Raw genomic sequence first — 113,148 nt, 5'->3', positions numbered from 1 at the left:
GCTGCTGCCGGGGCGGCGTGACGCCGTCGGCGAGCCGCCGGGTGGTCAGCAGGAAGGCCGTATGGGCGATCATCCGATGCTCCGGACGAACGGCCAGACCCACCACGTGCCAGGGGCGGACCATCGCCTCCCAGGACTCGGGCTCGGTCCAGCACTGCATCTCCCGCAGCGCCTCGGTGAGCACCGACAGCTGGGTGGTGGTCGCGACGTAGCCGACGAGGATCCCGCCCGGCACCAGGCAGTCGCGCACGGTGTCGAGCACGTCCCACGGCGAGAGCATGTCCAGCACGACCCGGTCGACCTCGCCGCGGTGCTGCCGGACGTCACCGACGGTCAGCTCCCAGTGCGGGGGCCGGTGACCGAAAAAGGTCTCGACGTTGGTGACCGCGTGCGGGGCGTGGTCGTCGCGGACCTCGTAGGAGATCACCTTGCCGGTCGGCCCGACGGCCTGCAGCAGCGAGCAGGTCAGCGCGCCGGACCCGGCGCCGGCCTCCAGCACCCGCGCGCCGGGGAACACGTCGCCCCACATGAGGATCTGCGCGGAGTCCTTGGGGTAGATCACCTGGGCGCCGCGGGGCATCGACAGCACGTAGTCGGCCAGGCGGGGGCGCATGGTCAGGTACGGCGTGTTCGCCGCGGAGTGCACGAGCCCGCCCTCGGGCGAGCCGATGATGTCGTCGTGGTCGATCTGGCCGCGGTGGGTGTGGTACGCCCCGCCGGCCTGGAGGACGACGGTGTAGCGGCGCCCCTTGGGGTCGGTGAGCTGGACCCGGTCGCCCTCGCGGAACGGCCCGCCGCGGCGCGGGGGCTCCCAGACGACGTCGGCGCTCCCGGCGACATGGTCGTCGTCGGCGGGGCCGTCGCCGGCCGGGTCGGCGTCGGCCGGGTCGGCGTCGGCCGGGTCGGCGTCGGTGAGGTCGGCGTCGGTGGGGTCGGCGTCGACGGGACCGGTGGCACCGTCGGAGGTCGGGAGGGCGTCGTGCACGGGCGACGACGCTATCCGCGCTCCCGCTCGGCCCGGTCGCCGGGGCGTCGGCGGCGCGGCACGAGCAGGCCGAGCCCCAGCAGCAGGAGCACCGCTCCCCCACCGACCACCAGGCCCGGGCCGGTGCGCAGGAACCCGGCTGCGCCACCGACCCAGGGCAGGTGGTACCAGACCCGGCCCAGCAGGTCCTGCGCCGTCACCGGATGCGGATCCGGCGCCGGGTTCGCGTCGCCGCGGGTGGTGAACACGGGGCCGGGATCGACCGCGACCACACGGTGGGTGACGGTCCGGGTCTCGCCGCGGGTCCGGTCGCGGTTGACGAAGGAGATCAGGTCACCGACGACGACGTCGTCCGCGTCCACCGGGCGGGACACGACCAGCGACCCGATCGGCAGGGTCGGGACCATGCTCCCGGACAGCACCGTGTACGCGCGGGACCCGGTGACCGCGGGGACGACGGCGACCGCCACGGCCAGCCCGACTAGTCCGAGCACGACGACGGTGACGAGCGCGCCGCCGATCCGGCGCCACGGCGACGGGCGGAGGCCGGCCGGTGCCGGCCACGACGTACGCGAGGGTGCAGCGGGGTCTCGGCCCATCGGATCACCCTAGGTCGGCGTCCGGGCACGTGACGTACACGATCGTGCGGTGAGCTGCGCCGATGCAGCGGGAACGTCCACGCGCATGGACACACGCACACGCCTCGGGATCGGCGTCGCCGCGGTCGCGGTCGCGGTACTCGCGATCGGCCTCGGCACCTACGCCGCCTTCACCGACACCGAGGACGGGCCGGGTGGGCAGGTCTCCTCCGGCACCCTCGACCTCACCGTCGGCTCCAATGCCGACAAGGTCCTCTTCAACCAGGCCAACATCGCCCCCGGCTTCTCCACCACCGTCACCGTCGACGTCCGCAACGCCGGTTCCGTCCCCGGCACCGTCACCGGATCGCTGACCGCGACCGGGTCCGACGTCACCTGCACCGAGCCCGAGGCGGAGGCGGAGAAGGTGGCCGCGAACGCCTGCGCCGCCGGCGGCAACCTGCAGGACGAGATGACCGTCCAGGTCGTCTCCGGGCCGGGGGTGGGCACCGCGGGGGCGCCCGTACCGCTGCGCACCTTCGTCCAGAGCCCGCTGCCGTCCGGGCCGCTGGGCGCCGGGGCCACCGGTACCTACACGTTGACCTTCGCGCTGCCGTCGTCGGCGGACAACAAGGTGCAGGGCGACCGGATCACCGTCGGGTCGACGTTCACCCTGAACCAGTCGTGAGCCCGGCGGTCCCCCGGCGGCGGGCAGCGCTCGCGCTGGGGGCCGCGGCCGTGATCGTCGCGGTGTCGGCCGCGGCCTGGGGCACCTGGGCCGTGTTCACCGACAGCGACCCGGGTGCCGCGGGGTCGACCTCGGCGGGCACGGTGGTGCTGGGCGGGCGGGCGACCCCGCCCGCGGTCGCACTGACCGGTCTGCGGGCGAACTCGACGACGACCACCTCGGTGACCGTGGACTACCGCGGTTCGGTGCCGGCGACGCTGTCGGTGTCGCTGCCGGCGTACTCCTCGACCGCCTGCACCAGCGGGGTCGGCGGGCTGCTCGACGGCCTGAACGTCGGCTCGCTCACGGTCCGCATCGGGTCGCGGGCCGCCGAGTCGTACTGCGCGCTGCTCGACGGGAAGGACCGCATCGTCACCACACTCGCCCCCGGCACCGTGGTGACGGTCCCGCTGACCGTCGCGGTGGGCCCGGTCGTGCTCCTGCCCCGCACCGAGAGCGCGACGCTGCGGCTGGGGGTCTCGGGCGGGTTCACCGACCGGGTGGACGGGACCCTGCGGATCGGCACGACCGTGCTCGGGGCCCGCTCGCTGCGGGTCGCCGCGCCGAGCGTCGTCCCGGCCGTCGCCGCCCCGCCCGCCGAGTGCGTGGACGCCGGTATCACCTCGGTCACCGAGACCGTCGTCCTGAGCGGCGACGGCGCCGTCTTCGACGCCCGCACCGACCGGCCGGGGGCCACCGGGCCGCTGCTCGTCGTGGGCACCCCCGGGCCCGACCGGATCACCGGGTCCGCGGGGCGGGACTGCGTGGTCGGGGCGGGCGGGGACGACGTGCTCGACGGCGGGGCCGGGGACGACGTGCTGCTCGGCGGCGACGGCGACGACCGTCTCTCCGGCGGGGACGGCGCCGACCGGCTGTACGGCGGCGCCGGAGCCGACACCCTGCTCGGCGGCCCGGAGAACCCGCGCGTGCCGGACGTGCTGCACGGCGGGCTCGCCGACGGCGCGACCTGTCCGGACGCCGGCCCGGAAGACCTCCTGACCGCGTGCACGGCACCGGCCCCCGCCGCGACGCCACCGGCGACCGCACCGTCACCGGCACCCGGTGCGACTCCGGTGCCGGAGGGCTCGGCCGACCCGGCCGCGCCCGGGGACCCCGCCTCCACACCCCCGGAGCCGGCCCCGCCCGCGCCGGCCGTGCCCGAGGGCGAGCCCGACCCGGCGACGACCGCGCCGCCCGGCTGATCCGGATCCCGGAATCGTCGGGGGGCACGGCTAGCCTGCCCGTCGTGACCGTCGAGGAGCCCCCGTCCGCCCACGCGGCCGGGCCCGGTGCGTCCCCGGCCGCCACCGCACCGCGTCCCCCCGCCCTGTCCCCGTCGCGTGCGGCGGACTTCCGCCGCTGCCCCCTGCTCTACCGGTTCCGTGCGGTCGACCGGCTCCCGGAGCCGCCGTCGCAGGCCCAGGTCCGCGGGACACTGGTGCACGCGGTACTGGAGCGGCTGTTCGCCCGGGACCCGGCCGACCGGACCCCGCAGGCCGCGCGGGAGCTGCTCGGCCCCTGCTGGGACGACCTCGCAGCCGCGGAGCCCGCCGCGGCGGCGCTGTTCAGCGGCCCGGAGGACCCGCAGCTCGCGCTCTGGCTGGACTCGGCGTCGGCGCTGCTCGACCGCTACTTCGCGCTGGAGGACCCGGCCGGCGTCACCGCGACGGCGGTGGAGACCCGCATCGAGGCGGCCCTGCCCGGTGCCAGCGGCACGGCGCCGGTGCCGCTGCGCGGCATCCTGGACCGGCTCGACGACGGTCCCGACGGGCTGCGGGTGGTCGACTACAAGACCGGCGCGACGCCCGGCGAGGGCTACGAGTCCGGCGTGCTGTTCCAGCTCAAGTTCTACGCACTGGCCGTCCTGCTGACCCACGGCCGCGTCCCCGACGAGCTGCGCCTGCTCTACCTGGCCGACGGCACCGCCCTGACCTACCGGCCCGACGCCGAGGAGCTCACCCGCTTCGGGCGCCTGCTCGAGGCGGTGTGGACCGCCATCCGGCTCGCCGCCCCCACCGGGGACTTCCGGCCCCGCACCGGCCCGGCCTGCCGCACCTGCGACCACAAGGCCCACTGCCCCGCCTGGGGCGGCACTCCCCCGCCCTACCCCGGCTGGCCGGGCGGCGCGGCATGATCGACGGGTGAGCGCACCGCCCCCGATCCCGCCCGGCCCGTTCTACCTGCCCCGCGGCGAGCAGACCGCCGACGGCGTCACCCGCGCCGCCTTCGAGGCCACGCCGTCGACGACCGGCCCCTGGTTCGCCGACGCCCAGCACATGGGCCCGCCCTCGGCGCTGCTGGTCCGCGCCCTGGAACGGCTGCCCGAGTCCCGCCCCGGCGGCGGGGCCGGGTGGCGGATCGCCCGCGTCACGGTCGAGGTGCTCGGGGCGGTGCCCGCCGGGCCGGTCACGGTCACCGCGGGCGTCGAACGGCCCGGGCGGACGATCGAGCTGCTGTCGGCGACGATGCGCGCCGGTGACCGGGACGTGCTCCGGGCCCGGGCCTGGCGGCTCGCCGCGTCCGACACCGCCGTCGTCGCGCAGGGGCAGGCCGTCGCGCTGCCCGGGCGGGACGCCGCCGTCGTGCGCACCGAGCGGCCGGACGGCTGGCTGCCCGGGTTCCTCGACGCGATCGAGTGGGCCTGGCTCGACGGGGGCCGCCTCGGCGACGAGGGCCCGGGGCGCGGCTGGATCCGGATGCGGGTCCCGCTCGTCGAGGGCGAGGAGCCGAGCCCGGCGCAGCGGCTGATGGTCGCCGCGGACTGTGCGAACGGGCTCGCCGCACCGCTGGACGTGACGCGCTGGCTGTTCGTCAACACCGAGCTGACGGTGCACCTGCACCGGGCCCCGGCCGGCGAGTGGATGGGCGTCGACGCCGCGACCGTCGTCGGGCCGGACGGGCTGGGCACCTGCTCGGCCACCCTGTTCGACGACGACGGGCACACCGGCCGGATCGCCCAGGCCCTGACCGTCCGGGCCCGCTAGCCGTACCGCCGCCGGCACCGCCCCGGGCCGCACGACGGCGGCCCGCCACCGGAGTCACCGGGGGCGGGCCGCCGTGGGGGGAACGGACGTCGGACGGGGTGGGCTCAGTGGCCGTGGCCGTTGACCGTCATCGCGCGGCAGGACCGGATCTCCGAGGTGAGGATCGCGGTGGCGCCGATGTCGGCGAGCTTGTCCATCACGCGGTTCGTGTCCTTGGTGCGCACCATCGTGCGGACCGCGACCCAGCCCTTCTTCGACAGCGGCGAGACCGTCGGCGCCTGCAGACCCGGCGCGACCTTCTCCACGGCCTCCAGCAGCCCCTCCGGGCAGTCGAAGTCCATCATCAGGTACTCGCGGGCCACGACGACGCCCTGCAGCCGGTCGGCGAAGACCTTCTTCAGCCGGGTGGTCTCGGCGTCCTCGGCGCGGTCGTGCCGCTTCTCCCGCTCGATGAGCGTGGCCTGCGAGGTGGCGATGGCCTCGCCGATGATCTGCAGACCGTGCTGGCGCAGCGTGCGCCCGGAGGACACGACGTCGGCGATCGCGTCGGCCAGACCCAGCTGGATGGAGATCTCCACCGCGCCGTCGAGCTTCACGATCTCCGCGCCGATCCGCTTGCCGGACAGGTACGAGCGGACCAGGCGGGGGTAGGACGTCGCGATCTTGCGGCCGTCGAGGTCCTCGATCTTCCAGTCGGCGTCGGCCGGGGCCGCGAAGTGGAACCGCGACCTGCCGAATCCGAGCGGGATGATCTCCTGGGTCTGGCTGCCCGACTCCTCCATGAGGTCGAAGCCGGTGACGCCCAGATGCAGGTCACCCTTGCCGACGTAGGTCGCGATGTCCTTGGGCCGCAGGTAGAAGAACTCGATCTCGTTCTCGTCGTCGACCACGCTGAGGTCGCGCGAGTCGGTCCGCTGGCGGTACCCCGCCTCGCGCATCATCGTCGCGGCGGGCTCGGCCAGGGTGCCCTTGTTCGGCAGTGCCACGCGGAGCATTTCCGCTCTCCTGACGGTCGTCGTCGGTGGTGGTGTCGGTGGGTCGGGTCGACCTACAGATGCTTGTACACGTCCTCGAGGGTGAGCCCCCGCTGGAGCATGATCACCTGCAGCCGGTACAGCAGCTGCGAGATCTCCTCCGCCAGCTCGTCGTCGCCCTGGTACTCGGCGGCGATCCAGACCTCACCGGCCTCCTCGAGCACCTTCTTGCCCTGGGCGTGCACCCCGGCGTCCAGCGCGGCGACGGTCCCCGAACCGGCCGGCCGCTCCTGGGCCTTGGCCTGCAGCTCGGCGAACAAGTCGTCGAATGTCTTCACGGGTACCAGTGTGAACGGTGACCCACGCCGCACGCCGGGCGCATCCGGGGCGGTAAGCCGTGTGGGCAACGGACCGCGCCGGATGGTTCACCCGGAGTGAGCAAGACCAGGTCGGGGTGCCGCTCGTCGCCGCGAACGGCCCGCTCACGCCGGTGCCTGCGCCGTTCAGCGGGCCCGGACCTCCGCGAGGACCGCCCCGAGCTCGGCCGGCCCGATCCCGGCGAGGGTCTCGCGCAGCACCCGGCGCGGACCGGCCGGTACCTCGAGCTCGCAGGGCACCACCAGGACCGCGCAGCCGGCCCGCTCGGCCGACAGCGCACCCGTCGGCGAGTCCTCCACCGCGACGCAGTCGCCCGGTTCGACCCCGAGCAGCTCGGCGCCGCGCCGGTAGGGCTCGGGCTGCGGCTTGGGCTCGCGCACCTCGTCGCCGGGCACGACGGCGGTGAAGTGCTCCCGGCCCAGGGTGTCCAGCGCCCGCTCCACCAGCACCCGGATGGTGTTGGTGACGAGCACGGCGGGGATGCCCGCCTCGCGCAGGGCACCGAGCAGCTCCCGGGCACCGGGCCGCCACGGCACGCCGTGGGAGAACAGCTCCCCGGCGCGGTCGTAGAGCCACTCGCCGGTCTCGCGGTACTCGTCGGCGGGGATCGTGCCGGGGTCGCGCCCGGCCTCCCGGAAGCAGATCCGCAGCGACGAGTCGAGCGAGCCGCCGACGGACTCCAGGCGGGCCGCGAGGCTCAGCTCCGGGGCGCCGAGGTGCTTCATGAGGTCGTTGAGGGCGACCTCCCACACCTTCTCCGAGTCGATCAGGGTGCCGTCCATGTCCAGCAGCACGCCCGCGGGCCGGGTCGTCGGCTCAGGCATCGGGGGTGTACCCCAGGTTCGGGCGCAGCCACTTCTCGACGACGGCGACGTCCACACCGAGCCGGCCAGCGTAGTCGGCGACCTGGTCGGGCCCGATCCGGCCGACGGTGAAGTACCGCGACTCCGGGTGGGCGAACATCATGCCGCTGACCGCGGCCGCCGGGGTCATGGCGAAGGACTCGGTGAGCCCCACGCCGGTCTCCTCGGCGCCCAGCAGGTCGAACAGCGGCCGCTTGAGCGTGTGGTCCGGGCAGGCCGGGTAGCCGAACGCGGGCCGGATGCCCCGGAACCGCTCGGCGTGCAGGTCCTCCACGGCCTGGTTCGCGTCGGGCTCGAACCACTCGCGGCGGGCCTGCCGGTGGGCGTACTCGGCGAAGGCCTCGGCGAGCCGGTCGGCCAGCGCCTTCACCATGATCGCCTTGTAGTCGTCGAGCGCGGTCTCGAACTCGGCCGCCATGTCCTCGGCGCCGTGGATGGACACCGCGAACGCGCCGAGGTGGTCCCCGTCGGGCGCCACGTAGTCGACGAGGCTGCGGTTGGCCCGCCCCTGCGGCTTGACCGTCTGCTGGCGCAGCATCGGCAGCCGCACGTCACCGCCGTCGGGTGAGATCACGATGTCCTCGCCCTCGGCGCGGGCCGGCCAGAAACCGTAGACGCCGCGGGCGGTGAACCGGTCCTCGGCGATGATCTGGTCGAGCATCGCGTTGGCGTCGTCGTAGAGTTCCTTGGCGACCGGCGAGTTCAGGATCTGCGGGAACTTGCCCTTCAGCTCCCAGGCCAGGAACAGGAACTGCCAGTCGATCAGCTCGCGGAGCTCGGCGATCGTGGGCTCGCACGGGCGGACCCCGGTGAACTCCGGGACGGGCAGCTCGCCGAAGTCGATGCTCTCGCGGTTGGCGACGGCGTCGGCGAAGGGCAGCAGCGGCGTGGCCTGCCGGCCCTCGTGCTGCTCGCGCAGCCGCTGCTGGTCGGCGTCGTTGCGCCGGGACAGGGCCTCGGCGCGGTCGTCGTCGAGCAGGTCCGACACGACCCCCACGACCCGGGAGGCGTCCAGGACGTGCAGGACGTCGCCCTGGTACTGCTGGGCGATCTTCACCGCGGTGTGCTGGCGGGAGGTCGTGGCCCCGCCGATGAGCAGCGGCAGCTTCAGGCCGCGCCGCTCCATCTCGGTGGCCACGTTCACCATCTCGTCGAGCGAGGGGGTGATCAGGCCGGACAGCCCGACGACGTCGGCGCCCTCGGCGACGGCGGTGTCGAGGATGGTCTGGGCGGGCACCATCACGCCGAGGTCGATGACCTCGTAGCTGTTGCAGCCCAGCACGACCCCGACGATGTTCTTCCCGATGTCGTGCACGTCGCCCTTGACCGTGGCCATGACCACCTTGCCGTGGCCGCGGGCGTCGATCTCGCCGCGGGCCTTGGCCTCCTCCTTCTCCTTCTCCATGAAGGGCTCGAGGTAGGCGACGGCGCGCTTCATCACGCGGGCGGACTTCACGACCTGGGGCAGGAACATCTTGCCGTCGCCGAACAGGTCGCCGACGACCTTCATGCCGTCCATCAGCGGGCCCTCGATGACGTCGAGCGGCCGCGCGGCCTGCGCGCGGGCCTCCTCGGTGTCGGCCTCGACGAAGTCGACGATGCCGTGCACGAGCGCGTGCGACAGGCGGGCGCGGACGTCGGCCTCCCGCCAGGACAGGTCGACCTTGCGCTGGGTGCCCTCGCCCTTGAACCGGTCGGCGTTCTCCACGAGCCGGTCGGTGGCGTCGGGGCGGCGGTTGAACAGGACGTCCTCGACCATCTCGAGCAGGTCGGCCGGGATGTCCTGGTAGACCGCGAGCTGACCGGCGTTGACGATCCCCATGTCCAGGCCGGCCTTGATGGCGTGGAACAGGAAGGCCGAGTCCATGGCCTCGCGGACGACGTTGTTGCCGCGGAAGGCGAAGGACAGGTTCGAGACACCACCGGAGATGTGGGCGCCGGGGCAGCGCTCCTTGATCCGTGGGCAGGCCTCGATGAAGTCCTTCGCGTAGTCGTTGTGCTCCTCCATGCCGGTGGCGATGGCGAGGATGTTCGGGTCGAAGATGATGTCGTGCGGGTCGAGCCCGGCCTTCTCGACGAGCAGGTCGTAGGCGCGGCCGCAGATCTCGACCTTGCGGTCGGCGGTGTCGGCCTGGCCGGTCTCGTCGAAGGCCATGACCACCACGCCCGCGCCGTAGGCCTTGACCTTGCGGGCCTGCTCCAGGAAGGGCTCCTCGCCCTCCTTGAGGCTGATCGAGTTGACGACGCCCTTGCCCTGCACGCACTGCAGGCCCGCCTCGATCACCGACCACCGCGAGCTGTCGATCATGATCGGCAGCCGGGCGACCTCGGGCTCGGTGGCCAGCAGGTTGAGGAAGGTGCGCATCTCGTCGGCGGACTCGAGCAGGTCGGCGTCCATGTTGACGTCGAGCATGTTCGCGCCGCCGCGGACCATGTCCAGCGCGACGTCGAGCGCGCCGTTGTAGTCCTTCGACTCGATGAGCCTGCGGAACCGCTTGGAGCCGGTGACGTTGGTCCGCTCACCGATCATCACGAACCCGGTGTCGGGGCCGATCTCGAAGCGCTCCAGGCCGGAGAAGCGGGTGCGCTGCGGGGCCTGCGCCGGCACCCGCGGCGGCAGCCCCTTGACCCGGTCGGCGATGTGGCGGATGTGCTCGGGGCCGGTGCCGCAGCAGCCGCCGACGATGTTGACCAGCCCGGACTCGGCGAACTCCTTGAGGAAGTCCGCGGTCTGCTCGGGGGTCTCGTCGTAGCCGCCGAAGGCGTTCGGCAGGCCCGCGTTGGGGTAGGTGGCGACGAACGCGTCGCTGATCTCGGCCAGCGCGACGGCGTGCGGGCGCATCTCGTCGGCGCCCAGCGCGCAGTTCAGCCCGACGACGAGCGGCGCGGCGTGGCGCACCGAGGTCCAGAACGCGTCGACGGTCTGCCCGGACAGGGTGCGCCCGGAGCGGTCGACGATGGTCACCGAGATCCACACCGGCAGGTGCGGGGCGACGTCGTGCGCGGCCTGCAGCGCGGCCTTCGAGTTCAGCGTGTCGAAGATGGTCTCGATCAGCAGGACGTCGACGCCGCCGGAGTCCAGCGCGGCGATCTGCTGGGCGTAGGAGTCGTAGACCTGCTCGTAGGACACCGCACGGTAGGCGGGGTCGTCGACCTTCGGCGACAGCGACAGCGTGACGTTCAGCGGACCGATGGAGCCGGCCACCCACTTGGGCTCGCCGGTGGCCTTCTCGGCCTCGTCGGCGGCCTCGCGGGCCAGCCGCGCCGCGGCCACGTTCATCTCGTCGACCTTCGACTCCAGGCCGTAGTCCGCCTGGCCGATCGTGGTCGCGGTGAAGGTGTTGGTGGTCGTCAGGTCGGCGCCCGCGTCGAAGTAGTTGCGGTGCGCCTGGAGGATCAGGTCCGGACGGGTGAGGTTGAGCAGGTCCGGGTCACCGTTGGTGTCCTTGGGGTGGCCGTGCAGCCAGTCCGCGGAGTAGTCCTCCGGGGTGAGGCCGAGGCCCTGGATGACGGTGCCCCACGCCCCGTCGATGACGCCGATGCGCCGGCCCAGCAGCTCCGTCAGCTGCTCGGTCCGCCGGGCCGCTCGTTCGACCCGTTCGGGGTCGACCGGGCGGGTCGTGCTGTGGTCGTCCGAAGAGATGCCCACCGAGTGATCCGCTCCCGTCGTAGCTGACACGATCAACCACGGTACCTGGTGACGGGGAGGGAACCCGGCCGTGCGCCCGCGGGGTCGTAGGCTGGGGCGATGACCGACCGAGAGCCGAGCACCACGGGCGGCGACAGCACTCCGCACCTGGTCGACCCGGTCCTCATCGCCGCGTTCGAGGGCTGGAACGACGCCGGTGAGGCCGCGAGCACCGCGCTGGAGCACCTCGAGCTCAGCTGGGACGCGAAGCCTCTGACCTCGATCGACCCCGAGGAGTACTACGACTTCCAGGTCACGCGCCCGCACGTCAAGCTCTCCGACGGCGTCACCCGGCGGATCGAGTGGCAGACCACGCGGCTGTCGTGGGCGACGCTGCCGGGTACCGACCGGCATGTCGTCCTGGTGAACGGGATCGAGCCGAACCTGCGCTGGAAGACGTTCTGCGCGGAGCTGGTGGGCCACGCGGAGCGTCTCGGCGTGACGAAGGTCATCACATTGGGAGCCCTGCTCACCGAGGTCCCGCACACCCGTCCGACGCCGGTGAACGGCACCTCGTGGGACGCGGAGTCGCAGAAGGCGATGGGCACCGAGCCGTCGAACTACGAGGGCCCGACCGGGATCGTCGCGGTCTTCCAGCAGGCCTGCGTGCAGGCCGGCATCCCGGCCGTCTCCTACTGGGCCGAGGTGCCGCACTACGTCTCGCAGGCCCAGGTCCCGAAGGCCGCGGTCGCGCTGCTGCACCGGATCGAGGAGTCTCTCGACGTCGAGGTGCCGCTCGGTGTGCTGCCGGAGAAGGCCGAGGAGTGGGAGCGGACCGTCTCGGAGATGGCCGACGCCGACGACGAGGTCCGCGAGTACGTGCGGCAGCTGGAGGAGCAGGCCTCGGAGTCCGACGACGAGGAGGCCCGCACCGAGCTGCGCGAGACCTCCGGTGACTCCATCGCGGCGGACTTCGAGCGCTACCTGCGCCGCCGCGGCCCCAACTCCTGACGGGCCGCGGCTCGTGGTGGCGCTGCGCCGGGCGGCGCTGTTCCTGGGCGCCTTCCTCGGGCCCTTCGGCGGTGGCCTGACCGCGGCGATGCTGCCGGAGCTGGGCGCCGACTTCGGCGTCCCGACGGCGACGGCGTCGGTGTCGATCACCGCGTACCTGCTGCCGTTCGCCGGGGTCATGCTCGTCTCGGGCACCCTCGGCGACCGGTGGGGACGGGGGCGCACCGTCGTCGCCGGGTACGCGCTCTACGTCGTCGCCTCGCTGGCCTGCGTGCTGGCGGTGTCCTGGCCGGTCTTCCTGGCCGGGCGGGCGCTGCAGGGTGTCGCGAACGCGTTCACCACTCCGGTGCTGCTGGCGGCGCTGGCCGCCGCGGTGGAGCCGGACCGGCTGGGCCGGGCGCTGGGCTGGTTCGGGTCGCTGCAGGCGGCCGGGCAGACCTCGGCGCCGCTGGCGGGCGGGCTGGGCGCCGAGGTGGACTGGCGGTGGGCCTTCTGGGGTGCGGCCGGCGTCGCGCTGCTGCTCGGCGTGGTCGGGATCCCCGGCGGCTCGGCCCGCGCCACCGGCGACGCCCGCCCCCGGCTGCGCTCGGCGTGGACCGGTCCGGTGCTGCGGCTCGGGCTGGTCGCGGCGATCGGCTGGGGCTGTCTGGCCGGGCTGAACTTCCTGCTCGCCCTGCGCCTGGAGGAGCAGTTCGGCCTGGGTGCGGGGCCGCGCGGGCTGGTGCTGACCGCGCTGGGGGTGGCCGGAATCCTCACCGCGCGTCTCATCGGCGGCGCGGTGGACCGGCTCGGCCCGCGCCGCTGCGTGCTGACCGGGGCCGTCGGGGGCGGCCTACTCGTCGCCCTGATCGGACTGGTGCCGGTGCTGGGCGTCGTCGTCGCGCTGTGGGCGCTGGGCGGTGTGTGCAGCCAGCTGATCCTGGTCGGGGTGAACGCACTGGTCCTCGGCCCGGCCGGAGGGGGCGGGGGCGGGGCGGTGTCGGTGGTGCAGGCGGTGCGCTTCGCCGGGACGGCCGCGTCACCGGTGGCGCTGACGCCGGTCTACCACGCGGACCCGCTGGTGGCGTTCTTCGCACCCGCGGCTCTGCTCGCGGCGGGCGTGCCGGCCGTCCTCGCGGTCGACCGGACGCGCCGCGCCTGAGTCTCACCCGTGGGCGTGCGCCCGCAGGTCGTCGAGGTCGACCCACTCGAGGGTGCGGGCGTGCGTCGCCTCGAGCACCACCGGCGGTGCGACGCCCTCGCGCAGCGCCTCGGCCCAGCGGCTCGCGCACAGGCACCACCGGTCCCCCGGCACCAGGCCGGGGAACCCGAACCGCGGGTTCGGGGTCGTCAGGTCGTTGCCCTGCTCGCGGGAGAAGTCGAGGAACTCGGCGGTGACGCGGGCGCAGACGGTGTGCACGCCCGCGTCCTCGCCCCCGGTGTCGCAGCATCCGTTGCGGTAGAAGCCGGTGAGCGGATCGGTCCCGCAGGTCTCCAGCTCACCGCCCAGCACGTTGAGGGCCATCCCCGGAGTGTCCCGGCCGGGCGCCCGCCCCGCCGGTCGGGACGGGTACCGGACCGGCTACAGGGTCACGCCGAGCAGCGCGTCCAGGGCGGTGCGCACCTGCTGCGGGGCCGTGGTGTCGGTGCCGCGGCGGGTGAGCGCCTCCTCGGCCCAGGCGTCGACGGCGGCGAGCGCACCGGGGGTGTCGAGGTCGTCGGCGAGGTGGGTCCGCAGCTTCGCGACCAGCTCGGCCGCGTCCGGCCCGGCGTCGAGGCCGACGGCCTCGCGCCAGCGGGTCACCCGCCGGTCGCCCTTCGCGTGCACCTCGTCGGTCCAGGACCGGTCGGTGCGGTAGTGCCCGTCGAGCAGGGCGACCCGGATGACGTTCGGGTCGACGCGGGCGTTGCGCAGCTTGGAGACGAAGACCAGGTTGCCCTTGGACTTCGACATCTTCTCGCCGTCGAGGCCGATCATGCCGGTGTGCACGTAGTGCCGGGCGAACGGGTGCTCACCGGTGAGGGACTCGGTGTGCAGGGCGCCGCACTCGTGGTGCGGGAAGATCAGGTCCGAGCCGCCGCCGTTGAGGTCGATCTGCGGGCCCAGCCGGTTCAGGCCGATCGCGGCGCACTCCACGTGCCAGCCGGGGCGTCCGCGGCCGAGGCCGGAGTCCCAGGCGGGCTCGCCGGGGCGCGCGGTGCGCCACAGCAGCGGGTCGAGCCGGTTGCGCTTGCCCGGCCGGTCCGGGTCGCCGCCGCGCTCGGCGGAGAACCTCAGCATGGTGTCGAGGTCGTAGTTCGACTCGTAGCCGAAGTGCCCGGTGGCGGTCACGTCGTGGTAGACGTCGGGGTACTCCGGGTCGTCGATCCGGTAGGCCGCGCCGGCGGCGACGAGCTTCTCGACCAGCTCGGCGATCTCGGGGATCGCCTCGACTGCACCGACGAACTGACGGGGCGGCAGGACCCGCAGCGCCTCCATGTCCTCACGGAACAGGGCGGTCTCGCGCAGGCCCAGCACGACCCAGTCGTCCTGGTCGCGCTCGGCGCGCTCCAGCAGCGGCTCGTCGATGTCGGTGACGTTCTGGACGTAGTGCACGTCGTGGCCGAGGTCGCGCCAGTAGCGGTTGACCAGGTCGAACGTCAGGTAGGTGGCGGCGTGGCCGAGGTGGGTCGCGTCGTAGGGGGTGATCCCGCAGACGTACATCGTCGCGACCGGGCCCGGCGCCGTGGGCCGGACCCGGCCGGTGGCGGTGTCGTGCAGGCGCAGCGGCGGGCCGCTGCCCTCCAGTGCCGGGACGTCGGTCGGGGCCCAGGTCTCCATGCGGTCAAACCTACCTAGCTCTCGGAAGCGGTCACGCATGCGAACGCGCGGCGTCCGTCGCAGATTCCGGTGCGGGCGCGGCCGGGTGCCGCAGCGAGAGCAGCAGGCCGAGCACCACGGTGATGACCAGCCCGATCGCGGTGTACCAGGTGAACCCGACCAGCTTCGGCGCGAGCAGGAACAGCGCGGCCATCACCGCGACCGCGACGGCGAACCCGATGATCGCGTCGGTCTGGCGGGCGCGGCGCACGAACAGCCCGAGGGCGAAGGCGCCGAGCAGGCCGCCGTAGGTGATCCCGGCGACGGACAGGCCGAGCTCGACGACCGGGTTGTCGGTGGAGGTGAACAGGTTCGCGAACACGATGAACACCAGGCCCCAGACCAGGGTGGTGAACCGCGACAGGCGCATGCCCTGCGCGCCGGTGAGCTCCCGGCCGGACACGGTCTGCACCAGGTCCACGACCGTCGAGGACGACAGGGCCGACAGCGACGAGCTCAGCGTGGACATCGCCGCCGCGAGGATGCCGGCGAGCAGCAGCCCCGACACCCCGGCGGGCAGGCCCTCGACGATGAAGCGCGGGAAGATCTCGTCGCCGGTCTGCAGGCCCATCTCCTGCGGGCTGCGGCCGCGGTAGTAGCCCCACAGGAACAGGCCGACCACCAGGAACAGCGCGAACTGCACGCCGACGACGACCGCGGAGAAGATCAGCGCCTTCTGCCCGTCGCGCACCGAGCGGCAGGACAGCAGGCGCTGCACGATGATCTGGTCGACGCCGTGGCTGGCCATCGACAGCAGCGCACCGCCGACGACGGCGGTCACGAACGCGTAGGGCGCCGAGACCGGGCTGGAGGTGAAGTCCAGCAGCTGGGTCTTGCCCGCGGCGGCGGCGTCGGCCCAGAAGCCGGGCGGCAGCTGCGGGCCGATGACGGCCAGCGCCACGATCCCGCCGGCGAGGTAGAGCCCCATCTGCATGACGTCGGTCCACACGACCGCCTTGATCCCGCCGACGTAGGTGTAGGCCACGGTCACCAGCGACAGCACGACGATGATCCAGAAGAACGACACGTCGATGCCGAGCCCGGCGAGGATGACCTTGACCGGGATGGCGGCGGCGAACATCCGCACGCCGTCGGCGAGCAGGCGGGTCAGCAGGAACGCCACCGAGGCGGTGCCCTGCATACCCCGGCCGAACCGCTGCCCCAGGAAGCCGTAGGCGGTCGTGAGCCGGCCCGCGGCGTAGCGCGGCAGCAGCACGAACGCGACGACGATCCGGCCGAGCAGGTAGCCCAGCGCCAGCTGCAGGTAGGTCAGCGATCCGAGGTAGGCGACGGTGGGCACGCTGATCACCGTCAGCGCCGAGGTCTCGGTCGCGACGACCGACAGCGAGATGGCCCACCACGGCATCTCGCGGCCGCCGAGGAAGTAGTCCTCGTTCGACCGCTGCCGTCCGGACATCCACAGTCCGATGCCCAGTGAGACCACCAGGTAGGCGACGATGACGATCAGGTCGAGGGTGCGCAGCACGGCGGCTCCCGGGGTGTTCCGGCCGGCGGCACTGCCGGCCGGGGTGGGGGTGGGTGGGTCGGGTCAGACGACGACGCGCAGCCGCGACGGCGGCGGCGCCGGTTCGGGCAGGCGGAGTGGGCCGTCGCCGGGTGTGATGTGGCCGGCGGGAGTGGCGCGGCGCGCCCCGGTGCAGGACGGCAGGGTCGCCGGCACGCCGTGCCAGGTGAGCATGCCCAGCAGTGCGAACAGCAGAGCCTCCTTGCCGTCCGGCGGGAGACCGGCCGCGCCGACCCCGACCGGCGGGACGGGCAGCCTGCGGCCCAGCGCCGCGATCAGCGCCGGGTTGCGGGCACCGCCGCCGGACACGAGGACCTCGCCCGGTGCGTACGGGGCCAGCGCGTCGGCGACGGTGACGGCGGTGAGCTCGACCAGGGTGGCGAGCAGGTCGTCGAGGCGGTCGAGCAACGGGTGCCCGGCGCCCAGCACGCGGGCGACGTGGTGGGCGTCGAACAGCTCCTTGCCGGTGCTCTTGGGCGCGGGTGCCGCGTAGTACGGCTCGGCCAGCAGCCGCGTCAGCGCCGCCTCGTCGACGACACCGCGGGTGGCCCGGACGCCCCCGGTGTCGGCGTGCTCACCGGTGGCGGCGCGCACCGCCGCGTCGAGCAGGGCGTTGGCGGGTCCGGTGTCGAAGGCGACCGGGTCGCCGTCGGCGGGCACGACGGTGACGTTGGCGATCCCGCCGAGGTTGAGCGCGGCCGCCGCGGTACCGGGGGCGGTGCGACCGCGCAGCAGCAGGACGTCCAGGACGCAGGCCAGCGGCGCGCCCTGCCCGCCTGCGGCGACGTCGCGGGCGCGCAGGTCCGACACGACCGGCAGCCCGGTGGCTTCGGCGATCCACGCCGGCTGGCCGAGCTGCAGGGTGCCGCGCACGCGACCGTCCTCGACCCAGTGGAACAGGGTCTGCCCGTGCGAGGCGACGAGGTCGGCGCGGCCCCCGGCCAGCTCCACCCCCGTGCGGGCCGCGTCGGCGAAGGCCCGGCCCAGGCCGGTGTCGATGCGGGTGACCGACTCCAGGGTGGTGGGGGCGGGCGGCAGGGCGTCGAGGACGGCGGCGCGCAGGCCGGGGTCGAACGCGACCTCGGTGTGCCCCAGCGTCCGCAGCACGACCTCACCGCCGTCGAGGGTCAGTTCGGCGGCGGCGACGTCGATGCCGTCGACCGAGGTCCCCGACGAGAGCCCGACGACGATCACCGTGCCACCCCGGCGGCGACGGCGGCCGCCACCCGGCCGTCCGCGGCGGCGAGCAGCGCGCCCGCGCCGCCGGCGTCGACGCCGGCGAGCAGCGCGACGATCGCGGTCTTGGCATGCCCGCCGGCGTCGTCGAGCGCGGCCCGCACGGCGTCCGGGGCGGCACCGGTGGCCTCGCCGACGATCCGCTCCGCCCGTACCCGCAGCTTCAGGTTGGTGGCGGCGACGTCGACCATGAGGTTGCCGTGCACCTTGCCCAGCCGGACCATCACCGCGGTCGACAGCGCGGTCAGGGTCATCTTCTGGCTGGTCCCGGCCTTCATCCGGGTCGAGCCCGCGACGATCTCCGGACCGGTGCGCAGGGTGATGGCGACGTCGGCGAGCTCGGCCACCGGCCCGCCGGGGTTGTTCACGACGCAGGCCGTGGCCGCCCCGGCCGCCCCGGCGGCCTCCAGCAGCGCGCGGGCGTAGGGGGTGCGGCCCGAAGCGGTGATCGCGACGACGACGTCGTCCGGGCCGGGGCACAGCGCGGCCAGATCGGCGCGGGCGGCGGCCGTGTCGTCCTCCGCGCCCTCGACCGCCTCGGTCATCGCACCGGGCCCGCCGGCGAGCAGCGCGACGACCCGGTCCTCGCCGACGCCGTAGGTGGGCGCCAGCTCGGTCGCGTCGAGCACGGCGAGCCGCCCCGCGGTGCCGGCGCCGCCGTAGACCAGGCGACCGCCGCGGGCGAGCCGCTCCACGGCGAGCTCGGCGACGGCGGCGATCCGCGGTGCCTCGGCCCGGACCGCGGCGACGACGACGGCGTCCTCGGCGGTGATGAGGTCGACGATCCGCCGGGTGGACCACTGGTCCAGGTCCGCGAGGTCGGGGCGGGACCGCTCGGTGTCCAGGGCACCCAGCTCCTCGGTCGGGCGGCCGGGCACGGTCACGGGACGACCACGGGCAGCGGGACGAGCAGGGCGTGGTGGGGCACGGTCGGGTCCTCCAGGAGCAGGCGGGCGCCGTCGAGGGCGTCGCCGAGCGGTGCGGTGCGGGTCAGTCGGCGGGCGGCGAGCGCTGCGTCCAGCGGGTCGGTCAGGACGGCACCGGCGGCGAGCAGGCCACCGCCGCAGGCCACCGGTCGGTCGGGGCCCCCGGCCGGACCGCCGGCGGGTCCCAGCCGGTCGCAGGCGGCCGCGGCGGTGGTGGCGAGGTCGTCGGCGGCGCGGGCGACCAGCGCGAGGGCCTCGGGCAGTCCGTCGGCGGCCGCGGCGACCACGTCACGCGCGAAGGCGGCGACCGCGCGGGCCGGGTTGTCCGCGCCGTGCACCAGCGCCGGCAGGCGGTCCGGGTCGCCGTAGCGGTCGCGGGCGTGGTCCAGCAGGCGCGGCGACCCGCCGGGACGGCCGTCGTGGGCGCGCAGCGCGGCGGCCAGACCGGCGCGGCCCAGTGCGTGGCCGCTGCCGTCGTCGCCGAGCAGCGGACCCCAGCCGTCGACACGGGAGACGGCACCGTCCGGGCCGACGGCGAGCGCGACGGTCCCGGTGCCGGCCGCCAGCACGACCCCCGGGGCGCCGCCCAGGGCGCCGGCGTGCCAGGTCGTCATGTCGCTGGTCAGCAACACCCGCAGGTCCGCGCCGAGCCGGTCGTGCAGCCCGGCGGCGAACGCGGCGCCCTGCCCGGGCGCGCTCGCCAGCCCGGCCAGTCCCGCGGCGACGGCGACCGGACGCCGCTCGCCCGCCCGGTCCGCGGCGGCCAGCGTCCCCAGCACGGCGTCGACGGCGGCCAGGGCGCGCGCGACGCCGTCGCGGTCGGCGAGCCCGCCCGAGCCGGGCCCCTCGGCCCGGGCGACGACGGCACCGCCCGGCTCGGCCAGTGCGGCCCGGCAGCCGGTCTTGCCCAGGTCCAGCAGCAGCAGGCGGGTCATCGGTCTCCCCCGGCCGGGACCGGCACGGACACCGGCGCGATCTCGGTCTCGATCCGGTAGCGGTCCCCGCGGTAGACGGCGCGGACGAACTCCAGCACGCGGCCGCCCTCGTCACGGGTGGTGCGCTCGAACAGCAGGGCGGGGCTGTGCACCGGCACCGCGAGCAGCGCGGACTCCGCGGCGTCGGTGACGGTCGGCTCGATCGACTGCCGGCCGCCCGCGACGGCGTGGCCGTATCCGGCGAGCAGCTCGTAGTACGACGCGCCGGCCAGCGTGGCCTCGTCCAGGCCGGGCACGAGGTCGCCCGGTACGTGCAGTGTCTCCAGGGCCATCGGCTCGCCGTCGGCCAGGCGCAGCCGCAGCGCACGGACCACCGGGGCATCCGGGGAGAGCTCCAGGCGGCGGCCCAGACGCGGGCCCGCGACGCCGGTCTCGAACTCCACGATCCGGGTGACCGGCTCCATCCCCCGGTCCCGCATGTCGGCGGAGAACGAGGTCGCGGTGAGCGCCTGCCCGATCCGCGGGCCGACGGCGAACACCCCGGCGCCCTGCCGGCGGCGCAGCCGCCCGGCCGCGACGAGCTCGTCCACGGCCCGGCGCAGGGTGGTGCGCGACACCCCGACCTCCCGGGCGAGCTCGCGCTCGGGCGGCAGGGGCTCCCCCGCCGCCATCGCGTCGACGCGCTCACGCAGCTCGTCGTGCAACCGGCGGTACTTCATCGACCCTCCTGGTCCGAAGCTGGACCATTGGTACAGTTCTGCGAGCCGAATCGCAAGCCCCTCCGCCGCGAGGGGCGCGGTGCGGGAGCGCTGCACGCCACCTACCCGGTGGAGTTCCGGCTCGGCCTGCCGGCCGCGCGGGAGGGCGCCACCGGCTCGCGGTTCGCCCGGCCCCTGGTCGCCACCGGGTGCGGCCACGGCCGCGCCACCGCCCGGGAGCGACCCGGCCGTCACCGGGGTGCGGTGCCGAGGAGGTCAGGTCCGGCCGTAGCCCGGGTGCACGCCCGGCGTCAGTCCCTGGTGCCCGGCGATCCGCGCCAGCAGCTCCCGCAGGGTCTCGCGCTCGGCCGGGTCGAGTGCGGCGAGCAGCTCGTCGTCGTGGGCGCGGGCCACCTCGGCGACGCGACCGAGCATCCGCTCCCCCTCGGCCGTCGGGTGCAACGCGTACAGCCTGCGGTCGTCGGGATTGCGCCGCCGCTCGACCAGGCCGCGCGCGGCCAGCCCGTCGACCAGCGCGACGAGCCGGCTGGGTGGCATCCCCAGGTACCCGGCCAGCTCCTGCTGGGACCGTCCGGGCCCGGTCGCGACGGCGCGGAGCAGGCCGGTCTGCGGCGCAGTGAGGTCGAGCTCGGCCACTCGCTCGGCGAACCGGGCCGCGGCGTGGGCGCCGAGCTGCGCCAGCAGGAACGCGGAACCGGCCCGCGGGATCGTCGCCACGACGGAACCGTATCACTTGACAAACGGTGTACACCGATAATCGTTCGCTGTTGTAACGATTACAGGAGACACCGATGACCTCCACGATGCACACCGTGCGCGGTGGCCCGCCGCTGCTCGTCCCGGCGGCCGCGTTCGCCCTGCTCACCGCGGGCGCAGCGGTGATCGGCGCGGCCGGACCCCGCCCGGACACCGCCCCCGCCGACGTCCTCGCCGACGCCGTGGCCCGCCCCGGCGCGATCGCCCTGAGCGCGGCGCTGCTGCTCGGATCGGGGATCCCGCTCGTCGTCTACGCGGCCACTGCGCTGCGCCGCATCGAGGGCGCCGGGCTCGCCGTGCCGGGACCGGTCATGGCGTTCGCCGGCGCGGTGCTGGCCGCCGCGTCGCTCTCGGTGTCGGCGCTCGCCGGGTGGGCGGGCGCCGCCGTCGCACCACTGGGCGACCCGGTCCTGGCCCGCCTGCTGGCGACCCTCTGGTTCGGCGCCGGCGGGCCGGGGTCCGTCGCACCCCTGGGGCTGGTCCTGCTCGGCCTCTCCGTTCCCGTCCTGCTCGGTGGGCTCGCCCCGCGGTGGGTCGGCTGGGCCGGCGTCGTCGTCGGCGGGTGCGCGCTGGCGAGCGTGTCGGCGCTGGCCACGCCGGTGCTCTACCCGCTGCTGCCGGTGGGACGCTTCGGCGGTCTGCTCGTGCTGCTCGCCCTCGCCGGCACGCTGCGCCCGGCGCGCCGCGGTGTCCCGTCGTGACCCGGCCGTTCCGGTTCGGGGTGGTCGCCGCGGCGTACGGCACCGGCGACGACTGGGTGCGCCGGGCCCGCCGGGTGTCCGAGCTCGGCTTCGCCACCCTGCTGACCCCCGACACCCTGTCCACACACGCACCGATGCCGGCGCTCGCCACCGCGGCGGCCGCGGTGCCGGGGCTGGGCGTGTGCCCGTTCGTGCTGGCCGCGCCGCTGCGGACACCCGGTCTCCTCGCCTGGGAGGCGCGGTCGATGGCCGCGCTCACCGGCGGGCGGTTCGAGCTCGGCCTGGGCACCGGCCGTCCGGATGCCCGGGCCGACGCCGAGCGGCTCGGCGTCACCTGGGGCACCGGACCGCAGCGGCTCGATGCCCTGCGGGCCACCGTCGCGGCGCTGCGGGACGGCGAGGCGGCGGAGACGGGCGCGGCGCGGACCCCGGTGCTCGTCGCCGCGTCCGGCCCGCGGGCGCTCGCCGCGGCCGCGGCCGCGGCCGACACGGTCGTGCTCGCCGCGCGCCCCACCGCCTCACGCGACCAGGTCGCGGCGATGGCCGCGGCGCTGCGCGGGCACGACGTGGAGATCGCGACGAACCTGTTCGCGGTCGGCGACGACCTCCCACCCGACACCGCGCTCCGGGCCGGTCCGGACGGCGAGCGCCTGCTGCGCGAGCCGGGGTGTCCGGCGCGGCTCCACGGCTCGGTCACCGCGATGGCCGACGAGCTGCGCCGGCGCCGCGACGAGTGGGGGCTCAGCTACGTCGCGGTCGGCGAGCGGTACGCCCCGGCGCTCGCCCCGGTCGTCGCCGCGCTGGCCGGCACCTGAGGCGCGGACGCGCAGGTCACCACCACTCGACGTCGAGCTTGGACTCGATGTCGCGGACGTGCCGGCGGGCGCAGGCCGGGCACAGCCGGCCGTCGCGGCCGCGCTCGTCGCGGTCGGTCACCCAGCCCGCGACGGCGGCGACCCCGGCGTCGTCGGGACCGGGTGCGCCGCAGAGGCGGCAGGCGGACGGCGTCACGCCCGCGATGGTGCTCCGGCGGCCCGGTCGGTGTCGAGCGCCGCGCGGCGCCGGCCGACCCGGTCGGCGATCATCGCGCACGCCATCAGCTGGATCTGGTGGAACAGCATGAGCGGCAGCACCACCAGCGCCCCGGCGGGGCCGCCGAACAGCACACCGGCGATCGGCAGCCCGCTGGCCAGCGACTTCTTCGACCCGCAGAACGCGATCGCGATGCGGTCGGCGTCGTCGAAACCGAGCGCGCGGGCCCCGAGCGAGGTCACCACGAGCGCCAGCGCGAGCAGCACCAGGCAGATCCCGAGCAGCACGAGCAGCGAGACCGGGGTGAGCCGTCCCCAGATCCCGGCGACGACGCCCTCGCTGAACGCGGCGTAGACGACGAGCAGGATCGACCCGCGGTCCACCAGCGACAGCCGCTTCTTGTGCCGGGCCACGAACCGCCCGATCAGCGGCCGTGCGGCCTGCCCGGCGAGGAAAGGCACCAGCAGGCGCAGCGCGATGTCACCGAAGCTCGACGCGTCGAACCCGCCGCTGGTGGCCAGCAGCAGCGCGGCCAGCACGGGGGTGAGGACCACCCCGAGCACGTTCGACACCGACGCCGCGACGATCGCGGCGGGCACGTTGCCGCGGGCGATGCCGGTGAAGGCGATCGAGGACTGCACGGTCGACGGCAGACAGCACAGGAACACGACGCCGGCGGCGAGCGGCGCGGGCAGCAGCCACTCCGGCAGCAGCAGCACCGACAGGCCGAGCAGTGGGAACAGCACGAACGTCGCCGCCAGGACGGTGCCGTGCAGCCGCCAGTTCCGCAGCCCGCCCAGCGCCTCGGCGGCGGAGAGGCGGGCGCCGTAGAGGAAGAACAGCAGGGCGATCGCGGCGGTGACGGCGACGTCCACGACCCCGACCAGCGCGCCGCGCGCGGGGAACAGCGACGCGACGCCGACGGTCACGAGGAGCAACACCAGGAACGGATCGGGACGGACTCGCATGGGTTCCATCCTGCAAGCCGTCCGCCCATCGGGAAACCGACTGATCACCATGACTGTGTCCGCGATCTATGATGACCGGGTGCTCGACCCCGTCCAGCTGCGGTCCTTCGCCGCCGTCGCGCGTGCCCGCAGCTTCACCCGGGCCGCCGCCACGCTCGGCGTCGGCCAGTCCACCGTGAGCCAGCACGTGCGGCGCCTGGAGGCGACGGTCGGCCGCCCGCTGCTCGACCGCGACACCCACTCGGTGTCGCTCACCGTCGACGGCGAGGCGATGCTGGAGTTCGCCGCCACCATCCTCGACGCGGGTGACCGGGCGATGGCGCACTTCCGGGCGTCGCGGGTGCACGGCCGGGTGCGGTTCGGGGTGTCGGAGGACCTGGTCCTGACCCGGCTGCCCGCGGTGCTCGCGGACTTCCGCCGCCGCCACCCCGAGGTCGACCTGGAGCTGACCGTCGGCCTGGCCGGCGGGCTCGAACACCGCCTCGACGCCGGGGAACTGGACCTGATGTTCGCCAAGCGCCTCCCCGGCCCCGACGACGGCCGGCTGGTCGTCCGCCGCGACCGCTTCGTCTGGGTCGGGGCGCCCGGACTGCCGCTCGGCCCCGGCGACCCGGTACCGGTCGTCGCCTATCCCCCGCCGAGCCTGTCGCGCACCGCCGCCGTCGGGGCCCTGGAGGCGGTCGGGCGGCCGTGGCGGATGGCCTGCACCAGCGGCAGCCTGTCCGGCCTGCGGGCCGCCGCCCTAGCCGGTCTGGGCGTGCTCGCGCACGCCGCGACGCTGGTCCCCGACGGGCTGGAGGTCGTCGGGGACCGTGCCGGGCTGCCCGAGCTGGGCCCGGTCGAGCTGGTGCTCGCGCACGGGCGGCGGCGCAGCGACCCGGCCGAGGCGCTGGTCCGCAGCATCCGCACCGCAGACCTCCGTCCGGAGTCGTGGACACCCCCGAACGGCGGCTAGGGTCCCGGTCCGTGCGCCGCCTGCCGATCGTCCTGCTGCTCGCGATGCTGGTCGCCGGATGCGGTGCGCCCGCCGCACCGGGGTCCCCGACGCTGGACCGGGTCACGTCGTCGCACGTGCTGCGGGTCTGCTCCACCGGGGACTACCGGCCGCTGACCGCACTGGCCGCGGACGGCACCTGGTCCGGGATCGACGTCGACATGGCCCGCGACCTCGCCGCCGAGCTCGGTGCCCGCGCCGAGCTGGTCCGCACGACCTGGGCGACCCTGCTCGACGACGTCGTCGCCGGACGCTGCGACATCGCCGTCGGCGGCGTCTCGGTCACCCCGGACCGCGCGGAGCGGGCCGTGTTCACCGAGCCCTACCTGCGCGACGGCAAGACGCCGATCGCGCGCTGTCCCGACGTCGCCCGCTACGGCACGGTCGCCGACATCGACCGGCCCGGCGTGCGGGTCGTGGTGAACCCGGGCGGGACCAACGAGCGCTTCGCCCGGGCGACCTTCACCCGCGCGACGATCGTGGACCACCCGGACAACTCCACGATCTTCGACGAGATCGTGGCCGGCCGGGCGGACCTGATGGTCACCGACGCGATCGAGACCCGCTGGCAGGCCGCGCAGCACCCCGGCGTGCTCTGCGCGGTGCACCCCGACGCCCCGTTCACCGACTCGGAGAAGGCCTACCTGACCCCGGCCGGGGACCCGGCGTTCACCGAGCGGGTGAACACCTGGCTGCGCACGGCGCGCACCGACGGCACCTGGGACCGCCTCGCCCGCCCCTGGCTCGGCTGAGTCCACACCCCCTGCCCAGCGGCCACACCCGGTACGACAGGTGTGGTCGCCGGTGAACGGGTGTGGCTGTCGGACCCCTGTGCGACGGTGCGGGCATGCGCATCGTGGTGACGACACCGACCGGCACCGTCGGCTCCCGGCTGCTGCGCCTGCTCGTACAGGCCGGGCTGCACCCGGTGGCCCTGCTCCGCGACCCGGCCACGCTGCCCCCGGACCTCGCCGGGCTGGTCGAGCCGGTGGTCGCGGACCAGACCGACGCCGACGCCGTCGTCGGCGCCACGCTCGGCGCGGACCGGCTGTACTGGGTGAACCCGCCCGCACCGCCCGGCACCGACCCGATCGCCCACCAGGGAGCCTGCGCCGCAGTCGTCGCGGAGGCCGTGCGCCGCAACGGGATCGGCGCGACGGTGCTGCAGAGCAGCGGTGGCGCGGAGCTGCGCCGCGGCGCCGGGGACATCGACGGCCTGGCCGCGACCGAGCAGGCGCTCGACGCGACCGGCGCCCCGGTGCTGCACCTGCGGTGCGGCTACTTCATGTCGAACCTGCTGATGTCGGCCGACGAGATCGCCGGCGGGACGCTGTCGACGCCGTGGCCGGTCGGCCACCCCCTGCCGTGGGTCGCACCGGCCGACATCGCCGCCGTCGCCGCGGTGCGACTGCTCGGGCCGGTGTGGTCGGGGCGATTGGTGCAGGCCGTGCACGGACCGGCGGACCTGACGTTCGACGACGCGGCGGCGGTGCTCACCGAGGTCCTGGGCCACCCGGTCCGTGCGGTGCCGCTCGGGAGCCGGGAGTTCCGGGAGATCCTGGCCGGGGCCGGGATGACCCCGGCCGAGGTCGACGGGATCGCCGGGATGGCGGAGGGGCTCGCCGCCCCCGGGTACGTGCCCGAGCAGCGCCGCGACGGGGTCTCGACGACCCCGACGACCCTGCGGAGCTGGGCCGTCGAACACCTGCGCGCCCCGGAACCCGCCTGACCACAGCGGGCCGCGCCGTCCGGCCCCTCCGCGCCGCCGTGGCGACCGCCGACGTGCCGTGGCACCCGACGCACGGGGTGCCACGGCACGCGACCGGGCCGCCGCGCGGGTCGACGATCCGCGGCAGCCGGCCGGCAGCCGACGCTGCTGCTCAGCCGGTGCGGCGGCGCAGGTAGTCCGACACCACCTCGGCACCGAGACCGTCCAGGTCGGGCTGCACCACCCGTCCCCCGGCGCGGCGGGCGAGCCGGTTCACGAACGACAGCAGCCCGGGGTCGTCGCCGAGCACGAAGAACGTGAACGCCGCGTCCATCCCGATCAGCCGGTCCAGCCCGTCCACGGTCGCCCGCAGCGTGTACGGGCTGGGCGGGTAGTCGAAGAACGCCTCGCCGTCGCGTTCCAGGTGCGCGGTCGGCTCGCCGTCGGTCACCACCAGGACGACCGGCGTCGCGTCGGGCTGGCGGGCCAGCCGTTCCCGGGCCAGGAGCAGGGCGTGGTGCAGGTTGGTGCCCTGCATGTACACGCCCTCCAGCCCGATCAGCTCGGCCAGGTCCACGGTCTGGGCGTGCCGCCCGAAGGTGATCAGCGACAGGTCGTCGCCGCGGAACCGCGTGGAGATGAGCTGGTGCAGCGCCAGCGCGGTGCGCTTCATCGGCACCCACCTGCCCTCGGCCACCATCGACCACGACGTGTCGACCAGCAGCGTCACCGCGGCACGGGTGCGCTGCTCGGTCTCGACGATCTCGACGTCGGACACGTCGAGTGCCCGGTCGTCGCCGCCGGCGCGGCGCAGCTGGGCGTTGAGCAGGGTCCGCGGCACCGACCAGGCCTGGGTGTCACCGAAGGCCCACGGCCGGGTCGCCCCGGTCGCGTCGCCGGCGGCACCGGAGCGCCGGGTGTCGCGCTGCCCCTGGCGCCCGGAGATCCGGTCGGCGACGTCGCGCAGCACCGACTGCCCGAGGGTCCGCAGCGCCTTGGGCGAGAGCATCAGCGAGCCGTCGGGGGCGCGGCGGAACAGGTCCTGGCGCTGCAGCTCGCGCTCCAGCTCGGCCAGGGTGCGGGCGTCGGCGGCGGCCTCCGGGCCGAGCATCTCGGTGAGCGCGTCGAGGTCGATGTCCTCCATCCGCGCGCCGGGGTAGCTCTGCGCGAGCTGTTCGGCCAGTGCGTCGAGCTGCCCCAGCTCCTCCATCGCGCGGGTCGCCTCGCCCATGCCCATCGGGTTCTCGCCGCGGAAGTCGCCCTCCCCCGACCAGTCCTCGCCCGGGCGCAGGCCCTGCAGCTGGGCGTCGAGCCGGGCCAGCGACTGCGACAGCCGCGGGTCGCCGAACGCCTGCTGGGCCAGCTCGGCCAGCTCGGCGCGCTGCTCGGCCGACATCGAGTTCATCATCCGCTGGGCCGCGGCGGACCGGGCGGCGAGCGCGTCGACCAGCTCCTCGGTGTTCTGCGGGTTCTCCGGGAAGTGCTCGCCGTGCTTGCCCATGAACTCGGCGAACTGCTCGGTGGTGTCCTCGCCGCGTGCGTGCCGGTCGAGCAGGTCGTTGAGGTCGTCGAGCATGGCGTTGATCCGCTCGACGTCCTCCGGCGTGGCGTTCTGCATGGCCTGCTTCATGCCCTCGAAGCGCTGGTCGAGCAGCTCCCGGCCGAGCAGGTCGCGGATCTCCTGGTAGGCCTCGCGGGCGTCGGAGGACCGCCAGTCGTAGGAGCTCAGCTCCCGCACCGAGCCGCCGGTGTCGGGCGGCAGGGCGTCGAGCTGCATCTCGCGGAACCGCGCGTCGTCGGAGTCCTCGTTGCCCAGCGCCTCGCGCTCGGCGTCCAGCGCCCGTTGCAGCAGCTCTCGGACCTCCTGCAGCGTCCCGTCGATGCGGTTGTCGCGCTGCAGGTCCCGGCGCCGCTCCCACACCCGGCGGGTGAGGTCGTCGAGCCCGCGCCGCCCGTCGAGGCCGCGACGGAGCAGCTCCTGCAGCGCCTGGCGCGGCGAGGAGCCCTCCATGACGTCGCGGCCGATCTGGTCCATCGCCGCCCGGATGTCGTACGGCGGCGCCAGCGGGTCGGGCCCGCCCGCGTAGGGGCCGTAGGCGTACCGGCGGCGACGACGCCTGGGATCAGCCATACGACACCGTGTCACCGTCGTCGGACTCGTCCTTGGCCAGCTTGCGGGTCAGGAACAGGTACTCCAGCGCCAGCTCCGCGGCCGAGGCCATCGGGCCCGGGTCTTCGGTGCCCGCGGCGCCGAGCTTCGCGGCGATCTCGGTGAGGGCGTCGACCTGTGGCAGCGCGGCGACGACGTCCTTCGCCGGGATCCGCTCGCCGGTCCGGACCGGGCGGGTCGAGACCGCGACGGCCAGTTCGTCGAGGTCGACCCCGCGCAGCGCGAACCGGGCGGTGTCGGCGGTCGCGCGGCGCAGCAGGTGCTCGAGCACCTCGTCCTCGCGACCCTCCTCCCCCGACGCGAACTCGATCTTGCCGCGGAGCACCGCGGGGACCGACTCGAGGTCGACGGGCCGGGCGTAGGGGGTCTCCTCGCCGGTCAGCGCGGCACGGCGCAACGCCGCGGCGGCGACGGTCTCGGCCGCGGCCACGGCGAACCGGGCCGAGACGCCGGACCCCTGGTCGACCGCGGACGAGTCGCGCAGGTGCCGGGTGAACCGGGCGACGACCTCGAGCAGGTGCCGCGGCACCTCGGCGACGAGGTCGGCCTCCTGCGCGACGAGCTCGACCTCGGGGGCCAGCTCCAGCGGGTAGTGGGTGCGCACCTCGGCGCCGAACCGGTCCTTGAGCGGGGTGATGATCCGCCCGCGGTTGGTGTAGTCCTCGGGGTTCGCGCTGGCCACGAGCAGCACGTCCAGCGGCAGCCGCAGCGTGTAGCCGCGGACCTGGATGTCGCGCTCCTCCATCACGTTGAGCAGTGCGACCTGGATGCGTTCGGCCAGGTCGGGCAGCTCGTTGATGGCGACGATGCCGCGGTGGGACCGCGGGACGAGCCCGAAGTGGATGGTCTCGGGGTCGCCCAGCGAGCGGCCCTCGGCGACCTTGACCGGGTCGACGTCGCCGATCAGGTCGGCGACCGAGGTGTCGGGCGTCGCGAGCTTCTCGGTGTAGCGGTGGTCGCGGTGCACCCAGGCGACCGGCAGGTCGTCGCCGAGCTCGGCGGCGCGCCGGATCGAGGCGGGCACGATCGGCTCGTAGGGGTGCTCGCCGATCTCGGAGCCCTCGATGACGGGGGTCCACTCGTCGAGCAGGCCGGCCAGCGACCGCAGCAGGCGGGTCTTGCCCTGGCCCCGCTCACCGAGCAGGACGAGGTCGTGACCGGCGATGAGGGCCCGCTCGAGCTGCGGGACGACGGTGTCGTCGAAGCCGACGATGCCGGGCCAGGGGTCGCGGCCCTCGCGCAGGGCCACCAGGAGGTTGTCGCGGATCTCGTGCTTCACGGGGCGCTGTACATGACCGGACGCACGCAGCGCACCGACGGTACGGGGAAGGTCAGGTGTGACGGGCACGATCTCCACGCTACGCCCGGTTCCGGACTGCAGCGCGTCGTCGCGGAACCGTGTTCCGCGGACCGGACCTGGAATCTGTCTGGTTGTACAGATAGTTTGTCGGGTATGGCCGAGCCCACCCCCGACGGGCGACGACGACGCGGCGCCGACACCCGTCGCGCGCTGGTGCGGGCCGCCGTCGACGTCGTCACCGCGCACGGCTTCGACCGGCTGACGCTGCGCCAGGTCGCGGACCGGGCCGGTGCCTCGGCCGCGTCGGCGACCTACCACTTCGGCACCGTCGACGCGCTGCTGGAGGCGGTCGCCGTCGAGCTGGAGCACGACGCCGTCGCACGGCTGGGCGAGCTGACCCGCCGGGCCCGCGCCGGTGACCTGACGCTGCTCGACGCCTGCACCGCCTACCTGGTCGACCTGCTCGGCCCCCGCCGCCCGGTGTTCCTGACCATGCTGGAGCTGCGCGTCCGCGTCGCCCGGGGCCACGGCGGCACCGCCACCGGCCCGGCCGCCGCGGAACCCGACGCGGCGCTGGTCGACCTCATCCAGGACCACGTCGGGAACCGGGAACGGGCCCGCGAGCTGTTCGCCGGGGTCTTCGGGCTGTCCGCGCTGGCCGTGTTCGCCCCCGTCCCACCGGGCGAGCGCGAGCTGCGGGCCCGGATGGCCCGGCTGCTCGCCGGAGCCGGGCTCACCACCCACGACGACCGCGCCGTCCCGCAGGAGACCCCGCACGAGACCCAGGAGGACCGGTTCCCGTGACCGCCACCCGACCCCCCGGCGCGCCCGACCGCGATGCCCTCGCCGCCCGCTTCGGCCCTCGGCGGGCCGACCTCGCGGTACGCGCCCGGACCGCGGGCGACCCGCTCGCCGACGCCGTCGTCGCCGAGATCCGCGCCGCGGGCCGCGAGGACGGCCGCGCGCTCACCGCGGCGCTGCAGCGCGGCATCCGCGACGGGCTCGCCTCGCTGACCGGGCCCTCCCCCGCCCTCGCGGCCCTGCTCACCTCGGCCGAGTCGGTGCCCGCGGGCAGCGACCCCGCGATCCTCGACACCGGGATACGGCCCATGTTCACCGCACCGCCCGCGGTGCACACCCTGTCCCTGTCGGCCGGGGCGCTGCTGCGCACCTACGGCTCCCCGTCGATCGCGGTGCTGCTCGGCACCACCGGACGGCTGGTGGAGTCCGCCGAGCGCCGCCTCACCGAGACCGGCACCTGGCTGCTCGCCGCCACCCTGCCCGGCGGCATGCGCCCCGGCAGCCCCGGCTACGTCGGCACCCTGCAGGTCCGCATGCTGCACGCCCACATGCGCGTGCTCGCCCGCGACCGCGGCCTCGACGAGGCCGTGCACGGCACCCCGGTCAACCAGGTCGACCTGGTCCGGACCTGGCTGGACTTCACCCTCGTCTCGATGCGGGCCGAGGCGACGATCGGGTTCGGGCTCACCCCCGCCGAGACCGCCGAGGTCTACGCCTGCTGGCAGCTGCTGGCCCACCAGCTCGGCATCGACCCCGAGCTGGTCCGCGACGTCGCCTCGCACGCCGACGCCGAGGAGCTCGACGCGCTGGTCACCGCCGTCACCGGACCGCCGGCACCCGAGTCACGCGCGCTGGCCGGGGCGCTGATCGGGGCCGTCGCTGCGCTGCTCGTGCAGCCGCTGCGTCTGCCCGTGCCCCAGGGACGCCGTCTGCTGCAGGCGCTGGCCCGGCGCTTCCACGGCGCCGCGGTGACCACCGGGCTGGGCCTGCGGCGCAGCCCCGGCTGGGAGGTGGCCGTCGCCGTCCTGGGGCGGGTGGTCGCGGTGCAGCGCCGGTGGGTCCGGCGCAGCCCGGCGTCGCTGGAGGCCGCGCGGATCCGCAACATCGCCGCCACCCGGGCGCTGCTCGCCGAGGACCGCGGCGGCCCTTCCCTGTTCGAGACGCACGGCGCCTGAGGTCAGGCCGGGTCGTCCCACCAGCACGGGGACAGCCCGGCGGCCCCGACGGCCGCGGTCAGCGCGTCGCGGCGCCGGTCCGGCCCGACCAGGACCAGGCCGCCCCCGTGGCCCAGCGCGACCGCGACCCGGTCGGTCGGCTGCAGGTGCAGCCCCGGCCCGAGGTCCGGCGAGCCGAGCTGCGGGTAGGTGTCGGCGACGGCGAGCAGTGGCCCGCCCGGCCCGTCCCGGCGCCCCCACAGCGCGACGACGTGCGCGACCGACCAGTCCGGCCCCGGCCGGCCCCCGGCGTCGAGGTCGGCGACCGGGGTGGACGCGGCGACCAGGTCCCCGGTCCGCAGCGCGGCCAGCACGCCGACCGGGCCGTCGGCGGTGACGGCGTCGAGCAGCGCGCTCAGGCGCGCGGCCGTCCAGTCCCCCGCGGCCGGGACCGCGGCGAGCGACTCCCCGGAGAACTCCTCGACCGCACGACCGAGACCGGCCACCGGGGTGCCCGCCCGCTCGTCGTCCGCGGCGACCGGCAGGCCACGAAGGTAGCCGGTGTCCGCCGGCGCCCCGGGCGGCCGCGACGACACGTCGTCGCCGGCCCGCACCCGTGTGCCCGCCGCGTGCGCGAAGGCGGCCACCGTCGGTGCCGGCAGCGACGACAGCGCGGCCACGAGCAGCCGGGCGACGAACGGCCCGGCCAGCTGGTCGGGCTGGGGCAGCGACGCCGCGTGCACCCGCAGCAGCGCCTCCGCCCCGGGGAACGCACGGACCGGGCCGGGCACCGGAGTGCTCACGGGGCGACCAGCAGCCACACCGGCACCGCGACCAGCGCGAGGGCGACCAGCCGGATCAGCCCGTGCACGACGCGGGGCAGCGCGGGGGGCGGGGCGGTGATCCGGTCGATGCGGGCCTCCAACGCGTCGGTGAACGACGACAGCGCCGCCGCCGGCGCGGACCCGCCGACGGCCTTGAGCGCGGTCGCCAGCTCGGTGGGGTCGCACAGCCTGCGGGCGACGTCGTCGGCCCGCATCTCGATCAGCCGGGCCACCGCGAGCTGGGCGTGCACCATGCCGCGCACGAACGGCGCCGTCGCCCCCCACGCGACGAAGGGCAGCACGACCAGGTCGTGCCGCTCACGCAGGTGCGCCCGCTCGTGGGCCAGCACCGCGACGACACCGGCGGTGTCCAGAGCGTCCAGCACCCCCGCCGACACCACGAGCCGGGAGCTGCGCCCGGGCAGGCAGTAGGCGACCGGGACGGGATGGTCGAGGACACGCGTACCGGAGGCGTGCGGCCACGGCGTGGCGAGCACGTCGAGCAGGTCGCGGTGGCGACGGCGGGCCCGCAGCGTCCGCACCGTGGTGATCACCAGGACCGACAGCAGCCGCACCAGCACCCCGAGCGCGATCAACAGGGCGCCCACGTGCAGCGGGTCCATCCGGTCCGGCCACTCGCCCGCCGCCACCGATGCCGACAGCGCCGCCGCCGCGGTGGGCAGGCTGTGCCCCATCGGCGAGAGCCCGTAGGCCAGCCCCGCACCGAACAGAGAGATCCCGCCGCCGAGCCCGACGGCCTGCCACAGCAGCAGCGCTCCGACGGGGTCGCGGCCGGGCCAGCGTGCCCGGGCCAGGGCACGGCTGACCGGCTCGGCGAGCAGTACGCCGAGCAGTCCGAGTCCGAGCGCGGTCAGCTGCATCGCCTCACATCGTCGCGGAGTGCGCGGCGCGGCGCTGCATCACCCCCGCGATCGGACGGGCTCGTGGATCGCCGGCGGCTCAGCCGAGCAGGTCGCGCAACCGCGACCGCTCCTCCTCCGACATCGAGCCGAGGAACCGCGCGAGGGCGGCACCCCGGTCGGACGCGTCGTCGAGCGCGTCGGTCATCAGCTCGGCCACGTGGTCCTCCCGGCTGGCCACCGGGCGGTAGTGGTGGGCGCGGCCGTCGCGGATGCGCCGGACCAGCTGCTTGCGCTCGAGCCGGCCGAGGACGGTGAGCACGGTCGTCGTGGCCAGGTCGCGGTCGGCGAGCTGATCCTGCACCTCACGGGCGGTCATGTCCCGGTCGGTCTCCCAGAGGACGTTCATGACCGCCCGCTCCAACTCGCCCAGACTCGTCACGAAGGTCATCCTACGCGAACCTTTCTACTGCGCGTAGAACGCCTGCGGGAGATGGCTCACACCCGCGGTGCGACTCAGTGGATCTGCACCTGGTCGCCGACCTGCAGGTAGTCGAACCACTGGCGCGCATCGGTCTCGGCGAGCTTCACGCAGCCGGCCGACGGGGTCGAGAGGTCGCCCTGGTGGAAGGCGATACCGCCCTGGGCGAAGAACACCGACCACGGCATCTGGGTCAGCCGCTCCCGGCTGGTCCACTGCTCGGCCTTCCACTGCACGGCGAAGGTCCCGGTCGGTGTCGGGGCCTCCGGGTCGCCGGGGCGCATCGCGACCGGTCCGGCGACGACCTGACCGGCGTCGAACAGCCAGGTGGAGCGGCTCGCCAGATCCACACAGGCCCGCGCCGAGGAGGTGCACGGCGTGCCCGGGACGAGCGCGCCGGTGGCGACCTGCCGGTCGGTGGGATCGGGCTGCTCCGACGGCTCGGCCAGGGCGGGGCCCGCCAGGAGCCCGGCGGTCAGGGCCCCGGTCAGGGCGACGCCCACCGCGAGGAGCCCGGCGGTCCGGCTCCGTCCCCGTGCCCGCATCCGTCCGCCCTCCGTCGGGCGCACGGCCCACGTCCTCGGCCCGTCGGGCCCGACCGGATGCACAGTGCGACCGGCTGGTTCCCCACGGTAGCCCAACATGATCTTGAGCTGAACGGGTGAGCCGATACCGCCGATCGGCGGTGCACGAGATGCGTCGGACGGTCGCTGCGCCGTCCGGTCCCGCGGTCAGCGGCCCCGGAACGCCGGTGCGCGCTTCTCGGTCCGGGCGGCGCGCCCCTCGGCGATGTCCTCGGCGGCCCAGCATCCGCGGAACTCCGCGGTGAGGCCGTCGACCACCGCCGGGTCGGTGTGGCCGCCACGGCCGAACGCGTCCACCGAACGCTTGTTGTAGGCCAGGGTCAGCGGGGCCATGGTCGCGATGTCACGGGCCAGGGCGTGTGCGGCGTCGCGGTCGCCGAGGGTGTCGGCGAGACCGCGGGCGTGGGCGGTGGCGGCGTCGACGGTGGCGCAGGCCAGCAACAGGCTGCGGGCCGTGCCGCCGCCGGCGATCTGCACCAGGCGCTCGATCGTCCACGGGTCCACGGCCAGACCGAGCCGCGCGGTCGGCAGCCCGAACACCGCCTCCGGGGCGGCGACCCGCAGGTCGCAGGCCAGGGCCAGCTGCAGCCCGCCGCCGATCGCGGGCCCGGTCACCGCGGCCACGGTCGGCATCGGCAGGTCGGCGACCGCGTGCAGCCCGGTGTAGAGGGCGTCGAGGAACTCGTCGGTGTAGACCTCGCCGAAGTCGGCGCCGGAGCAGAACGCCGGCCCGTTCCCGGCGACGACCACCGCCCGCGCGCCGGCCGCGCGGACCTCGGCCGCGGCGTCGACCAGCTGCCGGCAGGTCGCGATGTCCAGGGCGTTGCGGCGCTCGGGGCGGTTCAGCTCGATCAGACCGACGTCGTCGTGGGTGCTCACGGAGATCACGGCCGGACCCTAACCCGCCGCCGCGGCCCCGGACCCGTCCGCGTGACCGGCGCCGCGCGCGGCGGGGGCGGGCTCGCTCCAGGTCTGCCCGCACAGCTCCCGGGCCAGGCCGACGGCGAGCTGGTCGATCCGGCGGAGCAGCCGCGCCGCGGTAAGCCGGCGCGTCCGCTCGGTACCGGGACCGGCGGCGGTCCGTGACGCCGCGTCCGCCTCGGCGGCGTCGAGCAGCTCCTCCGCGGAGCCGACGCCGTAGTCGGCGGGGCCCGCGCCACTCGGGTGCTCGCGCCGGTCGGCGGGGCCCCAGGCGTCGTCGAGGATGCGGCGCAGGCCGTCGAGGTCGGCGCGGACCCGCTCGGCCGCGGGCTCCAGGGTCGCGGCCCAGCCGGGCACCGACGCGGTCGCGGCCTGGGCGGCGAGCTGGCGGGTGTAGTGGTCGACGGCGCCGACGACCCGCACGGTGTGGTGCACCCCGCGGCGCAGCGGCCTGCGGGCGACGGGGTGCTGCAGCGGGACCGCGCGGGTCCGCACGGTGGCCACCGCGGTGTCCACGGCGCGGGCCTTCTCCAGCGGGTCACCGGCGCCGGGACGGCCCAGCGCCGCGTCGACCGAGGTGTGCAGGGAGACGTCGACGGCGGTGAGGGCGTCGTCGAGGGCCTCGGCGAAGGCCGTGCGCGACCGGGTGGGCAGGATCAGGTAGGCGGCGAGCATCCCCAGCGCGCCGCCGACGACGGTCTCCTCGACCCGCAGCACCAGGGTCTGCACGCTGAACTGGCCGATCACGCCGTAGAGCAGGGCCAGCACCGCGGTGATCCAGAACGCCATCATCGCCTGCGAGATCCGCACCAGGTACAGGGCGAGGAACACGCAGACGAACAGCAGCGCCAGGCTGGCGGCGACGTTGCCGCCCACCAGCAGCGCCAGCAGCATCCCCGCCACGACCCCACCCGCGGTGCCGACCGCGCGGGCCCAGCCGCGGCTCAGGACGTCGCCGCGGCTGGCGGTGCCGGCGAACACCACGAACGCGGCGATCACCGCCCAGTACCAGCGCGCCGGGGAGACCAGCTCGCCGACGACGATCGCGAGGCTGGTGGCGACGCCGACCTGCACGGCCTGGCGGGTGTGCAGCGCGAGCCCGCCGAACCGGTCCCGGCCCGCCGGCGGCGGCACCTGTGCGGGGACGGGCTCGGGTGCCGGGTCGCCGCCCGCGGTCTCCCGGTCGGTGTCGTGGTGCTCGGCGATCCGCAGACGGGCCTGCTCGACGGTGGTCTGCATCGCATCGGCGAGCCGGACGACGGCGAACCCGATGCGCTGCTCGCGCGCGGCGGGCCCGACCCCGGCCGGCCGGTCCACGATGTCGGCGACGGCGGACCGTGCGGCGTCGTAGAGGCGGGCGGCGATCGCGCCGGGCGTCCCGACGGCGGTGGCCGCGGCGAGGGCCCGCAGCCCCTCGGCCAGTTCGGCGCGGTCGTCGTCGGGGATCGGGTCGTGGTGCTCGACCGACCGGCGGACCGACATGGCGACCCGTTCGGCCGCGAGCTCGGAGTCGATGATCCACTGCCGCAGGCCCGCGACGGGGCCGGCCGCGCCGTCGGGGCCGTCGTCGGTGTCGTCGTCGGTGTCGTCGAGCCGGTCGGTCACCAGCAGCGCGGTCTCGTTGAGCCGGGCCTGGGCACGCACCAGCGGGTCGAGGTCGGGCTCACCGGCGGTGGTCTCCACCGCCTCGACCGCGGTGAGCAGCAGCGCGTGCAGCCGCGCCTCGAACGCCCGGAACAGCGCGTCCAGCACGGCCTCGGAGCGGCGGGTGAACACCAGGCAGCGCAGCAGGAAGGTGCTGCCGATGCCGATCACCGCCCCGGCCAGCAGGAACGGCAGCTCGCCGGGGCCGGCGTGCAGGAACTGCACGAAGAAGAACGGCATGAACGCCGCCATGCCGAGCGCGACCCCGCGCGGCCCGTACCGCCGGACCGCGACGGCGACCATCATGACCAGGACGAACACGACGTCGGCCGCGACCCGGTCCGTCGCCAGCAACGCGGACACCGTCGCCGACACCGCGGCGGGCACGACCATCAGGGCGGTGGTGACCCGCCGTCGCCGCAGGTCGTTCTCGTTCACCGCCAGGTTGCTGATCATCGCCAGCACCACGGAGAACAGCACGATCGTGACCGGCTGCCCGGTCAGCGCACGCAGCACGCTCGCGGCGACCGCGGCCAGCAGCATCGCCGCGGTCGCGACCGAGGCCAGGTGCAGCCGGGTGTGGCCCGGGTCGACCGCGGCCGCCCACGTCCGCAGCTCGCCCCACCGGGCCGGCACCGGCAGGCGGCGCCCCCGCTCGACCGTCCCCGTCACGGTGCGAGTCTGACACGCACCGCGGCCCGGAGGTCCCTACCTCAGTTCGCGGTGCGGGCCTGAGGCGGCAGCGACGCGGTCGGCACCGGGTTGGTAGCCCCCGGGACCGGCTGCGAGGTGGGCCGGGCGACCCGGATGCCGAGCACGTCACCGGCGGCCGCGGCCATCGCGCGCATCCCCTGGGCGTTGGGGTGCACCGGCGCGGCGGGCGAGGTCGGGACCAGGCCCTCGACCCACTTCACGCCGGGCAGCGTGCAGGCGTCGTGACCGATGGTCGGGGTGTAGGTGTCGACGTAGTCGACACCGGCGTCGCGAGCGGCGTCGGCCAGCATCGCGTTGAGCTTCTTCTCGGTCTCGCGCAGGTAGGCGGTGTCGCCCGGGCTGAACGGGATGACCGGGTAGCAGCCGGGACCGGTGTCCGGCAGGATCGACGGGTACCCGACGACGGCGACCCGTGCGGCGGGCGACCGGTCGCGGATCCGTGCGAGCACGTCGGAGACCTTGGACTCGGTGTCGTCGATCCGCTCGGCGAGCTGGTCGGTGCCGCCCGCGGTGTAGAAGTCCTTGCAGGCCGCGCCGAACAGGTTCGCCGAGGAGCGGCGCACGCACTCGCTGATGATCCCGGAGAAGCCGATGTCGTTGCCGCCGATGGTCAGGGTGACCAGCGACTCGGAACCGTCGAGGGCGTCGAGCTGCGGCGGGTTCGGGCCGGCCTGGACCTGCTGCGGGGCGGTCATGTCCTCGGTCGTCGCGCCGCTGCAGGACACGTCGGTGAAGCGGCCGATGCCGGCCGAGCGCGCGAGCACCGACGGGTAGTTCTGGTTCGAGCGCAGGCACCCGGACGGCGTGCCCTGCTGCACCGGGACCAGCGGGCCCGCGGCGTAGGAGTCGCCCAGGGCGACGAAGCGCCCGACCGGGGCGGTGTCGAGGTTGCGCGCGGACAGCGTGGTCTCGGCGAACGTGGTCGGCGCCTCCGCCTGCGCGGGCGCGAGGGCGCTCATCCCCGCCGAGCTCAGCAGGGTCATGGTCGCCACGGCGAGCCACCGGGACGGACGGGGACGGCGCACGGGCTCTCGGACCTCCGGTCGGACGTCGCCGGCGTGGGCACGCCGGTCCTGACCGACCAACGATCATCGTCGCCGACCGGTTACGCCCCGTTCGGCGCACGTGACGGGCCGGGTCCGACCCGGCCCGTCACGCACCGTGGGCGGGGGCTCGCTCAGTCGGTGAGCCTGCGCAGCGACAGCGGTGCCACCAGGCGGTGCCGCAGCGCGGTCGCGTCCCAGAGCTCCGGCTGCGACGGCATCGACGCGAGCCGCCCGGCGGCGACCACGCCGGGGTCGTCCATCGGCTCGCGGACACCGGCGAGGAAGGCCCACTCGTGCTCCTCGCAACCGATGTAGACCCCGCGCCCGCCGGTCTCGCCGAACACCGCGGCGAAGCGCTGCCAGGCCGAGCGCAGCGTCGCGTCCCGCCACACCGCCGGGCTGCCCGCCTGGAACACCAGGACCCCGCCGGGGGTGAGCCGCTGCGCGCAGGCGCGGACGAAGTCCTCCTCGTAGAGCCGGTTGATCTGGGCGTCGGGCTCGTCGGGGCGCTCGTCGGGCAGGTCGACGACCACCAGGTCCCAGTGCTCGTCGGACTCCAGGACGAACTGCCGACCGTCGCCGTAGGTCAGGTGCACCGGGCCGTCGCCGCGCTCGGCCGCGGCGAGGGACTCGGGGGTGTAGCCGTAGGGCAGGTACTCGGCGCAGATCCGGACGGCCTCGGCGTCGATGTCGACGTGGTCGACCCGGCTCGCACCGGCGGCGACCGCCATCTCCGACGCGACACCCTCGGAGGAGCCGACGATCAGCACCCGGTCCAGCTCGCGGGCCAGCAGGGCGCCGGGCCACACCAGCGCCTCGTGGTAGGTGAGCTGGGTGTGCTCGGTGGACTGGCGCTCGTCGTCGCAGAAGAGGGTGACGCCGTGCGCGGTGTCGGCGACCACGACGTGCTGGAACCCGGTGTGCGCGACGTGGTGGACCCGGCCGAGGTCCCAGCGCCGGGTCAGGCCGGACGAGATGGGCTCGGTGACGGTGCGCGGGGCGCCGCCGCGGTCCACGACCTGCAGCGCGGTGTCGGTCGCGCCGACACGCTCGGCGAGGCGGCGCACGGCGTCGACCGGGTCGGCGCTCTCACCGCAGGTGAACACGTCGACGTGCATGCCGCCGTGCTCGGGCCAGGTGTGGATCGAGGCGTGCGACTCGGCCAGGACCGCGACGACGGTCGCCCCCTGCGGCTCGAACCGCTCGACGACCACCTGGCGGACCTGGGCCCCGGCCTCGGTCAGCGCGGCGGTCAGGTCGCTGCGCAGGCGGTCGCAGTCGTCGAGGACCTCGGGGGCGATGCCGCCGAGCTCGGCCAGGACGTGTCTGCCGACCGGTGACGACGTGCTGGGCAGCGCGGGTGCGCCCGTCCCGAGCCCGACGGCCGGATGCAGTTCTCCGGCCGCGGCGGCGGGCACGGACATGATCGGCGAGATGGAGGATGACACGTCCGGACACGTTAACCGGGATGTGGGAGCGACGCCCCCTCCCCCGCGACGAGCACCTCCAGCGGGCCGAACCCGTTGAACCCGACCGAGGCGTAGCTCGAGGTGTAGGCGCCGGCCCCGAGCAGGTCGACCACGTCGCCCGCGGCCAGGTCCAGCGGCAGCGCGACCGGGGTGCGGCGGTAGAGGACGTCGTCGCCGTCACAGGTGGGGCCCGCGACGACGACCGGTCCGGGCGGGCCGCTGCGCCCGGGCACGCGCAGCGGGTAGGCGATCGCCTCGCCCTCGGTCTCGGCGAGTCCCTGGTAGCGGCCGACGTCGAGGTACACCCAGCGGCGGTGGTCCACGCCCGGGCGGCGGGACACGCGCAGCACCCGGGCGCGCAGCACCCCGGCCGGGGCGACCAGCGCGCGGCCCGGTTCCAGCAGCAGCGTCGCGCCGTCCACGTGCCCGGCGTCCACAGCCGTGGCCACCGCGGCGCGCACGGCCGCGACGTAGTCCTGCGCGGGGGCGACGGCGGCGCGGTAGGCCACCGGCCAGCCGCCGCCCAGGTCGAGCTCGGGACGGCGCAGCCCGGCCCGCCCCGCGGTCGCCAGCGCGAGCGCGACGGCCCCGGCGTAGGTGGCGGGGCGGGTCTGCTGGGAGCCCGCGTGGAAGGTGACCCCGGCGGCGACCAGGCCGCGGTCGGCGACCCGCCCCAGCAGCGCGACGGCGGCGTCGGGCGGCGCCCCGAACTTGCCGTGGAACGGCGTCGCCGAGCCCGTGTCGTCGACCGAGAGCCGGACCTGCACCCGGGCGCCGGGGACCTCGGCGGCGAGGGCGTCGACGTCCTCGGCGCTGTCGGTGACGAACCGGGTGACGCCGTCGCGGGCGGCCCGGGCGGCGGCACCGGGGCCACGCACCGGGTTCCCGTGCTGCAGCGTCGCCGGGTCCGCACCGGCGGCCAGGCACAGGTCGATCTCGGCCTGGGAGGCGACGTCGAACCCGGCCCCGGCCGCGACGAGGGCCCGCAGCACGGCGGGCTCCGGGCAGGCCTTGACGGCGTAGAGGATCCGGGCGTCGCCGAACGCGGCGGCCAGCGCGCGGTACCGCTCGCCGGCGACGGAGGGGTCCAGCGCCAGGTACGGCGTGGGACGGTCGGTGGCGAGCAGCTGCTCCAGGGCGGGGCTCAGGTCGTGCACGTGGTGATGCTCTCCCCGGCCGCACCACCCGCACCGGCCGGGGTCTGATCTAGGTTCGGACGATGACCGCACCGAAGCCGCAGCGCCGCGCCCGGAAGATCGCGATGACCCCGGAGGAGGTCACCGCCTTCCTCGACGCCGAGCGCACCTGCCGGGTCGCCACCAACGGCGTGAACGGCCCGCACGCCACCCCGCTCTGGTACCTCTGGGACGGCGAGGCACTCTGGCTGACCTCGCTCTCGCGCTCGCAGCGCTGGGTGGACCTGCAGCGCGACCCGCGGATCGCCGTGGTCGTCGACGCCGGGCACGACTACGCCGAGCTGCGCGGGGTCGAGCTGCGCGGCTCCGTCGAGGTCGTCGGCGAGGTGCCCCGCACCGGCGAGCCGAACCCGGAGCTGGAGCGGGTCGAGCAGGCCTTCGCCGCCCGCTACACCGGCGGCCAGGTCGTGATCGACGGACGGCACGCCTGGCTGCGGCTGCGCCCGGAGAAGGTCACCAGCTGGGACTTCCGGAAGATGTGATCACCGGGTGTGAGCGGGCCGGTGCCGGATCCGGCACCGGCCCCCTCTCCGGTGGCGATCACCGGGAGCCTCCCGAGCCGTCCATCGCGAACCCGCGGTACCCGTCGCGGGCCACGGTGGACAGCTCCTCGCGGTAGGCCTTGTGCCCGGCCATGTAGAACATCACCGCGTTCGGCTTGCCGGGGATGTTCGCCCCGAAGATCCACGAGTCGGCCTTCGGGAACAGCGTGGCGTCGGCGATCTCCCGGCAGAGCCGGGACCAGCCCCGCTCGGCCTCGGCCGTCGGCTCGATCGTGCCGATACCGCCGCGCTCGGCGTGCCCGATCAGCTCACCGATCCACTCGACCTGGGCCTCGATGCTCGGCGGCAGGTTGGTGAACGGCCCGTTCGGCCCGAGGATCATGAACATGTTGGGGAAGCCCGCCTTCGACACACCGAGGTAGCTCGACGGCCCGTCGGTCCAGTGGTCGTCGATGTGGCGGCCCCCGCGGCCGCGCAGGTCCATCGCCCGGTAGTTGCCGTCGACGGCGTCGAAACCGGTCGCGAGGACGAGCACGTCGAGCTCGTGCACGACTCCGTCGGCGGTGCGCACCCCGGCCGGGGTGACCTCCGCGATCGGGTTCTCCCGGACCGAGACCAGCTCGACGTCGTCGCGGTTGAAGGTTTCGTAGTACCCCTCGTTGCAGATCGGGCGCTTGGCGTAGAGGTCGGTCGGTGTGAGCTTCCGGGCGGTCTCCGGGTCCACGACGATCTCGGAGATCTTGCGCCGGATGAACGCGGCGGCCGCGGCGTTGGCCTCGGGATCGGTCGCGATGTCGCAGAACGTGCCGAACATGAACCGGAACCCGTTGCCGGCGTCCCAGTTCTCCTGGAAGACGCGCTCGCGCTCCTGCGCGGACACGCTCATCGCCTCGACGGCGCTCTCCTCGAACCCGAACGCCACGACCGAACCGCGCACCTGGTCCCAGATCTCGGGGAAGTGCTCCTTGGTGCGGTCGACCTCGTCCTGGGTGACCGGTCGGTTGCCGGAGGGCACGTTGTACTGCGGGCTGCGCTGGAAGACGGTGAGGTGAGCTGCGCGCGGGGCCGCCGCGACGATGAACTGGGCGCCGGTCGAGCCGGTCCCGACGACGCCGACCCGCCGCCCGGTGATGTCGAGGTCGTCGGGCCAGGCGTTGGTGTGGACGGTGCGCCCGGCGAAGGTGTCCAGCCCGGGGAGGGCGGGGATGTTGCTGCGGGCCAGCAACCCCAGGGCGTTGACCAGGTAGCGGCAGCGCACCGTCTCGCCGCCGGAGGTGCGCACCCGCCAGAGACCGGCGTCCTCGTCGTAGACCGCGGCGGTCACCTCGGTGCCCAGCGTGATGTCCCGGCGCAGCCCGTACCGGTCGACGACGTGCTCGAGGTAGGCCAGGACATCGGGCTGGTCCAGGTAGCGGGTGCTCCAGTTCCATTCCTGCAGCAGGTCCCGGTCGAACGAGTAGCGGTAGACGAACCCCTCGGTGTCGGACTTCGCGCCGGGGTACCGGTTGAAGTACCAGGTGCCGCCGACGCCGTCGCCCTTCTCGAAGGCGCGGACGCTCAGGCCGAGCCGGTCCCGCAGCGTGTGCAGCATGTAGATCCCGCCGAATCCGGCGCCGACGACGACGGCGTCGACGTCGGGGGTGGTGGACGTGGTCATGGTGTGCTCCCGGTGGGTGTCGAGGGGTCAGCCGCGGTACCAGGCGGCGAGGGCGGCGAGCTCCTCGTCCGCCTCGGGCGCGGTGCCGGCGAGGAACGGGAAGACGTGCTGCATGCCCGCGACGACCGACAGCGTCACGTCGACACCGGCGGCCCGGGCCCGGTCGGCGAGCCGGACGGCGTCGTCGAGCAGCGCCTCGGCACCCCCGGCGTCGACGTAGAGCCGGGGGAGGCCGGTGAGGTCGGCGTGCAACGGGTTCGCCAGCGGTGCCCGCCGGTCGACGTGCCCCTCCCCCAGGACGCCGGCGATCATCCCCTCCAGCAGGGGCACCGTGACCAGCGCGTCCGAGGCGGCGTTGGTGACGAGCGTGGCGCCGGTGTTCTCCATGTCCAGCCACGGCGAGAACGCGACGACCCGGCCCGGCAGCGGCCGGCCCGCGTCGCGCAGGGCGAGCACCGTGGCGACCGCCAGGTTCCCGCCCGCGGAGTCACCGATGGTCGTCACGTCCGCGGGGGCGGTCCCCCGGGCCAGGAGCGCCTCGAACACCGCGACGGTGTCCTCCACCTGTGCCGGGTGCCGGTGTTCCGGCGCGCGACGGTAGTCCGCCACGAACGCCGTGGCGCCGACGGCCCGCGCGACGTGCCCCGCGAGCTTGCGATGGCTCGACGCCGAGCCGACGGCGAACCCGCCGCCGTGGGTGTACAGCAGGACCTGCGCGGGATCCGCCCCGACCGGCAGCGCCCAGATCCCGGGGACACCCCCGAGCGACTCCTCCCGGTAGGTCACGTCCTCGGGTTCACGGGTGGCCTGGTGCCACTCGTCGAAGATGCTGCGGAACAGCCGCGTGGTCAGGTCCGGGGTCGCCGCGATGACGGCGGACCAGTCGGCGTAGAGCGCGCGCAGCGCGTCGGACTCCGTGGACGCGCCCGTCGGGCGGGTCGGTGGTGCCGTCGTCATCGCGGTCCTCCTCCGGTCGGCCGGAGCGACGGCGGGCGCCGCGCCGGCGGTGGCGTGGCCGTCGATGGTGGGCACCGCGGAGGCACCGCGGGTGTTCCGTTCTGGAACGCCCACCGGCCACTCCCCCTGGCCAGGATGGTGTGACCTGGGGCACCGTGGACGTGTCCGCAACGGGCGGCGAGGGGCGGATCGGGGCGATGACGCGTCGGGACGAGGACACGGCGGTGCCGGCCCTGTCGGCCGGGCAGCGCCTGCGCATCCGGCGCAGCCGCGAGACGCTCGTCGACGGGGGGCTGCTGGCGCTGCCACCCGGCCACGCGGGCGTGCCGCCGCTGATCGAGCAGAGCTGGCGGCGCTGCATCGGCGAGGCGGTGCCGACGGCACCGGAGCGCATCGGCTACGCCGACCCCGGCGACGACCACACCGCGCTGCGCCGGGCCGCGGCGCCCGTGCTGGAGCGGCTCGTGGACAGCTTCGCCGACGTCCCGGTGGCCATGGTGCTGTCCGACGCGACCGGGCGCATCGTCCGCCGCCACGTCGGTGTCCGGCGCCAGCGCACGCTCATGGACCGGGCGAGCGCGGTGGAGGGCTCGGACTTCTCCGAGCGGTCGGTGGGCACCAACGGCATCGGCACGGTGCTGGTCGAACGACGCCCGGTCCTGGTCCGGGGCCCCGAGCACTACAACGCCCTCCTGGAGAACCTCACCTGCGCGGGCACCCCGCTGGTCGAGCCCGGGACCGGCCGGACGGTGGGCTCGCTCTCGCTGGCCTGCGCGGTGCGCGACGTGCACCCGCTCATGGCGGTGATGGCCGCCGACATCGGCCGCCAGATCGAGGCCCGGCTGCTCGACGAGGCGGGCGAACACCGTCGCAGGCTGGTGCGGGCCTACCTCGCGCTGGAGCGGGCCACGACCGGGGCGCTGGTCGTCGACGCCGACACCGTCCTGGCCGACCGGCACGCGCTGGCCCACGCCGGCCCGGACCTGCACACCCTGCTGTGGGACCTCCTGCGCGACGGGGGCCCGGACCGGCCACGCCGGATGCGGGTGCCGATGCCCGACGGCCCGCACGACGCGGTCGTCGCCCCGGTCGAGGGCACCGGGGGCACCGCGTTCAGCGTCCGGCTGGCGCCCCGCCGGGCGGCACCCGCGGTGGCGGCCCCGGCCACCGTCCGGGGAGCCGCGCTCCACCACGACCCGGAGGTCGACCACCGGCTCCGCGAGGCCGTCTCCCACCGGGAGACCGTCGCCGTGACCGGCCCCGGCGGCAGCGGGAAGCTGCGGACCGCCCGCCGCGTGCTGTCCCGCCTGGGCCACGACGGCGCCGTGGTCGTCGAGCCGCACCGAGAGCCCGAGTGGTGGGAGACGGCCCGCGCGGCGCTGGCCGCCGGTCGCGGGCTCGTCCTGCGGCGGGTGCACCTGTCACCGGGGCCGCGCCCAGCGCTCCTGCGGGACCTGGCCGCGACCGGCGTCCCGTTCGTCCTCACCGCCGACGCCGACCCCACCGACGACACCACCCCGGCCCTCCTCGGCCAGGTCGCCACCACCGTCCGCCTCCCGGCGCTGGCGGCGGGCCGCGAGCACCTCCCGGCGCTGGTGGGGACGCTCCTCGCGGAGCTGCCCCCGCCCGCCTCGGGGTCCCGGCTGTCCGGCGCGGCCCTGGACCGGCTCCGGGCCTGGCACTGGCCCGGTGACCTGGCCGAGCTCCGCACCGTGGTCACGGCGGCGGCCCGCCGCGCCGACGGCGGTACGGCCGGCGAGGCCGACCTCCCCGACCGCCTGCGCACCGCCGGCCGGGAGCTCGGTCTGCTGGAGGCCGCCGAACGCGACGCCGTGGTCGACGCCCTGCGCGCGGCGGGCGGGAACCGCACCCGGGCCGCCCGCACGCTCGGGATCGGGCGCAACACCCTCTACCGGAAGCTGCGCGAGTTCGGGGTGTCCTGACCCGCGGCGTTCAGGGCCGCCCGGTCACCAACGGCCAGAGCCCGTCGGCGCCCGCGTCCAGCGCGGCCGCCCCGACCCGGTCGTTCCAGAACGCCTCGTCACCGTCCTCGTCGCGCCAGGCCCACAGCCGGGTCGTGACCAGCCGCAACGCGTGCTCGCGGGTGAACCCGATGGCGCCGTGCACCTGGTGGGCGATCCGCGCGACGGCCGTCGCCGCCTCCGAGCAGCGGGCCTTCGCCGCGGCGACGGCGAACGCGGTCTCCGGGGCGGCGAACCCCGCGCGCCGCGCGGTCGAGGTGGCGGCGGCGGACGCGGCGGAGGCGGCGGCGACCTCGGCGCCCGCCTCGGCGAGCATCTGCTGCACGGCCTGGAAGCGGCCGATGGGACGACCGAACTGGGTGCGCTCCCCGGCGTAGGCGACCGAGCGGGCCAGTGCGCCGCGGGCCGCGCCGGCGAGCAGCAGTGACCGCGCCAGCGCCGCCCGCAGGGTCAGCTCCGCCGCCGCCCCGGCGGGGGCGGTACCGGTCGCCAGCGGCGTGACCCCGTCGAGGGTGAGGCCGTCGCGCGGCTCCTCGGCGAGGTTGGCGCCCTCGGTGACCGCCGCCGCGCCCGTGTCGAGCACGAGGACCCGGTCGCCGTCGAGGACGACGACCGCGGCCAGCGAACGGCCCCACGGCACCCGGGTCAGGGCCGCCGACACCGGGCCGGCCGGGCCGCCGCTGCCGGTCACCGTGCCCCCGGCGGTCCCGGCCGGGCGGTCCCCGCCGGTCGCGTCGGTGACGACGGCGGCCAGCGGCCCGTCCGGCACGGCGAGCCCGGCGGCGCGGGCCAGCCACCCGGCGAGCAGGTCGGTCTCGGCCAGCGGCAGGCGGGCCGCGTCGGCGCCGGCGACCTCCAGCAGCACGGCGGCGTCGTCGAGGGTGCCGCCGGTGTCCGGGTCGGTCAGCGAGGTCAGCCCGGCCCCGGCACACGCCTTCCAGGCCGCCGTGTCCAGGCCGGTCCCGTCACGGTCGTCGGAGCCGGCAGCGAGGATCGAGGCGGCCAGGTCGGCCAGGTCGCTGTTGCGGGCCATCAGCGCAGTCCCATCCCCCGCGCGACGATGCCGCGCAGGACCTCGTTGGTGCCGCCGCGCAGGGTGAACCCGGGTGCGTGCAGCACGGCGTCGGCGAGCAGCCGGGCGAACCCGGACTCCGCGCCGGGGTCCGGCGGGATGTCGACCAGCAGCCGGGCGGCGTCGACGATCTCGTTCTCGTAGCGGGTACCGAGGTCCTTGACCAGGGCCGCGGCCAGCTCGGGTGCCCGGCCGGACTCCAGCGCCCCGGCGACGGCCAGCGACATGGCCCGCAGCGTCCACAGCCGCGACACCAGCGACCCCACGCGACGACGGGTGCCGGCGTCGGCACGGCCCGCCCCGGCGAGCTCGCCGACCAGCGACGCCAGCAGCGGATAGGTCGACAGGAACCGCTCCGGTCCGGAGCGCTCGAACGCGAGCTCGCCGGTGACCTGGGCCCAGCCGTTGCCCAGCTCGCCGAAGACCCGCGCGTCGGGGATGAACACGTCGTCGAAGCGGACCTCGTTGAAGTGGTGCGCCCCGGTGAGCAGCGGGATCGGGCGGATCTCCACCCCGGGCGAGTCCAGCTCCACCAGGAACTGGGACAGCCCCGCGTGCCGGTGCGCGTCGTCGCGCGGCTCGGTGCGCACCAGCGCGAAGAACGCGTGCGCGTGGTGCGCCCCGGAGGTCCACACCTTGGTGCCCGACAGCCGCCACCCGCCGTCGACGCGGGTCGCCCGGGTCCGCACCGACGCCAGGTCGGAGCCCGAGTCCGGTTCGGACATGCCGATGCCGAAGTACACCTCGCCGCGGGCGATGCCGGGCAGGAACGCGCGGCGCTGCTCCTCGGTGCCGTGGCGCAGCAGCGACGGCCCGATCTGGCGGTCGGAGATCCAGTGCGCGGCCACCGGGGCGCCCGCGGCGAGCAGCTCCTCGGTGACGACGTAGCGCTCCAGCGCGGTCCGGCCGTGCCCGCCGTACTCGGTGGGGATGGTCATCCCGAGCCAGCCGCGTTCCCCCAGCCGCCGCGAGAACGACTCGTCCCAGCCGGAGAGCCACACGTCCGCACGCGGGGTCCAGCGGGCGGCGTTGCGCTCGTCGTCGAGGAAGGACCGGACCTCGGCCCGCAGGTCCGCCAGCCCGGCGGGGAGCTCGACCGGGTCGGGCACGAGCTCGGGCAGGGCCGCTGCCGGTGTCGATGTCGCTGCCACGGGCATCATCATGACCCAGCCCCGCCGGCGCCGCCGGTGTCTATGGGCCGGCTCACCGGGGTACGTTCCGGGCATGACCACCAATGCTGACGAGCGCAGGGTGCTGGATGCCGTCCCCACCGGCCTGTTCATCGGCGGCCGGTGGCGGCCGGCGGAGAACGGCGCGACCGCGAAGGTGGAGGACCCCGCCACCGGAGAGGTGCTGACCGAGGTCGCCGACGCCTCCCCCGCCGACGGCATGGACGCCCTCGCCGCCGCGCACGCCGCGCAGCCCACGATCGCCGCGATGGCGCCGCGGGAGCGCAGCGAGATCCTGCGCCGCGCCTACGACCTGCTCCACGAGCGGATCGACGACCTGGCCCTGCTCATGACCCTGGAGATGGGCAAGCCCTTCGCCGAGGCCAAGGGCGAGGTCGTCTACGCCTCGGAGTTCCTGCGCTGGTTCTCCGAGGAGGCCGTGCGCATCGACGGCGGCTACCAGGTCGCCCCGAACGGCCAGACCCGCTTCCTCACCATCCGCCAGCCCGTCGGCGTCTGCGTGTTCGTGACCCCGTGGAACTTCCCACTGGCCATGGGCACCCGCAAGATCGCCCCGGCGGTCGCCGCCGGCTGTGCGTCGGTGATCAAGCCCGCGCCGCAGACGCCGCTGACCATGCTCGCGTTCGCGCAGGTGCTGGCCGACGCCGGCCTGCCCGACGGCGCCCTGAACGTCATCAACGCCACCGACGCCGGCGCGGTGATGGAGCCGATCCTGCGCGACGGCCGCGCCCGCAAGATGTCGTTCACCGGGTCCACCCCGGTCGGGAAGCTGCTGCTGTCCCAGGCCTCGGACAAGGTCATGCGCTCGTCGCTGGAGCTGGGCGGCAACGCCTCGTTCATCGTGCTCGACGACGCCGACGTCGACGCCGCCGTCGAGGGCGCCATGATCGCGAAGATGCGGAACATGGGCGAGGCCTGCACCGCCGCCAACCGGTTCTACGTCCAGCGCGGCGTCGCCGAGCAGTTCACCGCGAAGCTCGCCGAGCGGATGGGCGCGCTCAAGGTCGGCCGCGGCACCGAGGAGGGCGTGAACGTGGGCCCGCTGATCGACGCGAAGGGCCTGGACAAGGTCACCGACCTGGTCGCCGACGCCGTCGCCGCCGGTGCCTCGGTCGCGATCGGCGGGAAGGCCCAGGACGGGCCGGGCTACTTCTACCCGCCGACCGTGCTCACCGACGTGCCGGTGAACTCCCGGCTCAACCACGAGGAGATCTTCGGCCCGGTCGCGCCGATCACCGTCGTCGACAGCGCCGACGACGCACTGGCCGCGGCCAACGCGACCGAGTTCGGCCTGGTCAACTACGTGTACACGCGCGACCTGAACCGGGCGCTGCACATCGCCGAGAACCTCGACAGCGGCATGATCGGGCTCAACACCGGTCTGGTGTCGAACCCGGCCGCCCCGTTCGGCGGCGTCAAGGAGTCCGGGCTGGGCCGCGAGGGCGGCAACGTCGGCATCGACGAGTTCCTGGAGACCAAGTACGTGGCCATCGGCTACAGCGGCTGACCTCACGCACGACCGAGGGCCCCGGTGCCGTACGGCACCGGGGCCCTCGTGTGTCGCGGGTCGGTCAGTTGGCCGGGGCCGCGGGCGCCGCCGGGGCCGGGGCCTGCGGCTGGATCGGCACCGCCGGGTCCTGCCCGGGCAGCGGCTCGGCGGGCTGGGTCACGTCGGCCCGGCCCCCCGAGACGAGCTCGACCAGCTCGACGCCGCCGTTGAGGGTCAGCATCACCACCACCAGCGCCACCGAGGCGACGGCGGCCGCGGTGAGCCCGCGCTGCGCGGACCCGCTGGTGACCAACCGGCCACGGCTGGTCTCCACCACCCAGGCGCGGGCGGCGAACACGGCCAGCATCAGGCCGAACGCGAGCCAGGTCAGGAGGAATCCGTTCACGGGTTCGGCACCTCCCCGCCGGCCGCCGGGGCCGGGGCCGTCGCCGGTGCCGGGACGCCCGGCGCCGGGAGCGGCTCGTTGCGCACCAGGATCGCGTCGAAGCCGCTCTCGTAGGTCGCGCGGTACTGGCCCGACGCGATGAGCTGGTTGCGGATCTCGATCGTCCAGCCCGGCTCGCGGTCGTTCAGGACGACGCCCTGCTTCTCGATCGCCGGGTAGAACAGGATCGTCTGCGGCTGGACCTGGTCGATGCAGCGGAACGGGTCCGCGGCGAGGACCGCGCAGCCCTGACCGCCCGAGGCCATGTTGTTGTTCTCGCCGACGCCCTCCAGGGCGTAGGGCCCGACCGTCGACAACGGCTGCACCGTCGCCCCGGGCGGCGCCTCGGCGTAGGCCTTGCGGGTCATCTGGACGTCCTCGGTGGTGACGTCGGTGTAGGCCTCGTTACCGCCGCGGATGAAGATCAGCAGACCGAAGACGACCACCATGCCCACCGCGAGCAGCCGTTCGCGCTTGCGGTCGACGCGGGCGAAGGCGCGCAGCGCGTCGACCGCCAGGATCGACAGGATCGGCAGGCCGTAGAGCAGCACGCGCAGGAGCAGCTCGCCGCCGTAGCTCTGCACGACCGCCATCCCCATGGGGATGATCGCCAGCAGGATCGGCACGAGGTCGCGGCGGCGGCGCCAGTAGACCCAGGCACCGGCGAAGCCGAGGACGTAGGTCAGGCCGGTCATCGCGACCCGGAACCCCTTACCGACGAGCTGGCCCGTGTCGCCCTGGAAGCGGTCCGCGACACCGGCCTGCAACGCGCTGCCGTCGTCGCCGCTACCGATGATCATGCTGATCTGGTTCATCCAGAAGTCACGGGCGCCGATCAGCACGAAGATCGTCACCGCGGCGATCGCGACGATCACCAGCCCGCGTCCGCGGAACCGGCCGACGACGGCCAGCACGGCCAGCTGGCCGATGATGGCGAACGGGGTCAGCTGGTGGGCCGGGGCGACGGCGATGACGCACAGCGCCGCGCAGAAGTAGATCAGCAGCAGCTGCCGGGCGGGCAGCGTCGGTGTGTTCGGCGGGGTCAGCGCCGACACCAGCCAGCGCCGCCACCGGGGCAGCGGTGGCGCCCCGCGGTGGGCCCGTGGCCAGCCCGGGACCCCGGCGTTGTCGACGCGGCGGGTCGCCAGCGGGCCGAGCGCGAAGGTCAGCACCGTCAGCAGCAGCACGATCGCGGTCGCCTGCGGGGAGAAGTAGTCCTGCTCGATCCAGTTCAGGCCGATGAACAGCCAGGCCGCGACCCACGGCGCGCGGGTGCCCCCGAGCATCGAGCGGGCCAGGGCGTAGACGCCGATCGCCCACACCGCGGTGACCGCGGGCGGGTACCAGCGCAGGATCGTGTCGAGCTGGTCGGCGCCCGCGGCGTCGCGGATCCAGGCCCACTGGGCGAAGAACGCGGGCCAGTAGAACCGCGCGTCCACGCCGGTGGGCGGGACGCCGTTGTTGCGGGCGACCGCGTCGACGAACCCGGAGATCAGCCAGGCGGTGGTGAACCGGGCCTGGGGCTGCACGACCGAGGGCAGACCGGTGGAGCACAGCAGCAGCACACCCGTCGCGGCACCCAGCATCGGGATGCGCGGGCGGCGCGACCAGAGCTCGAGCAGGCAGGCGCCGATGGCGAGCAGCAGCGCGACCCACGCGAACGGGCTCAGCGCCGGGGCCAGGCCCCAGCCGCCCAGGTCGGACAGGTCGGTCGTCGCGGCGGCGACGGGCAGGAGCAGCACCGCGAGCACGGCCAGGACCGGCGCGCCCCAGACCCACAACGGGGACAGCGGCTCGGCGGTCTCGGGTGCGGGCGGCGGCGGGCCGTCACCGGGCGGGCGCGGGACCGGGCCGCGGACTGCCATGGTCGGCGAGTCCGGGCCGGGCGGCGTGACGAACTGGGTCCGCTCGCTCGCGCTCTCCTCCGCGACGCGGGTCCGCGCGACGGCGGGCTCCTCGCCGCGGTAGCCGCGGGTGGACGGGTCGGGGCCGCCCGTCCGGCGGGTCTCCGACGTCACGACTTCACCTCCGGTGTGCTCCGGCGGTTCCACGCCGGGACGAATCTGAGTGCCAGTGCGCAGAGGATCTGCGCGCCGACGTAGCCGAGGACGACCGGCAGCATGGTCATGCTGACCGATGCGGTTCCGGGGTCCGGCAGCGGGACCAGACCGGCGAAGACCACGACCAGGCCGGTGTTGAGCAGCTGGATCTTCGCGTAGCCCATCCCGTCGCCGTCGGCCTGGCGGCGGGCGAGCTCGAACACGACGATCAGCCGGAAGAACAGGCCGCCCATGAGCACGGCCAGCGCCGGGGCGCCGGGCGCGTAGCCCTCGCCGAGCAGCGACAGCACCGGGTAGCCCAGTGCCGCGCCGAGCCCGAGCGCCGGGACGAACAGCAGGAGCATCCGGCGCCGGGCGACGCGGGCGAACTCCTCGGCGCGGTGCGGCTCCCGGGCGGTCTGCACGGTCAGGGAGTTGGTGAAGAACGTCGCGGCCAGGTCGATGACGGTCACCGCCTGCCAGCAGATGAAGAAGACCGCGCCGATCTCGTTGCCCATCCGGAAGTTCGCGAACAGCGGGACCTGGTTGTAGAGCAGCGCGTTGCCGCACTGCGCCAGCGCGGTCGGCGCCAGGAACGCGATCATCTCCGGGCGCGACGGCAGCGTGCCCGGCCCACCGGCACGGGCGAAGCGCCGCACCATGAACCAGAGCAGCACGGTGCCCGCGGCGATCCACAGCACGACCGGGATCGCCCAGGACAGCACCAGCGCCTCGGAGGCGAGCGTGGTGCCCAGTGCCAGCAGCAGCACGATCCGGGTCACGGCGAAGGTGCCGTTGCGCCACACCGCCACCCACGGCCGCCCGATGGCGACCATGACGAAGTCGTGGACGACGAACACGCACCAGCCGGCGCAGGTCAGGACCAGGACGACCAGGCCCCAGCCGAACGATCCGCCACCCGCGGCCTCCGCGACCCGGGGCACGAGCGTGCCGTAGACCAGGCCGATCAGCCCGGACAGCGGCATGATCAGCAACAGCGAGCCGAAGGTGAGCCGGACCGACTTGCGGCCGGCCCCTGGGAGCCAGCGCAGCAGCGCCAGCCCCAGGTTGAGCTGGGCGACGCCGCCGATCAGCTGGAAGGCCGACACGAACTCCGAGGCCCGGCCGACCTCGGCCTGCGGCATGATCCTGGTCGCGATCAGCACGCCGAGCAGCCCGGCGACCGAGCCGAAGCCCGAGCACAGGGTCAGGGCGATGCCGTCGCCGATGCCGCCGTTGCGGTCCGGGACCTGCTCGCCGTCCTCACCGCCGTCGTCTCCACCGCCCGGTCCGGGCGGTGGGGTGGGCGGCGGGGTCGGCGGGTTCTCGCCGGGCCCGCGCAGCCCGACCAGCGGCGGGAGGTACTCGGTGTGCTGCTCGGCGTTGCGGCGCGAGTGCGCCCGGGCGTGGGCGGTGGCGAGACGCTGGGTCGGGGCGTCCGGGTCGACGCCCGCCGCCTGCGGTCCGGGGACGGGGCCGGGACCGGCCGTACCCGCGGCGGGGCGGGGACGCGCCGGCCCGACCGGCCTCACCGGGAGGTCCCGCTCACTGGGCCACCACGGCGTGGCGCAGCAGGAACGGGACCGACAGGAGCGTGACGACGAACAGGGCGACGCTCGGGTACCAGAGCCCCAGGCTGACCATGAGCTGGCCACCGATCAGGGTGACGGCGGTGCCGACCCCCAGCGTCAGCAGCCAGACGTGCGCGGCGGGCGCGCGGCGCAGGAAGCCCGCGGCGGCCCAGCCGGGGCCGAGCAGCAGGAAGCCGATGGTGACCAGCAGCCGGAACTCGCCCAGCGCGCCCCCGCTGATCCCGGCGATGCTCAGGCCGCAGGCGATGACGCCGGCGGCGACGAGCAGGATCGCCACGTACCGCCGCGCGGTCCTCGCGCGGGTCAGCTCGGCTGCGGACTGCACGCTCACCGCGGCTCACTCCTCTTCACTGGTGGTTCTCCCGGCGCCACGCCCCTCGTGGGGCGTGGACCGGTGGGGCACGGACCGGCCCGATCCGGTCCCGGGGCGCTCAGGACGCCTCTTCCCCCCATGCGTACCGCACACCGGTCCGCTCGGGACGGGCGGACCCGTCGCGCTCGGCGCCGACGGGGCGCTGCTCGCGGGCGACCGGCGACGGGGCCGGCTGCTGCGGGGCGGGCCGGGCCGCCCCGGGCTGCGGCTGCGGGGCCGGGCGCGACGGCTGCTGGTGCGGGCGCGGTGCGTCGGCGTGCGGCCGCGGGGCCGGGCGCTGCGGCTGCGCCGCCGGGACGGCACGGTCCGGCACCGCGGGCGGCACCGGCGCCGTGGCCGGGGTGGCGGGGACCGCCGGGTGCCCGGCGGGCGGGACCACCGCGGCGGGGCCGGGGACGGCCGCGCCGGGTGCGGCGGGCCGGTCGTCGCGACCGGCCCGACGCCGCTCGGCGGCGAGGGTCCGCAGGACGCGGGTGCCGTCGGCGAAGGTGCGCAGGTTCGTCTCGCCGAACATCCGCTCCTTCTCCACCGAGGGGACCTCGGTGATCGACAGACCGGCGGCGGCGACGCGGCAGTTCAGGACCGTCTCGATCTCGAACCCGTCACCCCAGTACATCCCGCCGTCCGGGTGCGGCGGCATGTCGACCGCGGGCAGCTCCAGCAGCGGCAGGATGTCGGCCCAGAAGGCGTTGTAGCCGTAGCAGAGGTCGCTGTAGCGGGTCCCGAACAGCGTGTTCGCGATCAGGTTCAGACCGGCGTTGCCACCCTTGCGGAGCAACGTGATGTCGTCGCTGCCGCCCCCCTTGGTGAACCGGCTGCCCTTCGCGAAGTCGGCGCCCTCGACGAGCGCGGCGACGAAGCGCGGGATCTCCTGCGGGTCGGCCGAGCCGTCCGCGTCGAACATGACGATGGCGTCGCCGGTGGCCGCGGCGAAACCGCAGGCCATCGCGTTGCCCTTGCCCTTGCGGGTCTGGCGGACGATCCGGACGCCGGGCAGGACACGGCGTGCGGTCTCGACGGTGCCGTCCTTGGAGTCGCCGTCGACGACGATCACCTCGTACACGGCGGGACGCACGGCCGCGACGGCCGGCAGGACCACCTCGAGGTTCCGTGCCTCGTTGCGGGTCGGCACGATCACCGACACCCTCGGTTGGTTCGGACGACGTGGTCCGTGGTCAGGGCGCTTGTTCACCGGTCTCTCCCCCGAATCGATCGGTCCTGGCGCGCGGTTGGCGAGCAGTGCGTGTCCGGTCGTGACGACGATGCCGACATCGACCGGATCCGTTACCCCACAACGGGGGTCATCCGGCTTATCTCCGGCGCCGTCGGTCGCGTTACGTGACCCGCACCGCATCGGGTGTCGCCCGGACGGCCCATGGCCTCCGGACTCCGTCGCCGCGGCGTGGAACGACCACGCGAACACGACGACGGATACTACGGACGTCGCCCGGGCCGCCGCGGTGCGGGACCGGCCCACCGGGACCCCGGCCGACGAGCGGTGATCGTCGGGCGGCGAGCGGCGGGACGTCCGGCCGACGATCACGGTGCGTATCCGTTCCGTCCCGATGGTCCCGGTCGGACGTCGCTCGTCCGCGCCGCCGTCCGGCCCGCCGACCGGGGCGGGTAGCGTGGCTCGCCGCCTGCTCGTCCGATCCGTTCCACCCCTGCGAGGTACCCGATGAGGCCCGGCGGCTTTGTGCCCAGCGTGTCCGTCTGCATCCCGGTCCACAACGGCGAGGCCTATCTCGCCGAGACCATCCGCAGCGTGCTGGAGCAGACCTGGCGGGACTTCGAGCTCGTCGTGCTGGAGAACGGCAGCACCGACGCGAGCTGGGAGATCGCGACCTCGTTCCGCGACCCGCGGGTCCGGGTCGAGCGCAACCGGCAGACCCTGCCGCAGGGTGACAACTGGAACCGCGCCGTCGAGCTGTGCCGCGCACCGCTGGTGAAGCTGGTCTGCGCCGACGACCTGCTGCACCCGCGCTGCCTGGAGCTGCAGGTGCCGCCGATGCGCGACGACCCGTCGCTGTCGGTGGTCGCCTCGCGCCGGCACATGATCGACGAGCAGAGCCGGGTCATCGTCCCGCGCCGCGGCCTGGGCGGCGGCCTGGTCGGGCTGCACTCGGGCAGCGAGGTCGCACGGCGGGTCATCCGCAACGGCGCGAACCCGATCGGCGAGCCGGGCAACGTCCTGTTCCGTCGCGAGCAGTTCGTCACCGCGGGCGGGTGGCGCCCGGAGCGGCGCTTCATCATGGACCTCGACCTCTGGATGCGCCTGCTCCAGTACGGCGACTTCCTCGGCGTCCCGGAGACCCTGGCCGCGTTCCGGATCGCCCGCGGCTCGGTCTCCTCGGAGTTCGAGCAGCAGATCTCCGAGGAGCAGCAGCTGCTGTTCGACGAGCTGGGCGACTCCGGGGTGTTCGACGTCCGCCCGATCGACGTGCGGATCGGCCGGCTCGCGCTCCCGCTGGGCCGGGCCCGGCGCAAGGCGCTGTTCCGGGTCTCGCGCATCGCCGCCCGCAAGGACGACAAGCTGATCGCCGAGCGCGACGAGGCCGCGGCGGCCGACGCCCGCTGACCGCGGGCGCCCGACCGCGCGCCGACCGGACGGACGGCATCCCGGACTCTCCGATCGGCGGGGCCGATACCGGACATCCGGGACATGCAGTCGCCTATCTACTGCCAGGACTTTGCGGCAGCACGGCCGTCGCGTTGAATCCCCTCACCCGGCCGGGTGGCGGCCGGTCCGACCGGTGAGGGGGCGCGATGCAGACGCACGCGGTCGCCATGCACATGAGCGACGGGCTGGTGAACGGCCCGACGGCGCTGCTGTTCGCCGTCGTCGCGGTGATCGCGCTGACGGTCGCCGTCCTGCGCGCCCGCGCGGACCTCGACGACCGCACCGCGCCGATGGCCGGGCTGGTCACGGCGTTCGTCTTCGCCGTCCAGATGATCAACTTCCCGATCCTTCCCGGGGCCAGCGGGCACCTGCTGGGCGGGGCGCTCGTCGCGATCCTGGTCGGCCCGTGGGTGGGCATGATCGCGATCTCGATCGTGCTCGTGGTGCAGGCGCTGCTGTTCGCCGACGGCGGCATCACCGCACTGGGCCTCAACATCACGAACATGGCCGTGATCGGGGTGGTCGTCGGCTGGCTGGTGGCGCGCTCGCTGCGCCGGTTCGCGGTGCGGTCCCGCGGCGGGCTGGTCGCCGTCGCCTTCGTCGCGGCCCTGCTCAACACCGTCGTCGCGGCGATGGGCTTCGTCCTGGAGTACGCGATCGGAGGCGCCGGCGGCGCCACCCTCGGCACGGTGTTCGCGCTGATGGGCGGACTGCACGTGCTGATCGGCATCGGTGAGGGCGTGATCACCGCGGCCACCGTGGGCGCGGTGGCCGCCGCCCGGCCGGACCTGGTGTACCTGCTGCGCGGCACCGGGCGCCCGCTGGCCCGCCGCTCGACCTCCGAGGAGGGTGCGCGATGAGCGCCACCGCCCGCCGTCGCCCGCTGCTGTTCTTCGCCGGGTTCCTGATCGTGTCCCTGGTCGTGGCCGGGCTGGTCTCGTCCTTCGCCTCCCCCGACCCCGACGGCCTGGACACCGTCGCCCGGGACGGCTGCACCGCCGTCGCGACCCCGGACGGCGAGGAGCGGCTGGAGGGCACCTGCATCGCGACCCACGAGAGCGACCACGCCATGGCGTCGAGCCCGCTCGCCGGGTACTCGGTCGTGGGCGGCGAGGGCACCACCGGCGTCGCCGGGGTGGCCGGGGTGCTGGTGACGGTCGTCGTCGCGGGCGGGGTGTTCCTGCTGCTGCGCCGCCGGGACGGCTGATGGGCGCCGGGCACGCGCACCCGCTGTACCTGCACCACGACTCCCCCGTCCACCGGCTCCCACCCGAGGTGAAGATCGTCTCGGCGCTGCTGGTGGTGGTGTGCGTGGTCGCGACCCCGCGCGAGGCGTTCGCGGTGTTCGGCGGGTTCGCGCTGCTGCTGGCCGCGGTGTGGGGCCTGGCCGGGGTGCGCCCGGGCTGGATCCTGCGGCGCTCGGTGATCGAGCTGCCGTTCGTGGTGCTCGCGGTGCTGCTGCCGTTCACCGGCCCGGCGCCGACGCTGGACTGGCTCGGCCTCACGCTGTCCCAGCCGGGGCTGCTCGGGGCGTGGAACATCCTGGTCAAGGGCACCCTCGGCGTCCTGACCTCGCTGACCCTCGCGGCGACGACGCCGATGCGCGACCTGCTCGTCGGCCTGCAGCGCCTGCACGCCCCGGCGATCGTCACCACGATCGCCACCCTGATGCTGCGCTACGCCGACGTGATCACCGGCGAGGCCCGCCGGATGCGGCTGTCCCGGATCTCCCGCGGCCACGACCCGCGGTTCCTGTGGCAGGCCGGGGCGACCGCCCGCGGGATCGGCTCGCTGTTCGTACGGTCCTACGAGCGCGGCGAGCGGGTGCACCTGGCGATGCTGTCGCGCGGCTGGACCGGCACCATGCCGCCGTCGGGCGACGCCCCGACCACGTCACGGCAGTGGCTGGCCGGGCTGACCGTCGCCGGGGTCGCGGTGCTGCTGGCCGGCTCCGGCTGGGTGGCCGCATGAGCCCGCCGTCGCTGCGGCTGACCGACCTCGCCTTCGCCTACCCCGACGGCCACCAGGCGCTGTTCGGCGTCGACCTGACGATCGCCCCCGGCGAGCGGGTCGCGCTGCTCGGCCCGAACGGCGCCGGGAAGACCACCCTGGTGCTGCACCTCAACGGGATCCTCGGCGGCGGGGACGGCGCGGCGGGCACCGTCGAGGTCGGCGGGCTCCGGGTGGAGAAGCGGCACCTGCGCGAGATCCGCCGCCGGGTCGGGATCGTCTTCCAGGACCCGGACGACCAGCTGTTCATGCCCACCGTCGCCGAGGACGTGGCCTTCGGCCCGGCGAACTTCGGGCTGCGCGGGCCCGCGCTGCGCGAGCGGGTCGACGAGGCCCTGGCCGCGGTGGGGATGGCCGACGCCGCCGACCGTTCCCCGCTGCACCTGTCCGGCGGGCAGCGCCGCCGGGTCGCGCTGGCCACGGTGCTGGCGTGCGACCCGGAGATCCTGGTGCTCGACGAGCCGTCGTCGAACCTGGACCCGGTGGCCCGCCGCGAGCTGGCCGAAGTGCTGCTGGGGCTGGGCCGGACCATGCTCATGGTCACCCACGACCTGCCGTACGCGCTGCAGCTGTGCCCGCGCAGCGTCGTGCTGGACGGGGGCACCGTCGTCGCCGACGGGCCGACCCGCGACCTGCTGGCCGACGCCGAGCTGCTCGCCCGGCACCGCCTGGAGCTGCCCTACGGCTTCGTGCTCGCCTGATCCCGGCCCACCCGGCGGCGCAGCCCGAGCATCGCCGGCAGGATCCCGGCCGGTGCGCCGAGGGCGACCGGCCGGACGCCGTCGTACACGACACCGCCCCACCCGGCGAACCGGATGGGGCGGTGCGGTCACCGTCGACGGTGACGTGCGGCCGGGGTGGCTCAGCCGCGCTGTTCCTGGCCGTTCGGGTGGCCCTGCACCGCGCCCGGGGCGCCGATGCCAGGGACCTCGCGGGAGGCCTCCAGCTGGGCCGGGGCCGCACCGCCGCCGTTGCCGGCCTCGGTGCCGGGGACCGGCGGGACGTCCGAGCCGACCGGCGGGACCTCCTGCTGGGCCGCCGCGGTGGCCGCCGCGACCTGCTTGGCGATCTCCGGGTCGGACGAGGTGTCGAACCAGTCCTCGACGCCGTCGTCCTCGGCGGGCCGGGAGACGGTGCCGTCGTCGGGGCTGGGCTCGTAGCGGAAGACGCCGTCCTCGCCGGGCGCACCCAGCATCCGGGTGAAGCCCTCCAGTGCCTTCCCGAAGTCGGACGGGACGACCCACAGCTTGCTGGCCTCGCCCTCGGCCATCTGCGGCAGCGTCTGCAGGTACTCGTAGGCGAGCAGCTCCGGGGTGGGCTTACCGGCCTTGATCGCGGCGAACTTCTTCTCGATCGCCTTCGACTCACCCTGCGCCTCGAGGTACAGCGCGGCCCGGCGGCCCTGCGCCCGCAGGATCTCCGACTGCCGCTCGGCCTCGGCGGCGAGGATGGCGGCCTGCTTGGCGCCCTCCGCGGTGAGGATCTGGGACTGCTTGTTGCCCTCGGCGCTGCGGATGGCCGACTCCCGCTGGCCCTCCGCGGTGAGGATCATGGCCCGCTTCTCGCGGTCGGCCTTCATCTGCTGTTCCATCGAGTTCTGGATCGAGGGCGGCGGGTCGATCGCCTTGATCTCGACCCGGGCGACCCGGATGCCCCAGCGCTCGGTCGCCTCGTCCAGCTCGCCGCGCAGCGCCGTGTTGATCCGGTCGCGCGAGGTCAGCGTCTGCTCCAGCGTCATGCCGCCGACCACGTTGCGCAGCGTCGTGGTGGTGATCTGCTCGACACCGGCGATGTAGTTGGCGATCTCGTAGACCGCCGCCTTGGCGTCGTTGACCTTGAAGTACACGACCGTGTCGATGTTGACGGTCAGGTTGTCCTGCGTGATGACCGGCTGCGGCGGGAACGACACGACCTGCTCACGCAGGTCGACCCGCTCGCGGGTGCGGTCGACGAACGGCACCAGGATGGCGGGGCCGCCCTCCCGGATGCTGTGGTAGCGGCCCAGCCGCTCGATGATGTAGGCCCACTCCTGCGGGACGATGACGACCGACTTGACGACGATCGTCACGACCAGCACGAGCAGGACGATGCCGATGATGAACTCGGCGCCCATGTGCTCTCCCCTCCTGCGCGCCGGAGAACCGGCGCCCGTGTCGCCCCGGAGTCCCCGGGGCGTCGTGGCCGTCCCGCCGCGGTGGCGGTCAGGACGGCGGTAGCTCCCCCCGACCGGTGACGAGCACGGCCGCCCCGGTCACCTGCAGGATCGTGACGGTGGCGCCGGCCTCGAGGACCTCCACCCCGTCCATCGACCGCGCCGACCACACCTCGCGTCCGATGCGCACCTGCCCGCGCTCGCCGTCGACGCGCTGCACGACCTCGGCGGAGGCGCCGACGAACCGGTCCTGGTGGCGTTCGAACGTGCCCATGTGCTCGGCCAGCCTGCGTTTCGCCACCGGTCGCACGGCCAGCAGCAGCAGTACCGCGACGGCGCCGCCCACCCCGGCTGCCGGGAGGAGCGTCAACCCGAGTGCGGCCCCGGCCGCCGCGGCGAGTGCGCCGCCGCCGAGCATGACGAGGAACAGCTCCCCGGACACGACCTCGCTGCCGATCAGTACGAGACCGATGAGCAGCCAGATCAGTGCCGGATCCATCGCCCCAGGGTGCCAGAATGTCCGATTCCCTGTCGGCGTTTCGTCGGTATGCTCCGCACCGCTTGGCCCGATCGTTACCGGTCGGTGCCGGAGTCCGCCCCCGGTGTCGGGGTCAGGCCCCCTCGGCGGTGACGAAGTCGATGAGGCGCTCGACCGCGCCGATCATCGGGGTCTCCAGGTCGCGGTAGCTGCGGACCGCGCCGAGCACCCGGCGGGCACCGTCGGCGGGCTCGCCCCACCGCAGCGCCGCGCAGACCCCGGTCTTCCAGTCGGTGCCGCGCGGGATCACCGGCCACTCGCGGATCCCGACGACCGAGGGCTTCACGGCCTGCCAGACGTCGACGTAGGGGTGGCCGGTGACCAGGACGTGCTGCTGCGCGTCGCGGGTCGCCCGGTAGGCCTCGCGGGCCTGGCGGGTCTCCTTGGTGCCCTCCACCAGGTGGTCGACGAGGATGCCGAGGCGCCGGTGCGGGCCCGGGTCGAAGTCACGGACCGCGGCGGCGAGGTCGTCGACGCCGTGCAGCGGCTCCACGACCACGCCCTCGACGCGCAGGTCGTGCCCCCACACCTGCTCGACCAGTGTCGCGTCGTGCAGGCCCTCCACCCAGATCCGGGCGGCGCGCGCGGTGCGCGCCTTCAGGTTCGCGACGTGCACCGAGCCGGACGCGGACAACGTGCGGCCCGCGGGAGCGGCCCGCGGACGCACCAGCGTCGCGGGGCGGCCCTCGTACAGGAAACCGGCGGGGCGCAGCGGGAAGATCCGCCGGCCGCCGAAGCGGTCCTCCAGCGTCACCTCCGAGCCGGTGACGGTCACCACGGCACCGCAGAACCCGCTGGCCGGGTCCTCGACGACCAGGCCCGGCTCGGCGGCGACCTCGGTCACCCGGCTCTCCCGCGGCGCACGGGTGCCCGCGGTGTCGAACATGCCCCGGTAATCGTGGGTCCGGCTCATGGTGAACCAGTATCGGTCGACGCCGGTCGGTGACCGGGGCACGACACGCCCACACTCCGGTGGTCACGCACAGCGTGACCCTCGTAGCGCTGTGTCACCCACGTGCCGGGTGTGCGACACGGGACGGGCCGTTAGCCTGACCGCCGTGTCCTGTGCCTCCACGACCTTCGCCGTGTGGGCCTCGGCCTGGCTGGCCGGGTCCGCCGCACCCGACGACGTCCTCGACGCGCTCGCGCCGTGGTCGGAGGCGCACGACGTGCTCGCCGCCGACGACGTCACCGCCGCCGCGACCGGACTGCCCGGCCCCGGATCGGCGCCGACCTCGACGGCGATGCTGCTGGCCGCCGTCCGCCGCGGCGCCCCGCGCGGACAGGCCCGGCTGGTGCTGCCGGCCCCCGGGGACGTGCGCGGCCTGCCCGGCCCGGGCCCGTTCTCCGACGCCGCGATCACCGCGGGCGAGGGCGTGCTGTTCGCCGACGCCGGGTTCGGCGTCGTGCCGTCACCGATCGCCGACGGGGTGGTCCGCTGGACCGCGCACGCCGTCGCCGACCCCGGCCCGGTCCCCGAGTACGTGGCGCTGAACGAGGCCGAACGGGAGCTGCGCGGCCAGGTGCGGGCCGCCGCCGCGGCGCTGACCGACCTGGGCGTGGCCCGGCACCGGCCCGGCGTGCGCGAGGAGATCGCGGCCTGGCTGCGCCGCCGCCCGCAGGCGCTGTGGCCCGGCGGGATGCCCCCGCAGGCGCTGCGGGTGCTGCAGCAGGCCGACGAGGTGGACGCGATCCTGTCCGCCGCCTCCGGCGACGAGCCCGGCGGCGCGCTGTCGGCGTCGGCGGCCGTCGCCCGCTCCGACGCGCTGCGCCCCATCGCCACCGCGGTGCGGGTCGCCCGGCGCGCCGCGGTCGCCGAGGCCGTCCGGGTCCTGGTGTCGGTCCCCCGCTGATCCCCCGCGCCGGGCGTCACCGGAGCAGCGACTCCAGCAGCGCCCGCGCCGCCGGTCCGCCGGGCCCGCCCGAGCGCCAGACCAGGTGCAGCCGCGTCCGGATCTCCGGGGTGATCGGCACCGCGACCGGCGGCCGGGCCAGGGCCGCCACCCCGGCCGCGCCGAGCGCGGGTTCCGGGACCACCGCCACCCCCGCCCCGCGCGCGGCCAGGCGCAGCAGCAATGTCATCGCGCCGGACTCGAACCCCACCCGGGCGGTGAGCGACCGGGCCGCCAGTGCCGCGTCCAGCGCGGCGCGCAGACCGTGCCCGCGGGGCAGGCAGATCAGCGGCCGGGCCGCGAGCTCGTCCAGGGTCACCGCGGCCTGTCCGGCGAACGGGTCGTCCGCCGCGACCGCCGCGACCAGGGGGGACTCGACCAGCACCCGTCCGTCGAGGCCGTCGGGCGGGGCGTGCGGGAACCCCAGCACGGCGACGTCGAGCCGCCCGGCCCGCAGCTCGTCGACCAGCTCGTCGGTGGTCCCCTCCCGCAGCGTCACCTCCAGCTGCGGGTGTGCGGCGGCGAAGTCCCCGACCGGGTCGGCGAGCACGGTGTCGGGCAGCGACGTGGCCATGCCGACCGCGACCCGGCCGCGCAGCAGCCCGCGCAGCGCGGCGACGGCGTCGCGGGCGTCCTCCACGGCGGCGAGCGCGGCGCGGGCGTGCGGCAGCACCGCCAGCCCGGCCTCGGTGGGCGTGACCGCGCGCGGGCCGCGTTCGACCAGGGGCGCGCCGAGCTCGCGTTCCAGCTGCCGCAGCTGCGCGCTCACCCCGGGCTGCGCGACGTGCAGCGCCGCGGCGGCCGCGGTGACGGTCCCGGAGTCGACGACCGCGACGAGGTAGCGCAGGTGTCGCAGTTCCATAAGCAGCGATGCTAACCGGTAGACGATCCATCTCTTCGACTTCTGCCACTGGCGGGCCCAGGCTCGGAGCCATGACCAGCACGCGGAGCTTCCAGACCGGCATCACCCACCGCCCCTCGGCCGTCGTGACCGTCACCGGCGCGGACGACGTCGTCGCCGCGCTGGCCCGGGCCGGCCACGACGGCCTCGCCGTCACCGTGCACGCCACCGGGCACGGCCTGCGCCGCCCGTGCGACGGCGGCCTGCTGATCGACACCGCGCCGATGGCGGAGGTGACGGTCGACCCGGTCGCGCGCACCGCCCGCGCCGGGGCCGGCGCGACCTGGGGCGACGTCGTCGCCGCGGCCGCGCCGCACGGCCTGCGCCCGCCGCACGGCAGCGCACCGTCGGTCGGCGTCGTCGGGTACCTGTCCGGCGGCGGGCTCGGCCTCGCCGTCCGCGCCGACGGCTGGGCCGCCGACCACGTCCACGCCGTCGAGCTCGCCCGCGCCGGCGGCACCGTCCGGGTGTCCGCGGCGTCGGACCCCCGCTACTTCGCCCGGCTGCGCGGCACGGGCCCCGACGACGGCGACGTCGTCACCGCGGTCGTCGTCGGGCTGCTCGGCTCCGACGGCCTGGTCGGCGGCGGGCTCGTGCGCGTCCTCGGCGACGCGGACACCCCCGGCGACCCGGCCGCACTGCACGCCTGGGCGGACTGGACCTCGGCCCTGCCCGACGACGTCACCTCCGGGTTGTCCGTCGTCCCCTGCCCGGACCTGCCGTTCCTGCCCGCCCACCTGCGCGGACGTCGCATCCTGCGGGTCGGGGTCGTCGGCACCGGCGGACCCGGCCGGACCGACGCGCTGCTCGCGCCGCTGCGCGCCGCCGTCGCCTGGGACGACGACACCGTCGCCCCGCTGGACCCGCGCGCGTCGGCCCGGGTGTACGCCGAGCCGGAGTTCCCGCACGCCTACCTCGGCGACGACGTGCTGGTCGACGGGCTCGACCGCGACGGCCTCGAGCGGGTCGTCTCCCGCACCGGGCCGATGGTCGTCACCGGGATCCGGCACCTGGGCGGCAGGGCCGGGCGGGCCCCGGCCGTCGCCGACACCGTCCGCGGCCGCGACGCCGCGTACTGCGTGAACGTCCTGGCCCCGTTCGGCGACGACGCCGTGCCCACGCAGGTCGCCTGGCGGGAGGTCGACCACGTCCTGGACGGGTTCGCCGCCCGCGCGACCCGCGAGCGGTCGCACCCGGCGTTCCGTTTCGGGCCGCACCGCGGTGTCCCGGCCTCGTAGTCTCCGCCCATGACGCGTGCCGCGCCCCGACCGGAACCACGCCTGCGGGCGTGGGAAGCACGGACCGATGTCGGTCTGACGGTGCTCTCCGCCGGGTTCCTGCTGCTCTACGCCTGCGAGGTGCTGCTGACCCGCCCCGGGTCGCCGGCGTGGCGGGCCCTGGAGACCCTCCTGTGGGTGCTGTGGGCGGTGTTCGTCGCCGACGTCGCGATCCGGCTGTGGCTGGCCCGCGACCGGTGGCGGTTCCTGCTCGACAACCCCCTCGACGTCCTGGTCCTGCTCGCCCCGTTCCTGCGGTTCCTGCGTCTGGTCCGGCTGGTCGGCGCGGTGTCGGTGCTGACCCGGACGCTGCGGGACGACCTGCGCGGCCGGGTCAGCGCCTACCTCGTCGTCACCGTGTCGCTGCTGGGGTTCGTCGCGGCGCTCGGCGTCTACGAGGCCGAACGCGACGTGCCCGACGCAACGATCACGACCTTCGCCGACGCCCTGTGGTGGGTCCTGACCACGATCACGACCGTCGGTTACGGCGACCGCTACCCGGTGACGACCGAGGGCAGGCTGGTCGCGGCCGGCCTGATGATCGCCGGGATCGCCGTGCTGGGCACCGTGACCGCGACCATCGCCAGCTGGTTCACCGAGCAGATCCAGCGGTCCCGTACCGAGGCCGCCCGCCACGACGAGCCCGACCCCGCCGGGCCGGGCACCCCCGACCCGGCCACCTGGGCCGAGCTCCTCGCCGAGCTCCGCCGGCTGCGCTCCCGCCTCGACGAGCTGGAGGCGGCCCCCGGGCAGCCGCCCGGCTGACACCGGGTCAGACCGGCGGGGACAACCCGGCGTCGTGCACCAGCAGCGCCACCTGGACCCGGTTGTTCAGGTCCAGCTTGGTCAGGATCGCCGAGACATGGGTCTTCACCGTCGCCACGCTGATGTGGTGACGGGCGGCGATCTCGGCGTTGGACCGGCCCGCGCCGAGATCGAGGGCGATGGTGCGCTCCCGCTCGGCGAGGCGCTCCAGCCGTCGCCGGGCCGCGGCCCGGGTGCTGTCCCGGTCGGTCTCGGCGACCCGGTCGATGAGCCGGCGGGTCACCTCCGGCGAGAGCACCGGACGGCCCGCGGCGGCGTGCCGGACGGCGAGCACGAGCTCGTCGGGCGGGGTGTCCTTCAGCAGGAACCCGGCGGCGCCGGCCCGCAGCGCGCGCAGCACGTGGGCGTCGGCGTCGAAGGTGGTGAGCACGACGACCTGCGGCGCGCCGGGGCGGCGGCGCAGCGTCTCGGTGGCGGTGAGCCCGTCGGTGCCCGGCATCCGGATGTCCATCAGCACGACGTCGGGCCGGTGCCGCTCGGCCAGCGCGACCCCCTCGGCCCCGTCCCCGGCCTCGGCGACGACGGTCAGGCCGTCGGCGCCGCGCAACATCATCGACAGTCCGAAGCGGACGACCGGGTCGTCGTCGACGATGAGCACCGCGACGGGGTCGGAGGCGGTCACGACGGCCACGGTAGCCGCATCCCGGTCCGCCACCCGCCGTCCGGGGTCGGGCCGTGGTCCAGCCGGCCCCCGACGAGCGTCGCCCGCTCGGCCAGCCCCCGCAGCCCCTGCCCGGCCCCCGGCCGGTCGGCGCGGGCAGGCCGGGCCGGTGCCGGGTTCGCCACCTCGACGACGAGCCCGTCCCCGGCCCCGCCGGTCACCGTCACCGTGACCGGGGCACCCGGCGCGTACGTGCGCGCGTTGGTGAGGGCCTCCTGCACCAGCCGGTAGGCGGTGCGCCCCGCGGTCTCGGGCACCGGGTGCTCCCCGGTGGTGACGCCGGGCCCGTCGTGCAGGACGACCGCGGTCCCGGTCCGGCGGGTCTCCTCGAGCAGCTCCCCGACGTCGGTGATCCCGGGCAGCGGCAGCTCCCCCACCGGCGCCCGGAGCACCCCGATGACCTCCCGCAGGTCCTGCAGGGCGCGGTGGGCGTTCGCCCGCACGACCTCGGCGGCCCGCGCGGTCTCCTCCGCCGGCGCGTCGCGGTGGAACGCCAGCGCCCCCGCGTGCACGCTGAGCAGCGACAGCCGGTGCCCGAGCACGTCGTGCATCTCCCGGGCCAGCGCCTCCCGCGCCTCGTGCGCGGTGCGCTCGGCCCGCAGCGCCGCGGCGGACTCGGCCATCGCGGCCCGCTCGCGCAGCGACTCGACCAGCAGCCGGCGGCTGCGCACGAGCAGTCCCCAGCCGAACACCGCCGCGTGTCCCGCCACCAGCGCCCCGACCAGCAGCCACAGCGGGGCCTCCGGCGCGGGCCGCCAGGAGTAGTACACCGCGAACGACGCGAAGCTGCCCAGGAACACCGCGGCCGAGACCCGGGCCGGGCAGCGGGCGGCGACCGCGAACAGCGCGACCAGCCCCGGGACGGACGCGACCTCGGAGAACGTGCACAGCACGACGACGCCCACGGCCACCGGCAGCGGGTACCGGCGCCGCCACCAGAGCGCGACGCAGGCCAGCATCCCCGCCGCGACGTCGACACCCAGCAGCAGCTCGGGTCCGCCCGGCGACGACACCACCCGCAACCGGGCCATGAGCAGCCCGATCAGGGCCGTCACCACGACCACCAGGCCGTCGACGACCCACCGCCGGTACGCCGCGACATCGGTCATGCCGCCGAGGCTAGGGCCCGTACCGGCGCGGACGCCTCCGTCCCACGACCCGGACGCGCTCATCCTTCGGACGGACCCCGGCCGGGCAGAACTCTCCCCCGGACGGATCCGGACGGCCGGACGGCCGCCCCAGACTCCACCGCATGCACGCCCTGCACCGACTCCTCCGGCCGCTCGCCGTCCTCGCGGCCGTGGTCGCCCTGACCCTGACCGGCTGTGCCGCCGCCGCACCCGCCGTGCCGTCCGCGCCCGCGGTCCCGCCACCCGACCCGGTCACCTGGAGCGCGTGCGGCCCCGGCCTGGAGTGCGGCACCCTCGAGGTCCCCCAGGAGTACACCGACCCCGACGGCCCCCGGGTCTCCCTCGCGGTGATGCGGCACCGTGCCACCGATCCCCAGCGCCGGATCGGCACCCTGCTCTTCAACCCGGGCGGCCCCGGGGTCGCCGCGACCGACACGCTGCGCGCGATGCCCGCCACCCCGGGGTCGCCGGGCACGTTCGGGCCGGAGGTGCTGGCGCGCTTCGACGTCGTCGCGATGGACCCACGCGGCGTCGGCGCCTCGTCGGCGGTGCGCTGCCGCACCGACGCCGAGCGCGCCACGGCCGCCGCGAGCACGGCCGCCGACCCCGCCGTCCCCGGCGGTGCCCCGCTGCCGACCCTGCTCGCCGAGGCGAGGGCGCTGGCCGAGGGCTGCGCGGCGCACCGGACCCCGGCGTTCCTGGCGAGCCTGTCCACCGACAACGTCGCCCGCGACCTGGACCGGCTCCGCACCGCGCTCGGCGAGGAGACGATCACCTACTACGGCATCTCCTACGGCACCGTCGTCGGCCCGATGTACGCCACCCTGTTCCCGGACCGGGTCCGGCAGATGGTCCTCGACGCGCCCGTCGACACCACGCTGTGGACCGGGGACCCCCTGGAGTTCCTCGACGAGGTCGCCGTCGCGAGCGAGCGGACCCTCGACGCCTGGTTCGACAGCTGCCGCACGGAAGGTGCCGCGGTCTGCCCGTTCGGCGACGGCGACCCGGCCGCCGCGTTCGACGCGCTCGTCGCCGGTCTCGAGCGGCGCCCCGCCCCGGCCCGGGCGGTGGAGGGCCTCGCCCCGGCCGGCGTCGTCGACGGCGCCATGCTGCTGGAGACCGCCCGCGGCGCGGCGGGCGACCGCACCCTCTGGCCGGTGCTGACGACGGCGCTGGCGACCGCGCAGCAGGGCGACGGCACCCTCGCCCACCTGCTCTACCGCAACCTGACGGTCTCGCCGTTCGGTGTCCCGACCGCGACGCAGGAGCAGCACACCGCGGTGCGCTGCGCGGACTGGAGCACCCCGGCCGACGTCGCTGCGCACACCGCGGCCGCCGAGCGGGCGGTCGAGCACGCACCGCGGATCGGCACCCGCGCCGCCTACAGCGCGCTGGCCTGTGCGGTGTGGCCCGCGCCGAACACCGACCGGGTCACCGCGCCGCTGACCGGCGCGGGCGCCCCGCCGACGCTGGTGGTCGGCGGCCGGCTCGACCCGGTCACGCCCCACACCTGGGCGGAGCGGACGGCCGACACCCTGGACCGGGCGGTCCTGCTGACCCGCGAGGGTGTCGGGCACGGCTCGTACGGCACCGACCCCTGTGTCGACGCCGCGGTGGAGGCCACGCTGCTCGACACCACGCTGCCGGCGGCGGGCACCGTGTGCACACCGCCGCGGGCCACCACCCGTCCCGGGGCGGTCCCGGGCGGCTGAGGTCAGCCGTGCGCGAGCAGCTTGACCACGATGACGAGTGCGCCGAGTCCGACGAGCGCGACGACCAGCAGCACCCGTCGCCACCACGACAGCGGGGTCCGCCGGGCCGCCAGCACGGCGAACAGGGCCAGCACCAGCACCGTCACCCCGGTCGAGAGCTGCAGCGCGGTGGTCGGCTCCAGCAGCCCGGCCGCGGCGGCGGCGAGCAGCACGACCGGCGCGGCGGAGGCCTGGAGGATCTGCCCCGAGCTGCGCAGCGCGGCGACGAGCTCGTGGCCCCGGGGCCTGTGCCCGTGCACGGCGAGGTGCGCGACGACGTCGGAGAGCAGGCTCGCCGCCCACAGGGCGCCCGCGGCCACCACGACGTCGACGATCGCGGATCCGGCCGAGGAGCCCTCGCCACCGTGGCCGAGCAGGACCAGCAGGGTCGACAGGCAGGACAGCGTGCCGTAGAGCCGCTCCCGCAGCACCGTCACCACGACCGGGGCGGGAGCCCGGCCGGTCCGGCCGCCGGGCCTCACCCCCGCACCGCGGCCGCGAGGGCCGCGAGGTCGTCGGGGTGCATCCGGGCCGGGCCCGGCTCCGGTGCCGCGGCACGCAGCCGGTCCCGTTCCGCGGCGAGCCCGTCCCGCTCCCGGCGGGTGTCGTCGAGCCGGCGGGTCAGCTCCTCGGCCGCGGTGCGGGCGCTCTCGTGCTGCGCGCGCAGCCCGTCGGCGACGGCGCGGGCCTCGGTCAGCAGGTCGCGCTGCGCGGCGAGCCGGCTGCGCTGCTCGACGACGGTCTCGACCAGACCCGCCCGGTCGGCGACGACCGCGGCGTGGTCGGCCCGCAGCGCCGTCAGGTCGGCGTCCAGGCGGTCCCGGTCGCGGGTGGCGGCGTCGGCGCGGGCGAGGGCGGCATCGCGCTCGTGCTCGGCGGTCCGGGCGGCGAGCACCGCGGCCTCCCGGTCCCGGATGGCGGTCGCGGCGGTGTCCCGGGCCTCGCGGGCGTCGGCGACGGCGGCGTCCCGGGCGGCGACGGCGTCGGCGGCCTGCTGCCGGGCCGCACCGAGGGCCTCGGTCGCCGCGAGGGCGGTGGCGGCGGCCTCCTCGGCCCGGGTCACCGCCTCGGCCCGCTCCTGCCGGGCCTCGGTCGCGGCCCGGTCCGCCTCACGGGCCCGGTGCTCGGCCGTCTCCCGGGCGGTGTCGGCCTGCCGACGGGCGGCGTCGGACTCGGCGGCGCCCGCGCGGGCGGCCTCGGTGGCGGCCAGGGCGTCGCGCTCGATCTCGTCGAGCCGGTCCAGCACAGCGGTCAGCGCCCCGGACAGCTCGGCCACCGGCCCGGCGAGCGCGCCGACGTGCTCGCGGAGCCGGTCCGCGTCGAGCGCGAACGCCCCGGTCCCGGTGTCGAGGCCGAGAGCACCGAGGGCCTCCCGCTCGGCGCGGGCCATCTGCGCGCACGTCCGCCCCTGCTCCCACCGGGTGTCCCGGCAGAACGACCGCGGACGGCCGCCCTGCGGCCCGGGCGGGGGCAGCTCCGCCCGGCACCGGCTGTATCCGCACCGCACCACCGTGTCCGTCACGCCGGCCATGCTAGCAGTTCTGGTTATACGAACTTGCTAGTGGTTTCCGGTTTGTTTACTCAAACTTCTACAACCTGGGATAATGCAGAGAATCCCGGGTTGTCAGAACCACGGGTGTACCGACCGTCGCCGGGGCGCGGGAGCCCGCGGGGAACCGTGGTGGAGCGGGACCGCCGGGCGGTGTGCGGTCGGGCCGTCACGGAGGCGCCGGGCCACTCCGCGACCACGTCGCTGTTCGTGCCGTCATCCGGCATGTGGCCGTCCCGCCCGGCCGGCGGCGGGCAGGTCCAGGTGCTCGACGGTCCCGGCTGCTCCCCCGACGTAGGGCTGCCACCCGGGCCCGGAGCTGCCGGTACGACGGGGGCCGGTCGAGGAAGTCCCCGAACACGAGGGACCCCGCCCGGTCCCCCGTCGTCGGGCAGGCCGTGCGGCTCGACGAGTACGAGCGACTCGACGAGCGCGGGCGTGGCCGCCGCGGCCGCGACGGCGATGCCGCCACCCCGGCGGTGCGCCACGACCCGGCACCGCCCGACCCGCTCGACCGGCGCCGTGACCGCCCCGATCGCGAGCGGTGTCGTGTCGTCCACCGCGGGACCTGCTGACGGGCCGACGCCTCCAGCGCCTCGGCCGGGAGGCAGGCAGCGCCCGGAGACGCCGTCCGGGCGCGACCCGATCGACCTTCACGTCGAACACGCTCCGGCCCGTGCGGTTGTCGACGCGGCGACGAGGAGACCCGGGGACACGATCCCCCTCGAGAACGTGTCCCCGGCACCGCGTCGCAGGCGGGATTGCGTCAGTCCCAGTAGTGGTAGTAGGCGGTGTACGTCGGCTCGGCCTGCGACGCCGGGTTGCCGTTCGAGGCGCAGACGTACTTCCCCCCAACCGGGGTCGCAGTGAAGGAAGCGATCGCCGACTCGCATGCCGATCTGCTCTGGAACGTGCCCGCGGACGTGATGTGCTCGCCGGCCTGAGCCACGCCGACACCGGCGAAGCCGAGCGCGCCGATGCTCGCCACGGATGCGACGGCGAGGGTCGCCATCCGACGGATGGACTGCCTTCTGTTCACCACGAGATCCTCCTCATTGCTGGACATCGGTGTCGGCTGCCGCCATCCCATCGGGTCCTGCGGCAGTGCTGCGGATCCTCGGGCATCGGTGTCGGGAGCCCTCCCAGGTCGTCCCGCCACGCCGCCGCCGTGAACGGTCGAGCGTGGCCGCGCGGCCCCGGGCCCCGATCACCGGCGATAGCCTGGCCGGGGAGCGGGCGGGAGGAGCGGCGATGGGCAGGTCACCGTGGTTCGGGCCGAAGCGGGTCGGGTGGGGACTGCGCCCGCAGACCCGGCAGGGCCGGGTGCTGACGGCGGCGTTGGCCGCCGCACTGCTCCTCGTCGCCGCGGTCGTGCACTGACCGTGCCCCCGGTCCCGCGCCCCGCCGACCTCGACGCCGTCCGCGACTCCTACGACCGCGTCGCCGACAACTACGTCGACATGGTCGTCACCACCGGCCTCGGTGACGTCCGCACCCACCCCTGGCTCCGGGCCGCCATGGACACCTTCGCCGACGCCGTCGCGGGCCGCGGGCCGGTCCTCGACGTCGGCTGCGGGCCGGGGCAGGTCACCGCCCACCTCGTGGAGCGCGGTGTCGACGCGTCCGGGATGGACCTCTCCCCCGCCATGGTCGCCCACGCCCGGCGGCTGTACCCGCACTGCCGGTTCTCGGTCGGCTCGGCCACCGAGCTCGCGGTCCCCGACGCCTCGCTCGCCGGGGTCCTGGGCTGGTGGTCGCTGTTCCACCTGCCCCGCGACGTCCTGCCGCACGTCCTGGCCTCCTTCACCCGCGCCCTCGCCCCCGGCGGGCGGCTGATCCTGGCGACCCACGTCGGCGACGGCGAGCTCGAACGCACCGAGTGCTACGGCGGCGTGCCCGTCCGCTGGACCACCCACCTGTGGCGGCCCGAGCAGCTGCGCGACCTCCTCGGGCGGGCCGGGCTGCACCCCGAGGCCGAGCTCCTCCTGCACCCCGACGAACGGACCGGCCCGGGCGTGGTGATCGTGGCGCGGGCACCGGGACCGGCAGGATGACCCCGTGACCGACCCCGCCCCCACCGGCGTCCCCGGCGCCGAGCTGCTCGCGCCGCAGGTGGACCTCCCACTGACCGAGCAGGAGGCCGCCTACGTCGCGGCCGCCCGGTCGGCCAACACCCGTCGCGGCTACGCCTCGGACTGGCGGGAGTTCAGCGGCTGGTGCGCCCGGCACGGGCACGAGGCGCTGCCCGCCGCCCCCGAGGCGCTGTCCGGCTACATCACCGAGCTCGCCGGGGCCGGGGCGAAGGTCGGGACCATCAGCCGCCGGCTGTCCTCGATCCGGTTCGTGCACGTCATGCGCGACCTGCCCGACCCCACCGACGCCCGCCGCGTCACCGCCGTCTGGGAAGGCATCCGCCGCACCCACGGTGCCCCGCCGGTCCAGGCCCGGCCGCTGATGCCCCCCGACCTCGACGACGTCGTCGACGCCTGCCCCACCACCCGCAGCTACGCGACCCGCCCGGGTGAGGACGACCTCGCCGGCCTGCGCGACCGGGCCCTGCTGCTGGTCGGGTTCTTCTCCGCGCTGCGCCGCTCCGAGCTGGCCGCGCTCACCGTCGCCGACGTCGCCGACCACCCGCGCGGCCGCGTCCTGTCGATCCCCCGGTCCAAGACCAACCCGTACGGCACCGAGCCCGAGCTCGTCGTCCTCCCGCACGCGCACCGGGCCGCGCGCTGCCCGGTCACCGCGCTGCGGACCTGGCTCGATGCAGCCGGGATCACCGAGGGCCCGGTGCTGCGCAAGGTCACCCGCGGCAACCGGGTGACCGACCGGCCGCTGCACCCGGAGTCGGTCAACGAGATCGTCCAGCGCGCGGTGGCCCGGGCCGACATCGGCCCCGGCCCCTGGTCGGCGCACTCCCTGCGCGCGGGCCACGTCACCTACGCCCACCAGCGCGGCGCCTCCGACCGGGCCATCGCCCACCAGACCCGGCACCGCTCCCTGGCCACCGTCGGCGCCTACATCCGCATCGACAACGCGTGGGAGGACAACTCCGCCGCCCTGCTGGCAGGTCTGTAGCCGTGCCCCTCCACCCGCCGATCGAGCCCTACGACGCCGGCACCCTCACCACCGACGACGGCCAGACCCTCCACTGGGAGACCTGCGGCAACCCCGACGGGCGGCCCGCGCTGGACCTGCACGGCGGTCCCGGTTCGGGCGCCTCGGCCGGGGCCCGCCGGTACTACGACCCCGAGCGGTACCGGATCGTGCTGCTCGACCAGCGCGGCTGCGGCCGCAGCAGGCCGCTCGCCTCCGACCCCGCCGTCGACCTGGGGCGCACCCAGACCACACAGCTGCTCGTCGACGACATCGAGCGGCTCCGCGAGCTGCTGGCCGTCCCCTCCTGGGTCGTGCGGGGCGGCTCCTGGGGCAGCACCCTCGCCCTCGCCTACGCCCAGGCCCACCCGCGGCGCGTCGACGCGCTCGTCCTCGCCGCGGTCACCACGACGACCGAGCGGGAGGTCCGCTGGATCACCGAGGACATGCGCCGGATCTTCCCCGCCGCGTGGGACCGCTTCGCCGGCGCCGTGCCCGCCCACCTGCGTGGCATCCGCCTCGTGGACGCCTACGCGACCCTGCTCGCCGACCCCGACCCGGCCGTACGTGAGGACGCCGCCCGCGAGTGGTGCCGCTGGGAGGACACCCACGTCTCCCTCGCACCGGGCCACCGGCCGAGCCGACGCTACGAGGACCCGGCGTTCCGGCTCGTCTTCGCCCGGCTGGTCACGCACTACTGGCGGCACGCCGCGTTCCTCCCCCACGACGCCCTGCTCCGCGGCGTGACCCGGCTCGCCGGGATCCCCGGGACCCTGGTCCACGGCCGGTACGACGTCTCCGGCCCTCCGGACATCGCCTGGGACCTGCACCGGCGCTGGCCGGGCAGCGAGCTGCGGATCATCGACGACGCCGGGCACGGCGGCGCCGGGGCGTTCACCGACGCCGTCGTCGACGCGCTCGACCGGGCCGCCGACCGACCCCGCTGACCCGGGGGCCGCACCGCACACCGGTCGCCGGCCCGGGCCACCGGACCTCCCCGGCCGGCGCCGGCTTCCTCCGGTCCTGGCGGTTCGGTTGTCGTTGTTTCGTCGACGATTCGCTGGCGTCAATGCTTCATTGACAAAGAAGGGCTACGACGTAGGAGTCGCCGGCAGCCCCTTGTCCGCACGCCGCCCGGACCTCGCCCCCGTCCTGGACGCGACCGGCGCGAGAACCCGTCCACCCCGGCGGCCCGCCCACGTGTCCTGTCGACGCACGGGCACGGGGCGTCGACGACCGTGGCCGGGCCGGGGAGCCGAGGCCGGACCGCCCCCGGCCTCGCACCGGCCCGGACCGCCTGGTGATCCGCACCGGCCGGGGTACCGCCGGCACGACCGGCCCGGCCACGGTCGTTCCGGCCGACAGCGCGAGCCGGCCTCCCCTCCCCCGGCTCCGCGGCCGGCGGGTGTCGCCGCTCGGTTGACCGCGCGTAGGCGTCAATGATTCCTTGACAACGTGAGTCCCGGCGCTCCGGCTCCCGGCGCGTTGACCCCCTGCCCGCGGCGGCTCTAGATTCGGACGAGCCCCGGTGCCGACTCCGTGCACCCCGCCTGTCGCAGGAGTGCACCCTGTCCACGATCCCGCTGTCGTGCCTGGACCTGAACCCGGTCCGGCCCGGCGGAACCGCCACCGACGTCGTCTCCGACGCGATCGTGCTCGCACGCCAGGCCGAGTCGCTCGGCATGCTGCGCTACTGGGTCGGCGAGCACCACCTCAACCCGGTGCTCGGGTCGACCAGCCCGATGGTGCTGCTCTCGCACCTCGCGGCCCGGACCGAGCGCATCCGGCTGGGCGTCGCCGCCACCCTGGTCGCCTACCACCCGCCGCTGCGCCTGGCCGAGGACGCGACGCTGCTGTCCGCCCTGTCCGGTGGCCGCACCGACCTCGGGCTGGGCCGGTCGGTCGCCGCCCGCACGCCACGCACCGTCGGGTTCGACCACGACCGCCCGCACGTCGAGGCCCGGCTGCTCGAACGCGGCCTGGGCACCTTCAGCGGGCGCTGCGACCAGCTCCTGCGCCTGCTCGCAGGCAAGGAGCCGGGACTGCAGGGCACGCCGGTCGACCTGCTCGACGCCGTGACCCCGCAGGTATGGGTGCATGCAGCGGGCGCGGGCGAGAGCGCCGAGTACGCCGCGCGCAACGGGCTGCCGATGGGCGTCGCCTACTTCTCCCGGCCGACCACCGTGCTCGAGGCGATCGACCTGTACCGCGAGCGGTTCGTACCGGGCCCCTACCGGGACCGCCCGCACGTCGCGATCGCGGTGTCGGCGCTGGCCGCGGACACCGAGGACGAGGCCGCCGCACTGGGCTCCGGCTACGACGTCTGGCTGCGCGGGCTCGCCCTCGACGCCGGCGCGCACCACTACCCCACCGCCGACGAGCGGGCCGGCCTCCCCCCGCTGGACCCGGACGAGCAGGTCGCGCTGGACGACCGCCTGCGGACCCGCGTCGTCGGCCGGGCGGACGCGGTGGCGAGCCGGCTCGCCGCGATCGTCGAGGCCGCGGAGGCCGACGAGCTCGTCGTCGAGACCGTCGCCCCCACCCTCGACGACCGCCTGCGGTCCTACGAGCTGCTCGCCCGGGCGTGGGCCCGGATCTGACCGGGCCCACGCGACGGGTCAGAGCATCGCCCGCTCGGACGGTTCCACCTCGGTGACCTCGCCGGAGGCGAGCTTCGCGCGGAACGCCCGGACCTCCTTCTTGACCACCGGGGCCAGCACGTAGAGGCCCAGGATGTTGAAGAAGGCGAGCAGGAAGAGCACCGCGTCGGCGAAGTCGAGCACGCTGCCCAGGGTCAGCACCGAGCCGACGACCACGAAGAAGCAGAAGACCGTCTGGTAGACGCGCTCGGACACCACGTTCTTGCCGAACAGGTAGGTCCAGGCCTTCTGCCCGTAGTAGCCCCACGTGATGATCGTGGAGACGGCGAACAGGAACACCGCGACCGCGAGCACGTAGGGGAACCACGGCAGCACCGTGGCGAACGCGTCGGAGGTGATGAGCACGCCGTCTGCCACGTCGGAGCCGCCGCTGGCGAAGGCGGTCGCCTGGGCCTGCTGCCAGAAGGGCGTACCGGCGATCACGATGGTCAGCGCGGTCATCGTGCAGATGACCACGGTGTCGACGAACGGCTCGATCAGGGCCACGTACCCCTCGGTGGCCGGGTTCCTCGTCCGCACCGCCGAGTGCGCGATCGGCGAGGAGCCCAGGCCCGCCTCGTTCGAGAAGGCCGCCCGCTGGAAACCGACGATCATGGCGCCGAGCGCACCGCCCACCACGCCCTCGGCGGAGAACGCTCCCGAGAGGATGAGCCCGAACGCCGTCGGGACCTGCGCGATGTTCACGGCGATCACGACGAGGCAGGCGGTCACGTAGACGATCGCCATCGCCGGGACGAGACGACCCGTGACCGCACCGACGGACTTGATGCCCCCGAACACGACCGCCCCGACGAGCGCGGCCAGAAGCAGACCGAAGACGAACGCGGCGCCGCCGCTGCCGAGCAGACCGGTCTCGCCCCCGGTGACGTTGCGGAGCTGGGCGAAGGTCTGGTTGGCCTGGAACATGTTCCCGCCGGCGACGCCGAAGAAGAGGATCATCACCGCCGCACCGGCGGCCAGGACCTTGCCCAGGCCGCGGCCGAACGCGTTGGGGATGCGCTCGGCGACACCGATCCGCAGGTAGTGCATCGGACCGCCGGACACGGTGCCGTCGGGGTGCACTTCGCGGTACTTCACGCCGAGGGTGCACTCGACGAACTTGGTGGCCATGCTGAGCAGCCCGGCGACGATCATCCAGAACGTCGCGCCGGGACCACCGATCGTGACCGCCACACCGACGCCGGCGATGTTGCCCAGACCGACGGTGCCCGACAACGCGGAGGCCAGGGCCTGGAAGTGGGTGATCTCCCCCGGCTCGTCGCGCCGGGTGTAGCGGCCACGGACGATCCGCAGGGCGAGCCCGATGCTGCGGAACTGGACGAACCCGAAGTAGAGGGTGAACAGCACCCCGGCCAGGATCAGCCAGCCCACGATCAGCGGGAAGTCCGCTCCGAGGACGGTCACCTCGTAGAAGACGATGTTCGACAGCCCGGTCGAGATCGGGTCGAACACCGAGTTGATGGACAGCTCGATGCCCTCGAGCACGCCGGGTTGCGGCGGTGCCGTGGTCGGTACGGAGGTCATGGGGCGGAACTTCACCCCATGTGGACACGAACCACAAGAATACGGACAAACGGTTACCGGATCGTCGATCTCGGCCGGGACCTTGACCTCGACCGAGGTGGAGGTCGGATGCTCCCGGGACGTCCCCCGAGAGGAGCATCCGATGGAGCTGACCCCGCCCGTCTCCCTGTTCGACCAGGCCTACCGCGACGGCGACCCGCCCTGGGTGATCGACGAGCCGCAGCCGGCGGTCGTCGCACTCGTCGGCTCGGGAGCGGTCACCGGCACCGTCCTCGACCCGGGTTGCGGCACCGGCGAGCACACGATCCTGCTCGCCGGGCTCGGGTACGACGTGCTCGGCGCCGACGCGGCCCCGACCGCGGTCCGGCGGGCCCGGGAGCGGGCCGCGGCCGCGGGCGTGGACGCCCGGTTCGTCGTCGCCGACGCGCTCGCCCCGGACGGCCTCGGCCCGTTCGACACGGTGGTGGACAGTGCCCTGTTCCACCTGTTCGACCCCGGTGACCAGGCCCGCTACGCCCGCGCGCTGGCCGGGGTCGTGCGTCCCGGCGGCGTGGTGCACGTGCTCGCCCTGGCCCGGACCGGCGCCGTCGCCGAGTTCGGCCCGGTGATCGACGCGGCCGACATCCGGGCCGCGTTCACCGGACCGGACTGGACGGTGGAGACCGTCGGACCGGCGTCCTACCGGGGGATCGTGACCGCCGGCCTGGCCGGGTCCTACGGCGAGCCGGCCGGGACCAGGGTCGAGGTCCCCGCCCATCTGGCCCGGGTGCGGCGGCGCTGATCAGCTCGGCCGGGCGGGCCGCCGCTGCGGCACGCAGCAGTCGACCGCGCAGGGCGCTCCGTTGCGGGTGCACCCGGCGGACGGGCCGGTGCCCAGCCGCCGGGCGGGTACGCCGTCGGAGTGCTCCCGCACGAGCTCGACCACCATGTCGGCGAAGCGTGGGTCGGGTCCGGCGGTGGCGGCGCGGGCGAAGCCCATGCCGTGCTCGGCGGCACGCTCGGCCGCCTCGTTGTCGAGGTCCCACACGACCTCGACGTGGTCGGACACGAACCCGACCGGCGCGACGACGACCGCGGGCACACCCTTGGCGTGCAGGTCGTCGATGTGGTTGACGATGTCGGGCTCCAGCCACGGCACCTGGGGCGGACCGGAGCGGGACTGCCAGACGACGTCGAACTCGTCGACGCCCACCTCGGCGGCGACCAGCGCCGCGGCCTCGGCGACCTGGCGGGAGTAGCGGTGCCCGCCGTCGGCCGGGGTCCCGGCGGCCGCGTCGGCCGAGGTCGGGATGGAGTGCGCGGTGAACACCAGCCGTGCCGCCTCGCGACGGTCCTCGGGCAGCTGTGCCCACGCGGTCCGCACGGCGTCGGCGTTGGCGCGCACGAAGTCCGGGTGGTCGTAGAAGTGGCGCAGCTTGACCAGCTCGGGGGCCGCGTCGCCGACCGCGTCCCGGGCCCGGGAGATGTCCTCGTGGTACTGGCGGCAGGCGGAGTAGCCGCCGTAGGCGCTGGTCGCGAACACCAACGCCCGCGCGACGCCGTCCTCGGCCATCTCGCGCACGGTGTCCTCGGCGAAGGGCCCCCAGTTGCGGTTGCCGAAGTACACCGGCAGCTCGGTGCGCGCGGCGATCGCCGCGACCAGCTCGCGGTTGCGGGCGTTGATCGGCGAGACCCCGCCGAAGTGCTGGTAGTGCTCCTCGACGGCATCGAGGCGCTCCGGCGGGACCCCGCGCCCCCGGGTCACGTTCTCCAGGAACGGGCGAACCTCGTCGGGGGCCTCGGGGCCGCCGAAGCTGAGCAGCAGAATCGCGTCGAACTGTTCGGGCACGACCCCGATTATCGACCCCGGCCCGCGCCGACGCGCGCGGGCCGGTAGCGGCTCACACGCCGACGGCGTGCACCCCGCCGTCGGCCATGATCATCGAACCGGTGGTGGTCGGCATCCAGTCCGACAGCGCGGCGCACACGGTCTTGGCGACCGGCACCGGGTCGTTCATGTCCCAGCCGAGCGGGGCGCGCTTGTCCCACACGTCCTCGAACGCGGAGAAGCCCGGGATCGACTTGGCGGCCATCGTCTTCACCGGGCCGGCGGCGACCAGGTTGACCCGGATGCCGTCGCGGCCCAGGTCGCGGGCCAGGTATCGGGTGACCGACTCCAGCGCGGACTTCGCGACGCCCATCCAGTCGTAGGCGGGCCACGCCTGCCGGTTGTCGAAGTCCATGCCGACGATCGAGCTGCCCGGGCCGAGCAGCGGCTTGCACGCCATCGCCAGGGACTTCAACGAGTACGCCGACACCTGGATCGTGGTGGCGACGTCCTCCCACTGCGCGTTGAGGAACGCGCCCTCGCCGAGCGCGCCGGGCGGGGCGAACCCGATGGAGTGCAGCACGCCGTCGAGGCGCGGCTCGTCGCCCAGGTGCGGGGTGATCCGCTCGACGAGCGAGTCCAGCTGCTCCTGGTCCGACACGTCCAGCTCGACGACCGGTGCGGGCTTCGGCAGCCGCATCGCGATCCGCTCGACCAGCCGCATCCGGCCGAAACCGGTGAGCACGACGTCGGCGCCCTGCTCCTGGGCGATCTTGGCGGAGTGGAAGGCCAGCGAGGCGTCGGTGATCACACCGGTGATCAGCAGCCGCTTGCCGTCGAGCAGTCCCATGACGTCCTTTCGAGAGTTCTGCATGCCCGGGCCGGTGGGCACGGTGCCGATGTCCGCTCCGCGGACCTCGCTCAGTGCCCCATGCCCAGGCCGCCGTCGACCGGGACGACCGCTCCGGTGACGTAACCGGCGCCGGGCGAGGCGAGGAAGGCGACGACCGAGGCGATCTCGCCGGTGTCGGCGTAGCGGGAGAGCGGGATGGTCCCCAGGATCTCCTCGCGCCGCTTCTCGGGCAGCGCACGGGTCATGTCGGTGTCGACGAACCCGGGAGCGACCACGTTCGCGGTGATGCCGCGGCTGCCCAGCTCGCGGGCGACCGAGCGGGCCAGGCCGACGAGCCCGGACTTCGAGGCGGCGTAGTTGACCTGCCCGGCCGAGCCGGAGAGGCCCACGACCGACGATACGAAGATCATCCGGCCCTTCTTGGCCTTCAGCATCCCGCGCGAGGCCCGCTTCGCGACCCGGTAGGCCGCGGTGAGGTTGGCGTCGACGACCTTGGTGAAGGACTCCTCGGCCATCCGCATGAGCAGGCCGTCGTCGGTGATGCCGGCGTTGGACACCAGCACCTCGACCGGGCCGTGCGCGGCCTCGACCTCGGTGAACGCGGCGTCGACGGACTCGGCGTCGGTGACGTCGCAGTGCACCGGCAACAGCCCGTCGGGGATGTCGTCCTTCCCGGAGCGGTAGGTCACCGCCACCTGGTCGCCCTCCGCCGCGAACGCCTGTGCGATCGCCAGGCCGATGCCGCGGTTTCCTCCGGTCACGAGCACGCTACGTCCCACGGGGGGTGAACCTAACGCACTACCGGCCGGTACCCGCGAGCGGAGATCACCCTCACGGCAGTCGCCTGCCCAGCAGGATGCCCGCGCCGAGCCCGCCGATCAGGAGCACGAACCCGCCGATCATCCAGGGCCTGCTCGCGTCGACCTCGCGTTCCTCGTAGCCGAGCTCCTCGGACAGGTCGGAGTAGACCGCGCGCAGCTCGGACTCGGTGGCGGCGGTGAAGAACCGGCCGCCCGAGAGCTGCGCGATGCGCTCCATGGAGGCGTCGTCGACGGCGACGGGGGTGCGCCCGCCGTCGAGCTCGATCGTGCCGTAGCTGGTGCCGAAGGAGATCGTGGACACCGGGACGCCCCGGTTCTTCGCCTCGGCGGCCGCGGTGAACGAGCCGCGCGGCTCGTTCTCCCCGTCCGGTCCCGGGACGGTCTGGGTGCCGTCGGAGAGCAGCACGATCCGCGCCGGTGGCGGCACGCCCGCCGCGTCCGGGCCGCCCTGCAGCGAGCGGGAGAAGGTGTCGATCGACTGCATCGCCGTGAAGATCGCCTCACCGGTCGCTGTGGACTCGGCGAGCTGCAGGTTGTCGACGCCGTTCTTGACCGCGCTGCGGTCGGTCGTGGGCGAGACGAGCACCGCCGCCGTCCCGGCGAAGGACACCAGCCCCAGGTTGACGCCGGGGGTCAGCTGGTCGGCGAACTGCTTGGCCGCGGCCTGCGCGGCGGCGAGCCGGGTCGGGGCGACGTCGGTGGCCTTCATCGACAGCGACACGTCGATCACCAGCATCACCGTGGCCCGGTTGCGCGGCACCTTCGCCATGGCCTGCGGCCCGGCGAGCGCCACGGTGAGCACCGCCAGCGCCGCGATCAGCGCGATCGCCGGGAGGTGCCGCCACCGGCCCGGCCGCTTCGGGGCGACCGACTCCAGCAGCTCCAGGTTGGTGAACCGCACGACGTCGCGACGGCGCCGCCGCAGCAGCCACCCGTAGGCCGCCGCGAGCGCGGCGACGACGAGCAACCCGAGCAGCCACCAGGGGGCGGTGAACGTCACGCGAGCCTCCGCGGAGCAGCGGCGTGCTTGCGGGCGACGGCGAACCGCACGATGTCGGCCACCCAGTCGGTGTCGGTGCGCAGGGTCAGGTGCCCGGCCCCGCAGCGGCGCAGCGCGGTGGCCACCCGGTCGCGGTGCTCGGAGGCGGCGGCCGCGAACTCGCGGCGCAGCAGCGGCGTGGTGTCGACCTCGCGCTGGCGCCCGGTCTCGGGGTCGGCGAGCACGACGGTCCCGACGTCGGGCAGCTCCAGCTCCCGCGGGTCGACGACCTCGATCGCGAGCAGCTCGTGGCGGGCCGAGAGCGCCCGCAGGGACCGCTCCCAGGTGGGCTCGCCGAGGAAGTCCGACACCACGACGACCAGCCCGCGCCGGCGCGGCGGGCGGCGCAGCTCGTCGAGCGCACCGGACAGGTCGCCCCGGGTGCCCTCGGGTGCCGGCGGCATCGTCGCGACCCGGCGGACCAGGCCGCGGGCGTGCGCCAGGCCGCCGCGGGCGGGCAGCCGCAGCGTCGACTCCCCGTTCGCGACGACGGCGCCGAGCCGGTTCCCGCCGCCGGTCGTCAGCTGGGCGACCGCGGTGAGCCCGGCCAGCGCCAGGTGCCGCTTGTCGGTGCGGGCGGTGCCGTAGTCGATGCTGCGCGACAGGTCGACCACCGCCCAGGTCTCCAGCTCGCGGTCGGCGACGGTCTCGCGCACGTGCGGCGCGGTGGTGCGGGCGGTGACCGACCAGTCCATCCGGCGGACGTCGTCACCGGGCTGGTAGGGCCGCGCGTCACCGGGCTCGGTGCCGGGCCCGGGCAGCAGGCCGATGTGGTTGCCCTGGAGCAGCCCGTCCAGCCGGCGCCGGACGGTGAGCTCCAGGGTCCGCAGGGAGGCCTCGAGCCGGACGAGGTCGGCGGACCCCGCCGTCACGCCGGGCCCTGGCCGGCACCCGGTGCGGGCGGCCACGCCGTCGACGCGCCCTCGGGCCCTCCCCCGGGCCGGGCGCTGACCTGCGGCAACGGCACGGTCTGCAGGACCCGGGTGACGATGTGGTCGACCGGCACCTGGTCGGCGATCGCGTCGTAGGACAGCACCAGGCGGTGGCGCAGCACGTCCGGGGCGACCTCCAGCACGTCCTGCGGGAGGACGTAGTCCCGGCCGCGGACCAGGGCCAGCGCGCGGGCGGCGGACACGATGCCGAGCGACGCACGCGGCGAGGCGCCGTAGGCGATCCAGGACGCGACGTCGGACAGGCCGTGCTCGGACGGCAGCCGGGTCGCGACGACCAGCCGCACGACGTAGTCGACCAGGGCGTGGTGCACGAACACGTCCGCCGCGGTGCGCTGCAGCCGGACCAGCTCCTCGGGGGTGAGGACCTGGGAGGGCACCGGCGGGGTGGACCCCATCCGGTAGATGATCTCCCGTTCCTCCTCGACGCCCGGGTACTCGATGATCAGCTTGAACAGGAAGCGGTCGCGCTGCGCCTCGGGCAGGGGGTAGACGCCCTCGTTCTCGATCGGGTTCTGGGTGGCGAGCACGAGGAACGGGTCGGGCATCGGGTGGTCGCGGCCGGCGAGGGAGAGCTTGCGCTCGGCCATCACCTCGAGCATCGCCGACTGCACCTTGGCCGGCGCACGGTTGATCTCGTCGGCGAGCACGAAGTTCGCGACGACCGGACCGAGCTCGACGTCGAACTCCTCGCGGCCCTGCCGGTAGATGCGGGTGCCGAGGATGTCGGCGGGCACCAGGTCGGGGGTGAACTGCAGCCGGGAGAAGCTGCCGCCCACGACCGTCGCGAACGTCTCCACGGCGAGGGTCTTCGCGACGCCGGGGACGCCCTCCAGCAGCAGGTGCCCCTTCGCGAGGAGCCCCACCAGCATGCGCTCGACGAGGCGGTCCTGGCCGACGATCACCCGCTTCACCTCGAGCACCGCACGCTCGAGCCGCTCGGCGTCGCGGGCGGGGGTGATCGGGTCCGGACCGGTCGAGGCAGTCGTGCTCACGGTCCCATCCCACCGTGTCGGCCGTGTGGATCCGGTGAGGCGTGCGGCTCCATGCCGCCGGACCCGCCGACGGCGGGGTCCTGCGCGGTGAACCGGATCGTCATCGCCAGGTAGTCGCGCAGCGACACGGTCCGCGGCGCGGCCCGGTGCCGGGTCCAGACCGTGTTCGCCCGGGCCGGGGTCAGGTCGTGGGCGTGCGCGACGACGGCCCGCGCCTCGGCCGGACCGATCTCGCGACCGGCCAGCGCGGCGAGGGCCACGGCCAGCTCGGCGGCGCGGTCGTCGTCCACGACCCCAGGAGAGCAGACACCCCCGACAGTTCCGGGCGCTCACTCCACCAGCAGGAACACGATCGCCACGACCCCGATCACGACGATCACGGTCCGCAGCACCGCGGGCGGCAGCCTGCGGCCGACCTTCGCACCGAGCAGCCCGCCGACGATCGAACTGACCGCGATGATGCCGACGACCGTCCAGTCGACCGGCGCGACGACGGCGTAGATCGCCCCGGCGACGATGTTCACGACCGAGGCGAGGGTGTTCTTGAAGGCGTTGAGCCGCTGGAGCGGGTCCGCGACGAGCAACCCCATCACCCCGACCAGCATGATCCCCTGGGCGGCGGTGAAGTAGCCGCCGTAGACGCCCACCAGGAACACCAGCACGTAGAGCACCGGCGAGCCGGTCCGGTCCGGACGCGGGCGGTCGCGCAGCCGGCGGGCCAGCAGGGGCTGCACGGCGACCAGCAGCACCGAGATGCCGACCAGGACCGGCACGATCGTCTCGAACGCGTCCGGCGGCAGCGACAGCAGAAGCGCCGCACCGACCACGGCCCCCAGGAACGACGCGACGCCGTACTTCGCCAGGCGGCGACCGTGCCCGGCCCACTCCTTGCGGTAGCCGACGGCGCCGGTGATCGAGCCGGTGATCAGCCCGATGGCGTTCGACGTCGTCGCCGTCACCGGGGGGAAGCCCAGCGCCACGAGCACCGGGAAGGTCACCAGCGTCCCCGACCCGACGACGGTGTTGATCAACCCCGCCCAGAGCCCGGCCAGCGCGATGACCCCGACCTCCCACAACTCCATCGGGACACCCTACGAACCGGACACCGGCACTCCTCCCGGCGCGGCACGCGTAGGGCTTACGCAGCGTGCGTAGGCCTCCCTACGGCGTGCGTGACATGATCGACGCGTGACCGCCGCCGACGACCCCCGATGGGCCGCTCCCCCGGCCCCGGTGCGCCGGACGCTGGACCGCGGGTCGATCGTCGCCACGGCGCTGCACCTCGCCGACGCCGACGGGCTGGCCGCGGTGTCGATGCCGCGGCTGGCCCGCGAGCTGGGGTCCGCGCCGATGTCGCTGTACCGGCACGTGCCCGGCAAGGACGCGCTGGTCGACCTCGTCCTGGACCTCGCACTGGGCGAGCCGCCGGACCTGTCGGGCTGCGGGCTGCGGCTGGGCTGCGAGATCTGGGCGGCCGCCCTGCGCGACGTGCTCGACGAGCACCCGTGGACCGTCGGGCTGCTCGCCGGTCCCCGCGCCACCGGCCCCGCCGAGTGCGCGTGGTCGGAGGCCCTGCTGGCGCACGTCGTCGGCGCGGGGCACCCGCTGCACGCGGCCGTCGAGGTGCTGCACCTGCTGCACGGCTACGTCCGGGGCGCGGCGGCCCTGGCCGGGGACCGCCTGCCCACCCTCGACGACGTCCGCCGCTCCGGCCGGGCGGAGCGCCTGCCGGTGCTGTCCCGGCTGCTCGGCGGCGCCGTCGTGCGCGGGCCCGGCGGCGGTGAGCCGCTGTTCGACTCCGGGCTGCGCCGCACCCTCGACGCCGTCGAGGCCGGGCTCCGGCCCTGATCACCCGGCCGGGTCGAGCTCCAGCCGGGGCCAGTCGGCCAGGTCGCGCAGCAGCTGCCAGTCGTGGGTGGCGACGACGACGGCCGCCGAGGTGTCCCGGACCATCGCGGTGAGCTCGTCCACGAGCCGCGCGGACAGGTGGTTGGTCGGCTCGTCGAGCAGCAGCGTCGTCGGGCGCTCCGCCAGGGCGCGGGCCAGGTCGAGCCGGCGCCGCTGGCCCTCCGACAGCCGACCCACCGGGGTCCGCAACGCCGCCGCGTCGAGCAGGCCGTGGGCGCCACCACCGACGTGCTCCAGCACGGCACGCGCGGGCCGCCGCGGGTCGAGCACCGCGGTCTCCTGCCCCAGCCGGACGACCCGGGCGCCGCCCGCGGTGCGCACCGACCCGGCGTCCGGAGCGAGCGCCCCGGCCAGCACGGCGAGCAGCGTCGACTTCCCGGCCCCGTTCGGGCCGGTCACGAGCAGCCGGTCGCCCGCGTCGAGGACCAGGTCGACCGGACGGGCGAGCCGGCCCCGCACACCGACCCCGTGCGCGCGCAGCTGGGGCGCGCCGGGGCGCACGTCGAGGTCGGGACGGCGCAGCGACGACGGCGGTACCGGGACGTCGATCCGGTGCGCGTCGAGCTCGCCCCGGCGCCGGTGCAGCGCCTGCACCACCCCCGGGGCCCGGGACTGGCGGGCGTGCTTGCCGGTCCCCTTGTCCGGACGCCAGCCGGTCGAGAGCCGGTCCCGCGCGGTGGCGACGGCGTCGGCGAGGCGGCGGTGCTCGGCCTGCTGTTCGGCGTGCTCGGCCTCCCAGGCGGCGCGGGCCCGGTCCCGCGCGGTCCGCCAGCCGTCGTAGCCGCCCGCGGTGAGCCGGGGCGCGCCGTCGCGGGTCGGGTCGAGGTCGCAGAACTCGTCGGCGACGTCGCGCAGCAGGGCCCGGTCGTGGCTGACCACGGCGAGCCCGCCCGGGTGGGCGCGCAGGGTGCGGGTCAGGAAGTCGAGCCCGGCGGCGTCGAGGTGGTTGGTGGGCTCGTCGAGGAGCAGGACGTCGTGGCGGGCACCGAGCAGGCACGCCAGCCGCACGCGGTGGCGCTGTCCCACCGACAGCGTCTCCAGTGGCCGGGTGCGGTCGGCGCAGGCGCCGAGCGCACCGAGGGCGACGTCGACGCGGCGTTCGGCGTCCCAGGCGTCGAGCCGGGTCGCGGTGTCCAGGGCGGCGGCGAACCGGTCGTCGGCGCCGGGCGCGCCGTCGGTGAGCGCCGCGGTCGCCGCGTCCAGCTCGCGCAGCGCCGTCCGCGGGGCGGCGAGCGACTCCGCGGTCAGGGTGCCGACGGTCTCGCCGTCGCGGGCGGGCACCTCCTGGCGGGCCAGGGCGACGGTGCCGGCGCGGTGCACGACCCCGGCGTCCGGCGCGAGCAGGCCCGCGAGGACGTGCAGGAGCGTGGACTTGCCGCGCCCGTTCTCCCCGACGACGGCGAGCCGCGAGCGGGCGGAGACGGTCAGCGTCACGCCGGTGAGGACGCGGTGCGACCCGCGGGTGACGACGACGTCCTCGGCACGCACGTGGGCGGCCGCGCCGGCGTCGAGGGCGGGCAGGGGTGAGGACGGTTCGGGGGTGGTGTGCACGAGAGGGCTCCGCGGCATCCGAGATCGGAGCCGGGCAGCACGGGATGCGCCGCCCGGCGGGGACCGGGACGGCGGACGCGGTTCGGAAGGGGTGAAGGGCGCCGCCGTCAGCGGGCGGTGCGGACCTTCTGCGACCAGATGCCTCGTGCCATGGTGTCGAGCCTACCCACCGGCAGGTGTCCGTGTCGTCCGGTTTCGGACACGCCCCACCCGCCCCGTCCCACCGGAGGACCGATGCCCGCCCGCGCCCTGCCGTTCCTGACCTTCCAGCCGCCGCGTGGCCCGAGCGCGAGCGAGGCGATGGAGTTCTGGACCTCCCTGTTCGACGACGGCGAGATCGTCTCGGTCACCCACCGCCCCGACGACCCGACGGCGGTGGTCCTCGCCGAGTTCGTCGTCGCCGGGCAGCGCCTGCGGTGCAGCGACAGCCCGCCGGTGCACCAGTGGGACTTCTCCCCCGCCGTCTCGCTGTGGGTGGACTGCGAGTCCGGCGACGAGCAGGAGCGGCTGCTGGCGGCCCTCGCGACCGGTGGGCGGGAGTTCATGCCGCTCGACGACTACGGCTTCGGCCCCTTCGCCTGGGTCGAGGACCGCTTCGGCGTGTCCTGGCAGCTCGCCGCCCCGGCCGCCTGAGCAGCGGACACGGCCCGAGCGAGGCTCCGCCGGACCACCCTGCCCGTTCGGCACGGTGATCAGAAGGGCGCGACGACGGCGGTGTCGTGGTCGGCCGCGTCCGGCAGCGGGTCGGTGACGACCCGGTGGTCGAACGGCCGCGTCGTCGCCCGGCGGCCGCACGGTGCCACCCGGGTCAGGCTGCCGTCGGTCCCGGCGAGCACCTGCCGGCCCGGCGCGTCCTTCAACGCGTGGTCGGCCCGGCACAGCCCGAACAGGTTCTCCGCGCTGGTCGGCCCGTCCCCGGCCGCCCAGGGGCGGTGGTGGTCGAGGTCGCGGACCCGTCGGCTGCACGCGGGGCCGCGACAGGTGCAGTCCCGCGCCCGGACGTGGTCGGCCATCGCGACCGGCGGGCGGTAGCGGGTGCGTCCGACGTCGAGCACCGTGCCCGACAGCGGGTCGGTCACCAGCCGCTGCCACACACCGCCGGCGGCAAGGGCGCGGGCGAGGTCGGCGGGGATCGGGCCGTGCCCGACCAGCTCGGCCGGTGCCGCACCACCCATCAGCGTGCTGAGCGGGACGACGACCTGGATCAGCGGGCGGCGCCCCACCGCCTCCTCCGGGTCCGGCTTCGCGGCGAGCACCCGCGCGACCGCTGCGAGCCGGCCGTCCTCGTCGGTGCCCACCCCGTCCGCGCCGAGCGCGTCCCGGACCGTGCCGACGTCGGTGAGCGTCAGCGTGCCCTGCAGCAGCTGGTGGGCGAGGTCGACGCGCTTCTGGTCCAGGGTGCGGTCGTCGCACGGGTCGTCCAGGGAGCGCGCGAGCCGGTCGACGCACTGCCACGATGCCTCCACCTGCGCGGCGGTGCCGCCCCGCCAGAGCGAGCCCATGCCGTCGTCACCCGGGGAGAGCGACATCCGCCGCTCCGACCGGGCCCGCTCGTGGCGCTCGCGGGCGCCGTCCGGGTCGACGCGGGCGATGTGGCGGCGCAGCCTTTCCCGCAGCAACCGGCGGTGCGCCTCCGGAGCCCCCGGGAGGACCGCGGCCTGCACCCGGCGGGCGCGCTCGTCGTCGAGGACGAGTGTCGACGACGAGATCGCCTCGGCGGCGCCCTGGTCGATCGCCCCCGACTCCCACGCGGCCAGGGTCTCCGGCAGCACCTGGGCGAACCGCTGCGCCTGCCCGATCAGCGACCGCGCGTGGTCGCGCGGGACCCGCAGCACGATCGCCACCTGGTCCGGCAGCCAGCGCGAGACGGGCTGCACCGCACGCGGGTCCGCGCCCGGCGGCGCGGCGCCGCTCCCGGCCGGGTGGCGCTCCGCGATCTGCGCGACCGACCGCATCCGCAGGGCGGTCGAGCGCCGCACCCAGTGCTCGGCGCCCTCCAGGACGTCGAGCACCTGCAGGTCGGTGAGCCGATCGGTCGGGGCTCCGGCGACCAGGTACCGCAGCGCCTCCCGGGCGACGTCGTCGATCCCGCCGGAGGGGTCGGGCGGGGGGCTCGGGACCACATCTCGGCTGGACGGCGGAGGCGCGCGACCCCCGCACGCGCGAGGATGACCCCGTGCTCCGTCTCGCCGTCCCGCTGCTCGCCGCCCTGGCGCTCCTCGCCCCGACGGGCGCGACGGGTGCGGCGACCGCGGCGAGCGGGACGACGAGCCCGGCGGCCAGGGCCTCGTGCATCGCCGACCCACCCCGCTCCGCCCACGCGTTCACCGGCACCGTCGCCTCGACCTCCGCCGACGGCCGCGTCGCGCAGGTCCGTACCGACGACGGCCGCGACGTCCAGGTCGTCGGCTCCCCCACCCCCCGACCGAACACCGCGACCTCGGTCGACCGGTCGTACGCCACCGGGACCCGCTACGAGTTCCACCCGCTGAACCCGGCGAGCCCGTACGAGGACACCATCTGCACCGCCACCCACGAGGTCGCGGCCGCGCCCGCGACCTCGCCCGAGCCCCCGGCGACCACGGTGCCGACGGGCGCGTTCGTGACCGCCCTCGTCGCGCTCGGGGTCGTCGCCCTGGTCGGGACCGCGGCGGCGTTCCTCGTCCCGAGCCGCCGTCGCCGCAACCGCCGACGCCGCCGGCGCGCCTGACTCACGGCCCGGACAGCAGGTCCCACCGGTTCCCGGCGACGTCGCGGAACACCGCGACCGTGCCGTAGGCCTCCACCCGCGGCGGTCCCTCGAACTCCACCCCGAGCGCCACGAGCCGCTCGTACTCCGCGGCGGCGTCGTCGACCTCCAGGAAGTGCCCCACCCGCCCGGCGAACTGGTCACCGACGGCGGCCCGCTGCCGGTCGCCGTCGGCGCGGGCCAGGAGCAGGCCGGTGTCGGCGCCGGGCGGACGCACCACGACCCAGCGCTTCGCCGCCCCGGTCGTCGAGGTCGTCGCGGGCGAGTCCTCGACCAGCTCGAAGCCGAGCACGTCGACGAAGAAGGTGATCGCGGCGTCGTAGTCGTCGACCACGAGCGTCGTGTACCGCAGCCTCATACCCTCACCTCTACCCGACGCCGGGCCGGCGCGGACGCCACCAGCACCCCGCCGACCACCACCGCCCCCGCCACCAGCTCGGTCACCGACGGCCGCTCCCCGAGCAGCACCATCGCCAGGCTCATCCCGACCACCGGCACGAGCAGCGAGTGCGGCGCGACGAGCCCCGCCGGGTAGCGGCGCATCAGCCCGGTCCAGATCCCCGCGGCGAGCACCGTCGCGACCAGCGACAGGTACACGAGCGCGACCAGCCCGGCGACGCCGTCCGGGGTCACCATCGCGACGACGTCGCCCCAGGCGCCCGGACCCTCCACCACGGCCGAGGCGGCCAGCAGCGGCACCGGCGGCACGACGGTCATCCACAGCGTCAGGTGCAGCGGGTCGACCGCCTCGCCGTCGCGCTGGGCCAGGCGGCTGCACAGGTTCCCGGCCGCCCAGCCGAGCGCGCCGAGCAGGGTCAGCACGACCGGCAGCAGCGCCGCGGACTGGGCGCGGGCGAGGGCGATGCACCCCAGCCCGAGCACGGCGACGCCGATCCCGGCCCACTGCCGCGGCGTCACCCTCTCGCGCAGCAGCAGCGCGCCCAGCACGAGCGTGAACGGTCCCGACGCCTGCAGGACCAGCGACGCGAGCCCGGTCGGCATCCCGGCGTACATCCCCAGGAACAGGAAGAGGAACTGCACCGTGCCGAACCCGAGCCCGTAGCCGACGAGCCAGCGCAGCGGAACCCGCGGCCGCGGCACGAGGAGCACCGTCGGGACCGCCAGCACGAGCATCCGCAGCCCGGCCAGGAACAGCGGCTGGAAGTGCTCGAGCCCGACGTGGATGGCGATGAAGTTGGCGCCCCACAACACGGCGACGACGACGGCGAGCAGGCGGTCACGAACGGTCACGGCGTCCACGCTGCCGTCCCGAGACCATGCAGACCAGCGACAACAACTGAAACGATGTTGTAGCTTTCCTGCATGGACGTGCGGCGGCTCCGGATCCTGCGCGAGCTCGCCGACCGCGGCTCGGTCACCGCTGTCGCCGCGGCGCTGAACTTCACCCCGTCCGCGGTGTCCCAGCAGCTCAAGGCACTGTCCCGGGAGGCGGGCCTGGAGCTGACCGCACCGGACGGGCGCGGGCTGCGGCTCACCGCGGCCGGGCGGGCCGTCGTCGACGGGGCGCAGGAGGTGCTCGACGCGCTGGGCCGGCTGGAGGAGACCACCGCGGGCCTGCGCGAGCAGCCGCTGGGCACGGTCCGGGTCGTGTTCTTCCCGTCGGCGGCCCGGCTGCTGCTGCCCGGGCTGCTGCGCCGGGCGTCGGCCCACCCCGGGCTGGCGCTGTCCTGCCGTGACCTCGACCTGCGCCCGGAGGAGGTCCCGGCCGCCGCGGCCGACGCCGACGTCGTCGTCACCCACCACGACGAACGGCTCGACCCGTTGCGCACGGGCCGGCTCACCGTGCACCCGCTCCTGCGCGAGCCCCTCGACGTCGCCCTGCCCCCGGACCACCCGCTCGCCCACCGCGCCGAGGTGCACCTGTCCGACCTCGTCGACGCCGACTGGATCTCGGTCGCCGTCGGGTGGCCGGTCGACGACGTGCTCAACTCGCTCGCACTGGTCACCGGCACCGTGCCGCGGGTGGTGCAGCGGATCAACGACTTCTCGGTCACCGAGGAGCTCGTCGCGCACGGGCACGGCGTCGCGCTGCTGCCCCGCTACTCCACCGACCACCGCGACGGCGCCCGGCTCGCACTGCGCCCGCTCGCCGGGGTGCGGGCCGCCCGCCTGGTGCGGGCCGTGACCCGCGGTGCGGTGACCCGGCCCGCGGTGCGGCTGGTGCTCGACGAGCTGACCGGCGAGGCCGCGGCCGTCAGAGCAGCCGGGTGACCTTGTTCAGGCCGTCGTAGCGGACCGGGGTCACCCGGACACTCGCGCCCGAGTACGGGGCCTCGAGCATCTTCCCGTCGCCGAGGTAGATGGCGATGTGGTGGGTGCGACCGCCCTCGGCCCAGGACAGCATGTCCCCGCGCCGCATGTCCGAGATCGGCACCAGCCGGCCGGCGTTGGCCTGGTTGCCGCTGTAGCGGGGCAGGCTGATGCCGACCCCGGCGAAGGCGAACTGCATCAGACCGGAGCAGTCGAAGCCGACCTTGCGGAAGTCGCCGTGGGCGTCGGCGACGCCGCCGTCGCGGATCCCGCGGGTCGGTCCGCGCGAGTTGCCGCCGCCCCAGGCGTAGATGGTGCCGAGCTGGGCCATCGCCCGGTCGATCACGGTCTCGATCGCCGCCGACCCGGTGCGCCGCGGCGCGGGGCCGTCCGACGGCGCGGACTCCTGCGCGACCCGCGACGCCGCCTCCTCCCGTGCCCGCCGGTCGGCCTCGGCCTGGAGCCGGGCCTGCTCGGCCCGCCACGCCTCGTAGCGCTGACGCTGGGCGCGCAGCCCGGCGTCGGCGTTCTCGGCGGCGTCGAGCCGCGACTGCACGTCGGTGCGTTCGGTGTGCACCGCGTCGAGCCGGGTCTGCTGGGCGTCGGCGGCCGCGACGGCCTCGTCGACGGCGGAGTCGGCCGCCGCCGAGGCCTGCTCGGCGTCGGCGCGGCGCCGGTCGGCCTCCTCCTGCGCCGCGCGGGCGAGGGAGTCGGCGTTGGCCTGGGCGATGCGGGCCTGCTGGAGCTGCTCCAGGACCGCGGCCTGGTCCTCGCTGAGCGCGTCGGTGAGCCGGGCCCGGTCCATCAGGTCCTGCGGGTCGGTCGCCCGCGAGAGCAGCCCGAGCGGGCCCAGGTCGAGACCGTGGGTGTAGACGTCGCCGACGAAGGCGTCGATCCGGGTCCGGGCGTCGTCGACGGCGCGGCCCGCGGCCTCGGTCGCGGCGCGGGCGTCGGCGGCCCGGGCCGCGGCGGTCTCGGCCTCACGACCGGCGGCGTCGGCGGTGTCCCGGGCGGCGAGCGCCTCCTCGTTGCGCCCCGCGACCTCCATCTGCAGCTGCTCGGCCTGCGCGTCGAGCTCGGCGAGGCGGGCGGTGAGCCGGCCGACCTCGGCGGCCCGGTCCTGCACCGACTGGCGGCTGCGCTCCAGCTCGTCGTCGCCGGGGTTCGGCGGCGGCGGGGGCGGCGGCTGGGCCGGGAGCACCGCGGCGGCGGGCACGACGACGGTCGCGGCCGCGCCCACCCCGGGCGAGGCCAGCGCGACCGCGACGAGCACGGCCACCACGACGAGGGTCGCCGACGGCTGGCGCGTCACGGGGAGGTTCCTTCCGGGGGGCGGGCGGGATCGACGGGGAATCGACTGGGAACAGTGCCACTCGTGTCCCCCGAACCCCGTGCGACACACCGGACCCGTCCACCGCACGAGGGACACCACACCTGTGACGGCACCGCGACCCCGGCCACACCCGCCTCGCCAGGCTTATAGGACAGGCGTACTATTTGCGTCACGAGGGTCCGCGCTGCTGCCGGCACGGCGGTGCGCGAGACTCCGGCACGACGCAGGTGAGCACCCCCGGCCCGCGAGGCGGGGCGCGTTCACCGCACCGGACAAAGCGACCGCCCACCACCACGGGAGGACCACCAAGTGGCCAGCACCGACAGCTTCGGCGCCCGAGGACAGCTCGACGTCGGGGGCACCGGTTACGAGATCTTCCGGCTCTCCGCGGTGGAGGGCTCCGCGCGCCTGCCGTTCAGCCTGAAGGTCCTGCTCGAGAACCTGCTCCGCACCGAGGACGGTGCGAACGTCACGGCGGACCACATCACCGCCCTGGCGAACTGGGACCCGCAGGCCGACCCGGACACCGAGATCCAGTTCACCCCCGCCCGGGTGATCATGCAGGACTTCACCGGCGTGCCCTGCGTCGTCGACCTGGCGACCATGCGCGAGGCCGTGACCGAGATGGGCGGCGACCCGTCCAAGGTCAACCCGCTCGCGCCCGCCGAGCTGGTCATCGACCACTCGGTGATGATCGACTTCTTCGGCACCGCCGACGCGTTCGAGCGCAACATCGAGTTCGAGTACGGCCGCAACAAGGAGCGCTACCAGTTCCTGCGCTGGGGCCAGGGCGCCTTCGACGAGTTCAAGGTCGTCCCGCCCGGCACCGGCATCGTGCACCAGGTCAACATCGAGAACCTGGCGCGCGTGGTCATGCCGCGCAACGGGCAGGCCTACCCCGACACCCTGGTCGGCACCGACTCCCACACCACCATGGTCAACGGCCTGGGCGTGCTGGGCTGGGGCGTCGGCGGCATCGAGGCCGAGGCCGCGATGCTCGGCCAGCCGGTCTCGATGCTCATCCCCCAGGTGCTCGGCTTCAAGCTGACCGGGGAGATCCCGACCGGTGTGACCGCCACCGACGTGGTGCTCACGATCACCGAGATGCTGCGTCGCCAGGGCGTCGTCGGCAAGTTCGTCGAGTTCTACGGCGCCGGCGTCGGCGCGGTGCCGCTGGCCAACCGCGCCACCATCGGCAACATGAGCCCGGAGTTCGGCTCGACCGCGGCGATCTTCCCGATCGACGACGAGACCGTTCGCTACCTGAAGCTGACCGGCCGCTCCGCCGAGCAGATCGCGCTGGTCGAGGCCTACGCCAAGGAGCAGGGCCTCTGGCACGACCCGGACCACGAGCCGGTCTACTCCCAGACGATGGAGCTGGACCTGTCGACGGTCGTCCCGTCGATCGCCGGCCCGAAGCGCCCGCAGGACCGCATCGAGCTGACCGACGCCAAGCCGGCGTTCCGCAAGACCGTGCACGACTACACCGACGACGGCGTGGCCCCAAGCCCGCTCGCCGGCGTCGACGAGTCGTCGAACGAGTCCTTCCCGGCCAGCGACGCCCCGGCGCTCTCCTTCGCCGACGACGACGCCGCACCGGTCATCATGTCGGCCGCGGACGGCTGCGAGGGCCGCCCGTCCAAGCCGGTCACCGTGAAGTCCGACTCGCGCGGCGAGTTCGTGCTCGACCACGGCGCCGTGGTGATTGCCTCGATCACCTCCTGCACCAACACCTCGAACCCCAGCGTCATGCTCGGCGCGGCACTGCTGGCGAAGAACGCGGTCGAGAAGGGCCTGACCACCAAGCCGTGGGTCAAGACCTCGATGGCCCCGGGCAGCCAGGTCGTCACCGACTACTACGAGAAGGCCGGTCTCTGGCCCTACCTCGACAAGCTCGGCTACAACCTGGTCGGCTACGGCTGCACCACCTGCATCGGCAACTCCGGCCCGCTGCCGGAGGAGATCTCGGCGGCGGTCAACGACAACGACCTCACCGTCGTCTCGGTGCTCTCGGGCAACCGGAACTTCGAGGGCCGGATCAACCCCGACGTCAAGATGAACTACCTGGCGTCCCCGCCGCTGGTCATCGCCTACGCGCTGGCCGGGACGATGGACTTCGACTTCGAGAACCAGCCCCTGGGCCGGGACTCGGACGGCGCCGACGTCTACCTGCGCGACATCTGGCCCTCGACCGAGGACATCAACGCGGTCGTGGACTCCTCGATCACCTCGGAGATGTTCACCAAGAGCTACTCCGACGTGTTCCGTGGCGACGACCGCTGGCGCGCGCTGCCCACCCCGGAGGGCCGGACCTTCGAGTGGGACCAGAAGTCCACCTACGTCCGCAAGCCCCCGTACTTCGAGGGCATGAAGGGCGAGCCGGACCCGGTCACCGACATCTCCGGCGCCCGTGTGCTCGCGCTGCTCGGCGACTCGGTCACCACCGACCACATCTCGCCGGCCGGTGCGATCAAGCCGGGCACCCCGGCCGCGGAGTACCTGGACTCCCACGGCATCGAGAAGAAGGACTACAACTCCTTCGGTTCGCGGCGCGGCAACCACGAGGTGATGATCCGCGGCACGTTCGCGAACATCCGGCTGCGCAACCAGCTCCTCGACGACGTCTCGGGTGGCTACACCCGCGACTTCACCCAGAACGGGGCGCCGCAGTCGTTCATCTACGACGCCGCGCAGAACTACGCCGCGCAGGGCACCCCGTTGGTCGTGCTGGGCGGCAAGGAGTACGGCTCCGGCTCCTCGCGTGACTGGGCGGCCAAGGGCACCGCGCTGCTGGGCGTGCGCGCCGTCATCGTCGAGTCCTTCGAGCGGATCCACCGTTCGAACCTGATCGGCATGGGCGTCGTCCCGCTGCAGTTCCCGGACGGCGAGTCGGCGAAGAGCCTCGGGCTCGACGGCACCGAGACCTTCGACATCGCCGGCATCACCGAGCTGAACGACGGGAGGACCCCGAAGTCGGTGCACGTGACCGCGACGAAGGAGTCCGGCGAGACCGTCGAGTTCGACGCGAAGGTCCGGATCGACACCCCCGGTGAGGCGGACTACTACCGCAACGGCGGCATCCTGCAGTACGTCCTGCGGGGCATGCTGAAGAGCTGACGCGCGCAGCACCCACCACCACACGGAGCCCGTCCCCTCACCGAGGGGGCGGGCTCCGTCGTTCTGCGGGGTCGTTCCTGCGGGGTCGTTCCTACGGGCGGGCCCCCAGGTCGCGGGAGATGCGCCGGGCCGCGTCGGCGGCGGCGCGGCCGTGGTCGTCGAAGACCTCCTCGGACATGCGCACCGTGGGGCCGGACACCGACAGGGCCCCGACCGGACGGCCGTCGGGTCCGAGGACGGGGGCGCCGACCGCGGCGATGCCGTCGGAGAGCCCCTCGGGGTTGACCGACCACCCGCGCTCGCGCACCTCGGCGATCCGGGCCCGCAGCAGGTCGGGGTCGACGACGGTGTGCCGGGTGGAGGGTTCCAGCGGGCCGGCGAGGTAGGCGTCGACCTCCGCCGGGGTGCAGGCGGCGAGGTAGGCCTGGCCGGTGGCCGAGGCGTGCAGCGGGATGCGGTGGCCCAGCGGCAGGAACGCGCGCAGCCGGTGCGCGGTGTCGAGCCGTTCGAGCAGGACCAGCTCGCGGCCGTCCGGGGCGGCCAGGTGCACGGTCTCCCCCGTCGCGAGCTGCAGCTCGTGCAGCACCGGGACCGCCACCGCGCGCAGGCCCCCGGCGTCGCGGGCCTGGTTGCCGACGGCGAACGCCCGGTAGGTGAGCCGCCAGCGCGCGGTGTCGTCGGCGACGCACCAGCCGACCTCGCCCAGGGTGCGCAGGATCCGCTGCACGGTGGACTTCGGCAGCGCGACGGCACGGGCGAGGTCGGACAGCCCGACGGGCTGCCGCTCCCCCACCGCCTCCAGCACGCGGACCGCGGAGACGACGCTGTTGGTCGGAGCCATGTCCGGTGTTGACCTCCCCCGTTCGGGCGACCTAGTGTCCGCTTCCAGACGGTCCACTGTACGAACCACTGTGCCACCAGGTGGACCGACACGACAAGCGCGTACCAACGGGGGTAGGCATGGCGGTGCAGGTCATCACGCTGGTGGTGTTCGCGGCGGTCTTCGTGATCGCCGAGGTCCGCCGGTCCCACATCGGGATCGTCATGTTCGCGGCCGCCGCCGGCATGGGGCTGCTCGTCGCGGGCCTGCCGCTCGACGACATCGTCGCGGGCTTCCCCGTCGACATCCTGGTCCTGCTGGTCGGGGTGACGTTCTTCTTCGGGATCGCGAAGTCCAACGGCACCATCGGCCGGCTGGTGGACCGGGCGCTGGTCGTCGTCGGCGACCGGACCGCGGCGCTGCCGCTGACGTTCTTCGTGCTCACCGGTGTGGTGTCGGCGATGGGCTCCCCACTGGGCGGGCTGGTCATGGCGCCGATCGGGATGACGGTGGCGCACCGGCGCGGGATCGACCCGATGCTGATGGCGCTGGCCATCGGCACCGGGCTGTCGGCGGGCGGGTTCGCGCCGACGTCGCTGTTCGGGATCGTCACCTGGGGGACGGCGTCGGCGGCGGGCATCGCCCTCAACCCGCTGACCCTGTTCGCGGTCGCGATCATCGCGAACCTGGTGCTGCTGGGCGCGTCCTACCTGATGTTCTCCGCCCGCAGCCGCGTCCCGGTCACGACGGGCGGCGGCGCCGGGCCCGAGGTGCCCGGCGACGAGGAGCCCCCGGCCCGCGAGCCGTTCCGCATGACGCACTGGATCACCGTCGTCGCGATGCTCGGTCTGGTCGCGGCGGTCGTCGTGCTGGCGGTGCTCGGCGCCGAGCCCGACGTCGGGGTGCTGGCCTTCGCCTTCGGCGCGGTGCTCACCCTGGTCGACCCGGACAGCGGCCGCGGCGCCCTGAAGGAGATCGACTGGTCCACCGTCCTGCTGGTCGGCGGCATCATCACCTACGTCGGCGTGCTGCAGGAGATCGGCTCGGTCGACCTGCTGGGTGACCTCGCCGCGAGCCTCACCGTCCCGCTGCTCGCCGCCCTCGTGGTCTGCGCGGTGTGCGGGCTGGTGTCGGCGTTCGCGTCGACCACCGGCATCCTCGCCGCGCTGGTGCCGCTGGCGATCCCGCTGGTCCAGCAGGGCGGGATCCCGGGCTGGGCGCTGATCTGCGCACTGGGGGTCTGCTCGTCCATCGTGGACGTGTCACCCTTCTCGACGGTGGGTGCGACGCTGGTCGCCACCACCGTCGACGAGCAGGAACGTCCCCGCATGACCGCGCTGCTGACCCGCTGGGGCCTGTCCATGGTCGTCATCGGCCCGATCGCGCTGGTGGGAGCCCTCGTGCTGCCCGCCATGGCGGTCTGACCCCGTCACCACCAGGAGAACGACGTTGTTCCTCACCTCGCTCACCGACAGCCACGACCTCGACCGCGCCGTCACCGTCGGCGACGACGTGCTCTCGCGCGCCGAGCTCGTCGACCGGGCGGGCCGGTTCGCCGCGGGCATCCCCGCGGACGGCCCGGTCGCGGTGCACGCGACCGCCTCGATCGACACCGTCGTCGCCGTCACCGGCGCGATCCTCGCCGGCGTGCCGGTCGTGCCCGTGCCGCCGGACTCCGGACCCGCCGAGCGCGGCCACGTCCTCACCGACTCCGGCGCCACCGCGTGGGCCGGGGAACGACCCGACGACGTCGACCTCCCCGTGGTCCTCCCGGGGTCGCAGCCGATCGGCACGCGCCCGGTCGACCCCGCGGCCACCGCGATGCTGCTCTACACCTCCGGCACCACCGGCCGCCCCAAGGGCGCCCAGCTGTCCGGCGCCGCGATCGCCGCCGGCCTCGACGCCCTGTACGAGGTCTGGGACTGGACCCCCGACGACACCGTCGCCCACGGCCTGCCCCTGTTCCACGTGCACGGCCTGATCCTGGGTGTGCTGGGGTCGCTGCGCCGCGGGTCGCGGGTCGTGCACACGGTGAAGCCGCAGCCCGCCCGCTACGCCGCGGTCGGGGCGTCGATGTACTTCGGGGTGCCAACGGTGTGGAACCGGATCGTCGACGAGCCCGACGCCGCCCGCGCCCTGTCCCGGGCCCGGCTGCTGGTGTCGGGCAGCGCGCCCCTGCCCGCATCGCTGTTCGACCGGATCGCCGCGCTCACCGGGCAGGCACCCGTCGAGCGCTACGGCATGACCGAGACCATGATCACCCTGTCCGCACACGCCTCCGGGGAGCGCCGCGCCGGCTGGGTCGGACTGCCCGTCCCGGGCGCGCAGACCCGGCTGCTCCCCGCGTCCGACGAGGCACCCGAGGACGTCCCCGACGACGGCGAGACCGTCGGGCGCCTCGAGGTCCGCGGCCCGATGCTGTTCGACGGCTACCTGAACCGCCCGGACGCGAACGACGAGTGCTGGGCCGGCGAGGGCTGGTTCCGCACCGGTGACCTCGCCGTCCGCGACGCGGGCGGGTTCCACCGCATCGTCGGCCGCGAGTCCACCGACCTCATCAAGTCCGGCGGCTACCGGATCGGGTCCGGCGAGATCGAGGCCGTCCTGCTCGACCACCCCGCCGTGTCCGAGGTCGCCGTCGTCGGCGCCCCCGACCCCGACCTCGGCCAGAGGATCGTCGCCTACGTCGTCGGCGACACCCGCGACGGACAGGCCCTCATCGACCACGTCGCCGGGCAGCTGTCCTGGCACAAGCGGCCGCGCGAGGTCGTGTTCCTGGACGCCCTGCCCCGCAACCCGATGGGCAAGGTCCAGAAGAAGCTGCTCGGAACCTGAGCGGACCGGGCCGATCGGTCCTAGGTTCGGATCATGCCCGGTGCGCACTCACCCTCGGAGGACCGCGGCGAGGACCGCGCGGTCCCGGTCAACCCCGTCTTCGCCGCCGAGCCCGTCGACATCCCCCGCTTCCGCATCCCCGGCACCGGGATGCACCCGGAGGTCGCCTACCAGGTCGTGCACGACGAGCTGATGCTCGACGGGAACGCCCGGCTGAACCTCGCCACGTTCGTCACGACGTGGGCGGAGCCCCAGGCCGAGCGGCTGATGGCCGAGTCCTTCGACAAGAACATGATCGACAAGGACGAGTACCCGCGGACCGCGGACCTGGAGCAGCGGTGCGTGCGGATGCTCGCCGACCTGTGGCACGCCCCCGACCCGGGACGGGCCGTGGGCTGCTCGACGACGGGGTCGTCGGAGGCGTGCATGCTCGGCGGGCTGGCGCTCAAGCGGCGCTGGCAGCACCGGCGGAAGGCGGCGGGTCTCCCGGCGGACCGGCCGAACATCGTGATGGGCGTGAACGTCCAGATCTGCTGGGACAAGTTCGCGAACTACTGGGACGTGGAGCCGCGGCTGGTCCCGATGGAGGGCGACCGGCTGCACCTGGGCGTCGAGGAGGCCGTCGCGCTGTGCGACGAGAACACCATCGGCGTCGTCGCGATCCTGGGGTCCACCTTCGACGGCAGCTACGAGCCGGTGGCGCAGCTGTGCGCGGCGCTCGACGACCTGCAGTCCCGCACCGGGCTGGACGTGCCGGTGCACGTCGACGGCGCGTCCGGGGCGATGATCGCGCCGTTCTGCGACCCGGACCTGGAGTGGGACTTCCGGCTGCCACGGGTGGCGTCGATCAACACCTCCGGCCACAAGTACGGCCTGGTGCACCCGGGCGTCGGGTGGGCGGTGTGGCGCGACACCGACGCGCTGCCCGAGGACCTGGTGTTCCGGGTGAACTACCTCGGCGGTGACATGCCGACGTTCGCACTGAACTTCTCCCGCCCCGGCGGCCAGGTGATCGCCCAGTACTACAACTTCCTGCGGCTGGGGCACGAGGGCTACGCCCGGGTGCAGGGCACCTGCCGGGAGATCGCGACCGGGCTGGCCCGGCGGATCGAGGCGACGGGCGCGTTCCGGCTGCTCACCGACGGCTCGCAGCTGCCGGTGTTCGCGTTCACCGTCGCCGACGGTGAGCCGTTCTCGGTGTTCGACGTGTCGGCGGGTCTGCGCGAGACGGGGTGGCTGGTCCCGGCGTACACGTTCCCGGAGAACCGGGAGGACCTGGCGGCGCTGCGGATCGTGGTCCGCAACGGGTTCAGCCACGACCTGGCCGCGCTGCTGCTCGACGACCTGGCGCGGCTGCTGGAGCGGCTGCGCCGCCAGGCCGGTCCCGTCCGCGGGAGCGAGGCCGCGGGCTTCGCCCACGGGACGTGAGCCGGTCCCGGCGGGACACCCGCACCGCGTACCTGCTGCTGGCCCCCAGCCTGGTGGGCGTGGTGCTGTTCCTGCTGGTCCCGGTGCTGATCGTGCTGGGGCTGGCGCTGTTCCGGTGGGACCTGGTCGGGCCGCGGACCTTCGTCGGGCTGGAGAACGTCGCCGCGGTCGCCGCGGACGGCCGGTTCGCGCGGTCCCTGCTGGTGACGGCGTTCTTCGTGCTCATCGTCATCCCGGTGCAGACCGTGCTCGGGCTGGCGGCCGCGCTGCTCCTGGACCGCGGGCTGCCCGGGACGACGGTGTTCCGGGTGGTCTTCGTGCTGCCGTGGATCTGCGCGCCGCTGGTGCTGGGCGTGGTGTGGCGGTGGATCCTGTCCCCCACCGACGGCGCGCTCAACGCGCTGCTCGGGATCCGCGTCGAGTGGCTGGCCGACCCGGCGCTGGCGCTGCCGTCGGTCGCCGCGGTGACCGCCTGGACCCAGGTCGGCTACGTCGCCCTGTTCTTCCTGGCCGGGCTGCGCGCCATCCCGGACACGATCGTGGAGGCGGCCCGGCTCGACGGGGCCTCGGCGTGGCAGCTGCTGTGGCGGATCCGGTTGCCGCTGCTGCGCCCGACGCTGTTCTTCGTGCTGGTCACCGGGGTGATCTCCAGCTTCCAGGTGTTCGACTCGGTGTACGCCCTCACGCCGAACGGCGGCCCGCAGGGTGTCACCGACGTCGTCGCGGGGCGGATCTACTACGAGGCGTTCGAGAACCGCGCGGTCGGGCAGGCCGCGGTGATGGCGGTGGTGTTGTTCGTGATCCTGGTGGTGGTGACCGTGGCCCAGCAGCGGTGGTTCAGCCGTCGCACGACCTACGAGCTCGACACGTGAGGCGCGGCAGGCTCGTCGACGCGGCCGTGCTGGTCGCGCTGCTGATGGGCGCGGTGGCGACGCTGGCGCCGTTCGTGCTGAGCGTGACGACGGCGCTGAAGTCGACCCGGCAGTTCGCGTCGACGCCGGTGCTGTCACCGCCGGCCCCGCCGACGGTGGAGAACATCGTGACCCTGTTCGGCCGGGACTACGACTTCGTGACCCCGATCGCGGTGACCGCCCAGGTGGTGGTCGTCGTCCTGGTGGGGCAGCTGCTGTTCTCGGTGCTGGCGGCGTACGCGTTCGCGCGGCTGGAGTTCCCCGGCCGGGACGCGCTGTTCTGGGTGTACCTGGGGACGCTGATGGTGCCGCAGGCGGTGACGGTGATCCCGCTGTACCTGATGATGACCGAGGTGGGGCTGCGGAACACGTTCTGGGCGCTGGTGCTGCCCTACGTGCTCGGGTCGCCGTTCGCGATCTTCCTGTTGCGTGAGCACTTCCGGACCATCCCGCAGGACCTGATCGACGCCGCCCGGCTCGACGGCGCCGGGACGGTCGGGATCCTGCGGCACGTCGTGGTGCCGGTGAGCCGGCCGATCCTCACGACACTGGCGGTGATCACCGTGGTGACGCACTGGAACAACTTCCTGTGGCCGCTGGTCATCACCTCCGGCCGGACCTGGCAGGTGATGACGGTGGCGACCGCCGGGCTGCAGACGCAGTACAACGGGAACTGGCCGGTCGTGATGGCGGCGACGACGGTGGCGATCGTCCCGCTGATCGTGCTGTTCCTGGTGTTCCAGCGCAGCGTGGTCCGCTCGATCACGATCACGGGGTTCCGGTGAGACGGCGGATGGGCGCCGCCCTGGCGCTGGTCGGGGTGCTGCTGCTGGCGGCGTGCTCACCGGCGTCCCGTTTCGACGACGACGCCGACGGCGTCACCACGGTGACGCTGCGGCTGTGGGACACCCGGGTCGCGGCGGCCTACGAGCGTTCGTTCGCGGCGTTCTCGCAGGCCAACCCGGACATCCGGGTCGAGCTCGTGCAGGTGCCGTTCACGGACTACTTCACCTCGCTGCCGCTGGACGTCGCGTCCGGCACCGCGACCGACGTCTACTGGGTCAACTCGTCGAACTTCGGGGCGTTCGCCGACGCCGGGAGACTGATCGACGTCGGTGCCGCGCTCGCCGACCAGCGCGCCGGCTGGGTGGACGCCGCCGCCGCGCAGTACACCCGCGGCGGGACCCTGTGGGGTGTCCCGGTGGTGACCGACGGCCGGATCGCCGTGTTCTACAACAAGGACCTCGTCCGCGCGGCGGGCGTCGACCCGGCCGCGCTGCGCTGGGACCCCACGGACCCGGCCCGTGACACCCTGCTCCCCGCCGCCCGGAAGCTCACCCGCGACGCCGCCGGACGCAGCGCGGGCATACCCGGGTTCGACCCGGGCACCGTGCGCCAGTACGGCTTCAACGCCGCCCGGGACCTGCAGGCGATCTACCTCGACTTCCTCGGCTCGGCGGGTGGCCGGCTCCAGGCGCCCGACGAGACCTTCGACGTCGCGACGCCCGCGGGCGAGCAGGCGTTCGGCTACCTGGTGAACATGATCAACACCGAGCGGGTGGCGCCGTCCGCGGCGGACACGAACCAGAACCCGGACTTCAGCCGCGACCAGTTCCTGCAGGGCCGGATGGCGCTGTTCCAGAGCGGCACCTACAACCTGGCCAACATCGCCGAGGGCGCCACGTTCGACTGGGGCGTCGCCCCCATGGTCGAGGGCCCGCGGGGCCGGGTCAGTGTGGTGTCGAGCATCGTGGCCGCCGGCAACGCCGACAGCCCGAGGCGCCCGGAGATCCTGCGGGTGCTGCGCTGGCTGGGATCTCCCGAGGGAGCCGCCCCGGTCGGCGACAGCGGCGCCGGGCTGCCCGCGGTGACGGCGGCCCAGCGGGGCTGGTTCGACTACTGGGCGCGCCGCGGCGTCGACACCCGGGAGTTCGTGGCGGACGGCCCGACGACCCCGGCCCCGTCCGGCCCGAAGGTGGGCGCGGCGACGACGGCGATGGAGCCTGCGCTGGACGAGCTGTTCGCCGGCCGGGTCCCGGTCGGCCCGGGGCTGCGGGCCGCGCAGGACATCGGCAACGCGGCCCTGCGCTGATAACCTCCGCGGTGCGCCCCCGATGGGCCCAGCCGGAAGGAGTTCCCGCCAGTCCCGCACGGGCCCGCGGGCGCAGCTCCTCCCGCAGGTCGTGCGCGTGGTCCCCGCTGTCGTCAGGAGACCCGTATGGCCTGCACGTTCAACCACACGATCATCGCCGCCCGGGACCGGGTGGCCTCCGCCGCGTTCTACCGGCACGTCCTGGAGGCGGCGCAGGCGCCGTCCTGGGGGCCGTTCACCAACGTCGCCCTCGACGGCGGTGTCCTCGTCCAGTTCGCCGACCTGCCGCTCGACGTGGTGCCCGAGATCCAGCCGCAGCACTACGCGTTCCTCGTCGACGACGCGCTGTTCGACCGCGCGTACGCCCGGCTCGTCGAGGACGGGACGGAGCACTGGGCCGACCCGCAGCGCACGCGTCCCGGGGAGATCAACCACGGCCACGGCGGGCGCGGGGTGTACTTCCTCGACCCGGCCGGTCATTACCTGGAGATGCTCACCCGGCCGTACCTCTAGCGGGGCCACCGCAGGGCGTCCTCGCGAACGCCCTGCCCTCCGTCCCGCTGACTACCGACCGTCGCCGGCGGCCTCCGGTGCCAGAGCCCGCTCCACCGGCACCAGGGCGACGGCGACGACGGCACGCAGCTCGGCCGCGGTGCAACCGCGGCGGCTCAGCACGGCGAGCGACTGGTTGACCGCAGCGCAGTAGAGGGCGAGGTCGTCCTGCCCGGCCGGGGTGACGGCGGTGCCGGCGAGGGCGCGCCGGAGCCGGGCACGCTGGCCGTCGAGGATCGCGCGTGCACGTGCGGCGATCTCGGCGGGCAGCGAGGGCGCCGTCATCACGGTCTGCGCCGCGAGGCAGCCGTCGGGGCGGGAGCGGTCGGCGATACGGGCCAGGGTGACGTCGAAGAAGGCGCCCACCGCCTCCAGCGGCGCCTCGGCGGCGTCGACGAGCGCCGCGTCGTAGAGCGCGCCGTAGCGCCGCGCGTACCGCTCGAGACAGGCCAGGTACAGCGTCTCCTTGTCCCCGAAGGTGCCGTAGAGCGAGCTGCGGCCCAGCCCTGTCGCCGCGGTCAGGTCGTCGACCGACGTCGCGGCGTAGCCGCGCTCCCAGAAGACCGTCATGGCCTGCTCGAGTGCCGCGTCGACGTCGAACTGCTTGCGTCCCGCCATGCGTCGCCCTCTCCGGGCGGGTCGCACCCGCCACAATCTTGGACTGATCAGTTCAACATGCTCTACGCTCGTGCCCCGGGGAGGAGTTCATGATGACTGCACACACTCGGAGCGACGTCGACGTGCCCTTCGACGTCCTCGACGGCTTCACCCACCACATGGTCGACGTCGACGGCGTGTCGGTGCACGCGGTCGACGGGGGCGTCCCGGGGGCCCGCACGGTGGTGCTCCTGGCCGGCGCACCACAGACCTGGTGGGCCTGGCACCTGGTCATGCCCGTCCTCGCCGCGACCCACCGGGTCGTGGCCCTCGACCTGCCCGGGCAGGGTCACTCCGACCGCCCCACCGACGGCTACGACACCCACACCGTGGCGCGCCTCGTGCAGCGTGCCGTCGGGCTCCTGGGAGTCGGCGGGCACTGGCTCGTCGCCCATGACATCGGGGCCTGGGTCGCCGCCACCTATGCCCTCGACCCCCCGACGGCGCCCGAAGGGCCCGAGCTGCTCGGCCTGGCGCTGCTCGACGCCGGCATCCCCGGCGTCAGCCTGCCCACCAGTGTGTCGCTCGACCCCGCGACCGCGCACACGCTCGCCCACTTCGCCTTCCACCTCGTGCCCGATCTCCCCGAGACGCTCATCAGCGGCCACGAGCGGGAGTACGTGGCCTGGTTCCTGACCCACAAGGCCGCGTCGCCCGAGGTGTTCTCCGACGCCGAGATCGACCGGTACGCACAGCTGTTCGCCGAGGCGGACGGGGTGCGGGCGATCCTGGCCTACTACCGGTCCGTGCCGGAGTCGGCGCGACGGAACCGCGAGCTCGCGGCCGCACGCAGGATCGGCGTGCCGGTCGCGGCGATCTCCAGCGACCGGGGCTCGATCCCCGACATGGCCGCGTCCGTGCGGCCCCTGGTCGGCGACGGAGCAGAGGTGCTCGACATCCGGGTGGTCGGTGCCGGCCACTTCATCCCCGAGGAGGCTCCCGACCAGGTCGTCCGGGCGCTCGAGGCACTCGTCGCGCTCAGCCACCCCTGAACCGGCCCCGGCCGGCGAGGGAGCCGCGCCACCCGCGGTCGACGGCCGGTGCTGCGGCGTCGCCGACCGGCCCGGGACGGCCCCGTATCGTCGGCCCCCGTGAGCGCCGTGCCGTCCGAGAGGCCGTCCGAGGGGCCGCCGTCCTCCGGGGTGCCGTCCTCCGGGGTGCCGTCGCGTGCGACGCCGGTCGTCGCCGCGGTGGTCGCCGTCCTGGTGGTCGCCCAGCAGGTCCCGGGCCTGGTCTTCCGGCACGGGACGGCGGTGCCGGTGCTGCCGGTCGGGCTGTGGCGGGCCTGGCTCCCGCTGATCCTGGCGGGGCTGGTGCTGCTCGCGCTCGCGGCGCTGTGGGGTCGCCGGCACCCGGGGCCGGCGGGCACCGTGGGCCGGGTCGTGGGGCTGCTGCTCGCGCTGGGCCCGGCGACGCTGCTCGCCTACCGCGGGCGGCTCGTGGATCCGCTGGCCGTGTTCACCCTGGGGCTGGACCCGTCGGTGCGGGCGTGGCCGGTGATCGACGTCGTGCTGGGGACGCTGCTCGCGGTCACCCTCGCGGTGACGCTGCTCAGTGCCGTGGGTGCAGGGGGTCGACCCAGGGGACGTGCTCGGGGTCGGGCACCCCGGTGATGTCGAGGTTGACCACGATCGGCTCCTGACCGGAGCGGGTCAGCACGCACTCCAGCGGCTCGTCGTCGAGGGCGTTGATCTCCTGGTGCGGCACGAACGGCGGCACGAAGATGAACCCGCCCGGCCCGGCCTCGGCGGTGAACTCCAGGTTCTCGCCCCACGTCATCCGGGCCCGGCCACGGACGACGTAGATGACGCTCTCCAGCTCCCCGTGGTGGTGCGCGCCGGTGCGGGCGCCGGGGTGGATGGTCACCGTGCCCGCCCACAGCCGCTGCGCGCCGGCCCGGTCCCCGGTGACGGCGGCGGCGCGGTGCATGCCGGGCGTCTGCGGGGTGTTGGCGTCGAGCATGTCGCCGGGGATGACCCGGACGCCGTCGTGGCGCCAGTCGGTGCTCATGCACCCGACCCTAGCCGCGGCCGGCCCGGAACCGGAACGACCGTGCACCCGGCTCGGTCTCCGGCCGTGCGAGCCCGGCCGCTCCGAGCCGCCGCGGCAGCGTCGCCGGGTCGACCGCGGTCAGGGTGTCCCCGATGTGGATCGTCCGGAACCGCAGCGACATCCGGGAGTCGATGCCGGCGAACGTCCCGCCGGGACGCAGTACCCGCGCGGCCTCGGCGAAGAGCCGGTCCTGCTCGCCGGGCGTCGGGACGTGGTGGAGCATCGTGAAGCAGACGACGGCGTCGAAGCTGCCGTCCGGGAAGGGCAGGGCGGCGCCGTCGCCGTGCCGGACGTCGACGCCGAGCTCACCCCCGAGGCCCGCACGCAGGTCCGCGGCCAGCTCCGGGTCGACCTCCAGCGCGGTCAGCGCCCCCGTGCGCGGCGCGAGCCAGCGGGTGGTGACGCCGTAACCGGGGCCGATCTCCAGGACCTCGCCGGTGAGGTCGACGTCGCGGACGGCCCAGGGCAGCGTCGTCCCGTGCATCCGGTCGGCCCAGGAGTCGGAGCGGCAGATCCGTCGGTGCAGCGCGTTCATCGCCATGCCCGCGACGCTAGGCGCCACCCGCGGTGGCCGGGAGCCGTTAGGCTGCCGCATCGTGTCGCGTTCCGGCCTGCCCGCGCACGTCCCCGACGTGCCGGGCGCCGCGGTGCTGGTCTCCCGCATCCCGCTCGACCGCGGGCACGCGTTCGCCGAGCACACCCACCCGGCCCACCAGCTCGCCTGGGCGGCGGCCGGGGTCCTGCGGGTCACCGTCGCCGACACCAGCTGGGTCCTCGGCCCCGGACGGGCGCTGTGGCTGCCGGCCGGGGTCCCGCACGTCACGGCCGCCACCGAGACCGCGGCGATGCGCGGGATCTACCTGTGGCCCGGCCGCTGCCCGATCGACTGGCCCACGCCGTGCGTGCTCGCGGTCGAGCCGCTGGTCGCCGCCCTGCTGGAACACCTGGCCGGGCCGGGGCCCGCGACGCCCGAGCGGGCCCGGGCCGAGGCGGTGCTGTTCGACCGGCTCCGCCTGGCCCGCGACGCCGGCGGGCCCGGCGCGGCGGTCCGCCTCGTCCTGCCCACCGACCCGCGGGCCCGCCGCGTCGCCCTGGCCCTGCTCGACGACCCCGCCGACGACCGCGACACCGCCGCCTGGGGCCGGGCCGTCGGGGCGGGGGAACGCACCCTGTCCCGGCTGTTCCGCGCCGAGACCGGGGTGGGTCCGGGCCGGTGGCGGACGCTGCTGCGGATGCGCGTCGCGCTGGAGCAGCTGGCCGCGGGCCGCCCGGTCGGCGTGGTCGCCCGGCACGTCGGCTACGCGACGCCCTCGGCGTTCGTCGCGGCGTTCCGCCGGGAGACCGGGACCACGCCGTCGGCGGTGCTGCGCCCGGCCGGCGCAGCACCGCCGGACCTCAGGCGGCGGTGAGCAGCGTCAGCGCGAACCGCGCGTCGGGGTCGACCCAGCGCCGCGTCGTGGCGAACCCGGCGGCGGCGGCGAACGCGTCGACCGTCGCGGGGGTGAACTTCGCCGAGATCTCGGTGGCGAGCTCCTCCCCCGCGGCGAACGCGACGTCGAGGTCGAGGTCGGCGATCCGGACCCGCATGTCGCGGGTGGCGCGCAGCCGCATCTCGATCCAGGAGTTCTCCGCGTCCCAGACGGCGACGTGGTCGAACGCCTCGACGTCGAAGGTCGCGTCGAGCTCGCGGTTGAGCACGTGCAGCACGTTGCGGTTGAACTCCGCGGTGACCCCGGCGGCGTCGTCGTAGGCGGGGACCATCACGGCCGGGTCGGTGGCCAGGCCGGTGCCGAGCAGGAGCTGCTCACCGGGCCGGAGCACCGAGCGGACGTGGCGGAGGAAGTCGTGGCGCGGGCCGGGCATCAGGTTGCCGATGGTCCCGCCGAGGAAGGCGATCATCCGCTTCCCGCCGGGCTCGGCGCCGGGCAGCCGGTCCAGGTCGCGGGTGAAGTCGCCGACCACGCCGTGCAGCTCCAGCTCCGGGTAGTCGCGGTGCAGCTCGTCGATGGCGCCGCGCAGGGCGGACTCGCTGACGTCCTGGGGCACGTAGCGGCGCAGCGTCCCGGCACGGGCGAACGCGTCGAGCAGCAGCCGGGTCTTGGTCGACGACCCGGACCCCAGCTCGACGACGGTGTCGGCCCCCGAGGACCGGGCGATGTCGTCCACGGAGTCGGTGAGCAGCGCCCGCTCGGTGCGGAACGGGTAGTACTCGGGCAGCTCGGTGATCCGCTCGAACAGCTCGGACCCCCGGGCGTCGTAGAACCACTTCGGCGGCAGCTCCTTCGGCGACGCGGCGAGCCCGCGCGTCACGTCGGACCGCAGCGCGGTGCCGGCATCGGTGTCGGAGAGGTGGACGTCCAGCTGGATGGCGCCGGGAGTGCTCACGGAGCTCCTAGGTCATGACTCTCGTGATGGCCCGGTCGGGCCACCACCAGGTGCCGGTCGGGCACCTGTGTCCAGTCGGGGAACGCATCGGTGGGTTCGGAGGCGACGGTGACGCCCGCCGGTCCGGCCCGGACGGCGAGTGCGTGCCGCCAGGCCGTGGCCCAGATCGTCGTGCCGTCGGTCAGCAGCAGGTTCAGCCGCGAGCCGGGTGCGCTCCGCTCGGTGTCGGCGCAGACCCGGGCCAGCAGGTCGGCGGGGTCGGCGCCGTCGGCGAGACCGCGCCGGACCACCGCCCACAGCAGCGCGGCGTCGGTGGGGGCGTCGAGGGTCATCAGGTCGGTGACGGGCAGCGCCGCCGCGGCGGCCGCGAGGGAGTCCGGCCAGCCGCGGACGACGCCGTTGTGGCTGAACAGCCACCGCCCGTCGGTGAAGGGGGCGGCGGCGGTCGCCGTCACCGGCATCCCGACCGTCGCCGAGCGGACGGCGGCGAGCACGGCGCCCGACGT

General features: G+C 75.0%; 111 protein-coding genes (2 of these 111 only partly in view). 46 read left to right on the top strand and 65 right to left on the bottom strand.

Annotated elements, in window-relative coordinates:
• Positions 1 to 985 carry the 5' portion of a tRNA (adenine-N1)-methyltransferase gene (locus tag ND486_RS02125; protein ID WP_251782491.1) on the bottom strand. The gene continues 20 nt to the left of window position 1, outside the view, so only the first 985 of its 1,005 coding nucleotides appear in the window; the start codon lies at positions 983 to 985; its stop codon lies off the left edge, out of view.
• An 11-nt stretch (positions 986 to 996) separates the two neighbouring features.
• On the bottom strand, positions 997 to 1,584 hold the full coding sequence (locus ND486_RS02120; RefSeq protein ID WP_251782490.1) for a signal peptidase I: 588 nt from the start codon (positions 1,582 to 1,584) through the stop codon (positions 997 to 999).
• A gap of 85 nt (positions 1,585 to 1,669) precedes the next feature.
• On the opposite strand from ND486_RS02120, the gene ND486_RS02115 reads away from it, so the two are divergent.
• Genes ND486_RS02115 through ND486_RS02095 form a run of 4 tightly spaced genes read left to right on the top strand, consistent with a single transcriptional unit; the run spans position 1,670 to position 5,274 of the window.
• Positions 1,670 to 2,251 (top strand): TasA family protein, encoded by a 582-nt coding sequence (locus ND486_RS02115; protein ID WP_251782489.1) that lies wholly within the window; start codon positions 1,670 to 1,672, stop codon positions 2,249 to 2,251.
• Positions 2,248 to 3,492 (top strand): calcium-binding protein, encoded by a 1,245-nt coding sequence (locus ND486_RS29505; protein ID WP_308215790.1) that lies wholly within the window; start codon positions 2,248 to 2,250, stop codon positions 3,490 to 3,492. The genes ND486_RS02115 and ND486_RS29505 overlap by 4 nt, the downstream gene beginning before the upstream one ends.
• Before the next feature lie 44 nt (positions 3,493 to 3,536).
• Positions 3,537 to 4,424 carry a PD-(D/E)XK nuclease family protein gene (locus ND486_RS02100; RefSeq protein WP_251782488.1) on the top strand — a complete coding sequence of 296 codons (888 nt, stop codon included), beginning with the start codon at positions 3,537 to 3,539 and terminating at the stop codon, positions 4,422 to 4,424.
• Between the two features lie 7 nt (positions 4,425 to 4,431).
• Positions 4,432 to 5,274 carry a thioesterase family protein gene (locus ND486_RS02095; protein WP_374231365.1) on the top strand — a complete coding sequence of 281 codons (843 nt, stop codon included), beginning with the start codon at positions 4,432 to 4,434 and terminating at the stop codon, positions 5,272 to 5,274.
• A gap of 104 nt (positions 5,275 to 5,378) precedes the next feature.
• Here ND486_RS02095 and hisG read toward each other — a convergent pair whose 3' ends face one another.
• The 4 genes from hisG to metH all read right to left on the bottom strand — a co-directional run bounded on the left by hisG (position 5,379) and on the right by metH (position 11,138).
• Positions 5,379 to 6,269, bottom strand: a complete 891-nt coding sequence (gene hisG / locus ND486_RS02090) for an ATP phosphoribosyltransferase (protein ID WP_062395153.1) — start codon at positions 6,267 to 6,269, stop codon at positions 5,379 to 5,381.
• A gap of 53 nt (positions 6,270 to 6,322) precedes the next feature.
• Entirely contained in the window at positions 6,323 to 6,586 is a 264-nt protein-coding gene (locus ND486_RS02085; RefSeq protein ID WP_062395155.1) for a phosphoribosyl-ATP diphosphatase, read from the bottom strand.
• 165 nt (positions 6,587 to 6,751) lie between these two features.
• Positions 6,752 to 7,450, bottom strand: coding sequence for an HAD family phosphatase (locus tag ND486_RS02080; protein WP_251782487.1), 699 nt, complete (start codon positions 7,448 to 7,450; stop codon positions 6,752 to 6,754).
• Positions 7,443 to 11,138: a methionine synthase gene (gene metH, locus ND486_RS02075; RefSeq protein ID WP_308215789.1), complete on the bottom strand. Its 3,696-nt coding sequence runs from the start codon at positions 11,136 to 11,138 to the stop codon at positions 7,443 to 7,445. Before metH ends, ND486_RS02080 begins: the two co-directional genes overlap by 8 nt.
• A 99-nt stretch (positions 11,139 to 11,237) precedes the next feature.
• Between metH and ND486_RS02070 the strand changes: the two genes are divergently transcribed.
• Positions 11,238 to 12,128, top strand: coding sequence for a PAC2 family protein (locus ND486_RS02070; protein ID WP_062395159.1), 891 nt, complete (start codon positions 11,238 to 11,240; stop codon positions 12,126 to 12,128).
• A gap of 13 nt (positions 12,129 to 12,141) precedes the next feature.
• On the top strand, positions 12,142 to 13,269 hold the full coding sequence (locus tag ND486_RS02065) for an MFS transporter (RefSeq protein ID WP_251782486.1): 1,128 nt from the start codon (positions 12,142 to 12,144) through the stop codon (positions 13,267 to 13,269).
• Between the two features lie 3 nt (positions 13,270 to 13,272).
• Here the strand turns inward: ND486_RS02065 and ND486_RS02060 are convergent, their stop codons facing one another.
• From ND486_RS02060 to ND486_RS02025, 8 genes are all read right to left on the bottom strand, one after another.
• Positions 13,273 to 13,632, bottom strand: a complete 360-nt coding sequence (locus tag ND486_RS02060) for a DUF2237 family protein (RefSeq protein ID WP_251782485.1) — start codon at positions 13,630 to 13,632, stop codon at positions 13,273 to 13,275.
• Positions 13,633 to 13,689: 57 nt separating this feature from the next.
• Positions 13,690 to 14,928, bottom strand: coding sequence for a cysteine--1-D-myo-inosityl 2-amino-2-deoxy-alpha-D-glucopyranoside ligase (gene mshC, locus ND486_RS02055; RefSeq protein ID WP_062395167.1), 1,239 nt, complete (start codon positions 14,926 to 14,928; stop codon positions 13,690 to 13,692).
• Positions 14,929 to 14,959: 31 nt separating this feature from the next.
• The gene (locus ND486_RS02050; RefSeq protein WP_251782986.1) at positions 14,960 to 16,450 is read right to left on the bottom strand and encodes a sodium:solute symporter; all 1,491 of its coding nucleotides are present in this window, start codon (positions 16,448 to 16,450) and stop codon (positions 14,960 to 14,962) included.
• 66 nt (positions 16,451 to 16,516) lie between these two features.
• The gene (locus ND486_RS02045) at positions 16,517 to 17,686 is read right to left on the bottom strand and encodes an anhydro-N-acetylmuramic acid kinase (RefSeq protein WP_251782484.1); all 1,170 of its coding nucleotides are present in this window, start codon (positions 17,684 to 17,686) and stop codon (positions 16,517 to 16,519) included.
• Entirely contained in the window at positions 17,683 to 18,612 is a 930-nt protein-coding gene (locus tag ND486_RS02040) for an N-acetylmuramic acid 6-phosphate etherase (RefSeq protein WP_251782482.1), read from the bottom strand. Before ND486_RS02040 ends, ND486_RS02045 begins: the two co-directional genes overlap by 4 nt.
• Positions 18,609 to 19,589: a BadF/BadG/BcrA/BcrD ATPase family protein gene (locus ND486_RS02035; protein WP_251782481.1), complete on the bottom strand. Its 981-nt coding sequence runs from the start codon at positions 19,587 to 19,589 to the stop codon at positions 18,609 to 18,611. The genes ND486_RS02040 and ND486_RS02035 overlap by 4 nt, the downstream gene beginning before the upstream one ends.
• Positions 19,586 to 20,308: a GntR family transcriptional regulator gene (locus ND486_RS02030; RefSeq protein WP_251782480.1), complete on the bottom strand. Its 723-nt coding sequence runs from the start codon at positions 20,306 to 20,308 to the stop codon at positions 19,586 to 19,588. Before ND486_RS02030 ends, ND486_RS02035 begins: the two co-directional genes overlap by 4 nt.
• A gap of 255 nt (positions 20,309 to 20,563) precedes the next feature.
• A complete protein-coding gene (locus tag ND486_RS02025) occupies positions 20,564 to 21,025 on the bottom strand; it encodes a MarR family winged helix-turn-helix transcriptional regulator (protein WP_374231364.1) in 462 nt (153 codons plus the stop codon).
• Between the two features lie 74 nt (positions 21,026 to 21,099).
• Here ND486_RS02025 and ND486_RS02020 point away from each other — a divergent pair, with 74 nt between their 5' ends.
• The gene (locus tag ND486_RS02020; protein ID WP_251782479.1) at positions 21,100 to 21,765 is read left to right on the top strand and encodes a DUF4386 domain-containing protein; all 666 of its coding nucleotides are present in this window, start codon (positions 21,100 to 21,102) and stop codon (positions 21,763 to 21,765) included.
• Positions 21,762 to 22,580, top strand: coding sequence for an LLM class flavin-dependent oxidoreductase (locus ND486_RS02015; RefSeq protein ID WP_251782478.1), 819 nt, complete (start codon positions 21,762 to 21,764; stop codon positions 22,578 to 22,580). Before ND486_RS02020 ends, ND486_RS02015 begins: the two co-directional genes overlap by 4 nt.
• A gap of 16 nt (positions 22,581 to 22,596) precedes the next feature.
• Here the strand turns inward: ND486_RS02015 and ND486_RS02010 are convergent, their stop codons facing one another.
• Both ND486_RS02010 and ND486_RS02005 read right to left on the bottom strand, forming a co-directional pair.
• Positions 22,597 to 22,776, bottom strand: a complete 180-nt coding sequence (locus ND486_RS02010) for a hypothetical protein (RefSeq protein ID WP_208820896.1) — start codon at positions 22,774 to 22,776, stop codon at positions 22,597 to 22,599.
• Positions 22,773 to 23,765, bottom strand: a complete 993-nt coding sequence (locus ND486_RS02005; RefSeq protein WP_251782477.1) for a bile acid:sodium symporter family protein — start codon at positions 23,763 to 23,765, stop codon at positions 22,773 to 22,775. Before ND486_RS02005 ends, ND486_RS02010 begins: the two co-directional genes overlap by 4 nt.
• A gap of 79 nt (positions 23,766 to 23,844) precedes the next feature.
• Between ND486_RS02005 and ND486_RS02000 the strand changes: the two genes are divergently transcribed.
• From ND486_RS02000 to ND486_RS01990, 3 genes are all read left to right on the top strand, one after another.
• Positions 23,845 to 24,720: a LysR family transcriptional regulator gene (locus ND486_RS02000; RefSeq protein WP_073575310.1), complete on the top strand. Its 876-nt coding sequence runs from the start codon at positions 23,845 to 23,847 to the stop codon at positions 24,718 to 24,720.
• An 11-nt stretch (positions 24,721 to 24,731) separates the two neighbouring features.
• Positions 24,732 to 25,511 carry a transporter substrate-binding domain-containing protein gene (locus ND486_RS01995; RefSeq protein ID WP_251782476.1) on the top strand — a complete coding sequence of 260 codons (780 nt, stop codon included), beginning with the start codon at positions 24,732 to 24,734 and terminating at the stop codon, positions 25,509 to 25,511.
• A 95-nt stretch (positions 25,512 to 25,606) separates the two neighbouring features.
• Positions 25,607 to 26,488 carry an NAD(P)H-binding protein gene (locus tag ND486_RS01990; protein ID WP_251782475.1) on the top strand — a complete coding sequence of 294 codons (882 nt, stop codon included), beginning with the start codon at positions 25,607 to 25,609 and terminating at the stop codon, positions 26,486 to 26,488.
• 151 nt (positions 26,489 to 26,639) lie between these two features.
• Here the strand turns inward: ND486_RS01990 and ND486_RS01985 are convergent, their stop codons facing one another.
• Together ND486_RS01985 and ND486_RS01980 are read right to left on the bottom strand one after the other, a co-directional pair.
• A complete protein-coding gene (locus ND486_RS01985) occupies positions 26,640 to 28,598 on the bottom strand; it encodes a VWA domain-containing protein (protein ID WP_251782473.1) in 1,959 nt (652 codons plus the stop codon).
• Positions 28,591 to 29,985 carry a sigma 54-interacting transcriptional regulator gene (locus ND486_RS01980; protein ID WP_178373746.1) on the bottom strand — a complete coding sequence of 465 codons (1,395 nt, stop codon included), beginning with the start codon at positions 29,983 to 29,985 and terminating at the stop codon, positions 28,591 to 28,593. The genes ND486_RS01985 and ND486_RS01980 overlap by 8 nt, the downstream gene beginning before the upstream one ends.
• A 105-nt stretch (positions 29,986 to 30,090) precedes the next feature.
• Here ND486_RS01980 and ND486_RS01975 point away from each other — a divergent pair, with 105 nt between their 5' ends.
• Positions 30,091 to 30,741: a TetR/AcrR family transcriptional regulator gene (locus ND486_RS01975; protein WP_251782472.1), complete on the top strand. Its 651-nt coding sequence runs from the start codon at positions 30,091 to 30,093 to the stop codon at positions 30,739 to 30,741.
• On the top strand, positions 30,738 to 31,913 hold the full coding sequence (locus ND486_RS01970; RefSeq protein ID WP_251782471.1) for an oxygenase MpaB family protein: 1,176 nt from the start codon (positions 30,738 to 30,740) through the stop codon (positions 31,911 to 31,913). The genes ND486_RS01975 and ND486_RS01970 overlap by 4 nt, the downstream gene beginning before the upstream one ends.
• Before the next feature lie 2 nt (positions 31,914 to 31,915).
• Here ND486_RS01970 and ND486_RS01965 read toward each other — a convergent pair whose 3' ends face one another.
• The 9 genes from ND486_RS01965 to ND486_RS01925 form a co-directional block, all read right to left on the bottom strand.
• Complete coding sequence (locus tag ND486_RS01965) at positions 31,916 to 32,695, bottom strand: hypothetical protein (protein ID WP_251782470.1); 780 nt, start codon at positions 32,693 to 32,695, stop codon at positions 31,916 to 31,918.
• On the bottom strand, positions 32,692 to 33,597 hold the full coding sequence (locus ND486_RS01960; protein WP_062395188.1) for a M56 family metallopeptidase: 906 nt from the start codon (positions 33,595 to 33,597) through the stop codon (positions 32,692 to 32,694). Before ND486_RS01960 ends, ND486_RS01965 begins: the two co-directional genes overlap by 4 nt.
• Positions 33,598 to 33,676: 79 nt before the next feature.
• Positions 33,677 to 34,018: a BlaI/MecI/CopY family transcriptional regulator gene (locus ND486_RS01955; protein WP_100880464.1), complete on the bottom strand. Its 342-nt coding sequence runs from the start codon at positions 34,016 to 34,018 to the stop codon at positions 33,677 to 33,679.
• Between the two features lie 74 nt (positions 34,019 to 34,092).
• Positions 34,093 to 34,602 (bottom strand): L,D-transpeptidase, encoded by a 510-nt coding sequence (locus ND486_RS01950; protein WP_251782469.1) that lies wholly within the window; start codon positions 34,600 to 34,602, stop codon positions 34,093 to 34,095.
• 186 nt (positions 34,603 to 34,788) lie between these two features.
• A complete protein-coding gene (locus ND486_RS01945) occupies positions 34,789 to 35,529 on the bottom strand; it encodes an enoyl-CoA hydratase (RefSeq protein WP_062395196.1) in 741 nt (246 codons plus the stop codon).
• A 9-nt stretch (positions 35,530 to 35,538) separates the two neighbouring features.
• Complete coding sequence (locus ND486_RS29500) at positions 35,539 to 37,878, bottom strand: FUSC family protein (RefSeq protein ID WP_251782468.1); 2,340 nt, start codon at positions 37,876 to 37,878, stop codon at positions 35,539 to 35,541.
• A gap of 41 nt (positions 37,879 to 37,919) precedes the next feature.
• Positions 37,920 to 38,903 (bottom strand): SGNH/GDSL hydrolase family protein, encoded by a 984-nt coding sequence (locus ND486_RS01935; RefSeq protein ID WP_251782984.1) that lies wholly within the window; start codon positions 38,901 to 38,903, stop codon positions 37,920 to 37,922.
• 194 nt (positions 38,904 to 39,097) lie between these two features.
• On the bottom strand, positions 39,098 to 40,414 hold the full coding sequence (gene speD, locus ND486_RS01930; RefSeq protein WP_251782467.1) for an adenosylmethionine decarboxylase: 1,317 nt from the start codon (positions 40,412 to 40,414) through the stop codon (positions 39,098 to 39,100).
• A gap of 11 nt (positions 40,415 to 40,425) precedes the next feature.
• On the bottom strand, positions 40,426 to 41,583 hold the full coding sequence (locus tag ND486_RS01925) for a type III PLP-dependent enzyme (protein WP_285898171.1): 1,158 nt from the start codon (positions 41,581 to 41,583) through the stop codon (positions 40,426 to 40,428).
• 71 nt (positions 41,584 to 41,654) lie between these two features.
• Between ND486_RS01925 and ND486_RS01920 the strand changes: the two genes are divergently transcribed.
• Positions 41,655 to 42,113: a pyridoxamine 5'-phosphate oxidase family protein gene (locus tag ND486_RS01920; protein WP_251782465.1), complete on the top strand. Its 459-nt coding sequence runs from the start codon at positions 41,655 to 41,657 to the stop codon at positions 42,111 to 42,113.
• Positions 42,114 to 42,171: 58 nt separating this feature from the next.
• On the opposite strand, the gene ND486_RS01915 is transcribed toward ND486_RS01920, so the two are convergent.
• Positions 42,172 to 43,791 (bottom strand): NAD(P)/FAD-dependent oxidoreductase, encoded by a 1,620-nt coding sequence (locus tag ND486_RS01915; protein ID WP_251782464.1) that lies wholly within the window; start codon positions 43,789 to 43,791, stop codon positions 42,172 to 42,174.
• Between the two features lie 27 nt (positions 43,792 to 43,818).
• A complete protein-coding gene (locus ND486_RS01910) occupies positions 43,819 to 44,748 on the bottom strand; it encodes an alpha/beta hydrolase (protein ID WP_251782463.1) in 930 nt (309 codons plus the stop codon).
• A gap of 197 nt (positions 44,749 to 44,945) precedes the next feature.
• Between ND486_RS01910 and ND486_RS01905 the strand changes: the two genes are divergently transcribed.
• Entirely contained in the window at positions 44,946 to 46,691 is a 1,746-nt protein-coding gene (locus tag ND486_RS01905) for a sigma-54-dependent Fis family transcriptional regulator (protein WP_251782462.1), read from the top strand.
• A gap of 10 nt (positions 46,692 to 46,701) precedes the next feature.
• Here the strand turns inward: ND486_RS01905 and ND486_RS01900 are convergent, their stop codons facing one another.
• The gene (locus ND486_RS01900) at positions 46,702 to 47,763 is read right to left on the bottom strand and encodes an acyl-CoA dehydrogenase family protein (RefSeq protein WP_251782461.1); all 1,062 of its coding nucleotides are present in this window, start codon (positions 47,761 to 47,763) and stop codon (positions 46,702 to 46,704) included.
• Positions 47,763 to 48,959, bottom strand: coding sequence for an acyl-CoA dehydrogenase family protein (locus ND486_RS01895; protein WP_224402946.1), 1,197 nt, complete (start codon positions 48,957 to 48,959; stop codon positions 47,763 to 47,765). The genes ND486_RS01900 and ND486_RS01895 overlap by 1 nt, the downstream gene beginning before the upstream one ends.
• 67 nt (positions 48,960 to 49,026) lie before the next feature.
• On the opposite strand from ND486_RS01895, the gene ND486_RS01890 reads away from it, so the two are divergent.
• The gene (locus ND486_RS01890; protein ID WP_251782460.1) at positions 49,027 to 50,499 is read left to right on the top strand and encodes an NAD-dependent succinate-semialdehyde dehydrogenase; all 1,473 of its coding nucleotides are present in this window, start codon (positions 49,027 to 49,029) and stop codon (positions 50,497 to 50,499) included.
• Between the two features lie 64 nt (positions 50,500 to 50,563).
• Here the strand turns inward: ND486_RS01890 and ND486_RS01885 are convergent, their stop codons facing one another.
• From ND486_RS01885 to ND486_RS01865, 5 genes are all read right to left on the bottom strand, one after another.
• On the bottom strand, positions 50,564 to 50,887 hold the full coding sequence (locus tag ND486_RS01885; RefSeq protein ID WP_226357222.1) for a hypothetical protein: 324 nt from the start codon (positions 50,885 to 50,887) through the stop codon (positions 50,564 to 50,566).
• Positions 50,884 to 52,944 (bottom strand): hypothetical protein, encoded by a 2,061-nt coding sequence (locus tag ND486_RS01880; RefSeq protein ID WP_251782459.1) that lies wholly within the window; start codon positions 52,942 to 52,944, stop codon positions 50,884 to 50,886. The genes ND486_RS01885 and ND486_RS01880 overlap by 4 nt, the downstream gene beginning before the upstream one ends.
• Entirely contained in the window at positions 52,941 to 54,497 is a 1,557-nt protein-coding gene (locus ND486_RS01875) for a lipopolysaccharide biosynthesis protein (RefSeq protein ID WP_251782458.1), read from the bottom strand. Before ND486_RS01875 ends, ND486_RS01880 begins: the two co-directional genes overlap by 4 nt.
• 13 nt (positions 54,498 to 54,510) lie before the next feature.
• A complete protein-coding gene (locus tag ND486_RS01870; RefSeq protein WP_062395221.1) occupies positions 54,511 to 54,888 on the bottom strand; it encodes a hypothetical protein in 378 nt (125 codons plus the stop codon).
• A gap of 100 nt (positions 54,889 to 54,988) precedes the next feature.
• A complete protein-coding gene (locus tag ND486_RS01865; RefSeq protein WP_251782457.1) occupies positions 54,989 to 56,068 on the bottom strand; it encodes a glycosyltransferase family 2 protein in 1,080 nt (359 codons plus the stop codon).
• A 558-nt stretch (positions 56,069 to 56,626) separates the two neighbouring features.
• Between ND486_RS01865 and ND486_RS01860 the strand changes: the two genes are divergently transcribed.
• The 5 genes from ND486_RS01860 (at position 56,627) to ND486_RS01840 (ending at position 60,261) form a co-directional block, all read left to right on the top strand.
• The gene (locus ND486_RS01860; protein ID WP_251782456.1) at positions 56,627 to 57,508 is read left to right on the top strand and encodes a glycosyltransferase; all 882 of its coding nucleotides are present in this window, start codon (positions 56,627 to 56,629) and stop codon (positions 57,506 to 57,508) included.
• Between the two features lie 188 nt (positions 57,509 to 57,696).
• A complete protein-coding gene (locus ND486_RS01855; RefSeq protein ID WP_174525502.1) occupies positions 57,697 to 58,410 on the top strand; it encodes an energy-coupling factor ABC transporter permease in 714 nt (237 codons plus the stop codon).
• Positions 58,407 to 58,757 carry a PDGLE domain-containing protein gene (locus ND486_RS01850; RefSeq protein WP_073574795.1) on the top strand — a complete coding sequence of 117 codons (351 nt, stop codon included), beginning with the start codon at positions 58,407 to 58,409 and terminating at the stop codon, positions 58,755 to 58,757. The genes ND486_RS01855 and ND486_RS01850 overlap by 4 nt, the downstream gene beginning before the upstream one ends.
• The gene (cbiQ, locus tag ND486_RS01845; RefSeq protein WP_251782455.1) at positions 58,757 to 59,521 is read left to right on the top strand and encodes a cobalt ECF transporter T component CbiQ; all 765 of its coding nucleotides are present in this window, start codon (positions 58,757 to 58,759) and stop codon (positions 59,519 to 59,521) included. Before ND486_RS01850 ends, cbiQ begins: the two co-directional genes overlap by 1 nt.
• A complete protein-coding gene (locus ND486_RS01840) occupies positions 59,518 to 60,261 on the top strand; it encodes an energy-coupling factor ABC transporter ATP-binding protein (protein WP_208820854.1) in 744 nt (247 codons plus the stop codon). Before cbiQ ends, ND486_RS01840 begins: the two co-directional genes overlap by 4 nt.
• Positions 60,262 to 60,422: 161 nt before the next feature.
• On the opposite strand, the gene ND486_RS01835 is transcribed toward ND486_RS01840, so the two are convergent.
• The 3 genes from ND486_RS01835 to ND486_RS01825 all read right to left on the bottom strand — a co-directional run bounded on the left by ND486_RS01835 (position 60,423) and on the right by ND486_RS01825 (position 63,163).
• Positions 60,423 to 61,673: an SPFH domain-containing protein gene (locus tag ND486_RS01835; protein ID WP_251782454.1), complete on the bottom strand. Its 1,251-nt coding sequence runs from the start codon at positions 61,671 to 61,673 to the stop codon at positions 60,423 to 60,425.
• A gap of 88 nt (positions 61,674 to 61,761) precedes the next feature.
• Positions 61,762 to 62,211 (bottom strand): NfeD family protein, encoded by a 450-nt coding sequence (locus ND486_RS01830; protein WP_062395235.1) that lies wholly within the window; start codon positions 62,209 to 62,211, stop codon positions 61,762 to 61,764.
• Between the two features lie 112 nt (positions 62,212 to 62,323).
• Positions 62,324 to 63,163 carry a DUF3097 domain-containing protein gene (locus tag ND486_RS01825; RefSeq protein ID WP_251782453.1) on the bottom strand — a complete coding sequence of 280 codons (840 nt, stop codon included), beginning with the start codon at positions 63,161 to 63,163 and terminating at the stop codon, positions 62,324 to 62,326.
• Positions 63,164 to 63,308: 145 nt separating this feature from the next.
• Here ND486_RS01825 and ND486_RS01820 point away from each other — a divergent pair, with 145 nt between their 5' ends.
• Positions 63,309 to 64,103 carry a hypothetical protein gene (locus ND486_RS01820; RefSeq protein WP_224402445.1) on the top strand — a complete coding sequence of 265 codons (795 nt, stop codon included), beginning with the start codon at positions 63,309 to 63,311 and terminating at the stop codon, positions 64,101 to 64,103.
• A 16-nt stretch (positions 64,104 to 64,119) separates the two neighbouring features.
• Here the strand turns inward: ND486_RS01820 and ND486_RS01815 are convergent, their stop codons facing one another.
• The gene (locus ND486_RS01815; protein WP_251782452.1) at positions 64,120 to 65,004 is read right to left on the bottom strand and encodes a LysR family transcriptional regulator; all 885 of its coding nucleotides are present in this window, start codon (positions 65,002 to 65,004) and stop codon (positions 64,120 to 64,122) included.
• Positions 65,005 to 65,075: 71 nt separating this feature from the next.
• Here ND486_RS01815 and ND486_RS01810 point away from each other — a divergent pair, with 71 nt between their 5' ends.
• Entirely contained in the window at positions 65,076 to 66,281 is a 1,206-nt protein-coding gene (locus ND486_RS01810) for an FAD-binding protein (protein WP_251782451.1), read from the top strand.
• Positions 66,282 to 66,290: 9 nt separating this feature from the next.
• A complete protein-coding gene (locus ND486_RS01805; protein ID WP_251782450.1) occupies positions 66,291 to 67,085 on the top strand; it encodes a potassium channel family protein in 795 nt (264 codons plus the stop codon).
• A gap of 7 nt (positions 67,086 to 67,092) precedes the next feature.
• Here the strand turns inward: ND486_RS01805 and ND486_RS01800 are convergent, their stop codons facing one another.
• Both ND486_RS01800 and ND486_RS01795 read right to left on the bottom strand, forming a co-directional pair.
• A complete protein-coding gene (locus tag ND486_RS01800) occupies positions 67,093 to 67,767 on the bottom strand; it encodes a response regulator transcription factor (RefSeq protein ID WP_308215788.1) in 675 nt (224 codons plus the stop codon).
• A complete protein-coding gene (locus ND486_RS01795; RefSeq protein ID WP_251782449.1) occupies positions 67,764 to 68,915 on the bottom strand; it encodes a sensor histidine kinase in 1,152 nt (383 codons plus the stop codon). Before ND486_RS01795 ends, ND486_RS01800 begins: the two co-directional genes overlap by 4 nt.
• 143 nt (positions 68,916 to 69,058) lie before the next feature.
• On the opposite strand from ND486_RS01795, the gene ND486_RS01790 reads away from it, so the two are divergent.
• Positions 69,059 to 70,648 carry an alpha/beta hydrolase gene (locus ND486_RS01790; RefSeq protein WP_251782448.1) on the top strand — a complete coding sequence of 530 codons (1,590 nt, stop codon included), beginning with the start codon at positions 69,059 to 69,061 and terminating at the stop codon, positions 70,646 to 70,648.
• Between the two features lie 2 nt (positions 70,649 to 70,650).
• Here the strand turns inward: ND486_RS01790 and ND486_RS01785 are convergent, their stop codons facing one another.
• From ND486_RS01785 to ND486_RS01775, 3 genes are all read right to left on the bottom strand, one after another.
• The gene (locus ND486_RS01785; RefSeq protein WP_251782447.1) at positions 70,651 to 71,169 is read right to left on the bottom strand and encodes a hypothetical protein; all 519 of its coding nucleotides are present in this window, start codon (positions 71,167 to 71,169) and stop codon (positions 70,651 to 70,653) included.
• Positions 71,166 to 72,209, bottom strand: a complete 1,044-nt coding sequence (locus ND486_RS28755) for a response regulator receiver protein (protein ID WP_308215787.1) — start codon at positions 72,207 to 72,209, stop codon at positions 71,166 to 71,168. The genes ND486_RS01785 and ND486_RS28755 overlap by 4 nt, the downstream gene beginning before the upstream one ends.
• Positions 72,210 to 73,002: 793 nt before the next feature.
• Positions 73,003 to 73,302, bottom strand: a complete 300-nt coding sequence (locus ND486_RS01775) for a hypothetical protein (protein ID WP_251782446.1) — start codon at positions 73,300 to 73,302, stop codon at positions 73,003 to 73,005.
• A 185-nt stretch (positions 73,303 to 73,487) separates the two neighbouring features.
• Between ND486_RS01775 and ND486_RS28750 the strand changes: the two genes are divergently transcribed.
• The 5 genes from ND486_RS28750 (at position 73,488) to ND486_RS01755 (ending at position 77,932) form a co-directional block, all read left to right on the top strand.
• Entirely contained in the window at positions 73,488 to 73,616 is a 129-nt protein-coding gene (locus tag ND486_RS28750) for a hypothetical protein (RefSeq protein ID WP_285898058.1), read from the top strand.
• A gap of 2 nt (positions 73,617 to 73,618) precedes the next feature.
• Positions 73,619 to 74,290 carry a class I SAM-dependent methyltransferase gene (locus ND486_RS01770; protein WP_251782445.1) on the top strand — a complete coding sequence of 224 codons (672 nt, stop codon included), beginning with the start codon at positions 73,619 to 73,621 and terminating at the stop codon, positions 74,288 to 74,290.
• A gap of 4 nt (positions 74,291 to 74,294) precedes the next feature.
• On the top strand, positions 74,295 to 75,314 hold the full coding sequence (locus tag ND486_RS01765; RefSeq protein ID WP_208820836.1) for a site-specific integrase: 1,020 nt from the start codon (positions 74,295 to 74,297) through the stop codon (positions 75,312 to 75,314).
• Between the two features lie 2 nt (positions 75,315 to 75,316).
• The gene (gene pip / locus ND486_RS01760) at positions 75,317 to 76,279 is read left to right on the top strand and encodes a prolyl aminopeptidase (protein WP_251782444.1); all 963 of its coding nucleotides are present in this window, start codon (positions 75,317 to 75,319) and stop codon (positions 76,277 to 76,279) included.
• Positions 76,280 to 76,825: 546 nt separating this feature from the next.
• Positions 76,826 to 77,932 carry an MsnO8 family LLM class oxidoreductase gene (locus ND486_RS01755; protein ID WP_308215804.1) on the top strand — a complete coding sequence of 369 codons (1,107 nt, stop codon included), beginning with the start codon at positions 76,826 to 76,828 and terminating at the stop codon, positions 77,930 to 77,932.
• An 18-nt stretch (positions 77,933 to 77,950) separates the two neighbouring features.
• Here ND486_RS01755 and ND486_RS01750 read toward each other — a convergent pair whose 3' ends face one another.
• Positions 77,951 to 79,516 (bottom strand): sodium:alanine symporter family protein, encoded by a 1,566-nt coding sequence (locus ND486_RS01750; RefSeq protein WP_251782443.1) that lies wholly within the window; start codon positions 79,514 to 79,516, stop codon positions 77,951 to 77,953.
• Positions 79,517 to 79,658: 142 nt separating this feature from the next.
• Here ND486_RS01750 and ND486_RS01745 point away from each other — a divergent pair, with 142 nt between their 5' ends.
• Complete coding sequence (locus tag ND486_RS01745; RefSeq protein ID WP_251782442.1) at positions 79,659 to 80,297, top strand: class I SAM-dependent methyltransferase; 639 nt, start codon at positions 79,659 to 79,661, stop codon at positions 80,295 to 80,297.
• Here the strand turns inward: ND486_RS01745 and ND486_RS01740 are convergent, their stop codons facing one another.
• The 8 genes from ND486_RS01740 to ND486_RS01705 all read right to left on the bottom strand — a co-directional run bounded on the left by ND486_RS01740 (position 80,298) and on the right by ND486_RS01705 (position 87,063).
• On the bottom strand, positions 80,298 to 81,344 hold the full coding sequence (locus ND486_RS01740) for a ferrochelatase (protein ID WP_251782441.1): 1,047 nt from the start codon (positions 81,342 to 81,344) through the stop codon (positions 80,298 to 80,300).
• 52 nt (positions 81,345 to 81,396) lie between these two features.
• Complete coding sequence (gene fabI, locus ND486_RS01735; protein WP_251782982.1) at positions 81,397 to 82,173, bottom strand: enoyl-ACP reductase FabI; 777 nt, start codon at positions 82,171 to 82,173, stop codon at positions 81,397 to 81,399.
• Positions 82,174 to 82,244: 71 nt separating this feature from the next.
• Complete coding sequence (gene fabG, locus ND486_RS01730) at positions 82,245 to 82,955, bottom strand: 3-oxoacyl-ACP reductase FabG (RefSeq protein ID WP_208820828.1); 711 nt, start codon at positions 82,953 to 82,955, stop codon at positions 82,245 to 82,247.
• 52 nt (positions 82,956 to 83,007) lie between these two features.
• On the bottom strand, positions 83,008 to 83,997 hold the full coding sequence (locus ND486_RS01725) for a VWA domain-containing protein (RefSeq protein ID WP_251782440.1): 990 nt from the start codon (positions 83,995 to 83,997) through the stop codon (positions 83,008 to 83,010).
• Positions 83,994 to 84,908, bottom strand: a complete 915-nt coding sequence (locus ND486_RS01720; RefSeq protein ID WP_226357256.1) for a DUF58 domain-containing protein — start codon at positions 84,906 to 84,908, stop codon at positions 83,994 to 83,996. Before ND486_RS01720 ends, ND486_RS01725 begins: the two co-directional genes overlap by 4 nt.
• The gene (locus tag ND486_RS01715) at positions 84,905 to 85,981 is read right to left on the bottom strand and encodes a MoxR family ATPase (RefSeq protein WP_251782439.1); all 1,077 of its coding nucleotides are present in this window, start codon (positions 85,979 to 85,981) and stop codon (positions 84,905 to 84,907) included. The genes ND486_RS01720 and ND486_RS01715 overlap by 4 nt, the downstream gene beginning before the upstream one ends.
• The gene (locus ND486_RS01710) at positions 85,978 to 86,271 is read right to left on the bottom strand and encodes a hypothetical protein (RefSeq protein ID WP_251782438.1); all 294 of its coding nucleotides are present in this window, start codon (positions 86,269 to 86,271) and stop codon (positions 85,978 to 85,980) included. The genes ND486_RS01715 and ND486_RS01710 overlap by 4 nt, the downstream gene beginning before the upstream one ends.
• 39 nt (positions 86,272 to 86,310) lie before the next feature.
• A complete protein-coding gene (locus ND486_RS01705) occupies positions 86,311 to 87,063 on the bottom strand; it encodes a sulfite exporter TauE/SafE family protein (protein WP_251782437.1) in 753 nt (250 codons plus the stop codon).
• A gap of 106 nt (positions 87,064 to 87,169) precedes the next feature.
• Between ND486_RS01705 and ND486_RS01700 the strand changes: the two genes are divergently transcribed.
• Positions 87,170 to 87,829: a TetR/AcrR family transcriptional regulator gene (locus ND486_RS01700; RefSeq protein ID WP_251782436.1), complete on the top strand. Its 660-nt coding sequence runs from the start codon at positions 87,170 to 87,172 to the stop codon at positions 87,827 to 87,829.
• Here ND486_RS01700 and ND486_RS01695 read toward each other — a convergent pair whose 3' ends face one another.
• The gene (locus ND486_RS01695) at positions 87,830 to 89,440 is read right to left on the bottom strand and encodes an ATP-binding cassette domain-containing protein (protein WP_251782435.1); all 1,611 of its coding nucleotides are present in this window, start codon (positions 89,438 to 89,440) and stop codon (positions 87,830 to 87,832) included. It abuts the gene before it with no gap.
• 234 nt (positions 89,441 to 89,674) lie between these two features.
• Between ND486_RS01695 and ND486_RS01690 the strand changes: the two genes are divergently transcribed.
• Complete coding sequence (locus ND486_RS01690) at positions 89,675 to 90,073, top strand: VOC family protein (RefSeq protein ID WP_208827007.1); 399 nt, start codon at positions 89,675 to 89,677, stop codon at positions 90,071 to 90,073.
• 59 nt (positions 90,074 to 90,132) lie between these two features.
• On the opposite strand, the gene ND486_RS01685 is transcribed toward ND486_RS01690, so the two are convergent.
• On the bottom strand, positions 90,133 to 91,563 hold the full coding sequence (locus ND486_RS01685; protein ID WP_251782434.1) for an HNH endonuclease signature motif containing protein: 1,431 nt from the start codon (positions 91,561 to 91,563) through the stop codon (positions 90,133 to 90,135).
• Positions 91,564 to 91,616: 53 nt separating this feature from the next.
• On the opposite strand from ND486_RS01685, the gene ND486_RS01680 reads away from it, so the two are divergent.
• Positions 91,617 to 92,150: a hypothetical protein gene (locus ND486_RS01680; RefSeq protein WP_251782433.1), complete on the top strand. Its 534-nt coding sequence runs from the start codon at positions 91,617 to 91,619 to the stop codon at positions 92,148 to 92,150.
• Position 92,151: 1 nt separating this feature from the next.
• Here the strand turns inward: ND486_RS01680 and ND486_RS01675 are convergent, their stop codons facing one another.
• Entirely contained in the window at positions 92,152 to 92,547 is a 396-nt protein-coding gene (locus ND486_RS01675; protein WP_251782432.1) for a VOC family protein, read from the bottom strand.
• On the bottom strand, positions 92,544 to 93,440 hold the full coding sequence (locus ND486_RS01670; protein WP_251782431.1) for an EamA family transporter: 897 nt from the start codon (positions 93,438 to 93,440) through the stop codon (positions 92,544 to 92,546). Before ND486_RS01670 ends, ND486_RS01675 begins: the two co-directional genes overlap by 4 nt.
• Positions 93,441 to 93,512: 72 nt before the next feature.
• Here ND486_RS01670 and ND486_RS01665 point away from each other — a divergent pair, with 72 nt between their 5' ends.
• Complete coding sequence (locus ND486_RS01665) at positions 93,513 to 94,421, top strand: LysR family transcriptional regulator (RefSeq protein ID WP_224402348.1); 909 nt, start codon at positions 93,513 to 93,515, stop codon at positions 94,419 to 94,421.
• Here the strand turns inward: ND486_RS01665 and ND486_RS29495 are convergent.
• On the bottom strand, positions 94,405 to 95,772 hold the full coding sequence (locus tag ND486_RS29495) for a C40 family peptidase (RefSeq protein ID WP_251782430.1): 1,368 nt from the start codon (positions 95,770 to 95,772) through the stop codon (positions 94,405 to 94,407). The two genes, ND486_RS01665 and ND486_RS29495, sit on opposite strands and share 17 nt — an antisense overlap.
• A gap of 330 nt (positions 95,773 to 96,102) precedes the next feature.
• Between ND486_RS29495 and ND486_RS01655 the strand changes: the two genes are divergently transcribed.
• On the top strand, positions 96,103 to 98,910 hold the full coding sequence (locus ND486_RS01655; RefSeq protein WP_251782429.1) for an aconitate hydratase: 2,808 nt from the start codon (positions 96,103 to 96,105) through the stop codon (positions 98,908 to 98,910).
• Positions 98,911 to 99,001: 91 nt separating this feature from the next.
• On the opposite strand, the gene ND486_RS01650 is transcribed toward ND486_RS01655, so the two are convergent.
• Positions 99,002 to 99,751: an IclR family transcriptional regulator gene (locus tag ND486_RS01650; protein WP_251782428.1), complete on the bottom strand. Its 750-nt coding sequence runs from the start codon at positions 99,749 to 99,751 to the stop codon at positions 99,002 to 99,004.
• A gap of 119 nt (positions 99,752 to 99,870) precedes the next feature.
• Between ND486_RS01650 and ND486_RS01645 the strand changes: the two genes are divergently transcribed.
• From ND486_RS01645 to ND486_RS01615, 7 genes are all read left to right on the top strand, one after another.
• The gene (locus ND486_RS01645; protein ID WP_251782426.1) at positions 99,871 to 101,154 is read left to right on the top strand and encodes an SLC13 family permease; all 1,284 of its coding nucleotides are present in this window, start codon (positions 99,871 to 99,873) and stop codon (positions 101,152 to 101,154) included.
• 25 nt (positions 101,155 to 101,179) lie between these two features.
• On the top strand, positions 101,180 to 102,565 hold the full coding sequence (locus ND486_RS01640; RefSeq protein WP_251782425.1) for an acyl-CoA synthetase: 1,386 nt from the start codon (positions 101,180 to 101,182) through the stop codon (positions 102,563 to 102,565).
• A gap of 33 nt (positions 102,566 to 102,598) precedes the next feature.
• The gene (locus ND486_RS01635) at positions 102,599 to 103,993 is read left to right on the top strand and encodes a glutamate decarboxylase (RefSeq protein WP_251782424.1); all 1,395 of its coding nucleotides are present in this window, start codon (positions 102,599 to 102,601) and stop codon (positions 103,991 to 103,993) included.
• Entirely contained in the window at positions 103,990 to 104,865 is an 876-nt protein-coding gene (locus ND486_RS01630) for a carbohydrate ABC transporter permease (RefSeq protein ID WP_251782423.1), read from the top strand. The genes ND486_RS01635 and ND486_RS01630 overlap by 4 nt, the downstream gene beginning before the upstream one ends.
• Positions 104,862 to 105,689, top strand: a complete 828-nt coding sequence (locus tag ND486_RS01625) for a carbohydrate ABC transporter permease (protein ID WP_251782422.1) — start codon at positions 104,862 to 104,864, stop codon at positions 105,687 to 105,689. The genes ND486_RS01630 and ND486_RS01625 overlap by 4 nt, the downstream gene beginning before the upstream one ends.
• A gap of 8 nt (positions 105,690 to 105,697) precedes the next feature.
• Positions 105,698 to 106,996, top strand: a complete 1,299-nt coding sequence (locus ND486_RS01620) for an extracellular solute-binding protein (RefSeq protein ID WP_251782421.1) — start codon at positions 105,698 to 105,700, stop codon at positions 106,994 to 106,996.
• A 126-nt stretch (positions 106,997 to 107,122) separates the two neighbouring features.
• Positions 107,123 to 107,509, top strand: a complete 387-nt coding sequence (locus ND486_RS01615) for a VOC family protein (protein WP_251782420.1) — start codon at positions 107,123 to 107,125, stop codon at positions 107,507 to 107,509.
• 51 nt (positions 107,510 to 107,560) lie between these two features.
• Here ND486_RS01615 and ND486_RS01610 read toward each other — a convergent pair whose 3' ends face one another.
• On the bottom strand, positions 107,561 to 108,166 hold the full coding sequence (locus ND486_RS01610; RefSeq protein WP_251782419.1) for a TetR/AcrR family transcriptional regulator: 606 nt from the start codon (positions 108,164 to 108,166) through the stop codon (positions 107,561 to 107,563).
• Between the two features lie 92 nt (positions 108,167 to 108,258).
• Here ND486_RS01610 and ND486_RS01605 point away from each other — a divergent pair, with 92 nt between their 5' ends.
• Positions 108,259 to 109,197, top strand: a complete 939-nt coding sequence (locus ND486_RS01605) for an alpha/beta fold hydrolase (protein WP_251782418.1) — start codon at positions 108,259 to 108,261, stop codon at positions 109,195 to 109,197.
• 99 nt (positions 109,198 to 109,296) lie between these two features.
• Complete coding sequence (locus ND486_RS01600; protein WP_251782417.1) at positions 109,297 to 109,818, top strand: hypothetical protein; 522 nt, start codon at positions 109,297 to 109,299, stop codon at positions 109,816 to 109,818.
• Here ND486_RS01600 and ND486_RS01595 read toward each other — a convergent pair.
• The gene (locus ND486_RS01595; protein ID WP_251782416.1) at positions 109,757 to 110,215 is read right to left on the bottom strand and encodes a cupin domain-containing protein; all 459 of its coding nucleotides are present in this window, start codon (positions 110,213 to 110,215) and stop codon (positions 109,757 to 109,759) included. The two genes, ND486_RS01600 and ND486_RS01595, sit on opposite strands and share 62 nt — an antisense overlap.
• Positions 110,216 to 110,225: 10 nt before the next feature.
• On the bottom strand, positions 110,226 to 110,798 hold the full coding sequence (locus ND486_RS28740; protein ID WP_285898057.1) for a class I SAM-dependent methyltransferase: 573 nt from the start codon (positions 110,796 to 110,798) through the stop codon (positions 110,226 to 110,228).
• A 55-nt stretch (positions 110,799 to 110,853) separates the two neighbouring features.
• Here ND486_RS28740 and ND486_RS01585 point away from each other — a divergent pair, with 55 nt between their 5' ends.
• The gene (locus tag ND486_RS01585) at positions 110,854 to 111,666 is read left to right on the top strand and encodes a helix-turn-helix domain-containing protein (RefSeq protein ID WP_251782415.1); all 813 of its coding nucleotides are present in this window, start codon (positions 110,854 to 110,856) and stop codon (positions 111,664 to 111,666) included.
• Here ND486_RS01585 and egtD read toward each other — a convergent pair.
• Together egtD and egtC are read right to left on the bottom strand one after the other, a co-directional pair.
• Entirely contained in the window at positions 111,653 to 112,642 is a 990-nt protein-coding gene (gene egtD / locus ND486_RS01580; protein WP_251782414.1) for an L-histidine N(alpha)-methyltransferase, read from the bottom strand. The two genes, ND486_RS01585 and egtD, sit on opposite strands and share 14 nt — an antisense overlap.
• A protein-coding gene (gene egtC, locus ND486_RS01575) for an ergothioneine biosynthesis protein EgtC (protein ID WP_251782413.1) crosses the window boundary here: on the bottom strand, positions 112,639 to 113,148 show its 3' portion. 240 nt of this gene lie beyond the right edge of the window; only the last 510 of its 750 coding nucleotides appear in the window; its start codon lies beyond the right edge, outside the window; it ends in the stop codon at positions 112,639 to 112,641. The genes egtD and egtC overlap by 4 nt, the downstream gene beginning before the upstream one ends.

Origin of the sequence: Pseudonocardia sp. DR1-2 (genome assembly GCF_023717215.1) — a bacterium.
GTDB lineage: Bacteria > Actinomycetota > Actinomycetes > Mycobacteriales > Pseudonocardiaceae > Pseudonocardia > Pseudonocardia alni.
This window is presented reverse-complemented; position numbering and strand designations above follow the sequence as displayed.

Bases quoted from the DNA above. Each gene is read 5' to 3' on its own strand.
- ND486_RS01840 (WP_208820854.1), top strand. From the start codon at position 59,518: ATGAGCCCGCCGTCGCTGCGGCTGACCGACCTCGCCTTCGCCTACCCC.
- ND486_RS02005 (WP_251782477.1), bottom strand. From the start codon at position 23,765: ATGCGAGTCCGTCCCGATCCGTTCCTGGTGTTGCTCCTCGTGACCGTC.
- ND486_RS01905 (WP_251782462.1), top strand. From the start codon at position 44,946: ATGACGCGTCGGGACGAGGACACGGCGGTGCCGGCCCTGTCGGCCGGG.
- ND486_RS01615 (WP_251782420.1), top strand. From the start codon at position 107,123: ATGGCCTGCACGTTCAACCACACGATCATCGCCGCCCGGGACCGGGTG.
- ND486_RS01830 (WP_062395235.1), bottom strand. From the start codon at position 62,211: ATGGATCCGGCACTGATCTGGCTGCTCATCGGTCTCGTACTGATCGGC.
- ND486_RS28750 (WP_285898058.1), top strand. From the start codon at position 73,488: ATGGGCAGGTCACCGTGGTTCGGGCCGAAGCGGGTCGGGTGGGGACTG.
- ND486_RS01985 (WP_251782473.1), bottom strand. From the start codon at position 28,598: ATGGCTGATCCCAGGCGTCGTCGCCGCCGGTACGCCTACGGCCCCTAC.
- ND486_RS01990 (WP_251782475.1), top strand. From the start codon at position 25,607: ATGCGCATCGTGGTGACGACACCGACCGGCACCGTCGGCTCCCGGCTG.
- ND486_RS01650 (WP_251782428.1), bottom strand. From the start codon at position 99,751: ATGGCTCCGACCAACAGCGTCGTCTCCGCGGTCCGCGTGCTGGAGGCG.
- hisG (WP_062395153.1), bottom strand. From the start codon at position 6,269: ATGCTCCGCGTGGCACTGCCGAACAAGGGCACCCTGGCCGAGCCCGCC.
- ND486_RS01950 (WP_251782469.1), bottom strand. From the start codon at position 34,602: ATGCGGGCACGGGGACGGAGCCGGACCGCCGGGCTCCTCGCGGTGGGC.
- ND486_RS02115 (WP_251782489.1), top strand. From the start codon at position 1,670: ATGGACACACGCACACGCCTCGGGATCGGCGTCGCCGCGGTCGCGGTC.
- ND486_RS02070 (WP_062395159.1), top strand. From the start codon at position 11,238: ATGACCGACCGAGAGCCGAGCACCACGGGCGGCGACAGCACTCCGCAC.
- ND486_RS02030 (WP_251782480.1), bottom strand. From the start codon at position 20,308: ATGAAGTACCGCCGGTTGCACGACGAGCTGCGTGAGCGCGTCGACGCG.
- ND486_RS01795 (WP_251782449.1), bottom strand. From the start codon at position 68,915: ATGACCGATGTCGCGGCGTACCGGCGGTGGGTCGTCGACGGCCTGGTG.
- ND486_RS01810 (WP_251782451.1), top strand. From the start codon at position 65,076: ATGACCAGCACGCGGAGCTTCCAGACCGGCATCACCCACCGCCCCTCG.
- ND486_RS01690 (WP_208827007.1), top strand. From the start codon at position 89,675: ATGCCCGCCCGCGCCCTGCCGTTCCTGACCTTCCAGCCGCCGCGTGGC.
- ND486_RS02035 (WP_251782481.1), bottom strand. From the start codon at position 19,589: ATGACCCGCCTGCTGCTGCTGGACCTGGGCAAGACCGGCTGCCGGGCC.
- ND486_RS01750 (WP_251782443.1), bottom strand. From the start codon at position 79,516: ATGACCTCCGTACCGACCACGGCACCGCCGCAACCCGGCGTGCTCGAG.
- ND486_RS01790 (WP_251782448.1), top strand. From the start codon at position 69,059: ATGCACGCCCTGCACCGACTCCTCCGGCCGCTCGCCGTCCTCGCGGCC.
- ND486_RS01645 (WP_251782426.1), top strand. From the start codon at position 99,871: ATGGCGGTGCAGGTCATCACGCTGGTGGTGTTCGCGGCGGTCTTCGTG.
- ND486_RS01935 (WP_251782984.1), bottom strand. From the start codon at position 38,903: ATGACCCTGCTGAGCTCGGCGGGGATGAGCGCCCTCGCGCCCGCGCAG.
- ND486_RS01635 (WP_251782424.1), top strand. From the start codon at position 102,599: ATGCCCGGTGCGCACTCACCCTCGGAGGACCGCGGCGAGGACCGCGCG.
- ND486_RS02120 (WP_251782490.1), bottom strand. From the start codon at position 1,584: ATGGGCCGAGACCCCGCTGCACCCTCGCGTACGTCGTGGCCGGCACCG.
- ND486_RS01915 (WP_251782464.1), bottom strand. From the start codon at position 43,791: ATGACCACGTCCACCACCCCCGACGTCGACGCCGTCGTCGTCGGCGCC.
- ND486_RS01850 (WP_073574795.1), top strand. From the start codon at position 58,407: ATGAGCGCCACCGCCCGCCGTCGCCCGCTGCTGTTCTTCGCCGGGTTC.
- ND486_RS01900 (WP_251782461.1), bottom strand. From the start codon at position 47,763: ATGGCCCGCAACAGCGACCTGGCCGACCTGGCCGCCTCGATCCTCGCT.
- ND486_RS01960 (WP_062395188.1), bottom strand. From the start codon at position 33,597: ATGCAGCTGACCGCGCTCGGACTCGGACTGCTCGGCGTACTGCTCGCC.
- ND486_RS01745 (WP_251782442.1), top strand. From the start codon at position 79,659: ATGGAGCTGACCCCGCCCGTCTCCCTGTTCGACCAGGCCTACCGCGAC.
- ND486_RS01920 (WP_251782465.1), top strand. From the start codon at position 41,655: ATGACCGCACCGAAGCCGCAGCGCCGCGCCCGGAAGATCGCGATGACC.
- fabI (WP_251782982.1), bottom strand. From the start codon at position 82,173: ATGGGACTGCTCGACGGCAAGCGGCTGCTGATCACCGGTGTGATCACC.
- ND486_RS01890 (WP_251782460.1), top strand. From the start codon at position 49,027: ATGACCACCAATGCTGACGAGCGCAGGGTGCTGGATGCCGTCCCCACC.
- ND486_RS01855 (WP_174525502.1), top strand. From the start codon at position 57,697: ATGCAGACGCACGCGGTCGCCATGCACATGAGCGACGGGCTGGTGAAC.
- ND486_RS01895 (WP_224402946.1), bottom strand. From the start codon at position 48,959: ATGCCCGTGGCAGCGACATCGACACCGGCAGCGGCCCTGCCCGAGCTC.
- ND486_RS01665 (WP_224402348.1), top strand. From the start codon at position 93,513: ATGGACGTGCGGCGGCTCCGGATCCTGCGCGAGCTCGCCGACCGCGGC.
- ND486_RS01825 (WP_251782453.1), bottom strand. From the start codon at position 63,163: ATGAGCCGGACCCACGATTACCGGGGCATGTTCGACACCGCGGGCACC.
- ND486_RS01610 (WP_251782419.1), bottom strand. From the start codon at position 108,166: ATGGCGGGACGCAAGCAGTTCGACGTCGACGCGGCACTCGAGCAGGCC.
- ND486_RS01605 (WP_251782418.1), top strand. From the start codon at position 108,259: ATGACTGCACACACTCGGAGCGACGTCGACGTGCCCTTCGACGTCCTC.
- mshC (WP_062395167.1), bottom strand. From the start codon at position 14,928: ATGGAGACCTGGGCCCCGACCGACGTCCCGGCACTGGAGGGCAGCGGC.
- cbiQ (WP_251782455.1), top strand. From the start codon at position 58,757: ATGGGCGCCGGGCACGCGCACCCGCTGTACCTGCACCACGACTCCCCC.
- ND486_RS02020 (WP_251782479.1), top strand. From the start codon at position 21,100: ATGACCTCCACGATGCACACCGTGCGCGGTGGCCCGCCGCTGCTCGTC.
- ND486_RS01805 (WP_251782450.1), top strand. From the start codon at position 66,291: ATGACGCGTGCCGCGCCCCGACCGGAACCACGCCTGCGGGCGTGGGAA.
- ND486_RS01705 (WP_251782437.1), bottom strand. From the start codon at position 87,063: ATGGAGTTGTGGGAGGTCGGGGTCATCGCGCTGGCCGGGCTCTGGGCG.
- ND486_RS02060 (WP_251782485.1), bottom strand. From the start codon at position 13,632: ATGGCCCTCAACGTGCTGGGCGGTGAGCTGGAGACCTGCGGGACCGAT.
- ND486_RS01835 (WP_251782454.1), bottom strand. From the start codon at position 61,673: ATGGGCGCCGAGTTCATCATCGGCATCGTCCTGCTCGTGCTGGTCGTG.
- ND486_RS28740 (WP_285898057.1), bottom strand. From the start codon at position 110,798: ATGGCGATGAACGCGCTGCACCGACGGATCTGCCGCTCCGACTCCTGG.
- ND486_RS01620 (WP_251782421.1), top strand. From the start codon at position 105,698: ATGGGCGCCGCCCTGGCGCTGGTCGGGGTGCTGCTGCTGGCGGCGTGC.
- ND486_RS01910 (WP_251782463.1), bottom strand. From the start codon at position 44,748: ATGACGACGGCACCACCGACCCGCCCGACGGGCGCGTCCACGGAGTCC.
- ND486_RS01815 (WP_251782452.1), bottom strand. From the start codon at position 65,004: ATGGAACTGCGACACCTGCGCTACCTCGTCGCGGTCGTCGACTCCGGG.
- ND486_RS01775 (WP_251782446.1), bottom strand. From the start codon at position 73,302: ATGTCCAGCAATGAGGAGGATCTCGTGGTGAACAGAAGGCAGTCCATC.
- ND486_RS01975 (WP_251782472.1), top strand. From the start codon at position 30,091: ATGGCCGAGCCCACCCCCGACGGGCGACGACGACGCGGCGCCGACACC.
- ND486_RS01675 (WP_251782432.1), bottom strand. From the start codon at position 92,547: ATGAGGCTGCGGTACACGACGCTCGTGGTCGACGACTACGACGCCGCG.
- ND486_RS02080 (WP_251782487.1), bottom strand. From the start codon at position 7,450: ATGCCTGAGCCGACGACCCGGCCCGCGGGCGTGCTGCTGGACATGGAC.
- ND486_RS01595 (WP_251782416.1), bottom strand. From the start codon at position 110,215: ATGAGCACCGACTGGCGCCACGACGGCGTCCGGGTCATCCCCGGCGAC.